Source organism: Rhodococcus sp. MEB041, from assembly GCF_030208955.1.
GTDB lineage: Bacteria > Actinomycetota > Actinomycetes > Mycobacteriales > Mycobacteriaceae > Rhodococcoides.
In genome coordinates this window covers 402,522-517,172 of record NZ_JARVSZ010000002.1, presented here as the reverse complement: position 1 = coordinate 517,172, position 114,651 = coordinate 402,522, and the positions used below count along the sequence as shown (strand labels likewise).

General features: G+C 69.0%; 110 protein-coding genes (2 of these 110 running past the window's edge). 76 read left to right on the top strand and 34 right to left on the bottom strand.

Annotated features, from left to right (window positions below):
* The 3 genes in view from QRN16_RS06400 to QRN16_RS06390 are tightly spaced (at most 11 nt apart) and all read left to right on the top strand, a layout consistent with a single transcriptional unit that may run on beyond the window.
* On the top strand, window positions 1-943 hold the end of the coding sequence (locus QRN16_RS06400) for a VWA domain-containing protein (RefSeq protein WP_285185097.1). The gene continues 956 nt to the left of window position 1, outside the view; only the last 943 of its 1,899 coding nucleotides appear in the window; its start codon lies beyond the left edge, outside the window; the stop codon is at window positions 941-943.
* 11 nt (window positions 944-954) lie between these two features.
* Window positions 955-1,575, top strand: coding sequence for a cob(I)yrinic acid a,c-diamide adenosyltransferase (gene cobO / locus QRN16_RS06395; protein WP_027505063.1), 621 nt, complete (start codon window positions 955-957; stop codon window positions 1,573-1,575).
* Window positions 1,569-2,981 carry a cobyrinic acid a,c-diamide synthase CobB gene (locus QRN16_RS06390; protein ID WP_027505064.1) on the top strand — a complete coding sequence of 471 codons (1,413 nt, stop codon included), beginning with the start codon at window positions 1,569-1,571 and terminating at the stop codon, window positions 2,979-2,981. The genes cobO and QRN16_RS06390 overlap by 7 nt, the downstream gene beginning before the upstream one ends.
* Here the strand turns inward: QRN16_RS06390 and QRN16_RS06385 are convergent.
* Complete coding sequence (locus tag QRN16_RS06385; RefSeq protein ID WP_027505065.1) at window positions 2,954-3,370, bottom strand: helix-turn-helix domain-containing protein; 417 nt, start codon at window positions 3,368-3,370, stop codon at window positions 2,954-2,956. The genes QRN16_RS06390 and QRN16_RS06385 overlap by 28 nt on opposite strands.
* Window positions 3,371-3,521: 151 nt before the next feature.
* On the opposite strand from QRN16_RS06385, the gene QRN16_RS06380 reads away from it, so the two are divergent.
* From QRN16_RS06380 to QRN16_RS06370, 3 genes are read left to right on the top strand one after another with little or no spacing between them, the layout of a single operon-like run.
* Complete coding sequence (locus tag QRN16_RS06380) at window positions 3,522-5,204, top strand: alkaline phosphatase D family protein (RefSeq protein WP_027505066.1); 1,683 nt, start codon at window positions 3,522-3,524, stop codon at window positions 5,202-5,204.
* A 35-nt stretch (window positions 5,205-5,239) separates the two neighbouring features.
* Complete coding sequence (gene cobA / locus QRN16_RS06375; RefSeq protein WP_285185093.1) at window positions 5,240-6,472, top strand: uroporphyrinogen-III C-methyltransferase; 1,233 nt, start codon at window positions 5,240-5,242, stop codon at window positions 6,470-6,472.
* A gap of 8 nt (window positions 6,473-6,480) precedes the next feature.
* On the top strand, window positions 6,481-7,938 hold the full coding sequence (locus QRN16_RS06370) for an MFS transporter (protein WP_285185092.1): 1,458 nt from the start codon (window positions 6,481-6,483) through the stop codon (window positions 7,936-7,938).
* On the opposite strand, the gene QRN16_RS06365 is transcribed toward QRN16_RS06370, so the two are convergent.
* Window positions 7,929-9,155, bottom strand: a complete 1,227-nt coding sequence (locus tag QRN16_RS06365; protein ID WP_285185091.1) for a DUF2786 domain-containing protein — start codon at window positions 9,153-9,155, stop codon at window positions 7,929-7,931. The two genes, QRN16_RS06370 and QRN16_RS06365, sit on opposite strands and share 10 nt — an antisense overlap.
* Window positions 9,152-9,895: a peroxide stress protein YaaA gene (gene yaaA / locus QRN16_RS06360; RefSeq protein ID WP_027505070.1), complete on the bottom strand. Its 744-nt coding sequence runs from the start codon at window positions 9,893-9,895 to the stop codon at window positions 9,152-9,154. Before yaaA ends, QRN16_RS06365 begins: the two co-directional genes overlap by 4 nt.
* A 44-nt stretch (window positions 9,896-9,939) precedes the next feature.
* Here yaaA and QRN16_RS06355 point away from each other — a divergent pair, with 44 nt between their 5' ends.
* On the top strand, window positions 9,940-11,694 hold the full coding sequence (locus QRN16_RS06355) for a proline--tRNA ligase (protein ID WP_285185090.1): 1,755 nt from the start codon (window positions 9,940-9,942) through the stop codon (window positions 11,692-11,694).
* Complete coding sequence (locus QRN16_RS06350) at window positions 11,691-12,197, top strand: hypothetical protein (RefSeq protein WP_056444993.1); 507 nt, start codon at window positions 11,691-11,693, stop codon at window positions 12,195-12,197. Before QRN16_RS06355 ends, QRN16_RS06350 begins: the two co-directional genes overlap by 4 nt.
* A 25-nt stretch (window positions 12,198-12,222) precedes the next feature.
* Here QRN16_RS06350 and QRN16_RS06345 read toward each other — a convergent pair whose 3' ends face one another.
* Together QRN16_RS06345 and QRN16_RS06340 are read right to left on the bottom strand one after the other, a co-directional pair.
* Window positions 12,223-12,669: a ferritin-like domain-containing protein gene (locus QRN16_RS06345; protein WP_027505072.1), complete on the bottom strand. Its 447-nt coding sequence runs from the start codon at window positions 12,667-12,669 to the stop codon at window positions 12,223-12,225.
* Complete coding sequence (locus QRN16_RS06340) at window positions 12,666-13,205, bottom strand: hypothetical protein (protein WP_231476265.1); 540 nt, start codon at window positions 13,203-13,205, stop codon at window positions 12,666-12,668. The genes QRN16_RS06345 and QRN16_RS06340 overlap by 4 nt, the downstream gene beginning before the upstream one ends.
* 162 nt (window positions 13,206-13,367) lie before the next feature.
* On the opposite strand from QRN16_RS06340, the gene rimP reads away from it, so the two are divergent.
* The 11 genes from rimP to truB all read left to right on the top strand — a co-directional run bounded on the left by rimP (window position 13,368) and on the right by truB (window position 24,229).
* Window positions 13,368-13,982 carry a ribosome maturation factor RimP gene (gene rimP / locus QRN16_RS06335; RefSeq protein ID WP_027505074.1) on the top strand — a complete coding sequence of 205 codons (615 nt, stop codon included), beginning with the start codon at window positions 13,368-13,370 and terminating at the stop codon, window positions 13,980-13,982.
* A gap of 4 nt (window positions 13,983-13,986) precedes the next feature.
* A complete protein-coding gene (gene nusA / locus QRN16_RS06330; protein WP_027505075.1) occupies window positions 13,987-14,991 on the top strand; it encodes a transcription termination factor NusA in 1,005 nt (334 codons plus the stop codon).
* Window positions 14,940-15,353 (top strand): YlxR family protein, encoded by a 414-nt coding sequence (locus QRN16_RS06325; RefSeq protein ID WP_374197734.1) that lies wholly within the window; start codon window positions 14,940-14,942, stop codon window positions 15,351-15,353. Before nusA ends, QRN16_RS06325 begins: the two co-directional genes overlap by 52 nt.
* Before the next feature lie 186 nt (window positions 15,354-15,539).
* Window positions 15,540-18,413, top strand: coding sequence for a translation initiation factor IF-2 (infB, locus tag QRN16_RS06320; RefSeq protein WP_285185089.1), 2,874 nt, complete (start codon window positions 15,540-15,542; stop codon window positions 18,411-18,413).
* Window positions 18,414-18,507: 94 nt separating this feature from the next.
* A complete protein-coding gene (locus QRN16_RS06315; RefSeq protein ID WP_027505078.1) occupies window positions 18,508-18,798 on the top strand; it encodes a DUF503 domain-containing protein in 291 nt (96 codons plus the stop codon).
* Between the two features lie 19 nt (window positions 18,799-18,817).
* Window positions 18,818-19,267 (top strand): 30S ribosome-binding factor RbfA, encoded by a 450-nt coding sequence (gene rbfA / locus QRN16_RS06310; RefSeq protein ID WP_027505079.1) that lies wholly within the window; start codon window positions 18,818-18,820, stop codon window positions 19,265-19,267.
* Window positions 19,268-19,274: 7 nt separating this feature from the next.
* Window positions 19,275-20,240: a DHH family phosphoesterase gene (locus QRN16_RS06305; RefSeq protein ID WP_285185088.1), complete on the top strand. Its 966-nt coding sequence runs from the start codon at window positions 19,275-19,277 to the stop codon at window positions 20,238-20,240.
* A complete protein-coding gene (locus QRN16_RS06300) occupies window positions 20,237-21,607 on the top strand; it encodes an MATE family efflux transporter (RefSeq protein WP_285185087.1) in 1,371 nt (456 codons plus the stop codon). The genes QRN16_RS06305 and QRN16_RS06300 overlap by 4 nt, the downstream gene beginning before the upstream one ends.
* Before the next feature lie 2 nt (window positions 21,608-21,609).
* Window positions 21,610-22,569 carry a metallophosphoesterase family protein gene (locus tag QRN16_RS06295; protein WP_222637683.1) on the top strand — a complete coding sequence of 320 codons (960 nt, stop codon included), beginning with the start codon at window positions 21,610-21,612 and terminating at the stop codon, window positions 22,567-22,569.
* Between the two features lie 20 nt (window positions 22,570-22,589).
* Window positions 22,590-23,264, top strand: coding sequence for a 4'-phosphopantetheinyl transferase family protein (locus QRN16_RS06290; RefSeq protein WP_056445312.1), 675 nt, complete (start codon window positions 22,590-22,592; stop codon window positions 23,262-23,264).
* Between the two features lie 47 nt (window positions 23,265-23,311).
* Complete coding sequence (gene truB, locus QRN16_RS06285) at window positions 23,312-24,229, top strand: tRNA pseudouridine(55) synthase TruB (protein ID WP_056444968.1); 918 nt, start codon at window positions 23,312-23,314, stop codon at window positions 24,227-24,229.
* A 21-nt stretch (window positions 24,230-24,250) separates the two neighbouring features.
* On the opposite strand, the gene QRN16_RS06280 is transcribed toward truB, so the two are convergent.
* Entirely contained in the window at window positions 24,251-24,919 is a 669-nt protein-coding gene (locus QRN16_RS06280; protein ID WP_027505084.1) for a metal-dependent transcriptional regulator, read from the bottom strand.
* A 66-nt stretch (window positions 24,920-24,985) separates the two neighbouring features.
* Here QRN16_RS06280 and QRN16_RS06275 point away from each other — a divergent pair, with 66 nt between their 5' ends.
* The 4 genes from QRN16_RS06275 to QRN16_RS06260 all read left to right on the top strand — a co-directional run bounded on the left by QRN16_RS06275 (window position 24,986) and on the right by QRN16_RS06260 (window position 30,374).
* Window positions 24,986-25,954: a bifunctional riboflavin kinase/FAD synthetase gene (locus tag QRN16_RS06275; RefSeq protein WP_222637681.1), complete on the top strand. Its 969-nt coding sequence runs from the start codon at window positions 24,986-24,988 to the stop codon at window positions 25,952-25,954.
* Window positions 25,955-26,094: 140 nt separating this feature from the next.
* Complete coding sequence (rpsO, locus tag QRN16_RS06270) at window positions 26,095-26,364, top strand: 30S ribosomal protein S15 (protein ID WP_027505086.1); 270 nt, start codon at window positions 26,095-26,097, stop codon at window positions 26,362-26,364.
* 361 nt (window positions 26,365-26,725) lie between these two features.
* Entirely contained in the window at window positions 26,726-29,008 is a 2,283-nt protein-coding gene (locus QRN16_RS06265; RefSeq protein ID WP_056445309.1) for a polyribonucleotide nucleotidyltransferase, read from the top strand.
* 61 nt (window positions 29,009-29,069) lie between these two features.
* A complete protein-coding gene (locus tag QRN16_RS06260) occupies window positions 29,070-30,374 on the top strand; it encodes a M16 family metallopeptidase (protein ID WP_051613192.1) in 1,305 nt (434 codons plus the stop codon).
* A gap of 6 nt (window positions 30,375-30,380) precedes the next feature.
* Here QRN16_RS06260 and QRN16_RS06255 read toward each other — a convergent pair whose 3' ends face one another.
* The 3 genes from QRN16_RS06255 to QRN16_RS06245 form a co-directional block, all read right to left on the bottom strand.
* Window positions 30,381-31,463 carry a fused (3R)-hydroxyacyl-ACP dehydratase subunits HadA/HadB gene (locus tag QRN16_RS06255; protein WP_285185086.1) on the bottom strand — a complete coding sequence of 361 codons (1,083 nt, stop codon included), beginning with the start codon at window positions 31,461-31,463 and terminating at the stop codon, window positions 30,381-30,383.
* Window positions 31,464-31,583: 120 nt separating this feature from the next.
* Window positions 31,584-32,753 carry an NAD(P)/FAD-dependent oxidoreductase gene (locus tag QRN16_RS06250; protein ID WP_285185085.1) on the bottom strand — a complete coding sequence of 390 codons (1,170 nt, stop codon included), beginning with the start codon at window positions 32,751-32,753 and terminating at the stop codon, window positions 31,584-31,586.
* On the bottom strand, window positions 32,750-33,079 hold the full coding sequence (locus QRN16_RS06245; protein ID WP_027505091.1) for a bifunctional 3-phenylpropionate/cinnamic acid dioxygenase ferredoxin subunit: 330 nt from the start codon (window positions 33,077-33,079) through the stop codon (window positions 32,750-32,752). The genes QRN16_RS06250 and QRN16_RS06245 overlap by 4 nt, the downstream gene beginning before the upstream one ends.
* Window positions 33,080-33,291: 212 nt before the next feature.
* Between QRN16_RS06245 and QRN16_RS06240 the strand changes: the two genes are divergently transcribed.
* From QRN16_RS06240 to QRN16_RS06175, 14 genes are all read left to right on the top strand, one after another.
* Window positions 33,292-35,766: a GcvT family protein gene (locus tag QRN16_RS06240; RefSeq protein WP_285185084.1), complete on the top strand. Its 2,475-nt coding sequence runs from the start codon at window positions 33,292-33,294 to the stop codon at window positions 35,764-35,766.
* The gene (solA, locus tag QRN16_RS06235; protein WP_285185083.1) at window positions 35,763-36,905 is read left to right on the top strand and encodes an N-methyl-L-tryptophan oxidase; all 1,143 of its coding nucleotides are present in this window, start codon (window positions 35,763-35,765) and stop codon (window positions 36,903-36,905) included. Before QRN16_RS06240 ends, solA begins: the two co-directional genes overlap by 4 nt.
* A complete protein-coding gene (locus QRN16_RS06230; protein ID WP_285185082.1) occupies window positions 36,902-38,059 on the top strand; it encodes an aromatic ring-hydroxylating oxygenase subunit alpha in 1,158 nt (385 codons plus the stop codon). Before solA ends, QRN16_RS06230 begins: the two co-directional genes overlap by 4 nt.
* A 59-nt stretch (window positions 38,060-38,118) precedes the next feature.
* Window positions 38,119-39,612 carry an aldehyde dehydrogenase family protein gene (locus QRN16_RS06225; RefSeq protein ID WP_373428388.1) on the top strand — a complete coding sequence of 498 codons (1,494 nt, stop codon included), beginning with the start codon at window positions 38,119-38,121 and terminating at the stop codon, window positions 39,610-39,612.
* Window positions 39,613-39,702: 90 nt separating this feature from the next.
* A complete protein-coding gene (locus tag QRN16_RS06220; RefSeq protein ID WP_027505096.1) occupies window positions 39,703-41,247 on the top strand; it encodes an APC family permease in 1,545 nt (514 codons plus the stop codon).
* Window positions 41,244-42,761 carry a GMC family oxidoreductase gene (locus QRN16_RS06215; protein WP_027505097.1) on the top strand — a complete coding sequence of 506 codons (1,518 nt, stop codon included), beginning with the start codon at window positions 41,244-41,246 and terminating at the stop codon, window positions 42,759-42,761. Before QRN16_RS06220 ends, QRN16_RS06215 begins: the two co-directional genes overlap by 4 nt.
* Window positions 42,739-44,643: a DUF294 nucleotidyltransferase-like domain-containing protein gene (locus QRN16_RS06210; protein WP_285185080.1), complete on the top strand. Its 1,905-nt coding sequence runs from the start codon at window positions 42,739-42,741 to the stop codon at window positions 44,641-44,643. Before QRN16_RS06215 ends, QRN16_RS06210 begins: the two co-directional genes overlap by 23 nt.
* Before the next feature lie 31 nt (window positions 44,644-44,674).
* Window positions 44,675-45,508 carry an IclR family transcriptional regulator gene (locus tag QRN16_RS06205; RefSeq protein ID WP_037185313.1) on the top strand — a complete coding sequence of 278 codons (834 nt, stop codon included), beginning with the start codon at window positions 44,675-44,677 and terminating at the stop codon, window positions 45,506-45,508.
* A 120-nt stretch (window positions 45,509-45,628) separates the two neighbouring features.
* Window positions 45,629-46,348 carry an AMP-binding protein gene (locus tag QRN16_RS06200; RefSeq protein ID WP_285185079.1) on the top strand — a complete coding sequence of 240 codons (720 nt, stop codon included), beginning with the start codon at window positions 45,629-45,631 and terminating at the stop codon, window positions 46,346-46,348.
* 54 nt (window positions 46,349-46,402) lie between these two features.
* On the top strand, window positions 46,403-49,096 hold the full coding sequence (locus tag QRN16_RS06195) for an MGH1-like glycoside hydrolase domain-containing protein (RefSeq protein ID WP_027505101.1): 2,694 nt from the start codon (window positions 46,403-46,405) through the stop codon (window positions 49,094-49,096).
* Window positions 49,097-49,105: 9 nt separating this feature from the next.
* Complete coding sequence (locus QRN16_RS06190) at window positions 49,106-50,212, top strand: zinc-binding dehydrogenase (RefSeq protein WP_056444936.1); 1,107 nt, start codon at window positions 49,106-49,108, stop codon at window positions 50,210-50,212.
* Between the two features lie 35 nt (window positions 50,213-50,247).
* A complete protein-coding gene (gene dapB / locus QRN16_RS06185) occupies window positions 50,248-51,000 on the top strand; it encodes a 4-hydroxy-tetrahydrodipicolinate reductase (protein ID WP_027505103.1) in 753 nt (250 codons plus the stop codon).
* Between the two features lie 70 nt (window positions 51,001-51,070).
* Window positions 51,071-51,493 (top strand): hypothetical protein, encoded by a 423-nt coding sequence (locus QRN16_RS06180; protein WP_197027766.1) that lies wholly within the window; start codon window positions 51,071-51,073, stop codon window positions 51,491-51,493.
* Window positions 51,490-51,942 (top strand): flavodoxin family protein, encoded by a 453-nt coding sequence (locus tag QRN16_RS06175; RefSeq protein ID WP_285185078.1) that lies wholly within the window; start codon window positions 51,490-51,492, stop codon window positions 51,940-51,942. Before QRN16_RS06180 ends, QRN16_RS06175 begins: the two co-directional genes overlap by 4 nt.
* On the opposite strand, the gene QRN16_RS06170 is transcribed toward QRN16_RS06175, so the two are convergent.
* Window positions 51,943-52,596, bottom strand: a complete 654-nt coding sequence (locus QRN16_RS06170) for a thioredoxin-like domain-containing protein (RefSeq protein ID WP_285185077.1) — start codon at window positions 52,594-52,596, stop codon at window positions 51,943-51,945.
* A 38-nt stretch (window positions 52,597-52,634) separates the two neighbouring features.
* A complete protein-coding gene (locus tag QRN16_RS06165) occupies window positions 52,635-53,405 on the bottom strand; it encodes a trans-aconitate 2-methyltransferase (RefSeq protein WP_056444928.1) in 771 nt (256 codons plus the stop codon).
* 122 nt (window positions 53,406-53,527) lie between these two features.
* On the opposite strand from QRN16_RS06165, the gene QRN16_RS06160 reads away from it, so the two are divergent.
* Genes QRN16_RS06160 through QRN16_RS06140 form a run of 5 tightly spaced genes read left to right on the top strand, consistent with a single transcriptional unit; the run spans window position 53,528 to window position 59,505 of the window.
* Window positions 53,528-54,448: a DMT family transporter gene (locus tag QRN16_RS06160; RefSeq protein WP_222649176.1), complete on the top strand. Its 921-nt coding sequence runs from the start codon at window positions 53,528-53,530 to the stop codon at window positions 54,446-54,448.
* Window positions 54,441-55,682: a winged helix-turn-helix domain-containing protein gene (locus QRN16_RS06155; RefSeq protein ID WP_285185076.1), complete on the top strand. Its 1,242-nt coding sequence runs from the start codon at window positions 54,441-54,443 to the stop codon at window positions 55,680-55,682. Before QRN16_RS06160 ends, QRN16_RS06155 begins: the two co-directional genes overlap by 8 nt.
* Window positions 55,683-55,708: 26 nt before the next feature.
* Entirely contained in the window at window positions 55,709-56,482 is a 774-nt protein-coding gene (gene thyX / locus QRN16_RS06150) for an FAD-dependent thymidylate synthase (RefSeq protein ID WP_222630876.1), read from the top strand.
* Window positions 56,483-56,539: 57 nt separating this feature from the next.
* Window positions 56,540-57,496 carry a 4-hydroxy-tetrahydrodipicolinate synthase gene (dapA, locus tag QRN16_RS06145; RefSeq protein ID WP_285185075.1) on the top strand — a complete coding sequence of 319 codons (957 nt, stop codon included), beginning with the start codon at window positions 56,540-56,542 and terminating at the stop codon, window positions 57,494-57,496.
* The gene (locus QRN16_RS06140) at window positions 57,496-59,505 is read left to right on the top strand and encodes a ribonuclease J (protein ID WP_285185074.1); all 2,010 of its coding nucleotides are present in this window, start codon (window positions 57,496-57,498) and stop codon (window positions 59,503-59,505) included. The genes dapA and QRN16_RS06140 overlap by 1 nt, the downstream gene beginning before the upstream one ends.
* Before the next feature lie 78 nt (window positions 59,506-59,583).
* On the opposite strand, the gene QRN16_RS06135 is transcribed toward QRN16_RS06140, so the two are convergent.
* Window positions 59,584-60,357 (bottom strand): sulfite exporter TauE/SafE family protein, encoded by a 774-nt coding sequence (locus tag QRN16_RS06135; protein ID WP_056444919.1) that lies wholly within the window; start codon window positions 60,355-60,357, stop codon window positions 59,584-59,586.
* Between the two features lie 36 nt (window positions 60,358-60,393).
* Between QRN16_RS06135 and QRN16_RS06130 the strand changes: the two genes are divergently transcribed.
* From QRN16_RS06130 to QRN16_RS06120, 3 genes are all read left to right on the top strand, one after another.
* Window positions 60,394-61,023, top strand: coding sequence for a TIGR03085 family metal-binding protein (locus QRN16_RS06130; protein WP_056444917.1), 630 nt, complete (start codon window positions 60,394-60,396; stop codon window positions 61,021-61,023).
* A 66-nt stretch (window positions 61,024-61,089) separates the two neighbouring features.
* Window positions 61,090-63,807 (top strand): DNA translocase FtsK, encoded by a 2,718-nt coding sequence (locus QRN16_RS06125; protein WP_222645316.1) that lies wholly within the window; start codon window positions 61,090-61,092, stop codon window positions 63,805-63,807.
* A 264-nt stretch (window positions 63,808-64,071) separates the two neighbouring features.
* Entirely contained in the window at window positions 64,072-65,160 is a 1,089-nt protein-coding gene (locus tag QRN16_RS06120; RefSeq protein ID WP_081821174.1) for a TerC family protein, read from the top strand.
* Between the two features lie 76 nt (window positions 65,161-65,236).
* Here the strand turns inward: QRN16_RS06120 and QRN16_RS06115 are convergent, their stop codons facing one another.
* On the bottom strand, window positions 65,237-65,521 hold the full coding sequence (locus QRN16_RS06115) for a YciI family protein (RefSeq protein WP_285185073.1): 285 nt from the start codon (window positions 65,519-65,521) through the stop codon (window positions 65,237-65,239).
* Between the two features lie 37 nt (window positions 65,522-65,558).
* Window positions 65,559-66,041 (bottom strand): amino-acid N-acetyltransferase, encoded by a 483-nt coding sequence (locus tag QRN16_RS06110; RefSeq protein WP_027505117.1) that lies wholly within the window; start codon window positions 66,039-66,041, stop codon window positions 65,559-65,561.
* Between the two features lie 284 nt (window positions 66,042-66,325).
* On the opposite strand from QRN16_RS06110, the gene pgsA reads away from it, so the two are divergent.
* The 9 genes from pgsA (at window position 66,326) to QRN16_RS06065 (ending at window position 72,970) form a co-directional block, all read left to right on the top strand.
* Complete coding sequence (gene pgsA / locus QRN16_RS06105) at window positions 66,326-66,880, top strand: CDP-diacylglycerol--glycerol-3-phosphate 3-phosphatidyltransferase (protein ID WP_027505118.1); 555 nt, start codon at window positions 66,326-66,328, stop codon at window positions 66,878-66,880.
* Window positions 66,881-67,081: 201 nt separating this feature from the next.
* Complete coding sequence (locus QRN16_RS06100) at window positions 67,082-67,432, top strand: helix-turn-helix domain-containing protein (RefSeq protein ID WP_027505119.1); 351 nt, start codon at window positions 67,082-67,084, stop codon at window positions 67,430-67,432.
* 161 nt (window positions 67,433-67,593) lie between these two features.
* A complete protein-coding gene (pspA, locus tag QRN16_RS06095; RefSeq protein ID WP_027505120.1) occupies window positions 67,594-68,412 on the top strand; it encodes a phage shock protein PspA in 819 nt (272 codons plus the stop codon).
* 31 nt (window positions 68,413-68,443) lie between these two features.
* A complete protein-coding gene (gene pspM / locus QRN16_RS06090) occupies window positions 68,444-69,283 on the top strand; it encodes a phage shock envelope stress response protein PspM (protein ID WP_285185072.1) in 840 nt (279 codons plus the stop codon).
* Window positions 69,284-69,481: 198 nt separating this feature from the next.
* Window positions 69,482-69,655, top strand: a complete 174-nt coding sequence (locus QRN16_RS06085; protein WP_285185071.1) for a hypothetical protein — start codon at window positions 69,482-69,484, stop codon at window positions 69,653-69,655.
* 34 nt (window positions 69,656-69,689) lie between these two features.
* On the top strand, window positions 69,690-70,868 hold the full coding sequence (locus tag QRN16_RS06080; protein ID WP_056444911.1) for a glycosyltransferase: 1,179 nt from the start codon (window positions 69,690-69,692) through the stop codon (window positions 70,866-70,868).
* Between the two features lie 35 nt (window positions 70,869-70,903).
* On the top strand, window positions 70,904-71,098 hold the full coding sequence (locus QRN16_RS06075) for a DUF3046 domain-containing protein (protein ID WP_027505125.1): 195 nt from the start codon (window positions 70,904-70,906) through the stop codon (window positions 71,096-71,098).
* Between the two features lie 166 nt (window positions 71,099-71,264).
* Window positions 71,265-72,311, top strand: a complete 1,047-nt coding sequence (gene recA, locus QRN16_RS06070; RefSeq protein WP_027505126.1) for a recombinase RecA — start codon at window positions 71,265-71,267, stop codon at window positions 72,309-72,311.
* A 17-nt stretch (window positions 72,312-72,328) separates the two neighbouring features.
* Window positions 72,329-72,970 (top strand): regulatory protein RecX, encoded by a 642-nt coding sequence (locus tag QRN16_RS06065; protein ID WP_222645314.1) that lies wholly within the window; start codon window positions 72,329-72,331, stop codon window positions 72,968-72,970.
* 4 nt (window positions 72,971-72,974) lie between these two features.
* Here the strand turns inward: QRN16_RS06065 and QRN16_RS06060 are convergent, their stop codons facing one another.
* From QRN16_RS06060 to gluA, 4 genes are all read right to left on the bottom strand, one after another.
* A complete protein-coding gene (locus QRN16_RS06060) occupies window positions 72,975-73,898 on the bottom strand; it encodes an amino acid ABC transporter permease (protein ID WP_285185070.1) in 924 nt (307 codons plus the stop codon).
* Window positions 73,895-74,575 carry an amino acid ABC transporter permease gene (locus QRN16_RS06055; protein ID WP_027505128.1) on the bottom strand — a complete coding sequence of 227 codons (681 nt, stop codon included), beginning with the start codon at window positions 74,573-74,575 and terminating at the stop codon, window positions 73,895-73,897. Before QRN16_RS06055 ends, QRN16_RS06060 begins: the two co-directional genes overlap by 4 nt.
* 86 nt (window positions 74,576-74,661) lie before the next feature.
* Window positions 74,662-75,495, bottom strand: coding sequence for a glutamate ABC transporter substrate-binding protein (locus QRN16_RS06050; RefSeq protein ID WP_027505129.1), 834 nt, complete (start codon window positions 75,493-75,495; stop codon window positions 74,662-74,664).
* Between the two features lie 37 nt (window positions 75,496-75,532).
* On the bottom strand, window positions 75,533-76,261 hold the full coding sequence (gluA, locus tag QRN16_RS06045) for a glutamate ABC transporter ATP-binding protein GluA (protein WP_027505130.1): 729 nt from the start codon (window positions 76,259-76,261) through the stop codon (window positions 75,533-75,535).
* A 184-nt stretch (window positions 76,262-76,445) separates the two neighbouring features.
* On the opposite strand from gluA, the gene miaB reads away from it, so the two are divergent.
* Entirely contained in the window at window positions 76,446-77,987 is a 1,542-nt protein-coding gene (gene miaB / locus QRN16_RS06040) for a tRNA (N6-isopentenyl adenosine(37)-C2)-methylthiotransferase MiaB (protein WP_285185069.1), read from the top strand.
* Window positions 77,975-78,556 (top strand): Rv2732c family membrane protein, encoded by a 582-nt coding sequence (locus tag QRN16_RS06035; RefSeq protein ID WP_037185326.1) that lies wholly within the window; start codon window positions 77,975-77,977, stop codon window positions 78,554-78,556. Before miaB ends, QRN16_RS06035 begins: the two co-directional genes overlap by 13 nt.
* A gap of 10 nt (window positions 78,557-78,566) precedes the next feature.
* Here the strand turns inward: QRN16_RS06035 and QRN16_RS06030 are convergent, their stop codons facing one another.
* Complete coding sequence (locus QRN16_RS06030) at window positions 78,567-80,024, bottom strand: DUF349 domain-containing protein (RefSeq protein ID WP_285185068.1); 1,458 nt, start codon at window positions 80,022-80,024, stop codon at window positions 78,567-78,569.
* A gap of 155 nt (window positions 80,025-80,179) precedes the next feature.
* Between QRN16_RS06030 and QRN16_RS06025 the strand changes: the two genes are divergently transcribed.
* From QRN16_RS06025 to QRN16_RS06000, 6 genes are all read left to right on the top strand, one after another.
* The gene (locus QRN16_RS06025; protein ID WP_285185067.1) at window positions 80,180-80,902 is read left to right on the top strand and encodes a class III extradiol ring-cleavage dioxygenase family protein; all 723 of its coding nucleotides are present in this window, start codon (window positions 80,180-80,182) and stop codon (window positions 80,900-80,902) included.
* Window positions 80,899-81,813: a tRNA (adenosine(37)-N6)-dimethylallyltransferase MiaA gene (gene miaA, locus QRN16_RS06020; RefSeq protein WP_197027758.1), complete on the top strand. Its 915-nt coding sequence runs from the start codon at window positions 80,899-80,901 to the stop codon at window positions 81,811-81,813. The genes QRN16_RS06025 and miaA overlap by 4 nt, the downstream gene beginning before the upstream one ends.
* Complete coding sequence (locus QRN16_RS06015) at window positions 81,810-82,664, top strand: TrmH family RNA methyltransferase (RefSeq protein WP_285185066.1); 855 nt, start codon at window positions 81,810-81,812, stop codon at window positions 82,662-82,664. Before miaA ends, QRN16_RS06015 begins: the two co-directional genes overlap by 4 nt.
* Before the next feature lie 4 nt (window positions 82,665-82,668).
* A complete protein-coding gene (dapF, locus tag QRN16_RS06010; RefSeq protein ID WP_027505134.1) occupies window positions 82,669-83,541 on the top strand; it encodes a diaminopimelate epimerase in 873 nt (290 codons plus the stop codon).
* 84 nt (window positions 83,542-83,625) lie between these two features.
* Window positions 83,626-85,089 carry a GTPase HflX gene (gene hflX, locus QRN16_RS06005; RefSeq protein WP_027505135.1) on the top strand — a complete coding sequence of 488 codons (1,464 nt, stop codon included), beginning with the start codon at window positions 83,626-83,628 and terminating at the stop codon, window positions 85,087-85,089.
* Window positions 85,086-86,132, top strand: a complete 1,047-nt coding sequence (locus QRN16_RS06000; RefSeq protein WP_285185065.1) for a hypothetical protein — start codon at window positions 85,086-85,088, stop codon at window positions 86,130-86,132. Before hflX ends, QRN16_RS06000 begins: the two co-directional genes overlap by 4 nt.
* Before the next feature lie 65 nt (window positions 86,133-86,197).
* Here the strand turns inward: QRN16_RS06000 and QRN16_RS05995 are convergent, their stop codons facing one another.
* From QRN16_RS05995 to QRN16_RS05980, 4 genes are all read right to left on the bottom strand, one after another.
* Complete coding sequence (locus tag QRN16_RS05995) at window positions 86,198-86,455, bottom strand: HPr family phosphocarrier protein (RefSeq protein ID WP_027505136.1); 258 nt, start codon at window positions 86,453-86,455, stop codon at window positions 86,198-86,200.
* A gap of 73 nt (window positions 86,456-86,528) precedes the next feature.
* Window positions 86,529-88,565: a PTS fructose transporter subunit IIABC gene (locus QRN16_RS05990; RefSeq protein WP_285185064.1), complete on the bottom strand. Its 2,037-nt coding sequence runs from the start codon at window positions 88,563-88,565 to the stop codon at window positions 86,529-86,531.
* A gap of 50 nt (window positions 88,566-88,615) precedes the next feature.
* A complete protein-coding gene (locus tag QRN16_RS05985; RefSeq protein WP_027505138.1) occupies window positions 88,616-89,599 on the bottom strand; it encodes a 1-phosphofructokinase family hexose kinase in 984 nt (327 codons plus the stop codon).
* Complete coding sequence (locus QRN16_RS05980; protein ID WP_027505139.1) at window positions 89,596-90,363, bottom strand: DeoR/GlpR family DNA-binding transcription regulator; 768 nt, start codon at window positions 90,361-90,363, stop codon at window positions 89,596-89,598. The genes QRN16_RS05985 and QRN16_RS05980 overlap by 4 nt, the downstream gene beginning before the upstream one ends.
* Before the next feature lie 181 nt (window positions 90,364-90,544).
* On the opposite strand from QRN16_RS05980, the gene QRN16_RS05975 reads away from it, so the two are divergent.
* The 4 genes from QRN16_RS05975 to QRN16_RS05960 all read left to right on the top strand — a co-directional run bounded on the left by QRN16_RS05975 (window position 90,545) and on the right by QRN16_RS05960 (window position 94,751).
* Window positions 90,545-92,239: a phosphoenolpyruvate--protein phosphotransferase gene (locus tag QRN16_RS05975; RefSeq protein ID WP_285185063.1), complete on the top strand. Its 1,695-nt coding sequence runs from the start codon at window positions 90,545-90,547 to the stop codon at window positions 92,237-92,239.
* 86 nt (window positions 92,240-92,325) lie between these two features.
* A complete protein-coding gene (locus QRN16_RS05970) occupies window positions 92,326-93,609 on the top strand; it encodes a uracil-xanthine permease family protein (RefSeq protein ID WP_285185062.1) in 1,284 nt (427 codons plus the stop codon).
* A 23-nt stretch (window positions 93,610-93,632) separates the two neighbouring features.
* Window positions 93,633-94,118 carry a hypothetical protein gene (locus QRN16_RS05965; protein WP_285185061.1) on the top strand — a complete coding sequence of 162 codons (486 nt, stop codon included), beginning with the start codon at window positions 93,633-93,635 and terminating at the stop codon, window positions 94,116-94,118.
* A 9-nt stretch (window positions 94,119-94,127) separates the two neighbouring features.
* Entirely contained in the window at window positions 94,128-94,751 is a 624-nt protein-coding gene (locus tag QRN16_RS05960) for an IMPACT family protein (RefSeq protein WP_285185060.1), read from the top strand.
* A 54-nt stretch (window positions 94,752-94,805) separates the two neighbouring features.
* Here QRN16_RS05960 and QRN16_RS05955 read toward each other — a convergent pair whose 3' ends face one another.
* Window positions 94,806-95,174 carry a hypothetical protein gene (locus QRN16_RS05955; RefSeq protein ID WP_285185059.1) on the bottom strand — a complete coding sequence of 123 codons (369 nt, stop codon included), beginning with the start codon at window positions 95,172-95,174 and terminating at the stop codon, window positions 94,806-94,808.
* 86 nt (window positions 95,175-95,260) lie between these two features.
* Here QRN16_RS05955 and QRN16_RS05950 point away from each other — a divergent pair, with 86 nt between their 5' ends.
* The gene (locus QRN16_RS05950; protein WP_222630911.1) at window positions 95,261-96,403 is read left to right on the top strand and encodes an acyl-CoA dehydrogenase family protein; all 1,143 of its coding nucleotides are present in this window, start codon (window positions 95,261-95,263) and stop codon (window positions 96,401-96,403) included.
* Between the two features lie 61 nt (window positions 96,404-96,464).
* Here the strand turns inward: QRN16_RS05950 and lexA are convergent, their stop codons facing one another.
* On the bottom strand, window positions 96,465-97,247 hold the full coding sequence (gene lexA / locus QRN16_RS05945; protein WP_222645304.1) for a transcriptional repressor LexA: 783 nt from the start codon (window positions 97,245-97,247) through the stop codon (window positions 96,465-96,467).
* Window positions 97,248-97,510: 263 nt separating this feature from the next.
* Here lexA and QRN16_RS05940 point away from each other — a divergent pair, with 263 nt between their 5' ends.
* Together QRN16_RS05940 and nrdR are read left to right on the top strand one after the other, a co-directional pair.
* The gene (locus tag QRN16_RS05940) at window positions 97,511-97,927 is read left to right on the top strand and encodes a hypothetical protein (RefSeq protein ID WP_027505146.1); all 417 of its coding nucleotides are present in this window, start codon (window positions 97,511-97,513) and stop codon (window positions 97,925-97,927) included.
* A 112-nt stretch (window positions 97,928-98,039) separates the two neighbouring features.
* Window positions 98,040-98,537: a transcriptional regulator NrdR gene (gene nrdR, locus QRN16_RS05935; protein ID WP_027505147.1), complete on the top strand. Its 498-nt coding sequence runs from the start codon at window positions 98,040-98,042 to the stop codon at window positions 98,535-98,537.
* A 1-nt stretch (window position 98,538) separates the two neighbouring features.
* Here nrdR and hrpA read toward each other — a convergent pair whose 3' ends face one another.
* Both hrpA and map read right to left on the bottom strand, forming a co-directional pair.
* Window positions 98,539-102,465, bottom strand: coding sequence for an ATP-dependent RNA helicase HrpA (gene hrpA, locus QRN16_RS05930; RefSeq protein WP_285185058.1), 3,927 nt, complete (start codon window positions 102,463-102,465; stop codon window positions 98,539-98,541).
* Window positions 102,466-102,485: 20 nt separating this feature from the next.
* Window positions 102,486-103,253: a type I methionyl aminopeptidase gene (map, locus tag QRN16_RS05925; RefSeq protein WP_285185057.1), complete on the bottom strand. Its 768-nt coding sequence runs from the start codon at window positions 103,251-103,253 to the stop codon at window positions 102,486-102,488.
* A 79-nt stretch (window positions 103,254-103,332) separates the two neighbouring features.
* Here map and QRN16_RS05920 point away from each other — a divergent pair, with 79 nt between their 5' ends.
* From QRN16_RS05920 to QRN16_RS05905, 4 genes are read left to right on the top strand one after another with little or no spacing between them, the layout of a single operon-like run.
* Window positions 103,333-103,599, top strand: coding sequence for a helix-turn-helix domain-containing protein (locus QRN16_RS05920; RefSeq protein ID WP_027505150.1), 267 nt, complete (start codon window positions 103,333-103,335; stop codon window positions 103,597-103,599).
* A gap of 48 nt (window positions 103,600-103,647) precedes the next feature.
* A complete protein-coding gene (locus QRN16_RS05915; RefSeq protein WP_285185056.1) occupies window positions 103,648-104,304 on the top strand; it encodes a Pr6Pr family membrane protein in 657 nt (218 codons plus the stop codon).
* A gap of 57 nt (window positions 104,305-104,361) precedes the next feature.
* Window positions 104,362-105,567 (top strand): aminotransferase family protein, encoded by a 1,206-nt coding sequence (locus tag QRN16_RS05910; RefSeq protein WP_056445275.1) that lies wholly within the window; start codon window positions 104,362-104,364, stop codon window positions 105,565-105,567.
* A gap of 5 nt (window positions 105,568-105,572) precedes the next feature.
* The gene (locus QRN16_RS05905; protein ID WP_285185055.1) at window positions 105,573-105,914 is read left to right on the top strand and encodes a hypothetical protein; all 342 of its coding nucleotides are present in this window, start codon (window positions 105,573-105,575) and stop codon (window positions 105,912-105,914) included.
* Window positions 105,915-105,988: 74 nt separating this feature from the next.
* Here QRN16_RS05905 and zapE read toward each other — a convergent pair whose 3' ends face one another.
* Complete coding sequence (zapE, locus tag QRN16_RS05900; RefSeq protein ID WP_285185054.1) at window positions 105,989-106,984, bottom strand: cell division protein ZapE; 996 nt, start codon at window positions 106,982-106,984, stop codon at window positions 105,989-105,991.
* A 282-nt stretch (window positions 106,985-107,266) separates the two neighbouring features.
* Between zapE and QRN16_RS05895 the strand changes: the two genes are divergently transcribed.
* Both QRN16_RS05895 and QRN16_RS05890 read left to right on the top strand, forming a co-directional pair.
* Window positions 107,267-107,848, top strand: a complete 582-nt coding sequence (locus tag QRN16_RS05895) for a dihydrofolate reductase family protein (RefSeq protein ID WP_285185053.1) — start codon at window positions 107,267-107,269, stop codon at window positions 107,846-107,848.
* A complete protein-coding gene (locus tag QRN16_RS05890; protein WP_285185052.1) occupies window positions 107,845-108,717 on the top strand; it encodes an SDR family NAD(P)-dependent oxidoreductase in 873 nt (290 codons plus the stop codon). Before QRN16_RS05895 ends, QRN16_RS05890 begins: the two co-directional genes overlap by 4 nt.
* Here QRN16_RS05890 and QRN16_RS05885 read toward each other — a convergent pair.
* Window positions 108,714-108,905, bottom strand: coding sequence for a hypothetical protein (locus tag QRN16_RS05885; RefSeq protein ID WP_037185345.1), 192 nt, complete (start codon window positions 108,903-108,905; stop codon window positions 108,714-108,716). The two genes, QRN16_RS05890 and QRN16_RS05885, sit on opposite strands and share 4 nt — an antisense overlap.
* Window positions 108,906-108,942: 37 nt before the next feature.
* Here QRN16_RS05885 and QRN16_RS05880 point away from each other — a divergent pair, with 37 nt between their 5' ends.
* A complete protein-coding gene (locus QRN16_RS05880; protein ID WP_222630926.1) occupies window positions 108,943-109,635 on the top strand; it encodes a hypothetical protein in 693 nt (230 codons plus the stop codon).
* A 13-nt stretch (window positions 109,636-109,648) separates the two neighbouring features.
* Here the strand turns inward: QRN16_RS05880 and QRN16_RS05875 are convergent, their stop codons facing one another.
* From QRN16_RS05875 to QRN16_RS05855, 5 genes are all read right to left on the bottom strand, one after another.
* Window positions 109,649-110,179 (bottom strand): hypothetical protein, encoded by a 531-nt coding sequence (locus QRN16_RS05875; RefSeq protein ID WP_261781967.1) that lies wholly within the window; start codon window positions 110,177-110,179, stop codon window positions 109,649-109,651.
* 47 nt (window positions 110,180-110,226) lie between these two features.
* The gene (locus QRN16_RS05870) at window positions 110,227-110,916 is read right to left on the bottom strand and encodes a PhzF family phenazine biosynthesis protein (RefSeq protein ID WP_285185051.1); all 690 of its coding nucleotides are present in this window, start codon (window positions 110,914-110,916) and stop codon (window positions 110,227-110,229) included.
* Between the two features lie 10 nt (window positions 110,917-110,926).
* Window positions 110,927-113,425 carry a DEAD/DEAH box helicase gene (locus QRN16_RS05865; RefSeq protein WP_285185050.1) on the bottom strand — a complete coding sequence of 833 codons (2,499 nt, stop codon included), beginning with the start codon at window positions 113,423-113,425 and terminating at the stop codon, window positions 110,927-110,929.
* Window positions 113,426-113,434: 9 nt separating this feature from the next.
* A complete protein-coding gene (locus QRN16_RS05860; RefSeq protein ID WP_222632085.1) occupies window positions 113,435-114,472 on the bottom strand; it encodes an alpha/beta fold hydrolase in 1,038 nt (345 codons plus the stop codon).
* 109 nt (window positions 114,473-114,581) lie between these two features.
* Window positions 114,582-114,651, bottom strand: the final stretch of a protein-coding gene (locus QRN16_RS05855; protein WP_056444855.1) for a proteasome assembly chaperone family protein. Its footprint extends 899 nt past the window's final position; 70 of the gene's 969 nt are visible here — the last part of the coding sequence; its start codon lies off the right edge, out of view; the stop codon is at window positions 114,582-114,584.

The window sequence follows — 114,651 nt, the reverse complement described above, 5'->3', positions numbered from 1 at the left end:
GGAGCCCGATCCCGATCCCGACCCGGACGGCGGCGGCGCACCCGATCCCGCTGCCGAGGACGGTGCTCCCGAACAGTCGAGCTCCGACGATGCACCGTCGGCCGACGAACCGCCTCCGCGGCCGTCGACCGGTGGCAGCTCCGGAACCGCCGCGTCCGGGGACGGCTTCGATGCCCGGCTCCTGCAGATCGACGGTGTCGGCGACGGCGCACCCGGCCGTCGCTCACGCGCGCGGGTGTCCTCGGGTCGTGTCGTGCGTGCGACCGACTTCACTGGCGGCTCACTCCATCTCGTCGGCACTCTGATGCGTGCCGCGGAGCGCAGGGGAGCGGCCGAGTCCGGCCGGTTGTCCATCGCGGGCGGTGACCTGCGCGGCGTCGATCGCGAAGGGCGCGAAGGCAATCTGATCGTCTTCGTCGTCGACGCCTCCGGCTCGATGGCGGCGCGCGACCGCCTGTCTGCGGTCACCGGTGCCGTCGTGTCGTTGCTGCGCGACGCCTACCGACGCCGCGACCGCGTCGCCGTCGTCTCGGTGCGGGGCAGCGACGCGGAGGTGATCCTCCCGCCGACCCGGTCGGTGGACGTCGCCGTCACCCGACTCCGCGACGTACGCACCGGTGGCAGAACGCCGCTCGCGTCGGGCTTCCTGACAACACGCGACGTCGTCGCACGTGAGCGGGTCCGGGAGCCGGGTCGTCGTGCCCTCGTCGTCACCCTGACCGACGGCCGAGCCACCGGTGGGCCCGATCCGGTGGGACGAGCCCGCCACGCCGCCGCACTGCTGGCCGCGGACAAGGTGGCCTCCGTGGTCGTCGACTGCGAGTCCGGCATGGTTCGCCTCGGACTCGCCCGTGACCTCGCGACCGCCCTGCGCGGCACCTACATCTCACTGCCCGAACTGTCGTCGGCGAGCGTGGCCGGCGTCGTCCGGGCCGCAGCCTGAGGAGATTCTCCATGCCACAGGGAGTTCCGGCACCCGGCACCGTTCCCGACGACGGCCTGACCACCAGGCAGCGTCGCAACCTCCCCATCCTCGCCGTCCACACGGGCCCCGGAAAGGGGAAGTCCACTGCCGCGTTCGGCATGGCGATGCGCGCCTGGAACCAGGGCTTCGACGTCGCGGTCTTCCAGTTCGTCAAGAGCGCCAAGTGGAAGGTCGGCGAGGAGTCGGTGTTCCGCACCCTCGGTGATCTGCACGACGAGACCGGCGTCGGCGGCGCCGTGGAGTGGCACAAGATGGGCTCGGGATGGTCCTGGTCGCGCAAGCGCGGCGACGAGGTCGACCATGCCGAGGACGCCCGCGAAGGGTGGGCGGAGATCGCGGCGCGCATCCGCGACGAACGGCATCGCTTCTACGTCCTCGACGAGTTCACCTATCCGCTGCACTGGGGGTGGATCGACGTCGACGACGTGGTGCGCACCCTCACCGACCGGCCCGGCAACCAGCACGTCGTCATCACGGGCCGCAACGCACCCACCGCGCTGCTCGACGCCGCCGATCTGGTCACCGAGATGTCGAAGATCAAGCACCCCATGGACGCGGGTCGCAAGGGTCAGCGCGGCATCGAATGGTGAACGATCTGCCCGCCGTCGTCATCGCGGCCCCCTCGTCCGGCAGCGGAAAGACCACCATAGCCACCGGCATCATGGGCGCACTGCGCGCCGCCGGCCGGCGGGTCGCTCCGTTCAAGGTCGGCCCGGACTACATCGATCCCGGGTACCACGCCGTCGCCGCAGGACGGCCCGGTCGCAACCTCGACGCCGTCATGACGGGCCGCGACGCGATGGTGCCCGCGCTGCGCTGGGGTGCGAGCGGGTGCGACATCGCGGTCGTCGAGGGCGTCATGGGTCTCTTCGACGGTCGCATCGACCCCCACGCCACCGGACCCGCTGCGGAGGGGTCCACGGCCGCGGTCGCCGCCGCGATCGGTGCGCCGGTGATTCTGGTGGTGGATTCGCGAGGGCACAGCCAGAGCATCGGCGCGCTGGTCCACGGGTTCTCGACGTACGACCCCTCGGTCCGCGTCGCCGGGGTGATCCTGAACCGGGTCGGCAGTGAGCGACACGAGGCGGTGCTGCGACAGGCCTGCGACCGGGTCGGCGTTCCCGTGATCGGGTCGGTGCCTCGCGCCGGCGCGCTCGAGGTGCCGTCGCGTCACCTCGGCCTGGTGACCGCAGCCGAGCACGGCTCCGCCGCGGTCGACGCCGTCGCGGCGATGACCGAGCTGGTGTCGCGCCATGTCGACGTCGACGCTCTCGCTCGCATCGCGGCGACGGCGCAGGTTCCGACGGCGGAGCCGTGGAGTCCGGACGCCGCGGTGGGGGTGCGGATCGAGGGTCCGCGTCCGGTGGTCGCCGTCGCCGGTGGCCCGGCGTTCACGTTCGGCTACGCCGAGCAACCGGAGGTGCTGCGTGCCGCGGGAGCGGACGTGGCGGTGTTCGACCCGCGCCACGACCGGTTGCCCGAGGGTGCCACCGGCCTGGTCGTTCCCGGCGGGTTCCCCGAGCTCCACGCCGCCGAGCTGGCCGCCAACGAGCCACTGCTGCACGACATCCGGGCTCTCGCCGACGCCGGGTGGCCGGTGCACGGTGAGTGTGCGGGCCTCCTGTACCTGGCCACCTCGCTGGACGGGCACCGCATGGCGGCAGTGCTGGACCTCGACGTCGAGTTCGGGTCGCGGCTCACCCTCGGCTATCGAGACGCGGTGGCGCTGACGGGGTCGGTGATGTTCGACGTCGGCCAGCGCATCACCGGCCACGAATTCCACCGCACCCACGTCGTCCGGTCGGGATCGTTCGAACCCGCGTGGGCCTGGCGGCGCGACGGCAGCACCGTGCAGGAGGGATCCGTCGGCGCCGGCGGACGGGTGCACGCGTCGTATCTGCACACCCATCCGGTGGCGACGGCCCGGGGATTCGCTCGGTTCGTGGCGGCCTGCCGGCCGTCCACCGATCACGCCGCGAGCAGTCCCTCCAGGTAGTCCAGGAGCCGTGACACCTCCCGCGGGGCGCCGAGGACGACGACCTTGAGCCGGTCGCGTTGCGCGTCGTAGGCGGTGTTGACGCGCAACGGTTCACTGTCGGGTCGCGCGTCCCCGGTGGCTCTGGCGAGCAGTGCGGTCAGCCGATCCGCGGTCTCGCGGTCGACGGTGTCGATGTCGACGATCGAGGTGACCTCGACGCGATGCTCGGTGCGCAGTGTGGAGGCGGCCTGCCCGGTGAACGTCTCGAGGTCCTCGCCGGAGATGCGGTACTGCTTGCCGATGCGGACGGCGGGAAGGCGCCCGGACCGCACGTAGCCGCGGACGGTGCGCACGTGCAGCCCCAGCATGTCGGCGACATCGTCGACCGAATACATCCGCACAGTCATCCAAACAACGTAAACATCCCCTGTCGCACACGTCAATTGGGACATCTACGTGCCCCGTGGCGGCTTTTCCCGGACATGTCGTCGGGAGATTTTTCCGACAGGTTGCCGGTGAACGGCGCGGAAATCGGGCATTGGTGGCAATCTGGATCGAATGACCGACATCGACCAGAGACTGATCCTGGGGCCGTTCGTCCGCTACGTCAGTACCGATCGCGCGACCTTCTGGGTGGAGACGTCGCACTCCTGCACCGTCACGGTCACCACGTCCTCGGGCGCCTCGGTGGACGAGCGCACGTGGGGTCTCCACGGGCACCACTACGCCCTCGTCGCCGTCGAGGATCTGCCGCAGAACTCCCTTGTCGACTACACCGTCGCGATCGACGGCGAGCAGGTGTGGCCCACTCCCGACCGCCGGGCCGTCGTGCACACGATGTGCGACGACGAGCCCGTCACCGTCGCTTTCGGATCCTGTCGGCGGGGTGACACCTACAGCGACGAGGCGCTGACGCGCATCGGTGCCGACGCGCTGGTCGGGCTCGCCGACCGCGTCGCGAGCGAGGAGCCCGACACCTGGCCGGATCTCCTGGTCTTCCTCGGCGATCAGGTCTACGCGGACGATCCGTCGCCCGAGATCGTCGAGCGCCTGCACGCCCGGCGCGAGGCCGGCGAACGTGCTGCCGGCGCCCGCTCGGAGGAGGTCGAGGACGAGATCTGCGACTTCGAGGAGTACACCTGGCTCTACCAGGAGTCGTGGGGCGACGACCGCGTCCGCCAACTGATGGCCACGGTCCCGACGTGCATGATCCTCGACGACCACGATCTGCGGGACGACTGGAACTCCTCCGCGGACTGGCGCGCGGAGGTGACACAGGCGTCCTGGTGGGAGGACCGCGTGATCGGCGCCTTCTCCTCGTACTGGGTCTACCAACACCTGGGCAACCTGTCCCCGCGCGAACTCGAGGACGACGCGATGTACGCGGCCGTGCGATCCGCCGCGAGCGACTCCGAGCGTGAGACGCTGCTCGCCGAGTTCGCCCTGAAGGCGGACGCGGAACCGTCCTCGGCGCGCTGGAGCTATCACCGCGACATCGGCAACACGCGTCTGGTGATGATCGACAGCCGGTGTTCGCGTGACCTGTCGCCCGAGCGCAGGGCCATGGTCGACGACGTCGAGTGGGCATGGGTGCGCGAGCACACGCTGAAGTCGGGCAAGGAGCACGTGCTCCTGGGTTCCTCGCTGCCCTTCCTCATGCTTCCGGGGCTGCACGCGGTGGAGCAGTGGAACGAAGCGGTGGCGCAGGGCGCGTGGGGGAAGCGGTTCGGTCGGATCGGGGAGAAGCTGCGTATCGCGCTCGATCTCGAGCACTGGGCCGCGTTCGGAAAGTCGTTCGGCGACATGGTGGATCTGGTCGACGAGGTGGTCGTGGGACCGGACGCGCCGAAGTCGGTCGTGTGGTTGTCGGGTGATGTGCACTGCTCCTACGTCGCGAAGGCGGAGACCCGCGTGTCGACGTCGACGTCTCTGTACCAGCTGACGATGTCGCCGTTCCGCAATCCACTGAACCTGCCGATCCGGGCGGTCAACCGCCTGGCGATCCGTCGCCCGGTGGCGAGGATGCTCGCGCGCCTGGCGCGCGGAGCCAAGGCGGAACCCGTGCACGCGGAGTGGAGCACGGAGGCGGGTCCCTGGTTCGACAACGGGGTGATGTCGTTGACCACGGACTCGCAGGCGCTGCGTCTCGAAGTGAACCACGCCGCGGTGGTGAACGGGCGTCAGACGCTCAGCACCACGGCTCGCTACGACCTCACGCCGTCCGGGGTGCGGCAGCGCTGATCGTGCCCGTGCCACGACAGGTAGGGTCTTCCGACGTGGACGCGACCGATTCTCCCTACCTCGCAGGGCTCGATCTGGCCGGTCGTCGCGTGGTCGTCGTCGGTGGGGGCAGTGTCGCGCAGCGGCGGCTCCCGCTGCTGGTGTCGTGCGGTGCGAAGGTCGTCGTCATCACCCGCGAGGCCACCCCGGCCGTCGAGGGCATGGCGAGCTTCGGTCAGATCGAGCTGGAGCTGCGCGACTATCGCGACGGCGATCTGCACGAGGCCTGGTACGCCATCGCCTGCACCGACGAGGCCGAGACCAACGCGGCCATCGTCGCGGAAGCGGCGCGCTCCCGGATCTTCTGCGTGCGCGCGGACGTGGCGAGAGACGGCACGGCGGTCACGCCTGCCAGCGCGGAGTACGACGGTCTGACCGTCGGCGTGCTCGCCAGCGGAGAGCATCGCCGGTCCGCCGCCGTGCGCAACGCCGTGCTGGACGGGCTGCAGTCCGGGGCCATCGCGGACGCACCGGAGAAGTCGATCGCGGGGGTCGCACTCGTGGGCGGTGGACCTGGAGACCCGGACCTCATCACCGTGCGGGGACGCCGCCTGCTGGCGCGTGCCGACGTGGTGGTGGCCGACCGTCTCGCGCCGCCCGAGCTGTTGGCCGAACTGGGACCGCACGTCGAGGTGATCGACGCGTCGAAGATCCCGTACGGCCGGTTCATGGCACAGGAGGCCATCAACGACTCGTTGATCACGCATGCCCGCGCCGGCCGGTTCGTGGTCCGACTCAAGGGCGGCGATCCCTACGTCTTCGGCCGCGGATACGAGGAACTCGAGGCGTGCACCGCAGCGGGCATTCCCGTCACCGTCGTTCCCGGCATCACCAGCGCCATCTCGGTGCCGTCCGCCGCCGGTATCCCGGTCACCCATCGTGGCGTCACGCACGAGTTCGTCGTCGTCAGCGGTCATCTGCGCCCGGATCACCCGGACTCGCTGATCGACTGGCCGTCCCTGGGCCGGTTGCGCGGCACCATCGTGCTGCTCATGGCGGTCGAGCGCATCGGAGCCTTCGCGGACGTGCTCGTCGAGAACGGGCGCGCCGCGGACACGCCGGTCGTGGTGGTCCAGGAGGGCACGACGCGGTCGCAGCGGGTGGTGCGGGCAGATCTGACCACCGTCGCCGAGCGGGTGCGTGCGGAGAACGTGCGCCCCCCGGCAATCATCGTCATCGGACCGGTGGCGGGATTCGACGCCGCGGCCGTGATCGGCGCAGCCTCGTGACCCGGCCGATGACGTATCCCGTGACCGAGCGGGCCTTCGGACTCGCGATCATCGCGCTCAGCGGCATGCAGTTGATGGCCGTGCTCGACGGCACCGTGGTGAACCTCGCGCTCGCTCCGCTGCAGGCCGAACTCGGCCTCAGCGATGCCGGTCGCAACTGGGTGGTCTCGTCGTACGTACTGGCCTTCGGCGGGCTCATGCTCCTCGGCGGGCGCATGGGCGACGCCTTCGGACGCAAGCGCATGTTCCTCGTCGGAGTCGCGCTGTTCACGGTGGCGTCCGCGGCCTGCGGACTCGCGCAGAACGAGGCGATGCTGGTGCTGGCCCGCGTGATCCAGGGCGCCGGCGCCGCGGTCGCGTCGCCCACGGCGTTCGCACTGGTGGCGACCACGTTCGCGCCGGGGCCCGTCCGCAATCAGGCCATCGCCATCTACGCGGCCATGACCGGTGTCGGCTCCTTCTCAGGTCTCATCATCGGCGGGGCGCTCACCGAGGTCTCGTGGCGGTGGATCTTCCTCATCAACGTGCCGATCGGTCTCGCGATCCTGGCCCTGGGATGGCGCGCGCTCACCGAGACGGCCGGCGAACGGGCACCCCTCGACGTGCCGGGGGCGATCCTCGCGACGCTCGGATCCACCGGTGTCGTGTTCGGCATCGTCGAGGGTCCGGAACGAGGCTGGACGGACGTCGTCACCCTCACCGCGATCGTCGTCGGTCTGTTCCTGCTGCTCGCGTTCCTCACCGTCGAGCGGCGCGCCAGGAACCCACTGCTGCCCTTCGAACTCTTCCGCGACCGGGACCGAGTCGCCACCTTCGTCGCCATCTTCTTCTCCGGCGGCTCCCTGTTCGCGATGACCGTGATCGTCGCGGTGTTCGTCCAGGACGTGTTGGACTACAGCCCGCTGCGCGCCGGCATCTCGTTCATCCCGTTCGGTGGCGGCATGGCGCTCGCCGCCGTCGCGTCGTCGTGGCTGGCGCCGCGGGTCGCACCGCGCTGGATCATCGCGACCGGCGCGGTCCTCACCGTCGGGTACCTGATCTTCGCGTCGACCATCACGGTGGAGTCGACGTACTGGAAGAACCTGTTCCTCCCCATCGGCGGCATCGGTTTCGGCGTCGGACTGGCGGTCATCGCCCTCCCGCTCTGCGCGATCGCCAACGTCGACCAGAAGAACATCGGGCCACTCACCGCCATCTCGCTCGTCGCGCAGAACCTGGGTGGCCCACTCGGCCTCGCTGTGGTCAGCGCGATGGCGGCGTCGAAGACGCTCTCACTGGGCGGTCGGACGGGCTCGGCCGTCGACATGACCCGGCCGGAGATCGTCGCGTTGGGAGAGGGCTACACGTTCGCTCTTCTCGGCTGCGCCGTTCTCGCCGCGGTCGCCGCCGTCTCGGCGTTGTTCATCCGCTACAGCGCGGCCGACGTCGCCCAGGCCAAGGCAGCCCAGGACGCGGTTCACCGCTGACGGTCGGCGGGCAGGTCCGCCTCGTTCGCCGCCGCGCGCCCGGACTCCCATCCCGCGAGGTCCAGCCGGGGTCCACGGACCGACCGGGTGGCCGGGAACAGTCGCTCGACCTCTGCCTCGACGGCCACCGTCTGCGTCGCCAGCATCGGCAGCAATTCGCCGGACCGGCGACTCGCCTCCGCGAGGGCCAGCGCGTCCGACTCGGCGAGGCGTTCACCCAGCCGCACGGCATAGGCCCACAGGAACGCGGTGTCGAAGCCGGATGCGGCCTTCTTCCGCCGAGCCGGTCGGGGAGCGCGAGCCAGAGCGCGCGCCGCCTGCACCGAGAGGGAGGTGAAGAGCATCTCGGTCTGCTCCACGTCGACGGGTGCACCCACCACCGTCGCGAGGGCGTGATCGGTGTCCCAGACCACCCGGGTGCGGTTGACCGTCGCCACCACGTGCAGCAATTGGGCACGCGCATCCGCGTGCGGATTGTCGACGTGCACACGCCTGCTCACGACGTCGGTCCGGCCCTCGGCGAGCACGAGGGTGTCGACGGAGTACTTCGTCATCAGTTCCTGCGCCTTCGCGGTGAACGCATCGGCCTCCTCCTCGAACTCGGTCGAGTCCGCCTTGGCGAGAAGCCCCCTGATGCGCCCGAGCATGCCGGACCCGACGACGGTGTCGGGCGGCAGCAGGCGTGCGGTCCGGGCCGACGGCCACTGCGACGGCAGCGCGCCGATCCGGGTGAGTCGGGGCAGGCTCTGCCACCGCCCGAGCAGCGTGAGCACGGCGATCCACTGGTCACTGACGGCGATGTAGTCGGACGCACCGCCGAGGCGCAGACGCGCGGCGAGCAGACTCGGAGACGCGTCGACGGGCGACTCGACGTCCGGGCGCAGCGCCCGGATCGCCTCGACCTGGCGCACCCAGCTCTCGGGTGCGCGCGAGGTGGCGTCGGAGAGTTCGGCCTCGTGCAGGAGGGCCGCCGCGGCGAGTCCGGTGACCTCGGCGGTGCAGTGGCGGCGGACGACGTGCAGCAGGTCGAGCGGTTGCCACCCCTCCTCGTACAGCGCCGTGATCGTGGACAGGAGCGTGACGGACCCCTGAGCGAGGGGATCCGCGTCGGTGCAGGCGACCAACTGGTCCGCGACGTCGTCCACCACGCGTTGCGAGGCGGTGCGACCTACGGCGGCATCGGCGCCGCGCTGCAGCAGTTCCGGGACCGGGTTCATTCGGTCAGCACGATCACCTCGGTCGGCGATGCGACCTCGGCTCGGAGTCCTGCACGGACGGCGACCGCGGCGACGGCCCGTGCGCTCGTGGGTTCCGCGCGGGTGACGGTCAGCGCCCGCGCCAGCAGTCCCTTGTGATGCTTGTTGAAATGGCTGACGACGGTGCGGGATCCGTCCGGTTGCTCGGTGAGCACGGTGGCGGTGACCGCGCCGGGTATGGGGCCCAGGTCGCGGTAGATTCCCGAGCGCAGATCGACGACGAGACCGTCGGCCGCGGCGGTGACCGCCGCGGGCAGCACCGGCTTCCACAGGGCGCGGAGCGTGGGGAGCCCGGGCAGTGCGGACCCGCCCGAGAGCCGGTACGCCGGAACCGGATCGTCCGCTCGCACCGCACCGAAGAGGGCGGACCCGATCGCGAGGCGCTGCCGAGCCCTGGCCTTCTGCGCGCGGGTGAACGATGCCGCGTCCAACGCGTCGAACAACACTCCGGTGTAGCGCTCGAGAGCCGGTCTCGTCGCCGAGACCGTCAGGGCCGCATTGCGCTCGATCTCGTCGTCCTGCTTCGGCGAGAGTCCCAGGGCCGTGCGGGAGGCCGCGGGATCGTCGGCGAGGGACACGAGAGCGTTCACCAGCGTCGATCGGACGTCGGTGAGCTGCGGGAGCCACAGCCGGTCGAGATCGAGCGGATCACCGCGGCCGCCCGCGGACTTGGTTTCGGACGGTGGCAGAAGAACGAGCACGGCAGGAACGGTACCGACACACCCACGGACTAGGCTGTGCGCCTGTGATCACCCGTCTGTCCCACCTGTTCCTGCGCACGCTCCGCGACGATCCCGCCGATGCCGAGGTACCGAGCCACAAGCTCCTGGTGCGCGCCGGCTACGTCCGCCGCATCGCTCCCGGTGTGTACTCGTGGCTGCCGCTCGGGCTCCGGGTGCTGCGCCGCGTCGAGCAGGTGGTGCGCGAGGAGATGAACGCGATCGGTGGCCAGGAGATCTCGCTGCCGGCGCTGCTGCCGCGCGAACCGTACGAGGTGACCAACCGCTGGACCGAGTACGGCGACGGGCTGTTCCGGCTCAAGGATCGCAAGGGCGTCGACATGCTGCTCGGGCCGACGCACGAGGAGCTCTTCGCGCTGACGGTCAAGGGGGAGTACAGCTCCTACAAGGACCTGCCGGTCACGCTGTACCAGATCCAGACCAAGTACCGCGACGAGGAGCGTCCGCGGGCCGGCATCCTGCGCGGCCGTGAGTTCGTCATGAAGGACTCGTACTCGTTCGATCTGGACGAGGCGGGTCTGAAGACCTCCTACGAGGCCCACCGCGAGGCGTACCAGCGAATCTTCGAGCGCCTCGGTGTCAACTACGTCATCGTCGCGGCCACGTCCGGTGCGATGGGCGGGAGCGCGTCCGAGGAGTTCCTCGCGGAATCGGTCGTCGGCGAGGACACCTACGTGCGGTGTGTCGAGTCCGGGTACGCCGCGAACGTCGAGGCCGTCACGACGCCGGCTCCGCCGTCGATCCCCCTCGAGGGCCTGCCGCAACCGACGGTGCACGAGACCGGCGACACCCCGACCATCGCGACCCTCGTCGACTGGGCGAACGGTGCGGATCTCGGCCGCACGGTCACCGCGGCGGACACGCTCAAGAACGTGCTGCTCAAGACACGCGTCCCCGGCGGTGAGTGGGAACTGCTCGCCATCGGCGTTCCCGGTGATCGTGACGTGGACGAGAAGCGACTCGAGGCCTCCCTCGCCCCCGCCGAGTTCGTCATGCTGGGCGACGCGGACTTCGCCGCCAATCCGTTCCTCGTCAAGGGGTACATCGGACCGAAGGCCTTGCAGGACAACGACGTGCGTTACCTCGTCGACCCTCGCGTCGTCGACGGCACGGCGTGGATCACCGGCGCGAACGAGAAGGGCAAGCACGTCGTCGATCTGGTCGCGGGCCGCGATTTCGTCGCGGACGGCACCATCGAGGCCGCCGAGGTGCGCGACGGTGATCCCTCCCCGGACGGCCGCGGCGCACTGGTGTCCGCTCGCGGCATCGAGATCGGCCACATCTTCCAGCTCGGTACCAAGTACACCGACGCCTTCGCGGTCGACGTCCTCGGCGAGAACGGCAAGCCCACCCGCTTGCTCCAGGGCTCGTACGGCGTCGGCGTGTCTCGCCTGGTGGCTGTCATCGCCGAGCAGATGCACGACGACAAGGGTCTGCGGTGGCCCGCGTCCGTCGCACCCGCCGACGTGCACATCGTCATCGCCAACAAGGACGTGGGCGCGCGCGAGGGTGCCGAGGCGCTCGCCGTCGAACTCGACGCGCACGGACTCGAGGTCGTCCTGGACGACCGTCCCAAGGTGTCTCCCGGTGTGAAGTTCAAGGACTCCGAGCTGATCGGTGTGCCGCTCGTCGTCGTCCTCGGTCGCGGCTGGGCGGACGGCACCGTCGAGCTGAAGGATCGCTTCACCGGTGAGGCTCGCGACGTTCCGGCCGAGTCGGCGGGCCGGGAGGTCCTGCGCGCGGTCGGGCGACCCGTGTGAGCACCTCGTCGTCGAGCGAGTCTCTCCCTGCCGTCCTGACCCGGCTCGTCGACGCTCGCCGAGTCCTGCTGATCGCGCCGACACACGGACGATCGGCCGCTCTCGCGGCCGACGCGGTCGGCGAGCGCGGCTCCGTCGTGGTGCTCGCCGCGGACGAGAGCGTCGCGGCCGTCCAGGCCGACACGGAGGCGGCACGAGGCCGGGTGGAGATTGTCGCCGGCGAACCCGCCGGATCGTTGCCGCAGCTCCGCACGGACGACGACACGACCTTCGGTGTGGTGTCCGCCGACGTCTCGCGGGCCGGTGCGGCCGAGGCCGTGCAGTACCTCGAGTGGGCGCTGGTGCTCGGTCGACCCGGGACCGCCGTGGTGGTCACAGGTGACGCCGACGGGGCGACGTGGACAGCGGTGCAGGACATGGTCGACGGTCACCCACGGCTCGCCGCGGCGTCGTGGACTGCGGGCACCGCGGTGATCGTCGCCGCCGTGACCGATCAACCCTGAGTCGAGGTCCCGACCGGCGGAGGGGTCAGGTCGCCGGAGTGCCGGGAAAGGCCACCGTCGACGGGAAGATGCCGAGAATCGCCTTCCACGCCGAGGCGCGCCGAGCTGAGTCCGTGAGGGCGACGATGCCGATGTCGCGGGTGTGCCCGGACTGGGCCCGTTCGACGACCGACCGCCAGGCGACTGCGGCGTCGTCCTCGACCTGCGCCGCGAGCCGTGCCGCCGCCACCGCGTCGGTCACCGGGAACGGCACCGTGTACCCGGCCGCGGGCTCCGGTGCGGTGACGCTGGCCGCGGTCAGGGCGTCGATGGTGCCGTCGCGCCGCGCTCGGTGGTCGGCGGCGTACTGCGCGACCATCGGATCGCGGGTGGGGTTCGAGAACGCCGCGATGACGCCATAGGCGAAGACGGCGGCGAACTCCACGTTCAGTGCGTCCACGAGGGCCTGCTGCTCCGGTCCGAGATCACTCATCCGGCCACCGCCGCGGACGCCAGCGTGCACGCGGCACTGATCGACCCGAGCAGGCCCGCTCGGTAACCGGACAGCGCACGCGCGTCGTCGGCTGCGCTGCGGCCCGCGTCCGACAGCGCCGCGGACAAGTCGGTGAGTGCCGGAGCCGACACCGGCTCGGCAGTGCCGGTCGCCGCAGCGGCGGTCTCCGACACCGTGGGCGGGGGAGTGAGACGTGCGATCTCGGTGTCGAGCGCGTCGGCGTGGGCGGTCCGCTGATCGGCGATCACGGTGAGAGTGTCGACCGCCGCCGGGTTCTGCGCGATCGCCGCCGTCGCGGCGGCCGCGTCGCGGCGGGCCCGGGCGGCATGGGCCGCGAGCGGATCGGGTTGCGCCGCCTCGTCGTCCTGCGCACCGTCCGAGCACGCGACCGTCGAGGCGAGGATCGTCGTGCCCGCTACCGCTGCTCCCGCACCGCGCAACATCGTGCGCCGCGAGAGCGTCGGGAGACTGCGGCCGTGCAGGAAGACCGGTCGGTGCGGAACTGTCGGTGGCACCCGGTCATCGTGCCAGACACGGACACCGTCCCCGCGCCGGACACGAGCACTCTCGGCGCGACGACGCAGCGTGTCGGGAGACGCGCCCCGGTCGCGGTATCGTGGTCCCTTCCCAGTTCGCCGGTGGCGAGCTGTACAACTTCAGCGAGGAGTGGTCGAGCGATGCCGGTTCCATCCAGGGAGAGGGTCGTCGCACTCCTCTCCGCACACGTGGCGGGCCCGGGGTTCACCGACGGCGATCTCGATCTCGAGGACGTCACCGTGTCGAAGGCCGGTGCTCACAGCGTCGTCAAGGTGATCGTCGACCGGGATTCCGGATTCGAGCTCGACGCGCTCGCTCGGCTGAGCCACGAGATCTCCGACATCCTGGACGCGGCAACCGAATTCGGGGATACCGCGTACAACCTCGAGGTGACCACGCCCGGTGTCGACCGACCCCTGACCGAGCCTCGCCACTGGCGTCGTGCTCGCGGCCGGATGGTCACCGTCGTGCTCGGGGACGAGACGATCGACGCCCGCGTCGGGGAGCTCAGGACCTCGGAGGGCGGTACGACCGAACTGGATCTCGTTCTCCGCTCGCGCACCGGTCCGACGCTGCGCACCGTGCCGCTCGACGCGGTCACGTCGGCCACCGTGCAGGTGGAGTTCAAGAAGCCCAATCCTGCGGAGCTCGAGATGGCGGGCGGCGTCACGCCCGGACGCTTCGATCCGCTGAACCCGCCGGAGGAGCCCGTCTCCGGTGACGAAGACGACGACACAGACGACGAAAGCCGATAACGACGTGAACATCGACATGACTGCCCTCCGCGCGATCGAGGCGGAGAAGGGCATCACCATCGACGCGGTGATCGAGACGCTGCAGAGTGCGCTGCTCACCGCGTACAAGCACACGGCCGGTCACCGGTCCGACGCCTACATCGACGTGAATCGCAAGAGTGGCGAGGTCCGCGTCATGGCACGCGAGACCGACGAGAACGGGAACTTCGTCTCCGAGTGGGACGACACCCCCGAGGGGTTCGGTCGCATCGCCGCGACCACCGCGCGTCAGGTCATCCTGCAGCGACTCCGGGACGCCGAGAACGAGAAGTCGTTCGGTGAGTACTCGACGCACGAGGGCGAGATCGTCGGCGGTGTCATCCAGGCCGACGCACGGCTGAACGCACGCGGCACGGTCGTGGTGCGGATCGGTAGCGACTCCGAGGGCGTGGACGCGACCATCCCGCCGGCGGAGCAGGTGCCCGGTGAGACGTACGAGCACGGCGACCGCATCAAGTGCTATGTCGTGGGTGTCACCCGCGGCAATCGCGGCCCGCAGGTCACCCTGTCCCGGACGCACCCCAACCTGGTCCGCAAGGTGTTCGCGCTCGAGGTGCCGGAGATCGCGGACGAGTCCGTGGAGATCGTGTCGGTGGCCCGCGAGGCGGGACACCGGTCGAAGATCGCCGTGCGGACGTCGGTGTCCGGCCTGAACGCCAAGGGCGCGTGCATCGGTCCTATGGGCCAGCGTGTCCGCAACGTCATGAGCGAGCTGGCCGGCGAGAAGATCGACATCATCGACTACGACGACGATCCCGCCGTGTTCGTCGGGAATGCGTTGTCACCGTCGAAGGTTGTCTCTGTCACGGTCGTCGACGCGGCTGCCCGCGCCGCGCGTGTGGTGGTGCCCGACTACCAGTTGTCGCTCGCGATCGGCAAGGAAGGTCAGAACGCGCGGCTCGCCGCGCGCCTGACCGGGTGGCGTATCGACATCCGGAGCGACGCCGCGCCGACCGAGGACGATCACTGAGTCGGCGCGCGCGAGCGGGCGACGTTCCGAACCGGACCGAATCCGCGTTAGACTGTGACACGGCTCGACACGCGTTGTCCGACGACACCGCGTCCGCACCAGCTGGACCGGTGCGTACGTGCGTAGGATGCAGACAGCGCGAGTCGCCTTCCGCCTTGGTGCGGATCGTCGCCGGCGTCTCCGACACCGGCACGGTCGGTGCCGTGGTCGATCATCGCCGCAGACTGCCCGGCCGGGGTGCATGGTTGCATCCCGACGCGACTTGTCTGCAGCAGGCGGAGCGACGTCGAGCCTTCGGGCGTGCCTTGCGCGTGACCGGTCCGCTGGACCTGTCCGCGCTTGCCCGAGAGTTCGCACCGTGACGGTGTGGACCACACCCGATCGACCGGCCGAACGGTCGCGGCACCTCGCCGCGCCACGAGGAGAACAGGTACACGAATTCATGAGCACACCGTGAAGCACCGACGATGAACATCGTTTCGAGATAACCCGAGGTCGTGCGGGCGCCTGCCATAGGAGCCGCGCTCGACCTCTCAGTGAGGAGAGCAGTGGCAGGCAAGGCCCGCGTGCACGAGTTGGCTAAAGAACTCGGTGTCACCAGCAAGGATCTACTCGCTCGGCTGAAAGAGCAGGGCGAGTTCGTGAAGTCGGCGTCGTCGACCGTGGAAGCACCGGTCGCGCGACGTCTCCGTGAGTCGTACCCGTCCGCGTCCGGCGACGCGGCACCGTCGACCGGCGCCCGTCCGTCCGGAAACGGCGCAGGCCCGAAGCCGGGCGGCCCCCGCCCCGGTCCGAAGCCGGCTCCGGCGGCCCCCGAGGCACCGGCCGCAGCAGCATCCGAGGCGCCCGCCGCGCAGGCTCCGGCCCCGTCGGCTCCCGCCGCCCCGGCACCCGCTGCCCCGGCTCCGACACCCGCAGCACCTGCCGCTCCCGCGGCACCGGCTGCTCCGGCGGCACCCGCCCCCGAGGCACCGGCAGCGTCGGCGCCCACAGCGCCCACAGCGCCCGCTGCTCCCGGCCCCAAGCCGGGACCGAAGGCACCGCGCGTCGGCAACAATCCCTACTCGTCCGCACCCGTCGAGCGCCCCGCGCCGCGTCCCGCTCCGGGACAGGCCGGTCCGCGACCCGGCGCCCCGCGTCCGGCTCCGGGCCAGGGTGGACCTCGTCCGGCCGGCGGCGCACCCGCTCAGGGTGGAGCAGGTCGTCCCCCCGCAGGTCAGGGTGGACCTCGCCCCGGCGGACCCCGTCCCAATCCCGGCTCCATGCCTCCCCGCCCGAACCCGGGTGCCATGCCGAGCCGCTCGGCTCGTCCGGCTCCCGCAGCCGGCGGTCGTCCGGGTCGTCCCGGCGGCGCACCGGGCGGTCGTCCCGGCGGTGCCGGTGGCGGCGGCGGTTACCGCGGTGGCGGCGGCGGTGCACCCGGCGCTCCCGGTGCCGGCGCACCTGCCGGTGGCGGCTTCCGTGGTCGTCCCGGTGGCGGTGGCCGTCCCGGCCAGCGCGGTGCCGCGGCAGGCGCGTTCGGTCGTCCCGGCGGCGCAGTCCGTCGTGGCCGCAAGTCGAAGCGGGCGAAGCGCGCCGAGTACGAATCCATGCAGGCTCCCGCAGTCGGTGGCGTGCGGTTGCCCCGTGGCAACGGTGAGACGATCCGTCTCGCTCGCGGCGCATCGCTGTCCGACTTCGCGGACAAGATCGACGCGAACCCGGCTGCACTCGTGCAGGCGCTGTTCAACCTCGGCGAGATGGTGACGGCGACTCAGTCGGTCAACGACGAGACGCTGGAGCTGCTCGGCGGCGAGATGAACTACGTCGTCCAGGTCGTGAGCCCGGAGGACGAGGACCGCGAACTGCTGAACTCGTTCGACCTCACCTACGGCGAGGACGAGGGCGGCGAGGACGAGCTCGAGCAGCGTCCCCCCGTGGTCACCGTCATGGGTCACGTCGACCACGGCAAGACGCGACTGCTGGACTCGATCCGTAACGCCACCGTGCGTGAGGGCGAGGCCGGTGGCATCACGCAGCACATCGGTGCCTACCAGGTCCTCACCGAGCTCGAGGGCAACGAGCGTCTGGTCACCTTCATCGACACCCCCGGTCACGAGGCCTTCACGGCCATGCGTGCCCGTGGTGCGAAGGCCACCGACCTCGCGATCCTCGTGGTCGCGGCCGACGACGGCGTCATGCCGCAGACGGTGGAGGCGATCAACCACGCCCAGGCAGCAGACGTGCCGATCGTGGTCGCGGTCAACAAGATCGACAAGGAAGGCGCGAACCCGGACAAGATCCGGCAGCAGCTGACCGAGTACGGCCTCATCGCCGAGGAGTACGGCGGCGACACGATGTTCGTCGACATCTCGGCCAAGCAGGGCACCAACATCGATGCCCTTCTCGAAGCAGTGCTGTTGACGGCCGACGCGGCGCTCGATCTGCGCGCCAACCCGGACATGGACGCACAGGGTGTCGCCATCGAGGCACATCTCGACCGTGGTCGCGGACCGGTGGCCACCGTGCTCATCGCTCGCGGAACCCTGCGTGTCGGTGACTCGATCGTCGCCGGCGATGCCTACGGTCGCGTCCGTCGCATGGTCGACGAGCACGGCGAGGACGTCATCGAGGCGCTCCCGTCGCGTCCCGTCCAGGTCATCGGCTTCACGTCGGTGCCGGGTGCCGGTGACAACCTGCTCGTCGTCGACGAGGACCGCATCGCCCGTCAGATCGCGGACCGCCGCAACGCTCGCAAGCGCAACGCGCTGGCAGCGAAGTCGCGCAAGCGGATCAGCCTCGACGATCTCGATGCCGCACTGAAGGAGACGTCGCAGCTCAACCTGATCCTGAAGGGCGACAACTCCGGCACCGTGGAGGCCTTGGAGGAGGCGCTCGTCGGTATCGCGATCGACGACGAGGTCGAACTGCGCGTCATCGACCGCGGCGTGGGTGGTGTCACCGAGACCAACGTCAACCTGGCGTCGGCGTCCAACGCGATCATCATCGGCTTCAACGTCCGTGCCGAGGGCAAGGCGACGGAGCTGGCGAACCGCGAGGGCGTGGACATCCGGTACTACTCGGTGATCTACCAGGCGATCGACGAGATCGAGAAGGCGCTCAAGGGTCTGCTCAAGCCGGTCTACGAAGAGGTCACGCTGGGCCAGGCCGAGATCCGCGCGCTGTTCCGTTCCTCGAAGGTCGGAAACATCGCCGGTTGCCTCGTCACCTCGGGTCTGGTGCGCCGCAACGCGAAGGCTCGACTGCTGCGTGACAACAACGTGGTCGCCGAGCTCGTCACCATCTCGTCGCTCCGGCGCGAGAAGGAGGACGCCACCGAGGTCCGCGAGGGCTACGAGTGTGGTCTGACGGTGACGTACTCCGACATCAAGGTCGGAGACGTCGTGGAGGCGTACGAGCTTCGGGAGAAGCCGCGCGACTGATCGACGAGAACGAACGGGTGTGGCCCGCGGCATGTCCGCGGGCCACACCCGTTGGTCGAAGACGGTGTCCGACCCTGCTATCGATGAGGTGCTCGTGTTTCTCGGTGCTCTCGAACTCGACATCCTGCTCGGCGACGTACATTCGCTGAAGGAGAAACGTTCGGTGATCAAGCCCGTCGTCGCTGCCCTGCAGCGCTTCGGTGTGTCGGCCGCCGAGACCGGGGAACAGGAGCGTTACCGTCGTTCGATGGTGGGTGTCGCCATCGCCACCGGGGACGTCGCCCACCTGCACGAGGTACTCGACTCGTGCGAGCGACACGTGGCCGAGAGGCCGGAACTACAACTACTCGCAGTTCGGCGCCGAGTGTTCGGGCCAGAGGACTGATGGACGAAGGAGACGCATCGTGGTGGACCAAGCCCGCGCTCGTAAACTGGCCAAGCGCATCGGTGCGATCGTCGCGACGGCCATCGATCACGAGATCAAGGATCCGCGGCTGTCGTTCGTGACGGTCACCGACACCAAGGTGACCCCGGACCTTCACGACGCCACCGTCTACTACACCGTGCGCGGCGAGACGCTCGACGCCGAGCCCGATTTCCAGGCTGCCGCTCTGGGTCTGGAGAAGGCCAAGGGCGCTCTGCGCACCAAGGTCGGTGCCGGTACCGGCGTGCGCTTCACCCCGACGCTGACCTTCCGTGCGGACACGGTGCCCGACACCGCGCGCCACATGGAGGAACTGCTCGAGCGTGCCCGCCAGATCGACGACAAGGTGGCTCAGGCCGCTGCGGGGGCGCAGCCCGCCGGTGATCCGGATCCGTACAAGGTGCCTCGAAGCGACACCGACGAGCTCTGAGACCCCGGTGACCGACACGCTGCGCGCAGACCTGCAGAATGCCGTCCGTCTACTCGAGGACGCCCGGACGGTGACTCTGCTGTGCCACGTGCAACCCGACGCCGACACCATCGGCAGTGCGCTCGCCCTGGCCATCGCGCTCTCGCGACGCGGCGCGCGGCCGACCGTGTCCTTCGCGGCGCCCGCCTCGTTGCCCGAGTCGATGATCGGTCTGCCGGGAGCGGAGTTCCTGGTGCCGCCCGCCGAGGTCCCGACGGACGCGGATTTGGTGGTCACCGTGGACGCCGGCAGTCGAGGCAGGCTCGGGTCGCTGGGTGACCGGTTGGACGGCGCCGTGTCCCTGGTCGTCGACCATCACCGGTCCAACACCTTCTACGGCACGCATCACGTGATCGATGCGAGTGCGGAGTCCACCACAGCGGTGGTCGCCGTGCTGTTCGACGAGTGGGGCGTCGAGATCGACCGGGACCTCGCGCACTGCCTGTTCGCCGGCCTCGTGACCGACACCGGATCGTTCCGCTGGGTCCGGCCGGGCTCCCACCTGCTGGCCGAGCGACTTCTCGCGACCGGGATCGACGGCGCCGCCATCTCGCGCCGCCTGCTCGACACCCACCCCTTCGCCTGGCTGCCGATGCTGGGCGCCGTCCTCGGCTCGGCGCGCCTGGTGCCGGACGCGGCCGGCTCGCGTGGGCTCGTCTACGCGATCGTGCGGCTCGAGGACTCTCGCGGACTGCGTCCCGAGGAGATCGAGAGCGTCGTGGACATCGTGCGCACCACCGCGGAGGCCGAGGTGGCCGCCGTGTTCAAGCAGAACGAGGCGGGCTGGGCCGTGTCGTTGCGCGCGAAGAGCAGTGTCGACGTCTCCGTCGTGGCGTCCGCGCTGGGTGGGGGCGGCCACAAGTTCTCCGCCGGCTACACCGCGACGGGCCCGATCGAGGACGACGTCGACGCCCTGGTCGCCGCGCTCGGGTGACCGATCGCTCCGCCGTGGACGGGCGGGTGTCCGCTCGCACCCTGTTCGGCCTCGCGTTCCCCGCACTCGGCGTCCTGGTGGCCGAGCCGCTGTACCTGCTCTTCGACTCCGCGGTGGTGGGTCGACTCGGTGCGCTCCCACTCGCGGGTCTGGCCGTCGGTGGCCTCGTTCTCGCCCAGGTGAGTACGCAGCTGACGTTTCTCTCGTACGGGACGACCGCGCGCGCGGCACGGCTGCACGGTGCGGGCCGGGACGACGACGCCCGCAACGAGGGCGTCCAGGCCACGTGGCTCGCAGTGGTGCTGGGCCTCCTGCTGATCCTGGTGGTCCAGCTCTTCGCGAACCCGATCCTGTCGGTGCTGGGCGGCGGGGGAGACATCACCGCCGAGGCCACCACGTGGCTCCGAGTCGGCGTGCTCGGCACCCCGTTGATCCTCGTCACGCTCGCCGGGAACGGGTGGATGCGCGGCGTGCAGGACACCGTGCGGCCGTTGCGGTACGTGGTGGCGGGGCTCGCACTGTCGGCCGTGCTGTGTCCCGTCCTCGTGCACGGTCTGATCGGCGTTCCGGCCCTCGGCCTCGTCGGGTCCGCCGTGGCCAACGTCATCGGCCAGGCCGTCGCAGCGACGCTGTTCGTCTCCGCCCTGATGCGCGGGCCGCGGACCCGCTCGCTCCGGCCGGATCTCGCGATCATCCGCCGCCAGCTCGTCCTCGGCCGGGACCTCGTGCTCCGCTCGTTCGCCTTCCAGGCCTGCTTCCTGTCCGCGGTGACCGTGGCGTCACGCTTCGGTGCCGGTGCGGTCGGGGCCCATCAGGTGGTTCTGCAGTTGTGGAATCTCGTCGCGTTGATGCTGGACTCGTTGGCCATCGCCGCACAGTCCCTGGTCGGCGCCGCGTTGGGAGCGGGCCGTGGCCGCGCCGCGTCGATGCTCGCCTCGCGGGTGACCGCGTGGTCCGTCGGTTTCGCCGTCGTGCTCGCAGGACTGTTCGCCGCCACCCACGCCGTGATCCCGCCGCTCTTCACGTCCGACTCGTCGACCCTGACGAGCATCGACGGCATCTGGTGGTTGTTCGTCGCGCTGATCCCCGTCGCCGGCGTCGTGTTCGCCCTCGACGGTGTGCTGCTCGGGGCCGGTGATGCCGCCTTCCTGCGGAACGCGACTCTCGCGAGCGCCGTCGTCGGATTCCTACCGCTGATCTGGCTCGCGGCGATCCTCGACTGGGGGTTGCCGGGAATCTGGGTGGGCCTGATGGTGTTCGTCAGCCTGAGAGCGGTCTCCGTGGTCTGGCGGACCGCGTCGGGCGCCTGGATCAGAACGGGGACCGATACCGTCGGGAGCCGAACATCAACCGCAGAAGGGTCGTGAGTGTGCCAGCCAAGTTGTGGGCCGTCAGCGACATCCACGTCGGTCACAAGGGCAACCGGCCCGTCACCGAGGCCATCGAACCGGAGAGCCCCGAGGACTGGCTGATCGTCGCCGGAGACGTGTCGGAGAAGACGGACGACATTCGCTGGGCGCTCGCCGAGCTGAAGTCGAAGTTCGACACCGTGATCTGGGTGCCGGGAAACCACGAGCTGTGGACCACGGTCAAGGACCCGGTACAGATGCACGGTGAGGCGCGCTACGACTACCTGGTCACGATGTGCCGGGAACTGGGTGTGCTGACGCCCGAGGACCCGTTCCCCGTGTGGGAGGGGGAGGTCGGGCAGGCCGGAGGCCGGTCGGGGTATTTGGGCCCCGTCACGCTGGTGCCGATGTTCGTGTTGTACGACTACTCTTTCCTGCCTGCGGGCACCACGAACAAGCTCGACGGTCTGGCGCTGGCGCGCAGCCGCAACGTGGTGGCCACCGACGAGTTCCTCATCACCCCGACGCCCTACGCGTCCCTCGACGCGTGGTGCGCGGCGCGGCTGGCGATCACCGAGAAGCGGTTGGCCGAGGTGGACACCTCGATCCCGACGGTGCTGATCAACCACTGGCCGCTGGTGCGGCAGCCCACCGAGGTGCTGTTCTATCCCGAGTTCGCCCTCTGGTGCGGAACCACGGCGACCAAGGACTGGCACACCCGCTACAACGCCCTGTGTGCGGTCTACGGCCACCTCCACATCCCACGGACGACGTACTACGACGGCGTGCGGTTCGAGGAAGTGTCGGTGGGCTACCCGCGCGAGTGGAAACGCCGCGGACTCCCGGATCAGGTGCTGCGACAGATCCTTCCGGTCCCCGAGTACCCGCCGGGATCGTTGAACAAGTTCGGCGGCCACTTCACGGTCACGCCGGAGATGGAAGCGGAAGTGGAGAAGATGCGAGCGGAGAAGCGACTGTGACGACGGCACGAGAGACCTCCCTGCTCGGCGGGCTGCTCGCGCGCGGCGTCGTCGCCGAGGAGCTGTTCGAGGATCCGCCCGGTCTCACCCCGCACCCCCGCGAGGCGCATCTCGTGGAGAAGGCCGTCGACAAGCGCAAGCGCGAGTTCACCTCGGCGCGGCACTGCGCCCGACTCGCGATGGGCCGGCTCGGACTCGAGCCCGGTCCGATCCTGCGCGGCGAGATGGGATCGCCGGTGTGGCCGGGCGGCGTCGTCGGCTCGCTCACGCACTGCGACGGCTATCGCGCCGCCGCCGTGGGCTACGCGTTGCAGGTCCGCTCGGTGGGCATCGACGCGGAACCGCACGAACCGCTGCCGGACGGCGTGCTGAAAGCCGTGAGCATCGAGGCCGAGCGTGAGGTCCTGGCCACCCGCACCGACGACGAGGTGCAGTGGGACAAATTGCTGTTCTGCGCGAAGGAGGCGACGTACAAGGCCTGGTACCCGCTGACCGGGCGGTGGCTCGGATTCGAGGACGCGCACATCACCTTCGAGCGCGATGCCGACTCGGCGGGACGCTCGACCGTCACCGGTACCTTCCGCTCCCGGCTGCTGGTCCCCGGCGACACCACCAGCGGCGCACCGCTCACCTCCTTCGACGGACGCTGGGCCGTCTCCGACGGCCTCGTCGTCACTGCGATCACGGTCTTCTGACGGCCGGCCTCCGGCCTTCCCGCGATCTTCTGACAGACTTCTCCCTCGTGCCAGCTCACCCCAAACCCCCCACAGGACTCGACGGCGCCGGACTTCTGGTGGTGGACAAGAGTGGCGGAGTCACCAGCCACGACGTCGTCTCCGCCTGTCGCAAGGCCTTGAAGACGCGCCGCATCGGACACGCCGGCACGCTCGATCCCATGGCGACGGGGGTGCTGGTGCTCGGTGTCGAGCGAGCGACCAAGATGCTGGGTCTGCTCTCGCTGACCACCAAGGAGTACACCGCGACCGTCCGCCTCGGAGCCGCCACCACCACCGACGACGCCGAGGGCGAGACGGTGTCGACGGCGGACACGAGTGCGGTGACGGACTCCGGGATCGACGAGGCCGTCGCCGCGCTGACCGGGAAGATCAGTCAGGTCCCGTCGAGTGTCAGCGCCATCAAGGTGGACGGCAAGCGCGCCCACGCTCTCGTTCGGGAGGGCGAGGACGTCGTGCTCGAACCGCGCACGGTCACCGTCTCCCGCTTCGACGTCCTGGAGCGTCGCCGGGGGAGCGACGTGATCGATCTGGACGTCCACGTCGAGTGCACGTCCGGGACCTACGTGCGGGCGCTCGCGCGAGACCTGGGTGCGTCCCTGGGCGTCGGCGGCCACCTGACCGCGTTGCGGCGCACCCGGGTCGGACCGTTCACGTTGGAGCACGCCCGCACTCTCGACGAGGTGCGGGACGACCCGCACGTGAGCCTCGACATCGACGCTGCCGCTCGCACGGCGTTCCCGCACCGGACGGTCACGTCGGACGAGGCCGAATCGTTGAGCCAGGGACGCTGGCTCGACCCGATCGGGATGCCCGGCATCTACGCGGCACTGGACGAGAACGGCCACACCATCGCCCTGGTGCAGGAACGCGGCAAGCGGGCCAGCACCGTGATGGTCGTGCGGCCGGCCACGCTGCGCCCCTGAGTTCGTCGGGGCGGTCCGGCGTCAGTCCGTGGTCATCCAGATCGCCTCGGCGGCAACATGACCCAGGTCGAGTACCGTGTCGGCCACCTGCACGGCCACGGTCCCGGCGAAGTCGCGGCGCTCGACCATCGTGATCGACAGGTCGAGGGTGATGCCGATGGAATCGAAGTACCGCAGCATGTCCGGATCCGAGTCGGAGATGCGGGTGACGTGGCCCTTCTGGCCCGCGACGAAATCGCTGAGCGGTACCGCCGGCGGCGCGGGAATGGTGCCGTCGATGGTAGGGATGGGATCACCGTGCGGGTCGCGTGACGGCCGACCGAGTTTGGCGTCGATGCGCTCGACGAGCAGGTCCGACACCGCGTGTTCGAGCACCTCGGCCTCGTCGTGCACCTCGTCCCAGCCGTAGCCCATCTCCTCGACCAGCCAGGTCTCGATGAGCCGATGCCTGCGGACCATGCCGATGGCGGCGCGCCGCCCGGCCTCGGTGAGCGTGATTGACCCGTAGCGGGCGTGGTCGACGAGGCCCTGATCGGCGAGTTTGCGTACCGCCTCGGAGACCGTGGACGGCGAGACGCACATCCGGGAGGCGAGCATCTTGGTGCTCACCGGCTCGTCGGAGTACTCGCTCGCGGTCCAGATGACCTTGAGGTAGTCCTGCGCGACGGTGGAGAGGGCAGGGGCTGGCACGCCGACAGCTTAGCCGTCGGTGCGCCGGACGTGACCGGTCGATCGTCGGCCCGTAGGCTCCTGGTCGTGGAGAGATGGCGAGGTCTCGACGATGTCCCGGCCGACTGGGGCAGATGTGTTCTGACGATCGGCGTGTTCGACGGCGTACACCGCGGCCACGCCCAATTGATCGACCGCGCCGTGACATCGGCGGCGGCACGCGGAGTGCCGAGTGTGCTCATGACCTTCGATCCGCATCCGATGGAAGTGGTGCGTCCGGGCAGTCACCCGGCCCAGCTGACCACCCTCACCCGGCGTGCCGAACTGGCCGAGGAACTGGGCATCGACGTCTTCTGCGTCATGCCTTTCACGCCGGAGTTCATGAAGCTCACCCCCGATCGCTACATCCACGACATCCTCGTCGAGCGGCTGCACGCCGCCGAGGTCGTGGTGGGGGAGAACTTCACGTTCGGCAAGAAGGCCGCCGGCAACGTCGCTCTGCTCCGGTCCGCCGGCACGCGGTTCGGGTTCGCGGTCGACGGTGTCACTCTGCTGGCCGAGGAGTCGGTCACGTTCTCCTCCACCTACATTCGTGCCTGCGTCGACGCCGGTGACGTCGCGGCCGCCGCCGACGCGCTCGGTCGACCCCACCGAGTCGAGGGCGTGGTGGTGCACGGTGACGGCCGTGGCCGCACCATCGGCTACCCCACGGCCAACGTCAAGCCGCCCATGCACGCCGCCATCCCGGCGGACGGGGTGTACGCGTCGTGGTTCACGGTGCTCGGGCCCGGACCGATCATGGGTACCGTGACTCCCGGAAAGCGTTGTCGCGCAGCGGTGTCGGTGGGGACCAATCCCACGTTCTCGGGGCGCACCCGCACGGTGGAGGCGTTCGTCCTGGACGGCGACGCCGATCTCTACGGGCAGCACGTCGCGGTGGACTTCGTCGAGCGTCTGCGCGGCATGGAGGCCTTCGCGTCGGTGGACGAGCTGATCGCGCAGATGGATCTCGACGTCGACCGCGCCCGCGACATCCTCGCCGCCCTGGACGCCTGAATGAAGAGGTGTCGTTCGGGCCTCGGCCACTGAGGTAGGATGGACGACTGTTGTTCGCTGCGGTCCGCGGCGGCTGCAACACCGCGCCCTCGGGTGCGGCACCATCCACGCGCGGACGGCACTGCATCAGGAGTTTCACTGTGGCTTTGACCACCGAACAGAAGAAGCAGATCCTCGGCGAGTACGGCGTCCACGAGACGGACACCGGATCGCCAGAAGCCCAGGTGGCGATGCTCACCAAGCGCATCCAGGATCTCACCGAGCACCTCAAGGTGCACAAGCACGATCACCACTCGCGTCGCGGCCTGCTGCTGCTCGTGGGTCGTCGTCGTCGTCTGCTCAAGTACGTGCAGAAGGTCGACGTCGCGCGGTACCGCTCGCTCATCGAGCGTCTGGGACTGCGTCGATAATTTCCGTCATGGTTCACGCGATCGCGCCGGCGAGGCAGCCCACGGCTGTTCCTCGTCGGCCGTTCGTCGTGGACCGGTAGTGTCACAGCAGTACTCCCTCTCCGGGAGTGCACAGCACCACAGGTAGGCCGCCGACTCGGCGGTGAGCACCATCAGCCGTTCGTCCCCGACACACGTCGCGGTGTCGGTCTTCGGTAGTGGTCTCTCGGTTTCCGGACGCGCGGAGCGCGACCCGGCCCGGGGGACTTCGATCGTGGGCCGCCTCCGCTCGCACGTCGACTCGGGGACGCCGCACCGGACCACCGGGTTCGAGTGCGCGCCCGGGTGGGCACGGCAAAGACGAGAGGACGAGAAGACTTCCATGTCAGAGACCACCACGAACACCGCAGCGGCCACCGAGGTCGACGAGGGCGTGTTCGAGACCACTGCCGTCATCGACAACGGGTCGTACGGCACCCGCACCATCCGCTTCGAGACCGGGCGGCTGGCCAAGCAGGCCGCCGGCGCCGTCGTCGCGTACCTGGACGACGAGACCATGCTGCTCTCGGCCACCAGCGCCTCGAAGCATCCCAAGGACCACTTCGACTTCTTCCCGCTCACGGTGGACGTCGAGGAGCGTATGTACGCCGCCGGCCGCATCCCCGGATCGTTCTTCCGTCGTGAGGGACGCCCCAGCACCGACGCCATCCTGACCTGTCGCCTGATCGACCGGCCGCTGCGTCCGACGTTCGTCGACGGACTGCGCAACGAGATCCAGGTCGTCATCACCGTGATGAGCCTCGATCCGAAGGACCTGTACGACGTCGTGGCCATCAACGCCGCGTCGGCGTCCACCCAGCTCGCGGGCCTGCCGTTCTCCGGCCCCATCGGCGGCGTCCGTGTCGCCCTGATCGACAAGCAGTGGGTCGCGTTCCCCACCAACGAGCAGCTCGAGAAGGCCGTGTTCAACATGGTCGTCGCCGGCCGCGTCGTCTCGGGCACCGGTGCGGACGCCGATGTCGCGATCATGATGGTCGAGGCCGAGGCGACCGAGAAGGTCATCGCCCTCATCGAGGACGGCGCGCAGGCGCCCACCGAGGCCATCGTGGCCGAGGGCCTCGAAGCGGCGAAGCCGTTCATCGCATCGCTGTGCGAGGCGCAGAAGCAGCTCGCCACGGCGGCCGCCAAGCCCACCGGCGACTTCCCGCTCTTCCCCGCGTACCAGTCCGACGTGTTCGAGGCCGTCGAGGGTGCGGCTCAGATCCCGCTCAACGAGGCGCTCACCATCGCCGGCAAGACCGAGCGCGAGAGCAAGCTCGACGAGGTCAAGAACCAGATCCTCACCAGCGTGGGCGACCGGTTCGAGGGCCGCGAGAAGGAGATCGGCGCAGCGTTCCGCTCGCTGACCAAGAAGCTCGTGCGTCAGCGCATCCTGCGCGACCAGTTCCGCATCGACGGCCGCGGCATCACGGACATCCGTGAGCTCTCCGCCGAGGTCGCCGTCATCCCGCGCGCCCACGGCAGCGCGTTGTTCGAGCGTGGCGAGACCCAGATCCTGGGCGTCACCACTCTCGACATGGTCAAGATGGCCCAGCAGATCGACTCGCTCGGACCCGAGACCAGCAAGCGCTACATGCACCACTACAACTTCCCGCCGTACTCCACCGGCGAGACCGGACGCGTCGGATCGCCGAAGCGTCGCGAGATCGGCCACGGAGCCCTCGCGGAGCGCGCGCTGCTCCCCGTGCTCCCCAGCCAGGAGGAGTTCCCCTACGCCATCCGTCAGGTCTCGGAGGCGCTCAGCTCCAACGGCTCCACGTCGATGGGCTCGGTCTGTGCGTCGACGCTGGGCATGCTCAACGCCGGTGTGCCGCTGAAGGCACCGGTCGCCGGCATCGCCATGGGTCTGGTCTCCGACCAGGTCGACGGTGAGACCCGCTACGTCGCCCTCACCGACATTCTCGGTGCGGAGGACGCGTTCGGCGACATGGACTTCAAGGTCGCCGGCACCCGCGAGTTCGTCACCGCCCTGCAGTTGGACACGAAGCTCGACGGCATCCCGTCGCAGGTTCTGGCCGGTGCGCTGTCGCAGGCCAAGGACGCGCGCGTCACGATCCTCGACGTCATGGCCGAGGCCATCGACGCTCCGGACGAGATGAGCCCGTACGCACCGCGCGTCACCGCGATCAAGGTCCCCGTGGACAAGATCGGCGAGGTCATCGGGCCCAAGGGCAAGATGATCAACTCGATCACCGAGCAGACCGGCGCCAACATCTCGATCGAGGATGACGGCACCGTCTACGTCGGTGCTGCGGACGGCCCGTCCGCACAGGCTGCGATCGACATGATCAACGCCATCGCGAACCCGCAGCTGCCCAAGGTCGGCGAGCGGTTCCTCGGAACCGTCGTCAAGACCACGGCATTCGGCGCGTTCGTCTCGCTGCTCCCCGGTCGTGACGGCCTGGTGCACATCTCCAAGCTGGGCAGCGGCAAGCGCATCAACAAGGTCGAGGACGTCGTCAGCGTCGGATCGAAGCTCCGCGTGGAGATCGCCGACATCGACAACCGCGGCAAGATCAGCCTCGTCCCGGTCGAGGACGACGCGGCAGCCGCCGCGCCGGCCGACGATCAGGTCGCCACCTCCGACGAGGTCAGCGCTGAGTAAGAAGTACACGAACGCGGCGGCGCGGTCTGCGGAGCTCTCGGGCTCCCGGCCGCGCCGCCGTGTGCGTACACCCGAACCGTCCGGCGTCCGCCGCACGGTGTTGCCGGGCGGCGTCCGAGTCGTCACGGAGTTCGTTCCCGGCGTGCGGTCCGCCTCGGTCGGCGTCTGGGTCGCCGTCGGTTCGCGCGACGAGGGCCGCACCGTCGCCGGTGCCGCGCACTTCCTCGAGCACCTGCTGTTCAAGGCCACCCCCACCCGTACGGCTCTGGACATCGCGCAGGTGATGGACGGAGTCGGCGGCGAGCTCAACGCGTTCACGTCCAAGGAGCACACGTGCTTCTACGCGCACGTGCTCGACGAGGACCTGCACCTCGGACTCGACCTGGTGGCGGACGTGGTGCTCCGCGGTCGCTGCCGCGCCGAGGACGTCGATGTCGAACGCCAGGTGGTGCTCGAGGAGATCTCGATGCGCGACGACGACCCCGAGGACCTGCTCGGTGACGCCTTCCTCACCGCGCTGTTCGGTGACCACCCCATCGGTCGTCCCGTCATCGGATCGGTGGAGTCCATCGAGTCCATGACGCGGAATCAGCTGCACTCGTTCCACACTCGGCGCTACACCCCGCCGCGCATGGTGGTGGCGGTCGCCGGCAACGTCGACCACGACGACGTGGTGGCGGGGGTCCGTCGCAGTTTCGCCGACCGGATCGCCGGTGCCGCCGAACCGGCACCGCGGCGTGGGGGAGCGGGCCGCATCACCGCGCGCCCGGCCCTGAGCCTGACGACGCGGGACAGTGAACAGGCGCACCTGTGCCTGGGCGTGCGGGCGTTCGGACGCCACGAGGGTCATCGGTGGGCGTTGTCGGTTCTGAACACCGCCATCGGTGGAGGGCTCAGTTCGCGTCTGTTCCAAGAGATCCGGGAGGAGCGCGGTCTCGCGTACTCGGTGTACTCGTCGGTAGACACGTTCTCCGACACGGGTGCGTTCTCGGTGTACGCCGGATGCCAGCCCGAGAATCTCGGCGAGGTCACCTCGGTGATCCGCGACGTGCTCGCGTCGGTGGCCACCGACGGCATCACGGACGCGGAGTGCGCTCGCGCGAAGGGGAGCATGCGCGGGGGACTGGTTCTCGGACTGGAGGATTCCGGATCGAGAATGAACCGGATCGGTCGCAGCGAGCTCAACTACGGCGACCACAGGTCGGTGGAGGAGACGCTCGCGCGCATCGATCAGGTGACCAACGACGAGGTCCGCGATGTCGCCCGGACCCTGCTGGCGCGGCCCATGGCGGCCGCCGTGGTCGGGCCGTTCTCGAAGGTGACGAAGCTCCCGGCCTCGGTACGCGGAGCCGTGGCCGGGAGCTGAGGCGTCTCAGGCCAGGTGAACGGTGGCCATCGCCTTGTGGCCGAGGATGCGCTTGCCCTTGTAGCGGGCGTCGATGGAGACCACCGCAGTCCGGGTCGCCTCGTCCTTCGACTTCACCGTGCCGTCGATGACGATCTCCGACTTGGACACCGGGTCGACCATGACAGGGCTGGTGAAGCGCACGGTGCAGTCCTTCAGGGCACCCGGGTCGCCGAGCCACTCGGACACGAAGCCGGTGCCGAGGCCCATGGTGAGCATGCCGTGGGCGACGACGGTGTCGAGCTCGAGCAGCGACGCGAAGTGGTCGCTCCAGTGCACGGGGTTGTTGTCGCCGACCACGCCCGCGTAGTTCACGAGATCGCCGCGCGAGAGCAGCACTGTCCTGGTGGGCAGTGCGTCGCCGACCGCCACGTCCTCGAAGCGCTGACGGGCATGGCCGGTGTGCGGGACGACGACGGGCGGGGCGTAGACCGTCTCGAGGTCGTCACCGCCGGGATTGACGTCGGCCACCTCGTCGGAGGTGGACAGGGTGAACATGCCGTTCATGACCATGCCGCGCGCGACGTCCGCGATGCTGTCGTCGCCGTCGTCGGCGCGCCCGATGAGCAGGGTGGTGTACGTGATCTGCGCCAGCTCGTTGCGCTGGTTGGTGATGACGGTCTTGGTCACCATCATGTCGCGGCCGACGACCGTGCGGAAGGAGTCGAGCGAGACGTCGCACGTGAGCCGGTCGCCCGCCAGGATCGGCGCGAAGTACTCGGCATGCTGGTCTGTCTGCAGCATCCGGCTGAGGTCGTATCCGGTGGCGATGCGCTCGAGCAGCTTCTGCTGGGCGATGATGCCGACCAGCGAGAAGAACGTGGGCGGCGCCATCAGCGCCGGATAGCCGACCTCGAGTGCGCCCTCCTCGGTCCAGTGGACCGGATGGAAGTCGCGGACGGCTTTCGCGTACTCCCGCACCTTCTCGCGGCCGACCTCGTAGTAGTCGTCGGCGCGGTAGTGGTAGCCCACCATGTCCAGCGCATGCTGCGCCGGGTCGAACGTGGTGTCGCTCGCGACGGCGTCGGTGGCCAGGATCTCGGCAGTCATGACGGCAACCTATCCCCGGCGACGAGCGCTGTGCAGTGCCAACGGAGTTCTCCGGGCTGATCACAGAAAAGCGACTTCGAGATTGTTATACGCACCCAATGCTGATCGGCATGCGGAGAATCAGGCCCCGAGGCTCTTCCTCATCCTGGTGAACGATCGGGCGTTGTTCATCGCCAGGACGGCGACGACGTCGTCCGCTCGCTCGTACACGGCGACGAACGAGCCGGCCTCCGGGTCGCCCTCGACCACGCGCACCGAATCGGTCGACTGGCGGCGGCCGGCGAACTGGATGCGAGAGCCGTACTGGTCCGACCAGAAATACGGAACACCGGACGGCGCGGGCTGCGCCCCCACGATCGACCGCGCCACTCGCCGAGCCTGGGTGACCGCGTGCGACCAGTGTTCGCTGCGATGGTGGTCCTGCAGCACCTCGTCGAACGCGCGAGCGCAGTCCCCGATCGCGTAGACGCCCGGAACGGTGGTGCGGCACTGCGCGTCGGTGACGAAACCGCCGTCGATGGCGAGGCCGGACGCTGCCGCCCACTCCGTGTTGGGGATCGATCCGATTCCGATCACCACGACGTCGGCGGGCAGTACCGTCCCGTCCCCGAGCAGGACGGAGGTGACGGCCCCGTCGCGGCCCTCGAGAGAGTCGACGGCGGCGCCGAGCAGGAGGGTCACGCCGTTCGCACGATGCAGATCGACGCAGACCTCCGCCATCGTCAGGCCGAGCGGGCCGGACAGGGGAGCGGTGGACGCCTCGACGATGGTGACGGAGATGCCGAGGCCGGCGGCCGTGGAGGCCACCTCGGCTCCGATGAATCCCGCGCCGATCACCACCATGGTGGTCGCCGTGGCCAGCGACGAGCGCAGTGCGGCGGCGTCGTCCAACGTGCGCAGCGTGTGAACGCCGCGGAGGTCGTCGGCGCCCAGCAGGGTCCGTGCGCGCGCGCCGGTCGCGATGACGACGACGTCGGCACTCACCTCCCGCCCGTCCGCGAGCTCCACGCTCCGCCCGGTCATGCCGACAGCCGGTGTCCCGAGCACCCAGTCGACGTCGAGCGCATCGGGTTCGGGAACGAGCCACGGGTCGGGAGCCGATCCCTGCAGGAAGGCCTTGGAGAGGGGCGGGCGATCGTACGGCAGGTGGGGCTCGTCGCCGACGACGGTGACGCGACCCGTGAACCCGTCCTCGCGGAGAGCGGTCGCGACGGTCGAGCCCGCGAGCGACGCCCCGACGACCAGGACGGAGTTCACCGTCTCGACGTCGGGCCTGTCGGGGGTCGTCACGAGCCGGGGAGGTCGAGCACGACCGCGCCGTCGACGACGTGCACCGCATATGTCCGAACGGGAGTCTTCGCCGGTGTGCCCGAGGGGGCGCCGGTCCGCAGATCGAAGCACGACTCGTGGAGCGGGCACTCGACCGCGCAGTTCTCCACCCATCCGTCGGCGAGCGAGGCGTCCTGGTGTGTGCACGTGTCGTCGATCGCGAAGAGGCCCTCCTCGGTGTGGAAGACGGAGATCGCGGTGTGACCCGGCGGGGTGACGGTGGCGACCTCGCCGACGGGGAGGGCCGATGCGGAGCAGACGGCGACGCGATGAACGGTGTCCGGCATGATGCCTCCCGCAAGTGTGACGATGTTGCGTCGATCGCAACTGTGATCGACCTGCGCAACAGGATGCACCAGGACGATCCACCACGTCAATCGCTGCACCGGTGTGTCGAACCACAGCGTGCCGGGTTGACAGTCCGGCCCGGGGCGTCGAGTCTGTGTTGCGTAAACCACCCATCGTTGCGCTGATCGCAACAGGTCCCAGGGGGACGCTCGTGACACCTCGTATCGTCGTCATCGGCGCCGGCATCGTCGGGACCTCCCTGGCGGACGAACTGACCGCCCGTGGGTGGACTGACGTCACCGTGCTCGACCAGGGGCCGCTGTTCTCCACCGGCGGATCCACCTCGCACGCCCCCGGGCTGGTGTTCCAGACGAATCCCTCGCGCTCCATGGCCTACTTCGCGGCCTACACGGCCGACAAGTTCCGCGCACTCACGCACGACGACGGGCCGTGCTTCGACACGCTCGGCGGCCTCGAGATCGCGACGACCGAAGCTCGGTGGACGGATCTGCAACGCAAGGCCGGGTGGGCGCGCTCGTGGGGCATCGAGGGACGGCTCGTCGACGCCGCGGCCGCAGCGGCTCTGCACCCGCTCGTGGACCCGGACGTCGTGCTCGGCGCGTTCCACACTCCGAGCGACGGTCTCGCCCGGGCGGTGCGGGCCGCCGAGATGCAGGCGCGTGCGGCGCAGGCCCGCGGGGCGGTGTTCCGGGGGGACAGTCCGGTGACCGAGATCCTCCAGGCGAGTGGACGTGTGACCGGAGTGCGGACCCCGCACGGCGACGTGCCGGCGGACATCGTCGTGTCGGCCGCGGGCTTCTGGGGTGCCGAGCTCGGGCGCACGGTGGGACTCACGGTTCCCCTGGTCCCGATGGCGCACCAGTACGCCTACACCGGACAGATCGAGGCGCTGGTCGGCCGGAACACCGGTGCGACGGACGCGGGTCTGCCGATCCTTCGTCATCAGGACGGCGACCTCTACTACCGGGAGCACGGGGATCGTCTCGGTATCGGCTACTACGGCCACGACCCGATGCCCGCGGACATGGGCGCGCTGTCGTGGGACGCGGACGGTGACGCGTCGTCCGTGGCGCCCCCACCGATGCCGTCGATGCTGCCGTTCACCGAGGACGATTTCGCGCCGGCCTGGCGTGAGTCCGCGAGAGTGCTTCCGGCGCTGCGGGAGTCGAAGGTCGAATCCGGATTCAACGGCATCTTCTCCTTCACTCCCGACGGTCACTCGATCGTCGGGGAGCACCGGGATCTGGCCGGCTTCTGGGTGGCGGAGGCGGTGTGGGTGACACACTCCGCCGGTATCGCGCGCGCTCTCGCCCAGACCCTGATCGACGGCGCCTCGGAGATCGACCTCCACGAGTCCGATCTGTATCGCTTCGAATCGGTCGAGCGCAGTCCCGCCTTCATCGCCGCGACCAGCGCGCAGGCGTTCGTGGAGGTGTACGACATCGTGCACCCCCGCCAGCAGCGCACGGCGCTGCGAGGACTGCGGCGCAGCCCGTTCCACGCCGCGGAGGTCGCGCTGGACGCCCGCTTCGTCCAGGGCGGAGGCTGGGAGCGCCCCGCCTGGTACGAGAGCAACGCAGGCGAACTCGCGGCGCTCCTCGAGACCGGGTTCCACCTTCCGGTCCGCGACGAGTGGTCCGCGCGTCACTTCTCCGACATCGCCGTGGCCGAGGCCGCGGTGACGAGGAGCCGGGTCGCGATGTACGACATGACACCGCTCACCCGGTACGACGTGGAGGGACCCGGCGCAGCCCACTTCCTGCAGCACCTCACCACCAACGACGTGGACACCGCGATCGGCCGTGTCACCTACACGCTGATGCTCGACGAGAGAGGCGGGATCCGCAGCGACCTCACGGTCGCGCGACTCGGCGCCGATCACTATCGCGTCGGAGCGAACGGTCCACTCGACCTCGATGCGATGCTGCGCCGCACCAGGGCGGGAACGCCCGACGGTCCGGTGACGGTGCGGGACGTCACTGGAGCGACGTGTTGTGTCGGAGTGTGGGGTCCCCGTGCCCGCGCGATGGTGGCACCGCTGGCCGACGCGGATTTGGGACACAAGGCCTTCGGCTACTTCCGCGCCGTGCGGACGTACGTCGGTGCGATTCCCGTGATCATGATGCGGGTGTCGTACGTCGGCGAACTCGGGTGGGAGATCTACACCGACGCCGAGTACGGCGGCGCCCTGTGGGACCTGTTGTGGGAGGCCGGGTCCGACCACGGGGTGATCGCTGCCGGTCGGCTCGCGTTCGACAGCCTGCGACTCGAGAAGGGGTACCGCGCGTGGGGGCACGACATGACCTCCGAGGACACCCCGGCCGACGCGGGCGTCGAGTTCGCCGTCAAGGACGCCACGGACTTCGTCGGTCGGTCGGCCCTGGCCGCTCGGCCCGCGACGCGACGGCTGCGGACCCTCGTGTTCGACGACCCGGACGCCGTGGTGCTCGGGAAGGAGCCGGTCTCTCTCGACGGCACGGTCGTCGGGTACGTCACGAGCGCGGGATGGTCGGCGACCCTCGGGCGGTGCGTCGCGTACGCCTGGCTTCCGCTGGACACTCCACTCGGCACCGCGGTGTCGGTGACCTACTTCGCCGCCGCACTGGGTGCGACGGTGTCCGACGACGCGGTCGTCGATCCCGCCGGACAGCTGATCAGGAGATGAACCACGTGAGCTACGACGTCATCGTCATCGGACTCGGCGGCATGGGCAGCGCCGCCGCCTTCCATCTGGCCGACCGCGGACAGCGGGTGCTGGGACTCGAGAAGTTCACCCCCGCCCACGACAAGGGATCGAGCCACGGCGGATCGCGGATCATCCGGCAGTCCTACTTCGAGGACCCGGCCTACGTCCCGCTCCTCCTGCGGTCCTACGAACTGTGGGACGAACTGAGGAGCATGTCCGGGAAGGAGGTGCATCGGATCACCGGAGGACTGTTCCTCGGGCGCGAGAGCTCGGTGACGTTCTCGGGCTCGCTGCTGGCGTCACGGCAATGGTCGCTGCCGCACGAGATCCTGGACGCCGCGCAGGTGCGCGAGGCGTTCCCCACCTTCGATCCCGACCCCGACGAGGTGGCACTGTTCGAGGCCGCCGCGGGTTTCGCGAGGCCCGAACTCACCGTTCAGGCCCATCTGGACCTCGCCGAGAACCGCGGTGCGACATTGCAGTTCGGTGAGACGGTGCTCGGCTGGGAGGAGTCGGGGGACGGTGTCACCGTCACCACCGACAAGGGGACCCACACGGCGGGCCAGGTGGTGATCTGCCCCGGTGCCTGGGCGCCGCAGTTGCTCGAGCAGTTCGCGGTACCGATCGTCGTCGAGCGCCAGGTACTGCACTGGTTCGGCGCGAGCGCCGGTACCGCCGCGTACGAGAACAATCCGATCTTCATCCACGAGGCCGCGGACGGTATGCAGGACTACGGTTTCCCGGCGATCGACGGTCCCGACGGCGGCGTCAAGGTGGCCTTCTTCCGCAAGGGCATCGAGTGCACGCCGGACACCATCGACCGTACGGTGCACCCGAACGAGATCGAGGCGATGCAGACCCGGGTGCGGCAGACGGTGCCCGGCCTCGACGGGCCGAGCGTGCACTCCGCGACGTGCATGTACTCCAACACTCCGGACGAGCACTTCGTCATCGCGCGGCACCCCGACGCCACCAACGTCACCGTCGCGTGCGGGTTCTCCGGCCACGGTTTCAAGTTCGTGCCCGTCGTCGGTGAGATCCTGGCCGACCTCGCTACCACCGGGACGACCGCGCACCCCATCACCCTCTTCGATCCCCGCCGATTGGTGACCGTATGACAAGCGCCGCGCCCCGCACTCAGTCGTTGATCCCCACTCTCCCCGGATCCTGGTACACCAGCGCGGAGACGTTCCTGGCCGAGCAGGAGCACGTGTTCGAGACGATGTGGTTCTGCGCCGTCCGCAGTGCCGATCTCGCGGCACCCGGCGCCTTCCGCCGCGTCGACGTGGGCCGCGAGAGCGTGCTGGTGGTGCGCGGGCGTGACGGGGCCCTGCGCGCGTTCCTCAACGTGTGCCGCCACCGCGGCGCACAGATCTGCACGGAGGAGTCGGGCCAGGTCAAGCGTAATCTGCAGTGTCCGTACCACGCCTGGACGTACGGGCTGGACGGGAAGCTCGTGGCCGCTCCCAATCTGTCCGCGTTGTCGGACGGGTCCGGTGCCCCGCTCGACCGTACGGAGTGGGGTCTGATCCCGGTCGCGCTCCGGGAGTGGCTCGGCTACGCGTGGCTGTGCCTTGCGGACGAGCCGCCGTCCTTCGAGGACGAGGTGATCGGCGCGGTCACCGAGCGGCTCGGCGACCCGACGGCCATCGACCGGTACGACATGCCGTCTCTCGAACTCGGTCGCCGCGAGGTCTACGACGTGGCGGCCAACTGGAAGCTGATCGTCGAGAACTTCATGGAGTGTTATCACTGCGCCACGATCCACCCGGAGCTGACCGAGGTCCTCCCCGAGTTCGCGGACGGGCTCGCGGCCCAGTACTTCGTCGGCCACGGTGCGGAGTTCGGCGCGGAGATCGACGGATTCACCGTGGACGGGTCCGCGGGGTTCGGCGCCCTGCCGACGCTCTCGGAGGATCAGGACCGGCGGTACTACGCCATCACGATCAAGCCGACCGTCTTCGTCAACCTGGTTCCCGACCACGTGATCCTGCACCGCATGTACCCGGTGTCCGCGGACCGCACCGTCGTCGAGTGCGACTGGCTGTACACGCGGGACGTCGTCGAGTCCGGCCGCGACGTCAGCCGATCGGTCGAGTTGTTCCATCGCGTCAACATGCAGGATTTCGACGCATGTGAGCGAACCCAACCGGCGATGAGCTCACGGGCATACCGTGACGGTGGCGTTCTGGTGCCGGCCGAGCATCACATCGGGCTCTTCCACGACTGGCTGGCGGAACGCCTGCGGGAGGACGGGCGCCTGCAGGGGTGACCGATCGGTGAAAGGGTGGGGCAGTGAATCAACAGACCGAGCACGACGTCGATCCGACACTGTTCGAGCGCGTTCTCCTCATCGGGGGTGAGTGGGTTCCTGCCACCTCGGGGGAGACCCGAGACTGCATCGACCCCGCGACCGGTCGCGTCCTGGTGTCGGTCGACGAGGCCTCGCCGGACGACGCCCGCGCCGCCGTCGCCGCGGCCCGTGCCACCTTCGATCGCGGCGACTGGCCCGCCACCCCGGTCGCGGAACGCTGTGCGGTGCTCGACCGCGTGGCGGATCTCCTGCAGCGCGACAAGGAGCGACTGTCGGTCATCGAGACCCTCGACACCGGGAAGACGTTGGCGGAGAGCCGCATCGACATCGACGACGTCACCTCGGTGTTCCGGTACTACGCTCAGCTCGCCGCCGTCTCGAGCGATCGTCTCGTCGACGTGGGTGATCCTGCGGTCATCTCGCGCGTGGTGCACGAGCCGATCGGTGTCTGCGTGATGATCGCGCCCTGGAACTACCCTCTGCTGCAGATCTCGTGGAAGATCGCGCCTGCGCTGGCTGCCGGCTGCACGATGGTGCTCAAGCCGAGCGAGGTCACCCCGCTGAGCACCATCGCGTTCACCCACCTGCTGGAGGAAGCGGGGGTGCCGGACGGTGTCGTCAATCTGGTGCAGGGCAGCGGCGCGACCATCGGGCCGGCGCTCACGGACAATCCGGACGTCGACTTCGTATCGTTCACCGGTGGACTGGCGACCGGCAGTGCGATCCTCGCGAGTGCCGCGCCGCACGTGACCAAGGTGGCGGTGGAACTCGGGGGCAAGAATCCGCACATCGTGTTCGCGGACGCCGCCGACGAGGACACGTTCGACGCCTCCGTCGACCAGGTGCTCACCGGCGTCTTCCTGCACTCCGGCCAGGTGTGTTCGGCCGGAACACGTCTCATCGTCGAGGACTCGGTGGCGGATCGGTTCGTCGACGAGATCGTGCGCCGCGCCGAAGCCATCCGGATGGGACCGGGAACGGACCCGTCCAGCGAGACGGGGCCACTGGTCTCCACGACTCAACGCGACAAGATGGAGGCGTTCGTCGAGACCGCCCTCGCGGAGGGTGCAGTTCTGCGCACGGGCGGCCGCGCACCGTCCGATCCGGCTCTGGCGGACGGAAGTTACTTCCTGCCCACGGTGTTCGACCACTGCTCTCGTGAGATGGACATCGTGCAGCTCGAGACGTTCGGGCCCATACTGACCGTCGAACGGTTCACCACCGAGGAAGAGGCACTGCGACTGGGCAACGACACGGACTACGGTCTCGCGGCCGGTGTGCGCACCACCGATCCCGAACGCGGCGAACGCATGGTGCGCGGGCTGCGACACGGAACCGTGTGGCTCAACGACTTCGGGTACTACACGGCCGCGGCCGAGTGGGGCGGTTTCAAGAAGTCGGGCAACGGGCGCGAACTCGGGCCCGCGGGACTCCACGAGTACCAGGAGACCAAGCACATCTGGAACAACACCGCAGCACCTCGGGCGGACTGGTTCGGCACCGGCGGGTAGGCCGGAGGCCGGCCGGGGCCGGCGGGTAGGCCGGAGGCCGGCCGGGGTCGGACGAGCTAGTTTCTTCCATTCTCACGTGAGCGAGGCGACATGGTGTCTTCCACTTCCGACGTCGAGGACGGCGGTCTCGGCGATTTCGGATACAAGGAATCTCTCGACCGCAGTCTGGGCAAGTTCGCGAGTTTCGCGGCCGGCGTCAGCTACATCTCGATCCTGACCGGCACGTTCCAGCTGTTCTACTTCGGATTCGGGTCCGCGGGCCCGGCTTATCTGTGGTCCTGGCCCATCGTCTTCGTCGGGCAGATGGCCGTGGCGCTGTGTTTCATGGAACTCGCGGCCAAGTATCCGGTGGCGGGCTCGGTCTACAACTGGGCGAAGCTGCTCGGCAGCCGCATCGTCGGATGGTCGTCGGGGTGGCTCATGCTCACCGCGTCGATCGTCACGTTGTCGGCGGTGGTGCTCGCCCTGCAGGTGAACCTGCCTCGGTTGTGGTCCGGCTTCCAGCTCATCGGGGACGGCACGGGGGAGTACGACTACGCCACCAATGCCGTCGTTCTCGGCACCATCATGATCGCGTTCACGACTCTGGTGAACGCCGCGGGCATCCGGTTGATGGCGCGGATCAACAGTGCCGGCGTCTTCATCGAACTCGTCGCGGCCGTGCTCATCGCCGTGATCCTGGCGTTCAACATTCAGCGCGGCCCGGAGATCTTCTTCTCCACCAACGGGTACGGAACCGAGGAGAGTGCCGGGTACCTGGGCGCGTTCCTCGTGGCGTCGCTGGCGTCGGGCTACGTGATGTACGGCTTCGACACGGCGAGCTCGCTCGGTGAGGAGACCGTCGAACCGCGGCGTACCGCCCCCAAGGCGATCCTGCGGGCCATCCTCGCGTCGTTCGTCATCGGCGGCGCCATCCTCGTGTTCGCCGTCATGGCGGCGCCGGATCTGAACGATCCCGAGCTGGGCACGCCGCAGGGTGGACTGCAGTCCATCGTCACCTCGGTGCTGTCCGGACCCCTGGGAACGGTGTTCCTGATCTGCATCCTGGTGGCCGTCACGGTGTGCTCGCTCGCGGTGCACACGGCGGCGATCCGCCTCACCTTCGCGATGGCGCGCGACAACGCGCTGCCGTTCGGCGAGCGGCTGGCCACCGTGCATCCGAAGTACCAGACGCCCGTGGTGCCCGCCGTCGTGATCGGTCTGCTCTCGATCCTGATCCTGGTGATCAACGTGGGGCAGCCCAAGATCTTCACGGTGCTCACGTCGATCGCGATCATCATGATCTACCTGGCGTATCTGATGGTCACGGGACCGCTCTTGAAGAAGCGACTGAAGGGCGAGTGGCCGCCGAAGGACCTGAAGGAGGGTGGCTACTTCACGATGGGTCGCTGGGGTCTGCCCGTCAACATCTTTGCGGTCGTGTGGGGCGCCGGTATGGCGCTGAATCTGGCGTGGCCGCGCGAAGCCGTCTACGGGACACCCTGGTACAACACCTGGGGTGCGTTCGTCTACATCGGTGTCATCCTCGGGCTCGGATATCTGTGGTACTTCACCGTCGGTCGCGGACACATCGGTACGTTGACGTCACACGCAGCGACCACCACAGCGGGTACGGCGGAAGGCGAGAAGGTATGACGGACGCGATCTTCGACTACGTCATCGCGGGCGGTGGAACAGCGGGATGTGTTCTCGCCGCACGCCTCAGCGAGGATCCCACCGTGACCGTGTGTCTGGTCGAGGCGGGACCCACGGACGTCGGGAACGACGACATTCTGGTGCTCGACCGGTGGATGCATCTGCTCGACTCCGGCTACGACTGGGACTATCCCGTCGAGCCGCAGGAACGCGGCAACAGCTTCATGCGCCACGCGCGGGCGAAGGTGTTGGGCGGCTGCTCGTCTCACAACTCGTGCATCGCGTTCCATCCACCGGCCGGGATCCTGGACGACTGGGAGGCCATGGGCGCCACGGGCTGGAACGCCGAGTCGATCCTCCCGTACGTCTCGCGCGTCACCGGACCGGTGACGCTGCGGGACGTTCCGCCACTCGATCCGTGTGGTGCCGCCGTCCTCGAGTCCGCGGCCGGCGTGGGACTGCCGACCGTGCAGTTCAATCGCGGTGAGACGGTGCTCAACGGGGCCGGCTGGTTCCAGATCAACTCGTCCGACGACGGGTTGCGCATGTCCACCTCGCACGCGTACCTGCATCCGATCATGGCGACGCGCCCCAATCTCGAGGTCCGCACGGGTTGCTGGGTCAGCGAGATCGTCATCGACGACTCGCTCACGGCCACCGGAGTGCGGTATCAGCGTCCTGATCTGACGGGGCACGACGTCGTCTCCGCACGCCGTGAGGTCATCGTCACCGCGGGTGCGATCGACACTCCGAAACTGTTGATGCTGTCGGGAATCGGGCCCTCGGTGCACCTGCGCGAGATGGGGATTCCGGTGCGTGTCGACTCGGCGGGCGTCGGCGCGAACCTCGACGACCACGTCGAGGGCCTGGTGTTCTGGGAGGCGTCGAAGCCGATGGTCACCACGTCGTCGCAGTGGTGGGAGATCGGCCTGTTCGCCACGACCGAGGACGATCTGACGTATCCGGACGTGATGATGCACTACGGCAGCGTGCCGTTCGACATGAACACCCTGCGCTGGGGCTACCCCACCACGGACAACGGCTTCTGCCTGACTCCCAATGTGACACAGGGCCGTTCACGCGGAACCGTCCGACTGCGCTCACGCGATTTCCGTGATCGCGCCAAGGTCGATCCGCGGTACTTCACCGACAGCGAGGGGCACGACGACCGCGTGATGCTCGCGGGTCTCAAGCTCGCTCGACGCATCGCCGACCAGCCGCAGCTGAAGGACTGGATCGCCCGCGAGTTGGCGCCGGGGCCGGACGCCGTCACCGACGACGATCTCCTCGACTACGTGCATCGCACTCACAACACCGTGTATCACCCGGCCGGCACCGCGAAGATGGGTGCCGCGTCGGATCCGATGGCGGTGCTCGATCCCGAATTGCGCGTCAAGGGCGTGCACAATCTGCGGGTGGTCGATGCGTCGGCGATGCCGAAGCTGCCGGCGGTGAACCCGAACATCACGGTGATGACGATGGCGGAACGGTGTGCCGACCTCGTCACCGGCTGACACGCTCGCAGAATTCCTCGCCGGTCACTCGCCGTTCGACTCGCTGACCAGAAGCGATCTCGCCGATCTGGCGGCGACGGCGTCCACCGCCGAGTACGCGGCGGGCGACGTCGTGGTCGGACCGGGTGTCGACGACATCGACGCGGTGTGGGTGGTGTGGTCCGGCAGCGTCGACCTGCTGCACCCCGACGACGTCGACGGCGCCGCGCCGCTCGACACGATCGAGCCGGGTGGGCTGTTCGGCTTCTCGGCCATGCTCGTCGGTCTGCGCACGACCTTCACGGCGACGGCGGCGCGGCCGTCGGTCGTCGTGCGCCTGCCGGGTCCGTCCGTGCGACCGGTGTTCGCGAGCCCCGCGGGCGTGACGTACCTGGCTCGCACGATCGCGCAGTCCTTCGGCGGCCGGTCCATCGCCTCACCGAGTCCCGACGGCGCCGGTCTGTCGGCGGCGCCCGGCGGCACCGCGGCCGCCCTCGTGCGTCGTGCGGCGGCGACCGTGGACGCCGACACCTCGATCCGCGACGCGGTCTGCCTGATGACGGAGCGCGGGTCGTCGTGCGTGGTGATCCCGACGACGCGGGGCCGGTACGGCATCTTCACCGATCGAGACCTGCGGACGCGGGTGGTCGCCGCCGGTGTGCCGGTGGACACACGGATCGGATCCGTCATGACAGTGCCCGCGGCCGTGGTGGACGCGGACCGGACGCCCACCGGCGTCCTGCTCGAGATGCTCGAGCTCGGCGTGCAACACATGCCGGTCGTCGATGTCCGGGGCGGTCTGGTCGGTGTCCTCGAGAGCGCCGATCTGCTGGCCAACTCGACCACCCGCAGCTTCTCGTTGCGTCGGCACGTCGAGGCAGCCGAGTCCACCGACGCGTTGATCGGGGTGAGTGCGGGTCTGCGTCCGCTGATCGTCGACCTGTGGCGCACCGGGACCACCGCGGGGGCCGCGTCCGGGATCCTGTCCGTGGTGGTGGACGCCCTCGTCCGTCGTGCCGTGGAGCTGGCGATCGCGGCATCGCCGACCCCGCTGCGCGGCCGAGATCTCGCGTGGTTGTCGCTGGGAAGCGTCGGACGACGGGAGGCGATGCCGTCGTCCGACGTCGACAGCGCGTTGTCGTGGAGGGACGGCCTCGCCGGCCGAGAGGAGGCGCTCCGCGGCCTTGCCCGCGCCGTGCACCGCACGCTCGACGCCTGTGGACTGCCCGCCGACACCAACAACGCGATCGCGTCCAGCCCCCGCTTCGCCCGATCGGCCTCCGCGTGGCGCGCCGCCGCGAGCGGCTGGCTCGACGACCCCCTGGGCGATCGCGGCATCGTCATGTCCTCGCTCCTGGTCGACGGCCGGGTGGTGTGGGGCGATCCCGATCTCCACTCGGTTCCGGACGCGTACCGCGAGATGGCCGTCGAGCATCCCGAGGCACTGCGGCTCCAGCTCCGCGATGCGCTGGCCACCCGAGCACGGGTGCGGTCGGTGCGGGACGTGCTCGCGCGGCGCGGCACGACGGTGGATCTCAAGTCGCACGCGGTGTCGCCGATCGTGAACCTGGCGCGGTGGGGCGGTATGAGTGTCGGCGTCGCCTGCGCGTCGACACCCGCCCGGCTGACCGCGGCGGCGGGCAACGGATTGCTGTCGGAACCGGACTCACGCGTGCTCGTCGACGTGTTCGAGCGGCTGCAGCACCTGCGTTTCGGCCATCAGGTGAACTGCCTGAGCGACGGACGCACCCCGACGGACGTCGTGGCCCTCGGTGAGCTGACACCCCTCGAGCGCAGCATGGTGATGGACGCGATCCGGGAGATCGCGTCGGTCCAGCGCAGGGTGGGCCACGTGGCGTCCACCGTCGGTGTCCCCGTGCCCCGCGCGGTGCGCGACCGCTGACACCCGGTGCCGGATAGAATCGGACACCATCATGGCTTCTTCCGAGATCTCCGTGTCCGACACGTCCGGCACCGACGACGGCGACGACGCGGGGAGAGCGGTGACGCGCGGTACCGCGGTGCAGTCGGTCGACCGCGCTCTCGAGGTCCTCGAGATCGTCGCTCGACTCGGGACGGCCGGTGTCACGGCCATCGCCGACGAACTCGGGGTGCACAAGTCCACCGTCTCGCGGCTGCTGGGGGTGTTGGACGCCCGCGGCTTCGTGGAGCAGGTGGGTGAACGGGGCAAGTACCGGCTGGGGTTCACCATCGTCCGCCTCGCCGGGTCCGCGACGGCCGAACGCGACCTCGCGAAGGCAGCGCAGGGCATCTGCGACATGTTGGCCGAGAAGGTGGGGGAGACCACCAACCTCGCGGTGCTCGACGAGGACCGCGCCGTGAACATCGTCAAGGCTCGGTCCGAGTCCGAGGTCGCGCTGCGTACGTGGGTGGGCCAGGGCAGCCCGGTCCACGCCACGTCGAGCGGGAAGATTCTCCTCAGCGGATTGTCGCGGGACGAGGTACGTCGGCGCCTCCCGTCCCGGTTGGACTCCTTCACGGAGACCACGGTGACCTCGTCGACCGCGCTGGAGCAGGAGCTCGAGGCGGTGCGCTCGCGGGGCTGGGCCTCAGTGCGTGAGGAACTCGAGATCGGTCTGAACGCGGTGTCCGCGCCCGTGCGTGACCACACCGGGGACGTCGTGGCTGCGCTCAGCGTCTCGGGTCCGGCCTACCGGCTCGAACCGGACGACTTCGCGTCCGTCGCGGCGGACGCGATGAGTGCGGCCCTCGAGATCAGCCGCAAGCTGGGATACGGCGGCGACTGACACCGTGACTTCTCACAGTCTCGGGGGTGAGTGTTACGAATGGAAACATACTTCAGGTATGGTTATGGAGTCCTTGACCTGATCGCCGATAGTTTCCTCGGCAGTTGGCGGTGTTGCGGTATGACCGGTCTCCATCCGCGCGGCGTGCTCGACGCACCGCCGTCGTCGGCGCTCCAGAGCGGTATCGTCGCCGCGATCGACGCGGTGGCGCGGCGGAACCCGTCGAGTCTCGCGCTGGTCTCACCCGCCGACTCGATCACCTACGGCGAGCTCGCCGTGGCCGCCAGAAACCGCGGAGCCGCGCTGCGCCGTGCCCACGCCGGCGACCGCGTCCCGCTCGCCGTACTCGCCGACGGCTCGGTCGACGCGGTCACCTCCGTCCTGGCCGTCCTCGCCTCCGGACATCCCCTGTTCGCCGTCGACGCCGAACTTCCCGACGTGCTCCGCGCGCACGCCTGCGCGGCCGTCGGTGCCGTACCGGCCGCGTCGGTGACGTTCGATGCTCGTCGCGACGCCGTCGTGGATCACGAGGGTGTCTGGTGGGAGTCGACCGCCTGGGATCAGGGTCTCACCGAAGCCGGCCGGCCCACCGCACTCGACACCTGGCGGCCCGCCCTCGTCGCGCTCGGTCCGGGCACGACCGGACGCGTCACCGTCACGCACGAGGAGTTGGCCGCGTCGGTGTCCGATCTCGCCGTCCGTGCGGGTCTCGCGCCGGGCACTCTCTTCGACCTGTCCCACCCGTCGGCCTCGGTCGCGGGTCTCGTCGGACTTCTGGCCGGTCTGGTCACCGGCTGCACCGTCAGCGCGCCCGGACGGGGATTTCCCGCGGCGGTGTGACGCCCGGGCCTCCGGTGCGATGCACGTCCGCGTCCCTCGGGGCACACTGTGGCGGTGACCGACGCCGCAGATCAGCCTGCACACCCGACCGTCGAGCACTCTCGGCTCGCCGAATCGCCCGGAGCACAGAGCGCCTGGCGTACCTGGGGCCCGTATCTCGCGGGCCGTCAGTGGGGCACCGTGCGCGAGGACTACTCCGAGGACGGCAACGCCTGGGAGTCCTTCCCCTTCGACCACGCCCGCTCGCGCGCCTACCGATGGGGCGAGGACGGCCTCGGGGGCATCTGCGACCGCTTCGGCTTCCTCAATTTCTCGGTGGCCCTGTGGAACCGGCGCGATCCGATCCTCAAGGAGCGGCTGTTCGGACTCACCAACGGTGAGGGCAATCACGGCGAGGACGCCAAGGAGTACTGGTGGGCGCTCGACGGAACGCCCACCCACAGCTGGATGACGTGGCTCTACCGCTACCCGCAGGCCGAGTACCCCTACGAGGGGCTGCGTGAGGCGAGCCGCGCGCGCACACGCATGGACCGCGAGTTCGAACTGGCCGACACCGGGGTGCTGGACGAGAACCGGTTCTTCGACGTGGTCGTCACCTACGCCAAGGCGTCGCCGGACGACGTGTGCATCGTCGTCGACGTCACCAATCACGGGCCCGAGGCCGCATCGGTCGACGTGGTGCCGCATCTGTGGTTGCGCAACACGTGGTCCTGGGGGCGCGACGATCGCACCGCCTCCATCGTCGACGTCACGGCGGACGCGCTTCCCGGTGACATGGCCGTGGTGCGTGCGGAGCACGGTTTTCTCGGCCGGTACCACCTCGCCGCTCAGGGTGATGCGCGAGTGCTGTTCTGCGACAACGAGACCAATGCGGTGGAGCTGTTCGGCGCCGCGGAGAACCTCTCGGCCTGGACGAAGGACGGCATCGGGCGGCGCATCGTCGAGGGCGACGAGTCGGCCGTCAATCCGGACGGCACGGGGACGAAGAGTGCGTTCTGGTATTCGCTCGACGACGTGGCGCCCGGCGAGACCCGCAGCATCCGTCTCCGGTTGAGCACCGCGGTGCCGGACTCGTTCACGTTCGGCCCCGGCTTCGACGCGGTCCTCGCCGACCGACGGTACGAGGCGGACCAGTTCTACGACCACGTCATCGGCCCGGATCTGTCCGCGGCCGACCGCCACGTCGCACGGCGCGCCTACGCCGGCCTGCTGTGGTGCAAACAGCTCTACCGCTACGACGTACGCGAGTGGGCGCAGGGTGATCCGGTGGGAGCGTCGGCGCCGCAGTCGCGACTCGACGCGACCGCCCGCAACCATGCCTGGTCGCACTTCTCGCTCGCGGACGTCGTCTCCATGCCGGACGAGTGGGAGTACCCGTGGTTCGCCGCATGGGATCTCGCCTTCCACACCATCCCGCTGGCGCACGTCGACCCGGACTTCGCCAAGGAACAGCTCGTGCTCATGTGTCGCGAGTGGGCGATGCACCCCAACGGTCAACTGCCCGCGTACGAGTGGGAGTTCGGAGACGTCAACCCGCCGGTCCACGCGTGGGCGGTGTGGCAGGTCTACCGCATCGACGGACACCGCGACCGTGAGTTCCTGGTCCGGGTGTTCACCAAGCTGCTGTTGAACTTCTCGTGGTGGGTCAACCGCAAGGACGCGGGCGGCTCCAACATCTTCGAGGGCGGCTTCCTCGGGATGGACAACATCGGGATGTTCAACCGCTCGGAGCCACTGCCTCCCGGTTTCCGACTCGAGCAGTCCGACGCGACCAGTTGGATGGCGTTCTACTGCCAGCAGATGTTCAAGATCGCGATCGAACTGGCACGCCACGACTCCGCCTGGGACGACGTCGCGACGAAGTTCTTCGCGCATTTCCTGTCCATCGCGGAGGCCGTGGGATCCTTCGGGTCGGCGCAGATGTCGCTGTGGCACGAGGAGGACGGATTCTTCTACGACGTCCTCGCCCCACCGCACGGTGACGCGGTGCCGCTGCGGGTGCGCTCGATGGTGGGCCTCCTGCCGATCCTGGGGGCCACCGAGATCCCGTCGTGGGTGCCGAAGGAGTGTCCGGACCTGACGTCTCGCTTGCGGTGGTTGCAGCACCGGAGACCGGATCTGGTGTCCCCGATGATGTCGCGCAACGACAACGGGACCTGGCGCATGCTCCTCGCCCTCGTCGATCCCGATCGGCTGCGGCGCATCCTCGAGCGCATGTTCGACAGCGACGAGTTCCTGTCGTCCTTCGGTATCCGGTCGCTGTCCGCGTCCTACCGCGACGGCGTCACGATGGAGGTCGAGGGCCGATCACTGTCCATCGAGTACGAGCCGGGGGAGTCCCGCACGTCGATGTTCGGCGGGAACTCGAACTGGCGTGGTCCGGTGTGGTTCCCCGTCAACGTGCTGCTCGCCGACAAGCTCCGCGCCTATGGTCGCTACTTCGGCGACACGTTCACCATCGAGATCCCCACCGGGTCCGGCGTGCAGCGCACCCTGGTCGAGGCCGCCGAGATCATCGAGAACGGCCTCGCGGACCTGTTCCGCGTGCGCGGATCCGGTCGGCCGTCGGACGGCGATCGCATCGAGTCCTCGGACGATCCGCTGTGGTCGGAGCATCCGACCTTCAGCGAGTACTTCGACGGGGACACCGGAGAGGGGCTCGGCGCCAGCCATCAGACCGGCTGGACCGCGCTGGTCGCGCATCTTCTCAATCCCAGAGTGCCGCAACCGCCGACGCCGCCGGGTTAACGTGGCGGCATGAAGATTCGCGGAGCTGTCCTGGAAGAGATCGGCCGTTCGCGGCCGTTCGCGGAGTCGCGTCCCCTGACGGTGTCCGAGCTCGAGCTCGATCCTCCCGGCGAAGGGGAGATCCTCGTACGCATCGAGGCGGCGGGGCTGTGCCACTCCGATCTGTCGGTGGTCGACGGCAACCGCGTGCGCCCCGTCCCGATGCTGCTGGGGCACGAGGCCGCGGGCATCGTCGAGGGCGTCGGCCCGGGGGTCGATCTCGCGCTCGGCACGCGCGTGGTGATGACCTTCCTGCCTCGATGCGGTGAGTGCTCGGGGTGCCGGTCGAACGGGCGCACACCGTGCATTCCCGGCAGCGCGGCCAACAACGCCGGCACTCTGCTCGGCGGAGACGTGCGGCTGCGCCGCGACGGCGTCGAGATCAAGCACCATCTCGGGGTGTCCGGTTTCGCGACGCACACGGTGGTGGACCGGCGGTCGGTGGTGCCCGTGGGTGACGACGTCCCGCCGGCCGTCGCCGCGGTGCTCGGGTGCGCGGTGCTCACCGGCGGCGGCGCACTGCTGAACGCCGCGTCCCCCACCGAGGGCGACACCATCATGGTGGTGGGGCTCGGCGGAGTGGGCATGGCCGCGGTGCTCACCGCGGCCTCGCTCGGACTGGGCGACGTCATCGGGGTCGATTCGATGCCGGAGAAGCTGGAGACGGCCCGCGAGTTGGGCGCCACGTCCGTGTACACCCCGCAGGAACTGGCCGAGTCCGGCGTGCGTGCCCAGATCGTCGTGGAGGCCGCCGGCAACGCGCGCGCCTTCGAGACCGCTCTCGCTGCCACTGCTCCGGGCGGCACCACCGTGACAGTGGGCCTGCCGTCGCCGGACGCCCGAGCGTCGATCTCGCCCCTCACGCTCGTGGCCGAGGCGCGGACCATCGTCGGGAGCTACCTCGGGTCCGCCGTTCCCGAACGGGACATTCCGACCTACGAGCAGATGTGGCGCGAGGGCCGCTTCCCGGTGGAGAAACTGGTGTCCTCACGCATCACGCTCGACGGGATCAACCGGGCGATGGACGAACTGGCGGACGGCAAGGCGATTCGTCAGGTCATCGAGTTCGACCACTAGGCTGTCCCCGACGGTTCCAGGTGAGGGGTGAACAGGTGACAGAGGCGATACGTGTCGGAGTACTCGGCGCGGCCGGCAAGGTCGGCCAGGCGGTGTGCGAGGCCGTCGAGGCCGCGGCCGACACGGAGCTCGTCGCTCGCGTGGACAAGGACGACCGGCTCGAGACGTTCGCTGAGAACGGCGCGCAGGTCGTGGTCGACTTCACCCATCCCAGTGTCGTCATGGACAACCTGCAGTACCTGATCGGCGCCGGGATCCATGCCGTCGTGGGCACCACCGGGTTCGACGACGAGCGACTCGATCAGGTGCGGTCCTGGCTCGCGGACTCGCCCGCGACCGGAGTGCTCATCGCTCCCAACTTCGCCATCGGCGCCGTGCTGTCGATGGCGTTCGCGCAGCAGGCGGCACGCTTCTTCGACTCGGTCGAGGTGATCGAGCTGCACCACCCGAACAAGGCGGACGCGCCGTCCGGCACCGCGTACCGCACGGCGGCGCTCATCGCGGACGCGCGGCGCGCGGCGGGAGTGGGCCCGAGTCCCGACGCGACCACCACCGAACTCGACGGTGCGCGCGGCGCCGACGTCGACGGAGTGCGTGTGCACTCCGTGCGCCTCGCCGGTCTGGTGGCGCACCAGGAGGTGCTCCTGGGAACGCAGGGCGAGACTCTCACCATCCGGCACGACTCGATCGACCGCACCTCCTTCACTCCCGGTGTGCTGCTGGGCGTCCGGTCCATCGCGGCGCGGCCCGGGTTGACGTTGGGCATCGAACCGCTGATGGATCTGTGATGAGCAGCGGGAAGTCCGGAGGACGGTCGGAGTGAGCAAGTATTCGCGGGTGGTCGCGATCATCGCCGTGATGGTGTTGGTTCTCGGCGTCTACTTCGTCATCCTGGGCGGGCGGGGGATCGACTTCATCCAGCTCGGCGGTCCGGTGAACATCGGGCTGGGTATCGGTGTGCTGATCCTTCCGCTGCTGGGCCTGTGGATCGTGGCGGCGACGCTGCGGGCGGGTTTTCGGCACCAGCACCTGGCCCGTCGGATCCACGACGAGAACCTCGAGCTGGACGTCGACGACCTTCCGCGCATGCCGTCGGGGCGCATCGAGCGCGGCGCGGCGGATTCGCTCTTCGCGGACGTCAAGGCGGAGTACGAGAAGTCGCCCGACGACTGGCGCACGAACTACCGTCTCGCCCGTGCGTACGACTACGCGGGCGATCGCGGGCGCGCACGCGAGATCATGCGGCGCGCCGTGGAACTCGAGCGCACCGAGAGCGCGTGACCGTCCTGCTGGTGGTGCACCACACGGTGTCGCCGCCCATGGCGGAGATGCTCGAGGCGGTGCTGGCCGGGGCGCGGGATCCCGACATCGAGGGTGTCGACGTCCGGGTGCGCCCGGCCCTGAGTGCCACGATCGCCGACGTGGTCGACGCGGACGGCATCCTCCTCGGCACTCCCGCGAACTTCGGGTACATGTCCGGTGCTCTCAAGCATTTCCTCGACACGGTGTACTACCCGACGCTCGGGTCGATGAACGGAAAGCCCTGGGGCGCCTGGGTGTACGGCAACAACGACACTGCGGGCGCGGTGCGCGCACTGACGAGCATCGTGAGCGGATGGGGCCTCGAGCCGGCCGCGGTGCCCGTCGAGGTGACCGGGTTCGACGCCGCTGCGCGGGAACGGCTCGTCGAACTCGGTGGCACGGTGGCCGCGACGATCATGCCTGCCTGATCACTCCGGAAGGGTCAGCGGGGATGCGGGATCCGGCGCGCTCTCGACGAACGCCGGCGGGTTCGCCGTGTCGAACGTGGTGGGCAGGGTCGCGCACGTCGCGCCGGGCTCCGGGAAAGTGTTCGGATTCAGGCGCAGTGCCGAGACGAAACGGTCGATGCGCTCGTCGTCGCTGCTCTCCACTGCCAGGCGATGCCCCCACGACTGCAGCGAGATCCGGCGATCCATGCCCGGATACGGCGACATCATCAGGTACGGCTCGCCCTCCACCCGCGCGGCCAGCGCTGCGATCTCGCCGTCGTCGAGCGCTGCGGGGTCGTATGCGATCCACACGGCACCGTGTTCGAGGGAGTGCACCATGTTCTCGGTGCGCACGGCCTCCGGATAGACCACGCCGGTGCACGTCGCCCACGCGTTGTCGTGTCGACCACCCATCGGCGGTGTAAAGGCGTACGCCACACGGTAGTTCGGCAGTACGTGGTAGGCGGGCGGGTAGTCGACCACCTCGATGCCGTCGAGCGCGAGAGAGGGGTCGGGATTGTCGGCGGTGGGCACCCACGCGTCGGCCGTCGGACGTCCCTCGACGGCCCTGCCGCAGCCCCCGGCGAGGAGGGCGGCCGACAGGATCAGGGGAACGAGCGCCGACCGATGCATGATTCGAGAGTATCCGTCCGGCCGCACCGTCCTGCTCGTCAGCCGTTCCGCACCACCGCGACGACGAAGACGCGTCGGAACGGGAAGAAGGTGGTCCCGTCGGATCGTGCCGGGTAGGCCTCGGCCAACAACGGAGCGAGGTCGTCGCGGAACTCGTCCCGACCCTTCTCGTCGAGGAGGTCGAAGATCGGGGTGAGAGCGGTGCCGGAGACCCAGTCGAGAACGGGCCGGGCACCACGGAGTTGCTGGACGTACGTGGTCTCCCAGGCGTCCACGGCGCAACCCCGGGCGGCCAGCAGGTCGGCGTACTGCTCGGGATCGTCCACGGCGTTCGCGTGCCGCAGCTCGAGAGTGGGAAGTCGCGGTGCCCAGGCGTCCGATGTCGCGAGGTCCCGGATGATGCGGTGCGACGGTGCATCGAAATTGCCGGGCATCTGGACGGCGATCACGGCACCGTCCGGCAACTGGCCGGGCCAGCGCGCCAGCAGTTCCCGGTGTTCGGGCACCCACTGCAGAGTCGCGTTGGAGACGACGACGTCGGTGTCGGAGGACGGCACCCAGTCCCGCACGTCGAGCACGGTGGCGTCCAGACCGGCAGCGCGCGCGGCCGCGACCATGTCCGGCGAGTTGTCCGACGCCTCGACGGCGGCGTCCGGCCAGCGGTGCGCGAGCAACGCCGTCGCATTGCCCGGGCCGCAGCCGAGATCGGCGACGCGCCGGGGACTCCCGACAGAGATGCGTGCGAGCAGTTCGCGGAACGGACGGGTGCGCTCGTCGGCGAAGGTGAGGTAGTCGGACGGGCTCCACATGATGGCTCCTTCGACGGGCCGGCAAACAGTACGCTTGTACTGTTACGCACGTTACGCCGGAGTGAGCAGTACTGTCCACCGGCGCTACGGTCGCTGGACACGTGAGGGTGAGGAGGCTGCCGGTGCCGCACACGAGTGCGCCGCGATCAGGTGTGGCGTTGCTCGTCGTCGCCGCCGTGCTGTGGGGGACCGGCGGTGTTCTCGGAACCGCGCTGGGTCGCTCCGCGGACCTCCCGTCCACCGCGGTCGCCGCGTACCGGCTCGGCCTCGGCGGGCTGATGCTCCTCGCGGTCGTGGCCGCGACCGGGGGCGTCCTGCCGCGCGGCCGACCTGTGTGGCGTCGCATCGCCGTCATCGGAACACTCGCCGCGGTCTTCCAGGGTGCCTACTTCGCGGCCACCATCACGGCGGGCGTGGCGGCCGCGACCCTGGTGACCATCGGGTCGGCTCCCGTGGTGGTCGTCCTCGTGGAGTCGCTGACGGCACGTCGCCGCCCGGCGGGTGCCGTCGTGCGGACCGTCGTCGTCGGTGTCGCGGGGCTCGGGCTGCTCGTCGGTTCCCCGGCCGACGGCGATCTGCGGTCCACCGTCGTGGGCGGCGCTCTGGCGGTGGTGTCGGGCAGTGCGTTCGCGACGATGACCCTCGTCGGTCGTCGACATGCCGCGCAGGGCGACGACACCGTCGTCACCGGATGGTCGTTCGTGCTGGGCGGGGCGCTGCTCGCGGTGGCAGCGACAGCCACGGACCGCACGGCGCTGCTCCCGGTCGTGTCGGTGACGAGCATTCTCCTCGTGCTCAGCTTCGCCCTCGTCCCGACGGCTGTGGCCTACAGCGCGTACTTCCGCGGACTGCGGACCGCGGCGGCGTCGACGGCGGCGGTCGTCGCACTCCTCGAACCTCTCACCGGTACCGTCCTGGCAGTGATCCTGCTGGACGAACGACTCACGGCGGTGGGCGCCGTCGGTGCGGTGCTGCTCCTGGTGTCCGTCGTCGACGCCGGAGTGACCCACGCCCGGACGAACGCGGGCGGTGCCCATGCGTGAGCTGTCCGCGGCGGCAGCGCGTCGCACGGCCGTCGCGGCCCAGGGCTTCGGTCGAGCGCGGTCCGGTGCGGTCTCCGGCAGGCGCGCGGTGGCGGGTGTGGTGCGCTCGACGAAGTTGCTGCAGATCGATTCGGTGTCCGCGGCGGTGCGGGCGCACTACGCGCCGGTGTTCAGTCGTGTCGGCCCCTACGACCGTCAGGCGCTGGACGATGCGGCGTGGACCGACACGGCGCGATCGCCGCGCCTGCTCGTCGAGTACTGGGCGCACGAGGCGGCATTCCTGCCCGTCGCCGACTGGCCGCTGATGCGGTGGCGGATGGATCAGTACGAGCACGGTCGGTGGGGCGGCGCCGCGAGGGTCGCTGCGCGCAGTCCCGGACTGGTGGAGGACGTGCTCGACGCGATCCGCGACCAGGGGCCCGTCACCGCGCGAGAGCTCGAAGTTCTGTTGGATCGCCGGAGACCCGGCCCCAAGGGGCCGTGGTGGGACCACAGTGACGTCAAGGTGGTGTGCGAACAGCTCTTCGCCGGCGGCGTGTTGTCGGTACCGCGGCGGGAACGGTTCACGAGGCTGTACGACCTCGCCGAGCGCGTGCTGCCCCCGGACGTCGTGTCGCGACGGGTGGACGAGGTGGACGCGGTGCGTCAGCTCGTCGAGAAGTCGGCCGAGGCGATGGGGGTCGCCACGGCGGCCGACCTGCGCGATCACTACCGGCTGTCGGCGGCCCAGACCACTCGGGCCGTGGCCGACCTGGTGGACGCGGGCGTGCTGGTGCCCGTGACCGTGACCGGGTGGCGGGATCAGGCCTTCCTGCATCGAGACACCCGGGTACCGCGGTCGGTCGAGGCGGCCGCACTGCTGTGCCCGTTCGACCCGCTGATCTTCGGGCGTCCGCGCACCGAGCGTCTCTTCGACTTCCACTACCGCATCGAGATCTACACGCCCGAGCCGAAGCGGACGTACGGGTACTACGTCTTCCCGTTCCTGCTGCACGACGAGCTCGTGGCCCGCGTCGACATCCGGGTCGATCGCTCCGCCGGAGTGCTCACGGTGCCCGGTGCGTTCACCGAGCCCTCCGTCGACGCCCGCGGCCGCCGTGGCGAGGTGGCGGCGGCGCTGGCCGCGTCGGTGACGGAGATGGCGCGATGGCTGGACGTGGCCGACGTCGTGGTCGGTGACCGTGGTGATCTCGCGGCCGACCTGGGCCGCGAGGTACGCGCCGTCTCTCGATGACTCCGCCACCCCATAGTCTGTGTCGAATGTCCCAGCGTCCAGTGTCAGAGCATCGAGCCGGTGCCCCGTTGTCCGTTCAGCTCGTGGCCGCGACGTCCTTCACCCCTCCGTCGGAGGTGCCGTGGGAGACCGACGCCGACGGCGGTCAGGCGTTGGTCGAGTTCGCCGGCCGGGCCTGCTACCAGAGCTGGTCGAAGCCCAATCCGCGCACCGCGACCAACGCCGGGTATCTCAACCATCTACTGGCCGTGGGGAACTGGTCGGTGTTCGAGCACGCGTCCGCGAGTTTCTACATCACCGGCATCTCACGATCCTGCAGTCACGAGTTGATCCGGCACCGCCACTTCTCCTTCTCTCAGCTCTCCCAGCGTTCGGTGTCCGAACGCGACGCGCTGATGGTCGTGCCTCCAGCTCTCGAGTCCGACGCGACGTTGCGTGAGTTGTTCCAGAATGCGACCGACTCGTCCCGTGCCGCGTACGACGCGTTGCTGTCCGCACTCGAAGCGGAGACCGGTGCGGACTCGCCTGCGGTCGTCGCCGGGAAGCAGGCGCGGCAGGCCGCGCGCTCGGTGCTCCCGAACGCCGTGGAGACGCGCCTGGTGATGACCGGGAACTACCGGTCGTGGCGGCATTTCGTCACCATGCGGGCCTCCGAGCACGCGGATCTCGAGATCCGACGGCTCGCGGTGGCCTGCCTGCGGCGCCTCGTCGAGGTCGCACCCGACGTCTTCGCCGACTTCGAGATCGAGACACTGGCCGACGGAACGGAAGTCGCCAGGAGTTCGTACGCGGGGGAATAGGCGGCGCGGGTCGTGGGGGTCCGGCGGCCGGACGGGGACCGGGTAACCTTCCTGACCATGACCATCGGTGACACCGCGAGGACTGTCGACGCTGCGGGGACTGTCGACACTGCGGCACGAGTGCAGACGAGCAGCACGCCCTCGCCGTTCGGTGCCGTCTCCGTCGCGATGGTGACACCGTTCACTCCGGACGGTGCTCTCGACATCGACGCCTCCGTCGCACTGGCCGCGCATCTGGTCTCGAGCGGGTGCGACAGCCTCGTGATCTCGGGAACGACGGGCGAGTCGCCGACCACGACGGATCGCGAGAAGGCCGACCTGCTGCGCGCCGTGGTCGCTGCCGTCGGAGATCGCGCTCGCATCGTCGCCGGCGCCGGTACCAACGACACCGCGCACAGCATCGAACTCGCTCGTGCCGCCGCCGACGCCGGGGCACACGGACTGCTCGTCGTCACCCCGTACTACTCGCGCCCGCCGCAGGCCGGCCTGTACGCCCACTTCGTCGCCGTGGCCGACGCGACCGATCTGCCCGTCATGCTGTACGACATCCCGCCCCGCTCGGTGGTGCCGATCGAGACGGAGACGTTGCGTCGCCTCGCCGATCATCCGCGCATCCTCGCCGTGAAGGACGCGAAGGGCGACCTCGCCGCGGGAGCCGAACTCATCGCCTCGACCGGTCTCGAGTACTTCTCGGGCGACGACCCGCTCAACCTGCCCTGGCTGTCCGTCGGGGCCGTCGGCTTCGTCAGCGTCATCGGGCACCTCGTGCCCGGCAAGCTCCGGGATCTCCACTCCGCCTGGGCCGCGGGCGACATCGCCGCAGCGCAGGCCATCAACGTCGGTCTGCTCCCGATCGTGCGGTCGTTCGCCCGACTCGGCGGCGTCACGGGCTCCAAGGCGGGCCTTCGTCTTCTCGGCATCGACGTGGGGGAGCCCCGTCTGCCGCAAGTTCCACCGTCCACCGATCAGATCGATGCTCTGGCAGCCGATCTTCACCGTGCAGGAGTTCTTTGATGACTCGACCGCCCAGGCGGCGCAGTGCCACCCGTAGTGCCGGACCGCCCGCGGAACTTCCTCCGCAGGAACAGCAGCCCGCTCCTCCCGCACCGAAGGCCGAGGCCGCGCCCGTGCAGGACGCCCCCGCGGCGCAGGCGCCGGCGAAAGCCGCTCCCGTGAAGGACGCGCCGACCGGCCGCGACCGCCAGTCGGGCGGCTCGCGATCGTCGAACGGCAACTCGGGCTCGGGTGGGGGCCGCGGTCCTCGGTCGCGTCCCGCGCGCACCCCGCAGAACTCCGCTGCCATCCAGCGACCCGATGCGCGCACGGTCGTGGACAAGACGCAGCGACTCGGAGCGCCGCCCAAGGCACCGAAGAACGGTCTCCGCGTCGTCGCCCTCGGCGGCATCGGCGAGATCGGCCGCAACATGACGGTCTTCGAGCACAAGGGCAAGCTGCTCATCGTCGACTGCGGTGTGCTCTTCCCCGAGGACGCACAGCCCGGTGTCGACCTGATCCTCCCGGACTTCCGTCACATCGAGAACCGGATGGACGACGTGGTCGCCCTGGTGCTCACCCACGGTCACGAGGACCACATCGGTGCCGTGCCGTTCCTGCTGCGCCTGCGCCCGGACATCCCGGTCATCGGCTCCAAGTTCACGTTGGCGCTGCTGGCGGCGAAGTGCCGTGAGCACCGCCAGAAGCCGAAGCTCGTCGAGGTGCGCGAGGGCGAGAGCACGAACCATGGACCGTTCGAGCTCGAGTACTTCGCGGTCAACCACTCGATCCCCGACGCGCTCGCCGTCGCCATCCGTACCGATGCCGGTGTCGCGCTGCACACCGGCGACATCAAGCTCGACCAGCTGCCGCTCGACGGCCGCTTGACCGATCTCGGCGGGTTCTCGCGACTCGGCGACGAGGGTGTCGACCTCTTCCTGGTGGACTCCACCAACGCCGAGGTGCCCGGATTCGTCACGCCCGAGCGTGAGATCGGCGGTGTCCTGGACACGGTCATCGGCAAGGCCAGGAACCGCGTGATCGTCGCGTCGTTCGCGAGCCACGTGCACCGCATCCAGCAGGTCATCGACGTCGCACACCGCTACAACCGCAAGGTCGCCTTCGTCGGGCGGTCGATGGTGCGCAACATGGCCATCGCCCAGGAGCTCGGGTACCTGACGGTGCCCTCGGGTGTCGAGGTCGACATGGACACCGCGACGAAGCTCGCGGACGACAAGCTGGTCCTGGTCTCCACCGGCTCGCAGGGCGAGCCGCTCTCCGCGCTGTCCCGGATGGCGCGGGGTGAGCATCGTCAGATCAACATCCGTGCCGACGACCTGGTCGTCCTCGCGTCGTCGCTGATCCCCGGCAACGAGAACTCCGTGTTCGCCGTCGTCAACGGGCTCGCGAAGCGTGGCGCCAAGGTGGTCACGCAGCAGAGCGCCAAGGTGCACGTCTCCGGCCACGCGTCGGCCGGCGAGCTGCTGTACCTCTACAACGCGGTCCGTCCCACCAACGCGATGCCCGTGCACGGCGAGTGGCGGCACCTGCGCGCCAATGCCGCTCTCGCGGTGTCGACGGGTGTGCCGGAGGAGCGCGTGGTGCTGGCCGAGGACGGCGTCGTCGTGGACATGGTCGACGGCCTCGCCGAGATCGTCGGCCAGGTGCCGGTGGGCCACGTGTACGTCGACGGCCTGTCCGTCGGCGACGTGGGCGACTCGACGTTGTCCGACCGCCTCGTCCTCGGTGAGGGCGGCTTCATCGCCATCACCATGGCCGTGGACACCACCACCGGCAAGTCCGTCGGCACTCCCGAGGTCTCGGGTCGCGGCTTCTCCGACGATCCCGCGGCACTGAAGGAAGCGGCGCAGCTGGTCGAGGCGGAGTTGGTGCGTCTCGCCGGCGAGGGTGTGCGGGACACGCACCGCATCGCGCAGTCCGTCCGCCGCATCGTCGGTCGCTGGGTGGCGGACAAGTACCGCCGCAAGCCGATGATCGTGCCGACCGTGCTCGAGGTCACGCCGAGCTGACACGGTCGCACTCGACAGGCCGGCCCCGGGGACACCCCGGCGCCGGCCTGTCGTGTCTCTCGCCCCGTCGTCGGCCCGCTAGGCGAGCAGGTTGTACAGACCGACGAGGCCCAGCAGGACGATGCAGGCACGCAGCACCCGCGGTGACAGACGCCGGCCGTACCGTGCTCCCACCGCGCCGCCGATCAGGGAGCTGACGGCGATGAGACCGGCTGCCGCCCAACTGATCCGGTCGAAGGCGAAGATGATGAACGATGCCGCCGCCACGACGTTGACCACGAGCGACAACAGATTCTTGGCCGCGTTCATGCGCTGGATGTTCTCCGGCAGCAACGCTCCCATGACGCCCATCAGCAGAATGCCCTGGGCCGCGGTGAAGTAGCCGCCGTAGACACCCACGGCGAACGTCCCGATCACCAGCAGCACGAAGCGTCCGCGGCCGATCCCGGCGGCGGTGTCCGGCTCGGAGCGCTTCTGGGCCCAGGCCTGGATGCGGGGGCCGGTGACCACCAGGACCAGCGCCAGGATCAGCAGCACCGGAACCACGGCGGTGAAGGTCTTCTCGGGCAGGTGCTGCAGGAGCCAGGCACCGAGCACGCCGCCGAGCAGCGATCCGGGGAGCTGCCAGCGCAACCGCGACCACTGGCCGCGTAGTTCGCGTCGGTAGCCCCATGCGCCGGAGGCGCTGCCTGCCACCAGTCCGATCGCATTGCTCATGGTCGCCGTGACGGGTGGGTAACCGAAGGCTATGAGAGTGGGGAACGTGATGAGCGTTCCTGACCCGACGACGGCGTTGATGCCACCGGCGGCGAACCCCGCGAGCAGCACGAGGACTATTTCGGAGACGGGCACACCGGCGACCGTACGACACGGCTAGATTCGTGTGTCATGAGCCTTGCGCACGACGAACGTCTGGAACTGGCCGACACGATGGCGAAGGTCGGTCCGGACGCTCCCACCCTCTGCGGTGACTGGACCGTCCGGGATCTCGCGGCGCATCTGGTGATCCGCGAACGCCGCCTCGATGCGGCTCCGGGCATCTTCCTGCCGCCGCTGGCGGGGTACACGCGCCGCGTGCAGGACTCGGTCGCCGCGGGGGAGTGGGTGGGCCTCGTCGACGACGTGCGCACGGGACCTCCGGTGTGGTCGCCGTACAAGCTCCTCGACGCGCAGATCAACCTCGGGGAGATGTTCGTCCACCACGAGGACGTCCGGCGGGCCGACGGATCCGCACCGACTCCGCGAGAACTGAGCGCCGAGATGCAGACCGCCCTGTGGGGTCTGCTGGGTCTGCTCGGCCGTGTCGCCTACAGGGGAGCCCCCGTGGCCGTGGACGTGGAGACCCCGGACGGTCGTCGGCGCACGTTCGGGAAGAAGTCGGCCTCGCGCCGGGTGGCGCTGCGCGGGGAGCCGTCGGAGCTGGTGCTGCACGCGTTCGGCCGCGATGCGGTGGTGCTGGAGTTCGACGGCGACCAAGCGGACGTCGCCGCGGTGAAGGGCCTCGACCGCGGCGTGTGACAGCGGTCGAGCTGTTACTGGTGTTGCGGATGGTCCGGATGGGGTCGACCGACTAGCCTGACGGGTATGGCAGGCAAGACGAGTACGCGCGCGTCCCGATCCGGCGCGGCCGGATCGAGCAAGGCAGGCACCGGCACGAGTGGTGCCTCCACCGGACGCGGGCGGACGGTCACGACGCCGCGCAAGCCCACCGCCCCCCGGTCGTCCACCGGGCGCACCCCGGCGACTCGCTCGTCCGGTACCGCACGGTCGTCGTCCGGAGCCCGACCTCGCAGCGCCCCCAAGCGCACGATCTCGCCCGGTCGCGCGGCCCTGAACTCCGTGGGTCGCGGCATCGGCAAGGGGTGGGGCCTCGCCGCGCGCGGACTCGGTGCCACCACTCGCACCGTCGGCAAGGCCGCCGACATCGAACACGGCCACCGCCGCGACGGCATCGCCCTCGGGTGTCTCGCGGTCAGCGTGGTCGTCGCCGCCGGTCTCTGGTTCTCGGCCGGTGGCCCGGTCGGGGAGTGGATCGAGATCGGGCTGCGCGCCGTCGTCGGCAGCGCGGCCATCCTGCTGCCGCTGCTCGGCATCGGCGTCGCCGTAGCCCTGATGCGGACCGAACCCGCTCCCGACGACCGCCCCCGGCTCGTCCTCGGGTCTCTGCTCGTCGGCCTGCCGATGCTCGGACTCTGGCATCTGGGTTCCGGATCACCGGACGACCTGGCCGGGCGTGCGTCCGGCGGCGGCTTCGTCGGCTTCGTCGTCGGCGGTCCGCTCAGCAGCGGGGTCACCGTCTGGCTCGCCGTGCCGCTGCTCCTGCTCGCGGTCCTGTTCGGCGTCCTTCTCCTCACCGGGACGACCGTGCGCGACATCCCCGCGCGTCTGCGGACCCTGTTCGGTACGGCGAACCGCGGCGACGAGTACAGCGACTACGAGGACTGGGAGGAGGAGTCGCACCTCGGTGACTTCGCACCGAACGGGTACGACTCCGCGGGCTACGGCTCCTCGTACGACGAGTACGACCCGGCCCTGTTCGACGCCGACGGCTACCCGGTCGACGAGAAGCCGGCGAGGTCGCGCCGCCGCCGATCGTCCGCGCCGACCGACGCGTACCCGGTGGAGGAGTCGGCACCGGTGGACGACGCTCCCACCGAGTACGTGCCGGTGCCGCCGCCCGTCCGCACGCGTGCGAAGGAACCGGCGGTCGAGCCGACGCCGAAGCCGAAGCCCACTCCGGTCGTCGCGGCGACTCCGCCGAAGCCGAAGGAGGACGACAAACTCGTCGTGGACCGCGTCGTCGACGGCGACTACGTCCTGCCCTCGCTGTCCCTGCTGATCGACGGCGACCCGCCGAAGACGCGCAGCCAGGCGAACGACGCGATGATCGAGGCGATCTCCGAGGTCCTCGAGCAGTTCAAGATCGACGCCGCCGTCACCGGCTTCACCCGCGGACCGACGGTCACGCGCTACGAGGTCGAGCTCGGACCGGGCGTCAAGGTCGAGAAGATCACGGCGCTCGCCCGCAACATCGCGTACGCGGTGGCCACCGACAACGTGCGTCTGCTGGCCCCCATCCCCGGCAAGTCGGCGGTGGGCATCGAGGTGCCCAACTCCGACCGAGAGATGGTCCGCCTGGCCGACGTGCTGACGGCGCCCTCGACCCGCAAGGATCACCATCCTCTGGTCATCGGCCTCGGCAAGGACATCGAGGGCGACTTCGTCAGCGCCAACCTCGCGAAGATGCCGCACCTCCTGGTGGCGGGCTCCACCGGCTCGGGCAAGTCGAGCTTCGTCAACTCCATGCTGGTGTCGTTGCTCGCGCGGGCGACGCCGGAGGAGGTCCGGATGATCCTCATCGACCCCAAGATGGTCGAGCTGACCCCGTACGAGGGGATCCCGCACCTCATCACGCCGATCATCACGCAGCCGAAAAAGGCTGCCGCGGCCCTCGCCTGGCTGGTCGAGGAGATGGAGCAGCGCTACCAGGACATGCAGGCAAACAGGGTGCGCCACGTCGACGACTTCAACAAGAAGGTGAAGTCGGGCGAGATCACCGCACCGCTCGGCAGCGAGCGCGTCTACAAGCCCTACCCGTACATCCTCGCGATCGTCGACGAGCTCGCGGACCTGATGATGACCGCGCCGCGGGACGTGGAGGAGGCGATCGTCCGCATCACGCAGAAGGCGCGCGCGGCCGGCATCCACCTCGTGCTCGCGACCCAGCGCCCGTCCGTCGACGTCGTCACGGGCCTGATCAAGACCAACGTCCCGTCCAGGCTCGCGTTCGCCACGTCGTCGCTGACCGACTCCCGCGTCATCCTGGATCAGCAGGGTGCGGAGAAGCTCATCGGTATGGGCGACGCCCTGTTCCTGCCGATGGGCGCGGGCAAGCCCACCCGTCTACAGGGCGCCTTCATCACCGACGAGGAGATCACCGCGGTCGTCGACTTCGCCAAGAACCAGGCGGAGCCGGAGTACCAGGAGGGCGTCACCGCGCAGAAGGCCGCGGAGAAGAAGGACGTCGACGCCGACATCGGCGACGATCTCGACGTGCTGCTCCAAGCCGTCGAACTCGTCGTGACGAGTCAGTTCGGCTCGACGTCCATGCTGCAGCGCAAGTTGCGCGTCGGCTTCGCCAAGGCCGGCAGGCTCATGGATCTGATGGAGACGCGCGGCGTGGTCGGCCCGAGCGAGGGATCGAAGGCCCGCGACGTCCTGGTCAAGCCCGACGAGTTGGACGGGCTGCTGTGGTCGATCAAGGGCGGGGATCCGGGAGAGTCGGACAATCCGGACGAGTGACGGTGGCCCCGTTGTGAATTGACTCTCACGCTAGCTGAGTTTTACCTGTGCATTACCCTTCGCGTGCCTCCATGCGGCCGGGGCTGTGGCATGGTTGTTCTCAGGAGGGGAGTATCCCCAGCTTGCGAAGGACCCGTCAGCACGATCGAGCCCTGCCTCGATCCGGGTCATCGGCAGACACAGTGGTCACACGAGACATCATCACTGGTTCTGTGGGAGAGACCTCCGGAGCCCACCCATGGACTACCGGAGGTAGTTGCTCACATGAATGTCTCGTCCACAGTCTGGATCGTCACCATCGTGGTGATCCTGGGACTCTTCGTCTTCGACTTCTTCGCTCACGTGAAGACCCCCCACGAGCCGACCTTCAAGGAATCGGCGACGTGGTCCGTCGTCTACATCACGATCGCCATCATCTTCGGCGGAATCGTGTTCTGGCAGTACGGCGCGACCTACGGCGGTGAGTACTTCGCCGGGTACGTCACCGAGAAGGCGCTCAGCGTCGACAACCTGTTCGTCTTCCTCATCATCATGACGACGTTCGCCGTACCGCGTCAGTACCAGCAGAAGGTGCTGCTCATCGGCATCGTGATGGCGCTCGTGATGCGCGGTGGCTTCATCGCCCTCGGTGCCGCGGCCATCAACAACTTCAGCTGGGTCTTCTACCTCTTCGGTGCGTTCCTCATCTACACGGCCTACAAGCTCATCAAGGAGGCCGGGGAAGAAGAGGAGAACGAGGTCCAGCAGGACACCAAGATCATGAAGTTCGCCAAGAAGATCCTCCCCACCACGGACGAGTACCACGGTGATCGTCTGACGGTGAAGATCGACGGCAAGCGCGTGGTCACCCCGATGCTGCTGGCCCTGGTCGTCATCGGTTTCACCGACATCCTGTTCGCGTTGGACTCGATCCCGGCGATCTACGGTCTCACCACCGAGCCGTACATCGTCTTCACGGCCAACGCTTTCGCCCTCATGGGTCTGCGCCAGTTGTACTTCCTGATCGGCGGACTGCTCGATCGCCTGGTCTACCTGTCCTACGGCCTGTCCCTGGTACTGGCGTTCATCGGCGTCAAGCTCGTCCTCCACGCGCTCCACGAGAACGAGCTCGGCTTCATCAACGGCGGCGAGAACCTGTCGGTCCCCGAGATCAGCACCGGAGTGTCGCTCAGTGTCATCATGGGCATCCTGATCGTCACCACCGTGGCCAGCCTGCTCAAGACCCGCGGCGACGCGAAGCCCGCGGTGAAGGACGGCGAGACCGGAAGCCCGGTCCTCGGCGACGACACCACGGCCGCCTCGACCGGTACCACGTCGACCGGCGTCACGGACACCGAGCGCGACTCGCGCTGATCCGTCCCGCACGAGAACAGCCCGGCACCGAGAGGTGCCGGGCTGTTCGTGTGTCCGGCGGGTGCCGGAGGGCGGGTCACTCCGCGAGGACGCCCATCACCGGCTTCCACTCCTGGATCGCCACGGCGTCGACGAGCTTCTCCACCGCGAACGGGTCCTCGGCGAACAGCGTGCCCACCTGGTCCGCACTCTGACCCTTGACGATGATGGTCGCGCCGCTGTCGTCCGCGTACGGCCCCGCCACCACCACGATGTCGCGAGCGAGGAGATCCCGCAGCCAGTCGCGGTGCTCGGCGCGGACGCGGTCGCGTCCCTCGGCGGTGGCCGACGAGTACGTGTAGTTGACGAGGAAATGGGCCATCGATGTTCTCCTGCGGTGTGAGCGGGTGGTGGGTGATCTAGAGCGTGAGCAGCATGCGGGTGTTGCCGAGAGTGTTCGGCTTGACGTAGCTGAGATCGAGGAACTCGGCGACACCGGTGTCGTACGAGCGACACATCTCCGCGTAGACCTCGGCGGTGACCGGGGTCCCGTCGATCTCGGAGAACCCGTGGCGGGCGAAGAACGGCACCTCGAAGGTGAGCACGAAGATGCGGGAGAGCTGCAGTTCGCGGGCGACGTCGATCAACCGGGACACGATGAGGTGGCCCACGCCGTGACCCTTGACCGACGGATCGACGGCGACCGTGCGGATCTCGCCGAGATCCGCCCACAGCACGTGCAGCGCGCCGCAGCCGGCGACGACACCATCGACCTCGGCGACCCAGAACTCCTGGACCGCCTCGTAGAGGGTCACGAGATTCTTCTCGAGCAGGATCCGGCCCGCGTAGATGTCGATGAGTCGCTTGATCTCCGGGATGTCGGAGGTGCGGGCACGGCGCAGGCGCACGCGCTCGGTGGTGGACCCGGACGCGGTCCGGACGTCTGCGCGATCCTGCGCCGCCCGGGAGTCCGTCTCCGGATCGAGGTCGGAAGTCATGGGGTGAACAGTAGTCATCGGGCGTACCGATATTGTGACCGTGTGTCCCGCGCCGGTAACTCACGTCACGTCCCGAGAGCGGGCTCGGCGACGTGAGCGCTCAGTACGACGTCGGTCGTGGCCCCGGTGACGCGTCCGCGCCGACGCCCGACGCCGTCGTCGGCTCGGGCCCGCTCACTCCGGCTCCACTGCTCAACATCGCCAACGTCCTGACCGTCCTGCGGATCGCGCTGGTCCCGGTGTTCCTGTGGGCACTGTTCGCGGACGGTGGCCAGGAGACCGGGTGGCGGCTCGCGGCCTTCGGGATCTTCGTCGTCGCGGCGATCACCGATCGCATCGACGGTCAACTGGCGCGCAAGCACGGGCTCGTGACGGAGTTCGGCAAGATGGCGGACCCCATCGCCGACAAGGCACTGATCGGGGCGGCCCTGGTCGGACTGTCCATGCTGGGGGACCTGCCCTGGTGGATCACCCTCGTCATCGGTGCCCGCGAGATCGGCATCACGCTGCTGCGGTTCGCCGTCCTGCGGCACGGTGTCATCCCCGCGGGACGCGGCGGCAAGCTCAAGACCCTCGTCCAGAGCGTGGCCATCGGGGTCTACGTTCTGCCGCTTCCCGACGCTGTGATCCCGGCAGCGATGGTGCTGATGATCGTGGCCGTGGCGCTGACCGTGATCACAGGCCTCGACTACGTGGTGCAGGCAGTGCGGCCGCGGGTCCGGACACCACACGACGGGCGATGAGCCGTCCGGTGCTCCGCCGCGTGCGGATCGCGGGCGGGGGTTAGGGTTCTCTCACCCGTTCCGACGGGTGTCCACACGCGTCGCGGGAACCGATCGGACCGTTCCGGCGTTGTAGGTGGACGAGGGTCGAGCGACGGTGCACCGACAGGCGTTCCCGCGGTCGACCACGACGTAGTTCGAACACGATGAAGGAGGGGCCACATGGCGCTGCTCTTGCGTGAGGCATTGGGCGACAGTCTTCGCCGCACACGGGTCGCTCAGAGCCGCACGTTGCGCGAGGTCTCCAACACGGCGCGCGTCAGCCTCGGGTATCTCTCGGAGGTCGAGCGTGGCCGCAAGGAGGCGTCGAGCGAACTGCTCAACGCCATCTGCGATGCCCTCGACGTCCCACTGTCGGACGTTCTGTTCGATGTGAGCGAATCGCTCACGGACACGATGGCGAGTGCGGCCGCGTCGACGGGTGTTCCCGCCGAGCGCGGTGCGGCCCACATCTCGGACGAGACGCGCGTGGTCATCCCGGCCCCGACCGCGCGAGCACTCGCCGCTGCCTGATCTTCGCGTCCCGTTTCCGACCATTCGTGGTTCGACATGGGATCATGGCGGGTACCGATCACAGACAGACCGCGTGTCCCGGACACGCGCAGCATCACCGGCGGTGACGGTCGCCAGCCGGGTCGCGTACGCGGCGGATCACATGGAGGCAGGAAGAACCGATGGCCAATCCTTTCGTCAAGGGCTGGAAGTATCTGATGGCTCTGTTCAACTCCAAGATCGACGAGAAGGCGGATCCGCAGGTCCAGATCCAGCAGGCCATCGAGGACGCTCAGCGTCAGCACCAGGCGCTCTCGCAGCAGGCCGCGTCGGTCATCGGTAACCAGCGCCAGCTCGAGATGAAGCTCAGCCGCCAGCTCGACGAGGTGGAGAAGCTGAACGCCAATGCGCGCCAGGCCGTCACCCTCGCCGACCAGGCCAATGCGGCTGCTGACGTCGAGAAGGCCACCCAGTACACCAACGCCGCCGAGGCGTTCGCGGCCCAGCTGGTCACCGCCGAGCAGAGCGTCGAGGACCTCAAGGTTCTGCACGACCAGGCGCTCCAGGCCGCCACCCAGGCCAAGAAGGCCGTCGAGCAGAACGCCATGACGCTGCAGGCCAAGGTCGCCGAGCGCACCAAGCTGCTCAGCCAGCTCGAGCAGGCCAAGATGCAGGAGCGCGTCAGCGAGTCGCTCCGCTCGATGGACTCCACGCTGTCCGCGCCCGGCAATACGCCCAGCCTCGACGCCGTCCGGGACAAGATCGAGCGCCGCTACGCCAACGCGCTCGGCTCCGCCGAGCTCGCTCAGAACTCCGTGCAGGGCCGCATGATGGAGGTCCAGCAGGCGAGCGTCCAGATGGCCGGACACAGCCGCCTCGAGCAGATCCGTGCCTCCATGGCGGGCGACTCGCTCACCGCCGGCCCCTCCGCGGACGGCGTGTCCACGCAGAAGAACCTGTCGTCCCCGCAGGCGACCCCCGAGCCTCCTCAGGCCAACTGATCTGCCTGCACGAGACCCTCACGGAGCGTTGATGTCCGGACACGGCGACCCGCACCGACGGCAGATGTGGCACGAGCGGCCCGCTGCACCGGCCGAGGTGGGGCGCGCTGCTGACCTGGTGCGCGCTCGGGCCCGTGGTGTCGTCGACGTCACGCGGCCGTTCCTCGACGCCGCCAAGTCGTGGAACGACCCGCGGAAGAAGGCCGAACGGCGGATCCGTCGGACTCGCCGGCGGGCCACGCTCTTCGGCGCGGCGTCCGGGTCCATGGGCGTCGCCACCGTCACGGTGGCGGCCACGTCGGCACCCGATTGGATCGTCGTCGGGGGATCGGGCACCACGGTGTTGTTCGCGGTGCCCGCCGTGGCCGCGGCGGCGGCCTACCGACGGCTGCGGGCACAGCCACTGCCGGCAGCAGCGCCGGTCCGCCGTGCTCTGCCTCCGGTGGGCTCCGCCGCTCGCGAGCCCATCGAACGTCTCGCGGCCGCCGAACGCAGTCTGCACGAGCTGACGGGCATCCTCGCTCGATCCGGGGCGGTCGCCGCGGACGACGTGCACGACACGACTCGGATCGCCGCGGCCGCGTCGGCAGCTCTCACCGAGGTCGCGCACGACATCGTCGCGATGGAGAGAGCAGCGCTGGGAAGTCCGGCTGCAGCGGTCCATCTGTCCGGGTCCATCGGGTCCACCGCGGCCCGGTTGACGGACGGTGTGCATCAGTTCGACGGGCTCGTCGCCGCGGCTGCGTTGCTCACCGCACCGGGCTCCTCCGGTTCGCTCACCGCACTCGACGCGCGACGGGACGCCCTCCAGTTCGCGTCCGATCGCCTCGAGGGCTGGGCATTCGGCCTCGAGAACCTGCAGAAGCCCTGACCTCGGCGACGGTCTCACCCCGACCGCGACCCTGAGATCGACGTACCGTCCTCGGGGTCGACCCCGATCTTCACCCTGAACTCCGGGACGATTCGGTGCTGTGCCAGTTCGGTTCTGGCAGTGTCGAACTCGTCGACGGATCGCCGGTGACCTCCACCGCGGCCGGCGACGGGAGTCCCCGACGAGAAGGAGTTCGACATGTTCTGGAAGATTCTCGGTGCGATCGTTCTGGTGTGGATCGGCGTCGTCGTTCTCGGCGCCCTGCTGAAGGCGCTGTTCCCCCTGGTGGCGCTGGCCGTGGTGGGAACCGGTCTCTACTTCCTCTTCCGCGCGATGAGCGGCGATCGCGACTCGGCGAAGTCACCCTTCTGACGTCCCCGGTGCCGCGCTGACCTAGGCTTCGCCCATGCTCGTCGCGGTGGTCGCCGGCCCCGATGCGGGGCACGCCTTCCCTGCCATCGCGCTCGCGAAGGCGCTGACGGCCGCAGGAGAGACGGCCGTGGTCTACACCGGCCATCGGTGGCTCGACGCCGCGCGAGCGGACGGGGTGGACACTCGCCTGCTGCCGGGACTGGAACCGCGGCCCGAGGACGACGACGCGGACGCCGGCCGCAGAATTCACGAGCGAGCGGCCCACATGTCCTCGATGCTGCTGCCGGTGCTCTCCGAGTCGGCTCCCGATCTGGTGGTCTCGGACATTCTCACGGCCGGCGGCGGTCTCGCCGCCGAGCGGCTGGGAGTTCCCTGGGTGGAACTGTCTCCGCACCCGCTCTACCGGCCCTCCGTGTCGTTGCCCCCGATCGGGAGTGGCCTCGCACCGGGCACGGGACTGCGAGGTCGGTTGCGGGACACCGTGATGCGAGCTCTGACCGACCGCTCCGTCCGAGCGGGGCTGGCGCAGCGCGCTCGGGCGCGCGAGGGCGTCGGTCTGCCCGCGTCGGACCCCGGCCCCGCGCGGCGCCTCGTCGCGACCATCCCCGCGCTCGAGGTGCCGCGGACGGACTGGCCGGCCGAGGCGCGGGTCGTCGGTCCGTTGTTGTGGGAGCCGACGACCGCTCTCCTCGACCCGCCGCCGGGGACCGAACCGCTGATCCTGCTGGCACCGTCGACGGCCGCGACCGGCGCCGTGTCCATGGTCGAGGCCACTGTCGAGGCGACGGCGGCCTCACGTGCGCGCGGCCGGAGTCGTCGACTGGTGATCACCACGGTGGACGACGTTCCGGCCGGTCTACCGTCCTGGGCGGTGGGCGGACTGGGGCGCCAGGACGCGCTGCTGCCGCTGGCGTCGGTCGTGGTGTGCGGCGGCGGCCACGGGATGTTGGCGAAGGCGCTGTCCGCCGGCGTCCCGGTGGTCGTGATCCCCGGCGGGGGAGATCAGTGGGAACTGGCCAACCGCGCGGCCCGGCAAGGAAGCGCCACGATCGTGCGTCCGGTGTCCGCCGACGCCGTGGCGGAGGCGATCGACCGGGTGCTGAACGACTCGACGTACGCCGCCGCGGCAGGTCGTGCCGCGGCGACCGCCGCCGCGGTCGAGGATCCCGTCGCGGTGTGCCGCAGCGTGATCGTCGACTCCCGCCCGCGCTGAGGGGGAGCGCGGACGTCCCGGGTTACGGTGACATGGTGCGCCTGACCGACTTCCACGACCGTGTCGCCGAACAGTTCGGAACCGTGACCGGGGACTCGATGCTGGTCGACCACCTGCTGCTGAGCCTCGGGAACCGCACCGCCGCGCAGGCCATCGAGGACGGCGAGGATCCGAAGGACGTGTGGCGCGCACTGTGCGTCGAGTTCGACGTTCCCCGATCGCGGTGGTGAACCTCCGGCGTGTCGCTGGGTATCGAACACCTGTTCGCTTATAGTCGTGTGCAGAGTCGACGGGAATCGCACGGCAGCGGTTCTTGTCGGTACCCCCCTCTACCTTGGCGACAGATCGACGGGGTACAGACGCTTCGGGGACAAGAACTTCGAGAAGGAGACCATGATGGCTGCAGCTGCATACGATCGGGACAAGGCGCTCGATCTCGCGCTCGCGCAGATCGACAAGAACTTCGGCAAGGGGTCGGTCATGCGTCTCGGCGACGAGGCCCGTGTGCCCATCGCCGTCATCCCCACGGGTTCGATCGCGTTGGACGTCGCGCTCGGCATCGGCGGACTCCCGCGCGGCCGCATCGTCGAGGTCTACGGCCCGGAGTCCTCGGGTAAGACGACGGTCGCGCTCCACGCGGTCGCCAACGCACAGGCCGCCGGCGGCATCGCCGCGTTCATCGACGCGGAGCACGCTCTCGATCCGGACTACGCCGCCAAGCTCGGTGTCGACACCGACGCGCTGCTGGTCTCCCAGCCGGACACCGGTGAGCAGGCACTCGAGATCGCGGACATGCTGATCCGGTCCGGTGCCATCGACATCCTGGTCGTGGACTCCGTGGCAGCCCTGGTTCCCCGTGCCGAGATCGAGGGCGAGATGGGTGACAGTCACGTCGGTCTGCAGGCCCGCCTGATGAGCCAGGCCCTGCGCAAGATCACCGGCGCCATCAGCTCGTCCGGCACCACGGTCATCTTCATCAACCAGCTGCGCGAGAAAATCGGCGTCATGTTCGGCTCGCCCGAGACCACGACGGGCGGTAAGGCGCTGAAGTTCTACGCATCGGTGCGCCTGGACATCCGTCGTATCGAGACGCTCAAGGACGGAACCGACGCAGTCGGTAACCGCACCCGCGTCAAGGTGGTCAAGAACAAGGTGTCGCCGCCGTTCAAGCAGGCCGAGTTCGACATCCTGTACGGCAAGGGCATCAGCAAGGAAGGCTCGCTCATCGACATGGGTGTCGAGCACGGCTTCGTGCGCAAGTCCGGCTCCTGGTTCACCTACGAGGGTGATCAGCTGGGCCAGGGCAAGGAGAACGCTCGCAAGTTCCTGCTCGAGAACACCGACATCCGTGACGAGATCGAGAAGAAGATCAAGGAGAAGCTCGGCATCGGTGCAGACGTGCGTACGCCCGACGAGGCCGTCGCTGCTCCGGTCGACTTCTGACAGCAGGTCTCTCGACTGTGAACGACGACGAGTTTCCGGACTCGCGTGCACCGGGCGCCCGACGTACGTCGGGCGCCCGGTCCCGTTCCGGCCGCCGATCGGGCGAGACGCCGCCCCCGGGCGGGGGCACGGCGGTGCAGGCCAAGGATGCCGCGTTGCGGTTGCTCACCGATCGCGCCCGGAGCCGCGCCGAGCTCGAACAGCGGTTGGCCGCCAAAGGATTCACGGACGAGATCATCACGTCCGTGCTCGACAGGCTGACCGAGATCAAGCTGGTCGACGATCGCGACTTCGCCCATCAGTGGGTCCGCTCGCGACATACGTACTCGGGCCGAGGCAAGCAGGCGCTGCGCACAGAACTACGCACCAAGGGAATCGATCCGGTGCTGGCCACCGAGGCACTCGACACGATCGAGCCCGAGGACGAGCGGGAGCGTGCGCGCGAACTGGTCGTCAAGAAGCTCCGGGCCCCGGCTCTGCTGTCCGCTCTGAACGAGGAGATCGAGGATCCGCGGGAGCGGCGTGCGCAACGCGACAAGGTGGTGCGCAAGCTCGTGTCGATGCTCGCGCGTCGCGGGTTCGCCCAGGGCATGGCCTTCGACGTGGTTCGGACAGAACTCGAGGCCCTCGGAAACGATTCCGAAGGCCTCGAGTACTAGAACGTCAGACTGTCGCGCCACCCATGGCGGCACCCTGATCGACAGGAACCGGACTCTTCTTCGCTCGTCGCAGTCGCTTCTCCACCTTCGTGGCGAGGTACGTCAGCAGCGAGTTCAGGATGATCATGATGATGGCCACGATGATCAGCGCCGGCAGGAAGTTGCCGTAGAAGGCACCGACCTGCTGGCCCGACCGGACCACCTCGACATAGCCGATGATGTACCCCAACGCGGAGTCCTTCAGCGCCACCACCATCTGCGAGATGATGGCCGGCAACATCGCGGTCACGGCCTGGGGAAGCAGGATCATGCGCATGATCTGGCCCTTGCGCAGGCCGATGGCCATGGCCGCCTCGGTCTGACCCTTCGGCAGGGACTGGATGCCCGACCGCACGATCTCGGCGATGACCGAGCCGTTGTAGAGCGTCAGGCCCGTCACCACCGCGGCCAGGGCCAGGTAGCGGGACTTGAACACCTGGTACTCGGCGAAGAACTGGTACAGGAAGATCATCAGGATCAGCACCGGGATGGCGCGGAACAGTTCGACGAAGAATCCGGCGACCAGCCGCACCGGGCGGTGGTCCGACAGGCGCGCGATGCCCAGGACCGCGCCCAGAATCAGCGCCAGCACGATCGACAGCCCCGCGGCGACCAGGGTGCCCTGGATGCCGGGAACCAGGTACGTCCTCCAGGTCGACGACTCGACGAACGGGCTCCACTTCTCCGATGTCAACTGGCCCTTCTCGTCCAGCTTCGCGTAGATCACGTACGCCGCCAGCAGTACCAGGACGAGCACGACGGCCGAGATGATGTGATTGCGCACCTTGGCGCGGGGCCCCGGAGCGTCGTAGAGAACGGTGGCGCGTTCGGCGGAGGCGACCTTCTTGGGCGGTGCCTCGGTGCTCAGAGGTGCGTTCGCTGTGGTCATCGGGCAACCGCCAATCGCTTGCCGAGGTAGCCGAAGAAGAGGCCGGTGGGGAAGGTCAGGATGACGAAGCCGAGCGCGAAGATACCGCCGACGACGAAGATCGCCGCCTCGTTCTCGATCATCTCCTTCATCAGAATGGCCGCTTCGAGGACGCCGATCGCCGCGGCGACGGTCGTGTTCTTCGTCAGGGCGATGAGCACGCTGCCCAGCGGGCCGATGACCGCACGGAACGCCTGGGGGAGCACGATGAAGCGCAGGTTCTGCGAGAACGTCAGACCGAGCGAACGCCCGGCCTCCGCCTGCCCGACGTTCACCGTGTTGATTCCGGACCGCAGCGACTCGCACACGAACGAGGCCGTGTAGATGCTCAGACCGAGCACGGCGAGCCGGAAGTTGTTGTCCGCCTGGCCGGTCGGGGACGCCTGATCGGCGAGCGTGACGCCCAGGGTCTGGTAGAGGCCGAAGGCGCAGAACAGCAGGATCAGCGTGAGCGGGGTGTTGCGGAAGATGGTGACGTAGGTGGCACCGATCCACCGCGCGACGGGAACGGGGGAGACCCGCATCGCCGCGAGCAGGGTGCCGAGGACGAGAGCGCCGATGGCGGAGAGCACCGTCAGCTTGATCGTCATCCAGAACGCGTCGAGGAGTTCGGGCGCGTAGTCACTCAGTATGTCCACCGGCGACTCCTTCCGAGAGCGGTGACGAGTCGAACGGGCGGTTCACCGGTGTGAACCGCCCGTTCGGGTCTCGCGAAGAGTGGTGATCAGTAGCGATCGACGGTCGGCTGTGCGGGCAGCGGGTACCCGGACGGTCCGACGGTGTCCTCGAATGCCTTCTGCCACGACCCGTCCTCGATCATGGCGTCGATCGCGTCGTTGATCTTGGTGCGGGTCTCGTCGTCGCCCTTGGCCAGGCCGATGCCGTAGCGCTCCTCGGTGAACGGCTCGCCGACCACCTTGAGCTCACCCGGGTACTGAGCCGCGTAGCCGGCCAGGATGATGTCGTCGGTCGTGACCGCGTCGACGGCGCCGTTGCGCAGTGCCTCGACACAGGCGGAGTAGGTGTCGAACTCCTGCAGCTGCACGTCCTGCGCGTACTGGTCCTTGACCTTCTGCGCGGGGGTGGAGCCGGAGACGGAGCAGAGGCGCTTGCCACCGCTGAGCGACTCGGGGCCCGTGATGTCGGTGTTGCCGTCGGCAACGAGGAGCGACTGTCCGGCGACGAAGTACGGTCCGGCGAAGTCGACCTTCTCCTTGCGGGCGTCGGTGATCGAGTAGGTGGCGACGATGTAGTCGACCTCACCGTTCTCGATCAGCGTCTCGCGCTGCGCCGACGGCGACTCCTTGAACGTGATGTTCTCCGGCGTGACACCGAGCTTGCCGGCGACGTACTTCGCGACCTCGACGTCGAAGCCGCTGAACGAGCCGTCGGGGGTGCGCAGGCCCAGGCCCGGCTGGTCGAACTTGATGCCGACGGTCAGCTTGCCGCTCTCGGCGCTGGACGACGCGCTGGTGGCCTCGTCGCCACCACACGCGGTGGCGGCGAAGGCGAGCGCGAGTGCGGCGACGCCGACACGGGCGGTACGTGTGATTCTCATCGAGATCCTCCAGAAGTTGGGACGAGCGGGTGGGAGATCAGTGACTCAGGATCTTGCCGAGGAAATCCTTGGCGCGATCGGACTTCGGTGTGGTGAAGAAGGTCTCGGGATCGGTGTCCTCGACGATCTGGCCGTCGGCCATGAAGATGACACGGTCGCCGGCGCGTCGGGCGAAGCCCATCTCGTGGGTCACGACCACCATGGTCATGCCCTCCTTGGCCAGCGACGTCATGACGTCGAGCACCTCGTTGACCATCTCGGGATCGAGCGCCGAGGTCGGCTCGTCGAAGAGCATCACCTTGGGGTTCATGGCGAGTGCACGCGCGATGGCGACACGTTGTTGCTGGCCGCCGGAGAGCTGCGCCGGGTACTTGTCGGCCTGGTTGGCGATGCCGACGCGTTCGAGCAGACGCTGCGCGGTCTTCTCGGCCTCGTCCTTCTTCATCTTGCGGACCTTCGTCGGCCCGAGCATGACGTTCTCACGAATCGTCTTGTGCGCGAAAAGATTGAAGGACTGGAAGACCATGCCGACGTCCGCGCGGAGCGCGGCGAGCGACTTGCCCTCGGAGGGAAGTGCCTTGCCGTCGACCTCGATGGTGCCCTCGTCGACGGGCTCGAGCCGGTTGATGGTGCGGCACAACGTCGATTTACCCGACCCGGAGGGGCCGAGGACGATGACGACCTGGCCGCTGGGAACGTCGAGTTCGATGTCCTTGAGGACGTGCAGATCACCGAAGTGCTTCTGCACGCCGTGCATCGCGATCATGGGGGCAGACGATGCTGTGGACGAGCGATGTTCGCGCTCGCCGTCAGGGTGGGTCATGGCGATGACCCTAGAGGTAGTTTCCTCCGCCACTGCTCGTTTTGGTGCGGGGACCGCGTATATGTAATGGAAACTTTACTCGGACCGCTCGGTGAGTCGGGTACGTGCGCCGCCGTACCCTGGAGGGGTGGACACGATCGACACCCAGACTCTGCCTGCGCGGTCCGGGACTGCGCGCACCTACGAGGTGCGCACGTACGGCTGCCAGATGAACGTGCACGATTCCGAACGACTGTCCGGCCTTCTCGAGGAGGCTGGTTACGAGAAGGCCGACTCCGGGTCGTCCCCCGATCTCGTCGTCTTCAACACGTGTGCGGTACGCGAGAACGCCGACAACAAGTTGTACGGCAACCTCGGCCAACTCCGGCCGGCCAAGGACGAGAACCCCGACATGCAGATCGCCGTCGGTGGGTGCCTCGCACAGAAAGACCGCGACGTCGTGGTCACGAAGGCGCCGTGGGTGGACGTCGTGTTCGGCACCCAGAACATCGGATCCCTGCCGGCGCTGCTCGACCGGGCGCGCCACAACCAGCGCGCCGAGGTCGAGATCCTCGAGTCACTGGACGCGTTCCCCTCGACTCTCCCGGCCAAGCGCGACTCCGCCTACTCCGGGTGGGTGTCCATCTCGGTGGGGTGCAACAACACCTGCACCTTCTGCATCGTGCCCGCACTGCGCGGCAAGGAGGTCGACCGCAGGCCGGGCGACATCCTCGCCGAGGTGCAGGCCCTCGTCGACGAGGGCGTGCTCGAGGTGACGCTGCTCGGACAGAACGTCAACGCGTACGGCGCCTCGTTCGCGGATCCCGAGCAGCCGCGTGACCGGGGTGCGTTCGCATCGCTCCTGCGCGCGTGCGGGGAGGTCGACGGTCTCGAGCGCGTCCGGTTCACCTCGCCGCATCCCGCCGAGTTCACCGACGACGTCATCGAGGCGATGGCGTCGACGCCCAACGTGTGCCCGACGCTGCACATGCCTCTGCAGTCCGGATCGGACCGCGTGCTGCGTGCCATGCGCCGCTCGTACCGCAAGGAGAAGTTCCTCGGCATCATCGACCGGGTGCGCGAAGCCATCCCGCACGCGTCACTGACGACGGACATCATCGTGGGCTTCCCCGGGGAGACCGAGGAGGACTTCCAGGAGACCCTCGACGTCGTCCGTCGCGCTCGCTTCAGCAGCGCCTACACGTTCCAGTACTCCAAGCGACCGGGAACGCCGGCCGCCGACATGCCGGATCAGGTGACGAAGGCCGTCGTGCAGGAACGCTACGAGCGGCTCGCCGCTCTGCAGGAGGAGATCTCCCACGAGGAGAACCGTCGGGTCGTCGGAACCGAGGTGGAGTTGCTCGTCGCCGACGGGGCCGGACGCAAGAACGCCGTCACCGAGCGGATGAGTGGACGCACCCGCGACGGGCGACTCGTGCACTTCACCCCGACGGGCGCCATCGATCGCGCCGTCCGGCCCGGCGACGTCGTCGTCACCACGGTGACCGACGCGAAGCCGTACCACCTGGTCGCCGACGTCCCGGTGCGCTCGCACCGGCGCACCACGGCCGGCGACCGACACGAGCGGGGCACGATGCCCCGGACCGCACCGGTCGGTGTCGGGTTGGGGTTGCCGTCCGTCGGCGCCCCGGCGCCCGAGCCGGTCACGACGATGGGATGTTCACTGTGAGTACCGAGCCGACGACCGGGTCCGATCCGGCGGCCGCCGAGAAGCGGATCTCGGGTCGTATCGACCCGGGGGTCCGCGCCGTCGTCGTGGCAGTGGTCGTGTTGTTGCTGCTACTGAGCTTCGCACTGCCGCACACAGGTTCGGCCAACGCGTGGGACGTGCTGGTGCACGACGAGGACGCCGTGGCGGAGTCGGTGGCACTGCCGTCACGCATCTTCGTGTGGCTGACCCTGGTGTTCGCGGTCGGCTTCTCGGCTCTCGCCCTGGTCACTCAACGCTGGGCGCTGGCCTGGGTCGCGCTCTACGGGTCCGGGGTGGCGACGGTGCTGGGCATCCTGGCCATCTGGTCGCGTCAGACCGTTCCTGTCGGCCTCACCGGGGCCGGCCCCGGGCTGGGCCTCGTCCTCGGCTGGTTGCTCGTGGTCGTGCTGGCGTTCCACTGGTTCAAGGTGGTGTGGAACCGCTCCAACGCTCAGTGGGCGGCTGCCGCCGCCCGGCGGGACGCGGCCGTGATGGACGAGGCGCGGCGCGAGAACGTGCTGGACACGTCCCGGCGCCGCGACAACTGATCCTCCGGAGTCACAGACCGCCGAGGGCGCTGTCGGCGGCGTCGGCCCACTCGCGCCACTGCTGTGCCTGCGCACGGGCCTTCTCGGCGTCCTTGGCCTTGCCCGCGGCCTCGGCCTTCTGGGCCTGCTCCTCGAACTGCGCGACCCGCTCGCGGAACTGAGCCGCGCGCGCCATCGCCTCGGGGTCGGTGCGTCGCCACTCGGAGTCGGCGGCGTCGCGGACGCGCTTCTCGATCGCGCGGAGCTTGCCCTCGAGATCGTGCATCTTCTCGCGCGGGACCTTGCCGATGGCGTCCCACTTGTCCTGCAATGTCCGCAGTGCTGCGCGGGCCGCCTCGATGTCCTTGGACGGGTCGATGTGACCGGACTCGGCCAGCAGCCGTTCCTTCGCCTCGGCGTTCTGCTCGAACTCCGCGTTCTGCTCGGACTGAGCCGCGTTGCGTGCCTCGAAGAACACGTCCTGGGCGCCCTTGAATTTCTGCCACAGCGAGTCGTCGGCGTCGCGGGGAGCCCGGCCGGCGGCCTTCCACTCGGTCAGGAGATCGCGGAACACCTGCGCGGTGCCCACCCAGTCGGTGGACGACGACAGTTCCTCGGCCTTGGCGACCAGTTCTTCCTTGCGCACCTTGGCGGCACCGCGTTCGCGGTCGAGATCGGCGAAGTGCGCGCCGCGGCGGCGGTTGAACGCCTCTCGTGCCTTGGAGTAGCGCTTCCACAGGGCGTCGTCGACCTTGCGGTCGACGCCGCGGATGGTCTTCCACTCCTCGAGGATCACGCGAAGACGGTCACCCGCGGCCTTCCACTGCGTGGATTCGCTGCCGATGGTCTCGGCCTCGACGGCCAGCGCCTCTTTGCGTGCCGTCGATTCGGTCCGCTCGGAGTCCTTGCGCTTGCGATGCTCGGCGGCGACCTCCTCGGAGTGTTCGATCACGGCCTGCAGGCGGGTCGCCAGCGCGTCGATGTCGCCGATCACCGCAGCGGTGGGCAGGGTCTCGGCGAGCGCGGCGGCGGCGGTCTTCGTCTTCTTGGCGTCGCCGGCGCCGGAGGCGAGTCGCGCCTCGAGGAGTGCGACCTCGGTGGCGAGATCGTCGTAGCGGCGCCCGAAGTGTGCGAGGCCCTCGGCCGCGTCACCGGCCTGCCAGGAACCGACCTGTCGCTCTCCGTCGGTGGTACGTACCCACGCGGAACCGTCCTCGTCGACCCGGCCCCAGCGGGACGGATCGGTGACGACCGGGACGACAGCGGGCGTCGTCGGCACGTGGTGTGCAGCCGGATGCGGCGTCGGGTGCGACTCCCCGTCGCCTGTGGACGACGACGGTGCGGACGGATCGGCCGGGGCACTGGGCCGGGTGGGCGCCGGGCGCGGTGCGCCGCCGGGTCGAGGACCCGGTCGGGGCCCGGGCCGGGGAGGTGTGGGGCTCGCCTGCGCCTCGCCGGGGGCGTTCTCGGTCGTCTCGTGCTCGGTCATGGTTCTCTCCGTCTCTGCCGCGCGTCACGGCTGCCTGGCGCTACGTGGTTCTCTGCTCGGTCGTTCTCGGCCCATTCAACCCCCTCCGCGCGTCGGCGACCATGCAAACCCCGAGGGACGCGCGGAAAAGGGACGCCCTCGGACGGTCGACTACCGTGGCGTCCGTGCTGTCCGCCCTCGCCTTCGTCCCGTCGCCTCCGTTGCTGCTCGCGGAGCTCGCCGGTTCCGCCACAGGCGAACTGGACGATCTGCGTGCAGCCGTGCGCGAGGTGTGCGACGACCTGGGGCAGTCCTGTCACGGCTGGATCGGGGTCGGGGTCGGTGCGACCACGACCTGGATCGACGGCGATGCCGCGGGTACGTACGCCGGTTTCGGGGCCGATGTCGTGGTCGGTCTCGCCCCGGATCGCGGGCCTGTCGATCGCGCGATGGAGTTGGCCGCGCTGACCGTCGGGCTGCTCCGCGGGCAGGCTGTTCCGCAGTGGTCGGTCCCCGTACAGCTCGTCGCTCGGAACGCGAGTGTCCAGGACGTGGCGGCGGTGGCGCTCGACCTGCGCGGCCGCGTCGACGCCGCGCCCGGCCCGATGGGGCTGCTCGTCGTCGGTGACGGGGCGACGACCCTGACCGACAAGGCGCCCGGCGCGTTCGACGACCGGGCCGAGGCGGTGCAGCACGCGATCGACGATGCGCTCGGCAGAGCCGACGTCGACGCGCTGGCGTCCCTGGACCCTGCTCTGTGTGATGCCCTCGGCGTGGACGGGCGGGTGGCATGGCAGGTGGCGGCCACGCTGGTCGGACCCACACGAGTGGTGCCGCACAGTCTCTTTCGCGGTGCCCCCTACGGAGTCGGGTATCACGTCGCCTCGTGGTCGCTGTGACGCGACCGACACCGGTCGCGGTGATCGGACCCACGGCCACGGGCAAGTCGGCCCTCGCGCTCGATCTCGCCGAGCGCCTCGGCGGGCACATCGTGAACATCGACGCGATGCAGCAGTACCGAGGCATGGACATCGGCACGGCGAAGACGCCGGTCGCGGAGCGTCGCGGCATCCCGCACCACCGACTCGACGTCCTGGACGTCACGGAGACGGCAACGGTGGCGGCGTACCAGGACGCCGCGGTGCGGGAGATCGAGGAGCTGCTCGAGCAGTCCGTCGTGCCCGTCGTCGTCGGCGGATCGATGATGTACGTCCAGGCTCTGCTGGACCGATGGCAGTTCCCGGCCACGGATGCCGCGGTGCGTGCCGAACTCGAGGCCAGGCTCGCCGCCGAGGGGGTCGCGGCGCTGCATCGCGCACTCGCCGAGTCCGATCCGGCGGCCGCGGCATCGATCCTGCCGACCGACGGCCGACGCATCGTCCGCGCGCTCGAGGTGGGACGCCTCACCGGGAAGCCGTTCGCCGCGTCGGCGCCCACCATCGGCGAGCCGCGCTGGGACACCGTCGTCCTCGGCATCGACCGTGACACCGACGAGCTGGACGCGCGCATCGCGGCACGCACCGACGCGATGTTCGCCGAGGGGCTCGTCGCCGAGGTCGAGACCCTCGTGGGTCGAGGACTGCGCGAGGGAGTCACCGCCCCGAGAGCGATCGGCTACGCGCAGGTGCTGCAGCTGCTGGACGGCGAGATCGACGAGGCGGCCGCGCGCGAGGCGACCTTCGTCGGTACCCGTCGCTATGTTCGCCGCCAACGGTCCTGGTTCGGCCGCGATCCCCGCGTGCACTGGCTGCGCGGGGGCGCATCGGACCTGCTGGACGCCGCACTGCGCACGAGGGGAGAACACCGATGAGCGATGCGCTCGTCCTGTCGAGGAACGCGCGGTTCCAGCAGTGGCAGTCCTACCTCGTCACCCGCGGCAAGCGCACCAAGGCGGGAGTCTTCCTCGTGCAGGGAGTGCGGCCGGTCACACTGGCCGTCCAGCACGAGTGGCCTCTCGAGTCCGTGCTCTATCGAACCGGCGACTCCCTGTCGTCCTGGGCCACGTCGACCGTGGACCGCTGCCGGGCCGCAGGCGTGCCCGCGGTGGGTGTCGCGCCGGAGTTGATGGCGGAGCTCGGCGAACGCGTCGATCAACCACCGGAGGTCCTGCTCCTCGCACGGTCCCGGCTCCTCGATCCCGGCCACTGGACTCCGACGGGCGACGCGCCGGTGGTGGTCGCGTTCGATCGGCCGACGTCGCCGGGCAATCTCGGCACCCTGATCCGGTCCTCGGACGCCTTCGGAGCGTCCGGGCTGCTGGTCAGCGGGCATGCCGCGGACCCGTTCGATCCCGCGTGCGTCCGCGCGACCACCGGCTCCCTGTTCGCACTCCCAGTGGGGCAGGTCGGAGGTCCGGAGCAGGTTCGCGCGATGGTGGACAGGCTGCGGCAGCAGGGCACCGACATGACGATCGTGGGCACCGACGAGACCGGCACGGTGGCAGCGCACGAGCACGACTTCACAGGAGGAACGGTGCTGGTGGTGGGCAACGAGACCCGCGGCATGAGTGCCGCGTGGCGGGATGCCTGCGACGTCGTCGTGTCCATCCCGATAGGCGGCGCGGCGAGCTCCCTCGGAGCACCGTCCGCCGGCGCCGTCGGGCTGTACGAGATCACCCGCCAACGGCTGATCGCGCGGACGTCCGCGCCGGTGGGAGACTGATCCCATGCAGTTCACCAAGGGACACGGAACGCAGAACGATTTCGTCGTGCTGCCGGATCCGGACGCACTCCTCGATCTGAGCGCACACCGTGTGGCGACGCTGTGCGATCGCCGAGCCGGGCTCGGCGCGGACGGGGTACTGCGAGTCGCCCGCAGCGGTGCTCTCGTCGACCGCGGCGTGCTCGACGCGCTGCCCGAGGGCGTGTCCGCCGGCGACTGGTTCATGGACTACCGCAACGCGGACGGGTCCATCGCGGAGATGTGCGGCAACGGTGTCCGGGTGTTCTCCCATTACGTTCGTGCGGCCGGTCTCGTGGACTCGGACGAGTTCGTCGTCGGATCGCGCGCCGGCGGAAAACCGGTCACGGTGCACTCGCACGACGCCACCGACGCCGTGGTCACCGTCGAGATGGGCACCCCGCAGGTCTTCGAGACCTCCGACACCGAGGTCGACGGCAGGTCCTTCACGGGCATCGGCGTCGACGTCGGCAATCCGCACCTGGCCTGCGTGTCCGCCGATCTCGATGCGGAGACCCTCGGCGACCTCGACCTCACGGCGCAACCCACCTTCGACGGTGCGGTGTACCCGCACGGGGTCAACATCGAGTTCGTCACCGTGCCGAAGGACGGTGCGGTGAGCATGCGTGTCCACGAGCGCGGCGTGGGGGAGACCAGATCGTGTGGCACGGGCATCGTCGCCGCCGCGGTCGCGGCCCTGCGCTTCGACGGGTCCGGCGACGGCGAGCTGGCCGTCCACGTTCCCGGTGGTGTCGTGTCGGTGCGCGTGTCGAACGGTTCCGCGTCGATGCGGGGGCCGTCGGTGCTGGTGGCGTCGGGGGAGCTGTCGGACGCCTGGTGGGCGGGGCTGGAAGCGTGACGGCCGGGGTGCGGGTATTCCCCGCGACACGGTTGCGTAAATGACAGTGCACGTCAGGACGTTCTCGTGGATCATGGGTCTCGTATGACGACAACGAATGCAGCGGCCGACAGGGCCGACACGACAGGTTCCTCCCACAGCGACGGGTTCGAGCAGGACGCCGAGTGGTCCACCGGCGACATGCAGCTCGACGATCGCAGCGCACTGCGCCGTGTGGCCGGACTCTCCACCGAGCTCACCGATGTCACCGAGGTCGAGTACCGCCAGTTGCGGCTCGAGCGCGTGGTGCTCGTCGGTGTCTGGACCAGCGGTTCCGCCGAGGAGGCAGAGTCCAGCATGACCGAACTCGCGGCTCTGGCCGAGACGGCGGGTTCCGAGGTGCTCGAAGGGCTGGTGCAGCGTCGCGACCGACCCGACGCCTCCACCTACATCGGCTCCGGCAAGGCGAAGGAACTGCGCGAGGTGGTCATCGCGACCGGCGCGGACACCGTCGTGTGCGACGGTGAACTCACGCCTGCGCAGCTGACGGCACTGGAGAAGATCGTGAAGGTGAAGGTCATCGACCGCACCGCGCTGATCCTCGACATCTTCGCTCAGCATGCCTCCTCCCGCGAGGGCAAGGCGCAGGTCGCCCTGGCGCAGATGGAGTACATGCTTCCGCGTCTGCGCGGCTGGGGTGAGTCCATGTCGCGTCAGGCGGGTGGCCGCGCCGGCAGCAACGGCGGTGTGGGCCTGCGTGGTCCCGGTGAGACGAAGATCGAGACCGATCGTCGTCGCATTCGCGAGCGCATGGCGAAGCTACGTCGCGAGATCCGGGGCATGAAGCAGGCCCGCGACACCAAACGTGAGCGCCGGCTGCAGGGCAACGTGCCGTCCATCGCCATCGTCGGCTACACCAACGCGGGGAAGTCGTCGCTGCTCAACGCGTTGACCGGATCCGGTGTGCTGGTGCAGAACGCACTGTTCGCGACCCTGGATCCGACCACGCGCAAGGCGACGCTCGAGGACGGCCGCGAGTGCGTGCTCACCGACACCGTCGGCTTCGTCCGCCACCTGCCGACCCAGCTGGTCGAGGCGTTCCGCTCCACGCTCGAGGAGGTGACGGACGCCGATCTGCTGCTGCACGTGGTGGACGGGTCCGACCCGCTCCCCATCGGGCAGATCGAGGCGGTCCGCGAGGTCATCGTCTCGGTGGTGCGCGAGCAGAACGCCGCGGCGCCCGAGGAACTGATCGTGGTCAACAAGATCGACGCCGCGGATCCCGTCACGCTGACGCAGCTGCGGGGCCTGCTGCCGGGTGCGGTCTTCGTGTCCGCGAAGACCGGTGAGGGCATCGAGGAGCTGCGGACACGACTCGGCGAGCTGGTCCGCCCGCCCGAGGTGTCGGTGAGCGTCCTGCTGCCCTACGACCGCGGCGACCTGGTGTCGCGCATCCATGCGGACGGACGGATCTCGAGCACGAGTCACGAGAGCGGCGGTACGCGCATCGACGCGACCGTGCCGACGGCGCTGGCCTCGATACTCACGCGATACGCCCACAGCGCGTGAGCCGTCGGTTCGCGCCGGTGCTCGGCGCTGCCGTGGTGGCGCTCGTGGCAGCGTCTCCCGCGGCGGCGCAGACCGAGGCACCGGATGCGGAGCCGTACTGTGTGCCGACCGATCCGGGACTGTCCGAACTCTCGGGTATGACGGTGCTCGACGGGACGGTGTACGCGATCGGGGACAGCGGCGCCGACGACCGTGTCGCGCGCCTCGACTCCGAGTGTGCTGTCGCGGAGTGGCTTCCGAATCCGGTGGATCCGTACGACGTCGAGGATCTCTCGTCGTTCGAGGGGTCGTTGTGGCTCGCGGACATCGGCGACAACGACCGTCGACGCGACGCCGTGGCCCTCACCCGGATGGATCCTGCGGCCGGTGGTGCCGGTGAACTGCACCGGCTCACCTATCCCGACGGTGCGCACGATGCCGAAGCACTCCTCATCGGGCCCGACGGCCGTCCCGTCGTCGTCACGAAGGACGGTCTCGGAACCGGTGCCGTGTACACCGCGGACACGTCGGTGTCCGATCTCCCGAGTCCCGGTCCCACCCCGCTGCGCCGCGTGGCCGACTTCGCGCCGTCCGCGACGACCACACCCGGGGGTCCGCCGCTGCTCGACGGCAGTCGCCTGGTCACCGGCGGCGCCGTGAGCGCCGACGGGTCCATCGCTGCCGTGCGCACCTACACCGATCTGTACCTGTGGTCCGTGCGGGACGGTGACGTGGCCGCGGCCTTCGCGTCGGCCCCCGCCCGCGTCGTCGCGCTCCCGCCGCAGCCGCAGGGCGAGTCGATCGCCTTCACCTCGGACGACGAGGTGCTGCTCGGGTCCGAGCAGGGTGTGGACACGGCTGCAGCTCGTCCCGCCGTCCTCGTCCTGCGCGATGTGGCACGCTCCGCCGAGGCCGGCCCGGAGGCCACCGAGACCGCGGACTCCGAATCACCCGCCGAGCCCACCGGGTCCATCCTCGTTCCGTTGATCGCCGCCGCGGCGTCGGTCGGTGTGGTCGTGGTGCTGACCCTGTTCTTCGTGCGTCGACTGTTCCGGTCGCGGTAGACACAGAAGCACACATGACGACGGCCCCCACGGTGTGTGGGGGCCGTCGTCGTCTGTGCGGAAGATCAGGCGTCGAGGTCCGACGCGACCAGTGCGGCGACCTTGTCGAGCGTGGCCTGATCATCACTGGTGATCGTGACCTCGGTGCCCTTGGTGGCCCCCAGCGTCATGATCATGAGCGCGGAGCCGCCGTCGACGGCCTCTTCGCCCTCCACCTCGAGGGTGACGTCGACGCCGGAGTCGGCGACCGCCTCGGCGATGACGGCGGCGGGACGGGCGTGCAGGCCGATGGCGGATCCGACCGTGACCGTGGTGCTGGGCATCGTGGTGATCTCCTTCTTCGTCAGGTGAGTGCTGGTGTCGATACTGCCAGCTGTGGGGGTGGTGACGTGGGTGTCAGGCTGCGACGGCGACGGGTTCGTCGACGATCTCCGCAGGCTTCTTGCCGGCGAACTGCTTGGCCGCGGTGATGAGCGCCGCGGAGACCACGGTGCCGATCGCCAGAGCCAGCAGGAACAGGAAGAAGTTGTTCATCGCGAAGAACACCAGCAGTCCGCCGTGGGGCGCGCTGAGCGTCGTCCCGAAGGACATGATCAGGGCGCCGGTCACAGCGCCGCCGGCCATCATCGAGGGGATGACGCGCAGAGGGTCGGTCGCGGCGAACGGGATCGCACCTTCGGAGATGAACGCAGCTCCGAGAAGCCATGCAGCCTTGCCGTTCTCGCGTTCTGCCTCGCTGTAGAGCTTCGGACGCAGAGTCGACGAGAGTGCCATGGCGAGCGGGGGAACCATGCCGGCAGCCATGACGGCGGCCATGATGCGCAGCGATGCCTCGTTGTCGACGCTGAGCCCGGCGGTGGCGAAGGCGTAGGCGGCCTTGTTCACCGGTCCACCGAGGTCGAAGCACATCATGAGGCCCAGGATGATGCCGAGGATGATGACCGACGAGCCCGAGAGGCCGTTGAGGAAGTTGGTCAGGCCGGTGGTGATGGCAGCGAGCGGGCGACCCAGCACGAGGAACATCAGACCGCCGACGACGAGGGTCGCTCCCAGCGGGATGATGACGACGGGCATCAGGCCACGCAGCCACGGCGGCACCGCGATCCGGCTGATCCACAGCGCCACGAAGCCGGCGATGAGGCCACCGACGAGGCCACCGATGAAGCCGGCACCGACGAACAGGGCCACCGCACCGGCGGTGAAGCCGGGTGCCAGACCGGGACGGTCCGCAATGGCGAAGGCGATGTAACCGGATAGAGCCGGGACGAGGAAGCCGAAGGCCAGGCCGCCGAGCTGGAACAGCACCGCACCGATGAAGATGCGGAGCCCGCCGTCGGGCAGGTTGGTGAGGCTGTTGTTGGTCATGATGTCCTCGGCGACACCCTTGATCTCGTATCCACCGAGAAGGAAGCCGAGGGCGATGAGGAGTCCACCGGCCGCGACGAACGGGATCATGTAACTGACACCGGTCAGGAGGATCTGGCGCAACCGCGTGCCCCAGCCGAGTCCACCGGCAGCGGCGGCAGCGGACGCTCCCGGTGCGGTACCGGAGACGCGTGCGGCGTTCGGGTCACCGCCGGCGCGCAGAGCCTCGGCAACCATCTTGTCGGGCTCGTTGATCGCGCGCTTGACGCCGGACTCGATGACAGGCTTGCCCGCGAAGCGCTCGCGGCCCTTGACGCCCACGTCGGTGGCGAAGATGACGGCCTCGGCCGACGCGATGAGAGCCGGGTCCAGTGCCGTGGAGCCGCTCGAGCCCTGCGTCTCGACGTGCACGGTGACGCCCGCACGGTCGCCGGCGTCCTTGAGGGAGTCGGCAGCCATGTAGGTGTGGGCGATGCCGGTGGGGCACGCGGTGATGGCGACGATGTGCTTGGCAGCGTCCGCCGTGGCGGTCGGAGCGGGAGGAGCGGTCTTCGTGGTCGTGACGGGAGTCGCAGCCTTCGGAGGCTTGGGGGCCAGAACGCCCTCGACCAGTGCGACGACGTCGGCGGGGGTGGCCGCCTCGCGCAGCGACGTCACGAATGCGGGCTTGACCAGCGCGCGTGCGAGCGAGGACAGCAGCTTCATGTGCTCCGCGCCGGCGCCCTCCGGTGCGGCGATGAGGAAGACCAGGTCCGCGTCGCCGTCGGGTGCGCCGAACTCGACCTTCGGGTTCAGGCGAGCGAATCCGAGCGATGCCGTCGTGACCGCGGCGGAGCGGCAGTGTGGAATCGCGATGCCGCCGGGCAGGCCGGTGGCCGACTGCGCCTCACGAGCCATCGCGGCGTCGCGCAGGGCGTCGGCATCCGATGCACGGTCCGCGTCGGTGAGGACGCGAGCGAGGCGGGCGATGACATCGTCCTTCGTCGAGCCGAGATCGGCGTCGAGCAGGATGAGGTCCTCGGCGATGATGCCGGGCTTGGCATCGTGAGCCGTGGTGGGACTGGACATGTCGTTTCCTCTGGGAGTGGAGTGGAGCTGGGGGATCAGGACTGGGGTTTTCAGGACTGGGGTACGGCGGGTGACGAGTCGAGGGTGTGGACGGGGACGGCAGTGACGTCGACGTCGGACGGCGTCGGCAACCGGGTGCCCGGTAGGGCGGCGGCTGCGGATCCGTAGGCGACGGCCCGGGCGAGTCGACCGGCACCGTCCTCGCCGTCGAGATCGGCCAGGATGTATCCGGCCAACGACGAGTCGCCCGCCCCGACGGTGCTTCGCGGGGTGATCGGGGGAGGGGTGGCGAACCACGACCCTGTCGCGGTGACCAGGACGGCCCCGGACCCACCGAGTGTCGCCAGGACGGCAGCCACTCCGCGGTCGACGAGAACGCGCGCGGCCTCGACCGTGGGATACGGGTCACCCTGTGCGGCACTGGCTTCGAGCATGGCGCCGTCGTGGCCGGTGAGGTGCGCGAGTTCTTCCGCGTTCGGCTTGATCAGATCGGGTGCCGTCGCCGGGAAGCCGGCGGCGAGTGCCGAGAGCGGATCGTCGGAGGTGTCCACCGCGACCTTGGCCGACACCTCGTGCAGCGCGGTGACGAGGCGGCCGTACCAGGTGGCGTCGATTCCGGGCGGGATCGATCCGGACAGGACGACCCAGTCGGCGCGCTGCGCGAGTTCCAGGACGGACGCCATCAGGGCGTCGACCGTCTCGGGCGCGAGTCCGGCCCCGGGCTCGTTGATCTTGGTCGTCGTGCCGTCGGACTCGCTGATGGTCAGGTTCGTGCGCGCGACACCCGACGTGGGTACGGCGTGGTACCGGACTCCGAGGGTGCCGAGCGCGCTGAGCAGCGGATCGGAACCGCTGCACGGGAGCACCGCTGTGGCGGTCCGTCCGGCGGAGGTGACGACGCGTGCGACGTTGACCCCCTTGCCGCCGGGCTCCGTCGTGGTCAGTGCGCTGCGATGCACCGATCCGCGCACCAACGGCACGTCGAGGGAGACCGTGCGATCCATGCTGGGGTTGGCCGTCAGGGTGAGGATCATGCGACCACCACCTCCAATCCGTGTTGCTGCAGACGGGTGCAGTCGGTGTCGGTGATGCCGTCGTCGGTGACGAGGACGTCCACACAGTCGAGTGCGGCGAAGGACATGAAGAACTGCAGGCCGATCTTGGCCGAGTCCGCGACGACGATCACGCGGTCCGCCGCGCTCACCATCGCGCGCTTGACGGCGGCCTCGTCGGTGTCGGGAGTCGAGAGACCGTGGCCGACGCTGATCGCGTTGGTGCCCATGAACGTCACGTCGACACGCACGGTCCCGAGCACTCGCAGGGTGTCCTCGCCGACGGTCGCCTGCGTGACACCGCGGACGCGGCCACCGAGCAGGTGGAGATCGAGGGACGGAACCGCGGCGAGACGCGTCGCGATGGGAAGCGAGTTGGTCACCACCGTCAGATCCGACTCGACGGGGATCAGCGCGGCGAGGCGACCGGTGGTGGTGCCGGCATCGAGCGCGATGGATCCGCCGGGTGCAGGCAGGTAGGCGAGGGCGGCAGCGGCGATGCGGTCCTTCTCCTTCGCGCGGGTGTGTTCGCGCTCGGCCATCCCTGGCTCCACCGCGGTGACCGACGTGGCGGGCACTGCGCCACCGTGGACTCGGCGCACGACGCCCATACGGTCGAGCGAGGCCAGGTCACGGCGCACGGTCTCGGTGGTGACACCGAACGTGTCGGCCAGGTCGGCGACGGAGACGCGACCGCGCTGTCCGATGAGGCCGGCGATGGCGTTCTGCCGCTCTTCCGCGTACATCGTGTTCACCGCCCCTCCGTCCGATCCGTTGTTTCACTGTTGGTTTATGTTGTTTTACGCCCGTCTCTGTTGACATGTCAAGAGGTTCGAGTAATCTGAGTCACAAGAGCCATCGCGGGAGACGCGATGCACAGCGGGTAGGCGAGATGCCCCCGCACCACCGCGCAGCAGGAGGAAGCAGATGACGGGATCGCTCACCGTGAACGAGGCACAGCCGACGGCCCACGCGGTGCAGGGCACGCCGGTGGTGCCCGGCGTCGGCTACGGCCCCGCGATCCGCCCGGCGCCGCGCCCCTCACGTCCCGACACGGCCGTCGAGATCGCCGAGGACGCGCGCGATGCAGAGAAGGAGCGCTTCCGCGCCGCGGCGGCCGAGGTCGGTCGACGTCTGCAGGCCCGTGCCGCACTGGCAACCGGCTCCGCGTCCGAGGTGCTCGCCGCCAACGCCGCGATGGCCGAGGACCGCGGGTGGATCGGCGCCGGCGTCAAGGCCATCGGCAAGGGTTCCGACGCCGCGTACGCCGCCGTCACCGCGACGGACCAGTTCGTCGCCATGTTCGCCAAGCTCGGCGGACGCATGGCCGAGCGCATCACCGACCTCATGGACATCTGCGACCGCGTGATCGCCGAGCTGTCCGATCTCCCGGAGCCCGGCGTTCCCACACCCTCGGAGCCCTCGGTTCTCCTGGCGGAGGACCTCGCACCCGCCGACACCGCGGGACTCGACGCCACGCTGGTCGTCGGACTCGCGACCTCTCTCGGTGGACCCACCAGCCACACCGCGATCATCGCCCGTCAACTCGGCATCCCGTGCATCGTCGCGGCGACGGGCCTCGACGACGTCCCCGCCGGGACGCTCGTCATGGTGGACGGCACCACCGGCCGCATCGAGATCGAGCCCGATCCGTCCACGGCACGCTCCGCGGTCGAGGAATCGGCCACCCACCTCGCCGAGGTCGCCGACTGGAGCGGGCCCGGCCGGACGTCCGACGGTCACCGTGTCGACATCCTCGCGAACGTGCAGGACGGCGCCGGCGCTCGCGCAGCCCGCTCGACCGCAGCCGACGGCGTCGGACTCTTCCGCACCGAACTCAGCTTCCTCGACCGCGACATCGAGCCCACCGTCGACGAGCAGGCCTCGATCTACGCCGAGGTGCTCACCGCGTTCGAGGGCACCAAGGTGGTCGTCCGCACGCTCGACGCCGGCTCGGACAAGCCGCTGCGCTTCGCGAACCACGCCGACGAGGCCAACCCGGCCCTCGGAGTGCGCGGCATCCGTATCGCCGAGGGCAATCGCGGCATCCTGCACCGCCAGCTCGACGCCATCGCGGCCGCAGCGGCCTCGACCGAGTCGTCCCCGTGGGTGATGGCCCCGATGATCGCCACGTCCGCCGAGGCGCAGGCCTTCGCCGCCGACGTGCGGGAACGCGGGCTCACCCCCGGCGTCATGATCGAGGTGCCCGCCGCGGCGCTGCTCGCGGACCGGATCCTCGATCACGTCGACTTCCTGTCCATCGGAACCAACGACCTCGCGCAGTACACGATGGCGGCCGACCGCATGTCCGCCGACCTGGCCGCACTGACCGATCCGTGGCAGCCCGCAGTCCTGACGCTCGTCGCCCACGCGGCGAAGGCCGGCGCAGCGGTGAACAAGCCTGTCGGAGTCTGCGGAGAGGCCGCCGCGGACCCGTTGTTGGCCTGTGTCCTCGTCGGCTTCGGCGTCACGTCCCTCTCGGCCGCGTCGGCCGCCGTGGCCGGTGTCGGCGCGAAGCTCGGCACCGTGACGCTCGAGCAGTGCAAGGCCGCGGCCGAGGCCGTGCTGTCCACCTCCAGCCCGGCCGAAGCACGCGAGGTGGCCGCCGGCCTGCTCGGGTAGTGCGCTCCCGCCCGCCGACCGGCCTCCGGCCTTCCCGGTGACCTGCCGACCGGCCTCCGGCCTTCCCGCATGACATCATTTCCGCCGTGACGACAACTCGATCCAGGCAGTTCTTCCCTCGCTGGTCCGTCCACGGTGACGGTCGCACCGTGGCGCCCGACGCGGTCGTCGCTCCGGACGAACGGCTCTCGTGGCCGCGCACGATCGGGATCGGGATGCAGCATGTCGTCGCGATGTTCGGCGCCACTCTGCTGGTGCCGACCATCACCGGGTTCCCGGTCACGACGACGCTGTTCTTCTCCGGTCTGGGTACCGCGATCTTCCTGTTGGCCACGCGCGGCCGGATCCCGAGCTACCTGGGCTCGTCCTTCGCCTTCATCGCACCCTTGGCGGCGACGGCGGGCGACGGTCCCGCTGCGCAGCTCGGCGCGGTGCTCGTGGTGGGCGTGGTGTTGTTCCTGGTCGGCCTGCTCGTCCGGTTGGCGGGGAGCCGCGTCCTCGACGCCGTCATGCCGCCGCTCGTGACCGGCGCGATCGTGGCGCTCATCGGCCTGAATCTCGCGTCCACCGCCGCGACCTCATACGAGGCTCAGCCGCTCGTCGCGACCGTGACCCTCGTGGCGGTCCTGCTGGTCACCGTCTCGGTACCGGGGCTGATCGGTCGCCTCGGCATCCTCGTCGGCGTCGTCGTGGGATGGGTGTTCGCTGCCGTCACCGGTGCTCTCGATCCCGCACGCGTCGACGCACTCGGTAGCGCGTCGTGGATCGGACTGCCCGAGTTCACCGGCCCCTCGTTCCAGCTCTCCGTCGTGCTCGTCGCACTGCCCGTCGTCGTGGTGCTCGTCGCCGAGAACGTCGGTCACGTGAAGGCGGTCGCGGCGATGACGGGTCGGTCCCTCGACGACGTCGCCGGTGACGCCCTCATGGCGGACGGCGCGGCGACCGTCCTCGCCGGTGCCGGTGGTGGTTCGGGCACCACGACCTACGCGGAGAACATCGGCGTCATGGCCGCCACCCGCGTGTACTCCACCGCTGCCTACTGGGTCGCCGCCGCCACGGCGCTGGTGCTCTCGTTCTCCCCGAAGTTCGGCGCTCTGATCTTCACGGTCCCGAGCGGTGTGATCGGCGGCGCGACGCTCGTGCTCTACGGTCTCATCGGCCTTCTCGGCGTGCGGATCTGGCAGGAAGCGGGGATCGACTTCACCAAGCCGCTCAACCTGATGGTCGCGGCGGCCGCCCTCGTCGCCGGTGTCGGTGACTTGACGCTGACCATCGGATCCGTCGAACTCGGCGGCATCGTGTGGGGCTCGGTCGGCATCCTGGTCGCGTACCCGGTGCTGCGCGCGCTGTCGGAGCGGCGACGAGACTGAGCGGTCTGTGCCACGCTGAAGCGGTGAGCCACCCACACCTCGACCCGATGCGACCCGTGCGCCTCGCGCCGGACGAGTGGCCTTCGACGCCGGCGTGGAAGGTTCCGCTGATCGGCGTCGTCTGGGTTGCAATCGTCGTGGCGACCTTCGCGCTGCCGAACTCTGTTGCTCGTGCGGCCGTTGCGGCTGTTGCCCTGATCGTTGCTGTGGTTCTCGCCGTGGCATCCGTACGCCGAGCCGTGCGCGAGAGCGGCGACCAGCGCATCTCCTGGTTGCGCGGCCCCGCGGTGCGTCGCCGAGACGTCGACCTGCTTCAAAGCTGCAGTGAGTCTGCTCTGTTCGTCGGGGCCTTGGCGCTGAATGCCGTTCCGGGTTGGTATTGGTGGGTGACCGCGGCGCTCGTCGTCTGGGTTCTGCCGCCCCTCGTTCTGCAGGGTCGGCACAACCGCCGGGTCACGCGATCCGGTGCAGATTTCGTCGCTCACCGACGATTTCTGCACCGGATCTAGGCTGGCTCCGTGCCGCATGCCCTCGTCTCGACCCGACACGTCGATGCGGAAACGGTGATAGAGCGGAGCCGGTTTCTCGCCCGCGTGGTCACCGTCCACACCGAGTCCGAGGCGCTCGACGTGGTCGCTGCGGTGTCGGCAAAGTTCCCCGATGCGGGCCACCACTGTTGGGCTTTCGTCGTCGGCGCAGATCAGGAGCACCGTCGTCAGCGCGCATCGGACGACGGCGAACCTGGCGGTACGGCAGGTGTTCCGATGCTCGGCGTGCTGACCGGCCGCGACCTCGTCGATGTGGTGGCCGTCGTCAGTCGGTGGTTCGGGGGCGTCAAGCTCGGCGCCGGTGGCCTGGTGCGCGCCTACTCGGGCGCGGTGAGTGCGGCGCTCGACCGCGCGGAGGTCGGCGAGCTCGCGCGAGTCGACGTCCTCGAGATGGGCTTGTCCCATGCTGATGCCGGTCGGGTGGAGGGCGTTCTGCGAGTGCACGGATTCGCCGTCGACGACGTCGCCTACGGATCCGACGTGCGGCTCCGGGTGATCGGTGACGGCGACCGGCTCGACGGTGTCCTCGCGTCCGCGACCGGCGGCGGTGTGGTGGCAGAGCGCGTCGGGCACCGGTGGGTGCTCGGGCTCTGAGGCGGCTGGGTGCGCTGAGCCGCGGATACCGCGGCTCAGCACACCGGATTCGAGTCAGTGACGCCGTGTGAGCCGCGCGGGCGGAATCACGCCGGGGTAGTAGAAGTAGTGGTGAGGCGACTCGACGAGATCGGAGGAACGGATACCTGCCACTTCCCAGACATCGACCGGCCCGCCGGTGTTGTTCATCCGGACGAACCAGTCACACTCCCACTCGTCTCGCGCCAGAAAGCATCCCTGCTGCTCGGGCTCATTGCTGCCTGCGATGCCCCGTGCCGCACCCATGCGCTGCCAGTCCAGCCCGAACCGCGAGATCGAGTCGCGGTTACGTGACGACGAGACATGGAAGTGAGAAGGCATCGCGCAGAGGTTACGGAGCCGATTGCGGACGGGCCAGGCGATATCGGCTGACGCCGAGGTCACCGAACGTGCTCGCACTGGTCATCGACCCCACTCGTACCTGGTTCTAGGCTCGAGACAGATCCGCCGTACGCACGACGAGGAGAATCATGAAGCGCACGTTGTTCGAGCCCGAGCACGACCTGTTCCGCAGCTCGTACAAGAAGTTTCTCGAGCAGCACGTCGCGCCGCATCACGCGGAGTGGGAGACGCAGAACATCGTCGACAGAGGTGTCTGGGTCGAGGCCGGTAAGCAGGGCTTCCTGGGCATGGCAGTGCCGGAGGAGTTCGGCGGCGGCGGAGTCAAGGACTTCCGCTACAACGCCATCGTCACCGAGGAGACCACGGCCGGTGGGTACAGCGGCATCGGGTTCACGCTGCACAACGACGTCGTCGCTCCGTACCTCATCGAGCTGACGAACGACGAGCAGAAGCAGCGCTGGCTGCCCGGCTTCTGCTCCGGTGAGCTGATCACCGCGATCGCGATGACCGAGCCGGGCACGGGCAGTGACCTGCAGGGCATCAAGACCAAGGCCGTCCGTGACGGTGACGACTGGGTGCTCAACGGCTCCAAGACGTTCATCACCAACGGCATCAACGCCGACATCGTCATCGTGGTGGCGTGCACCGATCCGGAGAAGGGCGCGCAGGGCTTCAGCCTGTTCGTCGTCGAGCGCGACATGCCGGGCTTCGAGCGCGGCCGCAACCTCGACAAGATCGGTATGAAGGCGCAGGACACCGCGGAGCTCAGCTTCACCGACGTCCGCATCCCTGCCGCCAACTTGCTCGGTCAGGAGGGTATGGGCTTCATCTACCTGATGCAGAACCTGCCGCAGGAGCGCCTGTCGATCGCCGTCGTCGCGGCTGCCGCGATGGAGTCCGCGCTCGCGATGACGATCCAGTACTGCAAGGACCGCAAGGCGTTCGGCAAGCCGATCGGCAAGTTCCAGAACACGCGATTCGTGTTGGCGGAGTGCGCGACCGAGACGACTGCCGTCCGCATCATGGTGGACAAGTACATCGAGCAGCTCAACGCGAACGAGCTGTCGGTCCAGGAAGCCGCCATGGCGAAGTGGTGGACCACCGAGAACCAGGTCAAGCTCATCGACCGGTGCCTGCAGCTGCACGGTGGCTACGGCTACATGAAGGAGTACCCGATCGCCAAGGCGTACATGGACTCCCGCGTGCAGACCATCTACGGCGGCACGACGGAGATCATGAAGGAGATCATCGGTCGCGGTCTGGACCTGTAGGAACCTCGAACACGACGACGCCGGCGCTGGACATCCAGCGCCGGCGTTCGTGTGTCCGGAATCAGAGCTTGCGCATCACGGTGACGACCTTGCCCAGCACCACGGCGTCGTTCCCGGGAATGGGCTCGAACAGGTCGTTGTGGGGGAGCAGCCAGACGTCCCCACCAGTCCGCTTGAACGTCTTGACGGTGGCCTCTCCGTCGATCATGGCGGCGACGATGTCCCCGTTGTCGGCCACGTTCTGCTGACGCACGACCACCCAGTCACCGTCGCAGATGGCGGCGTCGATCATCGACTCACCGACGACGCGGAGAAGGAACAGCGAGCCGGACCCGACGAGCTCGCGCGGAAGCGGGAACACGTCCTCGACGGCCTGCTCCGCGAGAATCGGACCACCCGCGGCGATACGTCCCAGGACGGGGACGAAGGTCGGTGCGGGCAGGCGATCGTCGTCCGACGACGGTGTGTCCGCGCTGTCGAGGTGATTCGTGGTGTCCGTGGCGACGAGATCGTCCTGCGCGACGGCAGAGACCTCTTCGGGGCGCCCGTTCTCGCCCGGCAGACGCACGTCGACGGCGCGGGGACGGTTGGGGTCGCGGCGCAGGAACCCCTTGCGTTCGAGGGTGCGCAGTTGATGCGCGACCGACGAGGTGGACGTCAATCCGACGGCGTCACCGATCTCCCGGATGCTCGGCGGATAGCCGCGCTCGACGACCGACGCACGGATCACCTCGAGCACTCGCCGCTGACGTTCGGTGAGACCGGACTCGGTGTCGGCGGTCGTGGCCGAGCCGGTCGCTGACGCGCGCCCGCCGACCGTGCCGGATGAGCTGTCGTCCTTCATCGAGATACCTCCATCGGTAGCAGTGGACGTGGGGCAGGTGGTGCTGGTGTCACGTCCGTTGTGCGTGTGTCGAACCTAAACCGAAACGGGACTCGGATCAAACACCTGTTCGAAGCGTGTCGCGTGTTCGATGCACTTTGTCGGACCGGACTGCTATACATCGAACATGCGTTCATTCGAACGCGTGGGCGAATGTGTTGTTCGAACACCTCGGTGCATCGGCGACGCGGACGGCCACCGGCTATCCACGAGGAGTGGTTGCAATGACTCGAAGTGACCTGCTGACTGTCGGCACCGCACGTTCCATCGACATGCATGCACCCGTCCGCACGCGCTGGACCTGCGACGACGATTCCTACTGGGGTGTGGCTGACCGCGCGGCCGGGTCCACGACGACCGACGTGCGCGAGCGCACCACGGTCCGCCGCAGCCCCGCTCCGCGCGACTCCCGCCGCCCCGACGGCGGCACTGTCGACTACCGTCGCCGCTCGAACGGTGTCTCGCAGGTCGAACACCGCACTCGTCGGGGACACGGATTCGCGACGCCCATCGCTGTGGCGCTGATCACAGCAGTGTCCGTTCTGGGGCTGGTGGGGTTGGCGAACATGCGCTCCGCCGACGTCCCGGCACAGCCGTCCATCTCGGAGCAGGTGGAGATGGGCGTCGTCTCCGGACGCTGACACCGGCCGGACACGCCCGCGGGGCCGCGGAAGGCCGTCCCGGTACGCTGGACACACCGAGAGCCGCCGTGGCGCTCGGGAAATGCCCGAGCCATCGAGGGGTCTCTGTCCGATGCACTGCCCGTTCTGCCGTCACCCCGACTCGCGCGTCGTCGATTCGCGTGAAGCGGAAGAGGGCCAGGCGATCCGGCGGCGTCGTTCCTGCCCCGAGTGCGGTCGACGCTTCACCACGGTGGAGACAGCAGTGCTCTCCGTCGTGAAACGCAGTGGCGTGAGTGAGCCGTTCAGTCGCGAGAAGGTGGTCAAGGGAGTCCGTCGGGCCTGCCAGGGCCGCCAGGTCGACAACGACGCGCTCGTCCTCCTCGCCCAGCAGGTCGAGGACACGGTGCGGGCTTCCGGGTCGGCCGAGATCCCCAGCAACGAGGTAGGGCTCGCCATCCTCGGGCCACTGCGCGATCTCGACGAGGTGGCCTACCTCCGATTCGCCTCCGTCTACCGCTCGTTCAGCAGTGCGGACGACTTCGAGCGCGAGATCGAGGACCTTCGTCGCCACCGCGCCGAGCACGATGCCGCCCCCGCCCAGGACGCGGAGCCCGCCGCTCAGCGGTGAGTCAGCGCCGCACCGCACGTCGGACGTCGTCGATGGCCTTGCGCACCCGCTTCTCGCTCACCGGGTACAGCGTTCCCAGGGTCTGAGCGAACAGGTTGACCCTCAGCTCCTCGATCATCCAGGCGATCTCCCGCACGGCATCGCTGCGGCCCACCGAGTCCGGTACCGACCCGAGCAGGGCGTCGTAGTCCGCATAGACGCGGTCCAGCACGTCCATCCCCGCCGCGTCGCGGCGAGCGCTGGACGGGAATGCGCGAAGTCGGCGCTCGGCCGCCTCGAGGTAGCGCGGAAGATGTGGCAGGTGAGCTTCGCCGGTCTCGAAGACGTATCCGGGGAAGATCAGCCCGTCCAGCTGCTGGCGCACGTCGTCCGCGGCATCTCCCGTCGCGTCGTCGAGTGCGAGGCGGACCCTCGTCGCGGCACCGAGAGATGGTTCCGCCACCCGGAGCACCGCGGCCGTCCGGCCGGCGAGCTCGCCCCGGACCGCCTTCTCCAGCACCGCATACGCCTCGGGCGTGGACACCGGGCCGCCGTGCTTCATCATGAGCTCGTCGGCCGCGAGGGTGCGGCAGTCCTCGACGAACGCCTCGATGCTTCCGTGCGGATTCTGCCCCAGCGCGAGCCGCTGAGCCGGGGAGCGTCCGGTGAGCAGGTTCTTCGTCGACAATGGGATGGCGTCGAGCAGGAGGCGTCGGGTGCCCTCGCGCATCGCTGCTCGCTGCTCGGCGGCGGTGCCCAGGACACGAACGGCGACCCCGCCCTTCTCGGGAACCAGGGCGGGATACCCGGTCACCTTCTGCGAGTTGACCGTTCGGGTGACGGTGGGCTCGAGTGTGCCGATGGTCTCGGACGTCCACCGTGTCACCGGGGCCTTCTCCGAGTCCTTGGCGGCGACGCCGACCGCAGCGGCCGCGGCAGCACCGAGTCGGGTGCGCAAGGCGGAGAGGGACGTGTCCTTGTCCAGTCGACGGCCGCGATCGTCGACCACCACGAACGTCATCTTCAGGTGGCGGGGCAGCGCGGACGGGTCGAAATCCGACGGTGCGATCGGCAGGGCGCCCATGCGGGTGAGTTCACGCGACAGTGCGACCAGTAGTGGTTCCGTCCTCGGTCGCATCGCCGCGACGGCGGCCACCGCGTGGTCGGGCGCTGGGACGACGTTGCGGCGCAACTCCTTCGGAAGAGTCTTGATCAGGGCCGTCACCAACTCGACGCGCATGCCGGGGACGAGCCAATCGAATCCGACGTCGGCGACGCGGGGGAGGAGGGCGATGGGAATGGTGATGGTGACGCCGTCGTCCTCCTTGCCCGGCTCGAACTGGTAGGTCAGGGGGAACTGCGCCTCGCCCTGACGCCAGGCGTCGGGGTAGTCGCCCTCGACGACCGCGGCGGCGTCCGGGTTGACGACGGTGGCGCGGTCGAAGTCGAGCAGGTCCGGCGTCGTGCGGGACGCCTTCTTCCACCACCGGTCGAAGTGACGGGCCGACACTACGGTCTCAGGTACACGCTCGTCGTAGAACGCGAACAGCGTGTCGTCGTCGACGACGATGTCGCGGCGACGAGCACGCGACTCCAGTTCTTCTGCATCGCTGCGCATCTCCTGATTCGCATGGAAGAAGCGGTGGTGCGTGCGCCACTCGCCCTGCACGAGGGCGTGCCGGATGAACAGATCCCGCGAGATCTCGGGATCGATCGAGCTGAACGTGACCGGGCGGCGAGCAGCGAGCGGAATCCCGTACAGCGTGACGCGCTCGTAGGCCATCGCGACTTCGCGCTTCGTCGACCAGTGCGGCTCCGAGTACTGCCGTTTGATCAGGTGCGGCGCCAACTTCTCGGCCCACTCGGGCTCGATGCGCGCACCCATGCGCGCCCACAGTCGACTCGTCTCCACGAGTTCGGCCGCCATGATCCACCGCGGCGGCTTGCGGAACAGGCTCGAACCGGGGAAGACGGCGAAGGTCGACCCACGTGCTCCGAGGAAATCCTTCTTGTCGCCCTCACGAAGACCGATGTGCGACAACAGGCCCGGCAGCAGTGCCTGGTGGATCACGGCATGGTTCGGCTCCGAGGAGTCGCCCGCGTCAGGCATGGTCCAGCCCAGGCCGCGCGTGATCTGGCGCAGCTGACCGTGCAGGTCCTGCCATTCGCGGATGCGCAGGTAATGCAGGAATTCTGATCGGCACATGCGTCGGAACTGGTTGGAGGACAGCTTTCGGCGCTGGTCTCCTAGATACGTCCACAGTTGCCACAGTGCGAGAAAGTCCGAACCTTCCACGACGAAGCGCTTGTGCATCTCGTCGGCGGCCTGCTGATGCTCCGCGGGCCGCTCGCGCACGTCCTGGATCGAGAGCGCCGAGACGATGACGAGAACTTCCCGCAGGCATCCGTTGCGGTTGGCCTCGACCAGCATGCGCGCCATGCGCGGGTCGACCGGGAGGCCGGCGAGCTCCTTGCCGAGCGAGGTGAGGACGGGCCCGTCCTCGCCCTGCGACTCCAGCGCTCCGAGCTCGTCGAGCAGTCCCAGGCCGTCACGGATGCTGCGCGGGTCCGGTGCCTCGACGAACGGGAACGCGTCGATGCGGCCCAGTCCCAGCGAGGCCATCTGCAGAATCACCGATGCGAGGTTCGTGCGCAGGATCTCGGGATCCGTGTACTCGGGGCGGGCCTCGAAGTCCTCCTCCGAGTACAGCCGGATGCAGATGCCGTCCGCGACGCGACCGCACCGGCCGGCACGCTGGCGGGCCGACGCCTGCGAGATGGGTTCGATCGGCAGACGCTGCACCTTGGTGCGCAGCGAATACCGCGAGATGCGCGCGGTTCCGGGGTCGACGACGTACCGGATGCCGGGCACGGTGAGCGACGTCTCGGCGACGTTGGTGGACAACACGACTCGTCGACCGGTGTGGCCGGTGAAGACGCGGTGCTGCTCGGCTGCCGACAGCCGGGCGTAGAGCGGAAGAATCTCGACGTTGCGCAGTCGGCGATCCTTCAGAGCATCGGCGGTGTCGCGGATCTCGCGCTCGCCCGACAGGAACACGAGGACATCGCCCTCCGGTTCGGTGAGCAGTTCCTCGACGGCGTCGCACGTGGCGTCGACCGGGTCGAGTTCGATGGTCTGCTCGCCGTTCTCGACCGTGAGCGGCCGATACCGGACCTCGACGGGGAACGTCCGGCCCGACACCTCGACGATCGGCGCGTCGACCCCGTTCACCGCGAAGTGGTGCGCGAAGCGGCCAGGGTCGATGGTGGCCGAGGTGACGATGACCTTCAGATCGGGACGCTGGGGGAGCAACCGGGCGAGATAGCCCAGGATGAAGTCGATGTTGAGGCTGCGCTCGTGCGCCTCGTCGATGATGATCGTGTCGTACCGACGCAGCAGCCGATCCCGTTGGATCTCGGCGAGCAGGATGCCGTCCGTCATCAGCTTGACGAGGGTGTTGTCGCTGGAGTGGTCGGTGAAGCGCACCGTGTAACCGACAGCGTCGCCGATCTCCTGACCGAGCTCGTCGGCGATACGTTCCGCGACCGTCCTGGCGGCCAGTCGCCGGGGCTGTGTGTGTCCGATGACGCCCTGGACGCCGCGACCGAGCTCGAGGCAGATCTTGGGAATCTGTGTCGTCTTGCCCGAGCCGGTCTCGCCCGCGACGATGACGACCTGGTTCTCCGCTATGGCGGCTGCGATGTCGTCCTTGCGGGCGGACACCGGCAGTGCCTCGGGGTACGTGATCGTGGGAACGGAGGCTCGACGAGCCGCGATCGTGGCTTCGGCGCGGCCGATGTCGGCAGCGATCGATTCGAGTTCGGCGGGCTTGCGGCTGCGGTCGAGCCGACGGCGCAGCCTGTGCGCGTCACGGAAGGTGAGGTCGGACAGGCGGGCCGTGAGGTCGCGGCGGGTGGGTCCGGAGGACGGGGGAGCAGATGTCGACATGGCTCACGCCAGTTTATCCGTCACCGCTGCGTCAGGATGCGTGGCCCGTCGTCCGTGATCGCGATGGTGTGCTCGGAATGGGCGGTCATGGATCCGTCGGCCGACCGGAGGGTCCATCCGTCCGGGTCCATGACGAGCTTCGCCGTCCCGCGGGACCACCAGGGTTCCAACGCGAGTGTCATGCCGGCCCGGAGTGTCAATCCCGATCCCGCACGGCCGGCGTTGGCCACGTGCGGGTCCTCGTGCATCGTCCGGCCCAGGCCGTGACCACCGAAATCGGTGTTGACCTGCTTTCCGGTCTCCCGGGCGACGTTCTCGATCGCCGCCGAGATGTCCCCGAGTCGCCCACCGACGACGGCCGCGGCGATGCCGGCATCCAGTGCGCGCCGGGTGCTTTCGATCAGTTCGACGTCCGCGGGATCAGGGTTGTCGCCGACGACGACGGTCAGCGCCGAGTCGGCGACCCATCCGTCGATGGAGACAGCGAAGTCCAGGCTCAGGACGTCCCCAGCGGCGAGCGTGTGGTCGAACGGGAGGCCGTGCAGTACACGGTCGTTGACCGACAGGCAGATGACGTTGCGGAACGGCCCGCTGCCGAACTCGGGGGCGTAGTCCCAGTAGCAGGACACCGCGCCGCGGGTGGCGACGAGGTCGCGGCAGTGATGCTCGAGATCCATCAGGTTCACGCCGGGCTGCGCCTGCTCCGACAGCGTCGTCAGCGTCTCGGCCACGAACGCGCCGGTCACCGCCATCTTGTCGATCTCGGCAGGGCCCTTGAGCTCGATCATCCGTCCATCGCTTCCTGTCGGTATTTCAATACCAACGAACGGTAGCAGACCGGTACAGGAATACCGCTATGCTGACCTCGTGGTCCGCATTCCTCTGAGTCCCGAGCAGGTCGAGGCCGGTCGTCGCCTCGGCGCCGTCCTGCGCGCCGCACGAGCGGGACGAGACCCCGAGATCGTCGCCCGTGACGCCCGGATCTCACCCGAGACGCTCCGCAAGATCGAGGTGGGTCGGATCGCGAGCCCCAGCTTCGGGACCGTGCTGCAGATCTGTGCGGCACTGGGACTGCCGGTCTCCGACGCGGTGGACGCATGGCAGGGCGACAGGGAGCATCGCGTCGCGATCTAGTGCTTCGTTGCTCGGCGCCGAGGACCGCGCTCGTGTGAGGATCGCTCCATGACTCCGCCGGACGATCGCGTCGCCACCCCTGTCGCGCTGCGCGTTCTCCGAGTCGTCGCCGCGCTGCTCGGGCTGGCCGCCCTGATCTGGATCCCCGTCCGGTCCGCGGACGTCGCCGGATTCTCGCTAGCCAACTTCTTCAGCTACTTCACCGTGCTGAGCAACGTGCTGGCCGTCGTGGTCTTCGTGATCGGCGGGGTCGTCGATCCCCGCTCCGAGATCTTCGACAGGCTTCGCGGGGCGGCCACGACCTACATGGTGATCACCGGAATCGTGTACGCGGTGTTGCTGTCGAACGTCGACGTGCAGATCCAGGACGCGTGGACCAACTCGGTGCTGCACCGCATCGTGCCCGTCCTCATCGTTCTCGACTGGATCCTGGCGCCACCACGTCGTCGCAGCGCGGAGAGCGGGCCGGTACTGTGGTTGGTCTTTCCCGTGGTCTACGGGGTCTACAGCCTGATCCGCGGGCCCATCGTCGAGTGGTACCCGTATCCGTTCCTGGACCCGCGGGAGCGGGGGTACGGCCCCCTCGCGATCGGGCTCGCCGTCCTGGTCGTGGCGTTCCTGCTCATCGCCCTGGCGGTCGACAGAGTGGGCGAACTGGCGGCGTCCCGCCGGTCGCGGAAGCACGCCACGAGTGGCCTAGGCTGACCTCTCGTGACCACTCCCCAGCACACGTCCTCCGCGTTCTGGCACGGCTTCGCCGACATGCACACCGTCGAGTCCGGCGGCCGATTCGTCGTCGCCCGAGGTGAGGGCGCGCGCATCTGGGACACGGCCGGCACCGAGTATCTCGACGGCACCGCGGGTCTGTGGTTCACGAACGTGGGTCACGGCCGCACCGCCATCGCGGACGCCGTGGCGCGGCAGCTGTCCACGCTCGCGCACTACTCGACGTTCGGCGACGTCGTTCCCGACGTGACGCTGGAACTCGCCGACCGCCTCGCAGCGATCGCGCCCGTCGCGGGCAGCAAGATCTTCTTCACCTCGGGCGGCTCCGACTCGATCGACACCGCTGCCAAGCTGGCCCGGCGTTACTGGCACCAGATGGGCAAGCCCGGCAAGACCGTCGTCGTCGGCCGCCAGAAGGCGTACCACGGCATGCACGTCGCCGGCACCGCACTGTCCGGACTCCCGCTGAACCGGGAGAACTACGGCGAGCTGATGACGGACGCGCGGACGGTCGCGTGGGACGAGGGCAAGGCGCTGCTCGAACTGATCGAGAAGGAGGGCGCGGACACCATCGCCGCGTTCTTCGCCGAGCCGATCATCGGTGCCGGCGGGGTCTACCTGCCGCCCGAGGGCTACCTGCACGAGGTGCGTCAGATCTGCCGCGACCACGACATCCTGTTCGTGGCCGACGAGGTGGTGACAGGATTCGGTCGTATCGGCGGAGCGTGGTTCGCGTCGTCGAAGCTGGGCCTCGAGCCCGACATGATGTGCACCGCGAAGGGTCTGACGTCGGGCTACGTGCCGATGGGTGCGGTCTTCGTCGCCCCGCGCGTCGCCGAGCCGTTCTACGAGGGCGGCGCCTGGTGGCGCCACGGCTACACGTACGGCGGTCACGCCGGCGCCGCTGCCGCGGCCATGGCCAACCTCGACATCATCGAGAACGAGGACCTGCTGACGCACGCGTCGCGCCTCGAAGCCACGCTGCACCGGCATCTCTCGCCCCTGGCCTCGCACGACCTGGTCAGCGAGGTCCGCAGTGGGATGGGTGTCGTCGCCGCGGTGCAGTTCGCCGATCCGTCCTACGCGATGCCGTTCGTCAAGACTCTGCGCCGCGAAGGTGTCTCCGCGCGAGCGGCCGGCAACGGCGCGATCCAGTTCTCGCCGGCGTTCGTCATGACCGACGAGCAGGTCGAACAGATGGCCTCCGCCACCGCGCGGGCGCTGGACGCCACGGTGAGCTGAGCGTCGTGGCAGTTCCCGATCACTGGATCCCGCACGCCCGCGAGGACGGCGAGGTGATCGGGTGGATCGACATGCAGACGGCGACTCCGAATCTGATCCCCATCGATCGACTGGGTCGACCCCTGTCGGCGGTGTCGGAGTGGCCCGATGCGGAAGAAGCGTTGGAGCGCCGCGGCCTCCGGTTCCTCATGAACAGGTTCCGGTTCGAGGGGCGCACGGTGCGCATCCGATCTCTGGACGACCACCGCATCGTCCTGACGACCGCCGCGTCCGATGCTGTGGGGGACGTGGGCGAGGAATACGTGCTCGACTTCCCCGCGGGGCCGGAGTTGGTGGAGTCGCCGTAGTTCCCGCGGACGTCATCGGGAGTGGTGGATGCTGCAGCATCAGCGGGAACCGATTCGATCCGCGGGACGGCTGCTCACGGGGTCGTCTGCAACTGGCTCAGGCGGCTCGCCATACGTTCGGCATCGACCGGAAGATGCCGGCTCAGGAGGAACTGTCCGAGTGGAACCTCCGCGAGAAAATCGGTGCGTATCGACGCGTCGTAGAGCACGTCGACGAGGCTGCCGAACCGATGGGCGGCGTCTCGTCCGAGGCGGTCGGGTCCCGGTACCTCGCTGATGACCCACCGTGGAAATCGGTCCGCGAGCTCGAGGAAGTCGGACGGTGCGGTGGGTCGCGCGCACAGAGCGTCGAACGTGAACCACACCAGGTCCGGACGCACAGCTCGAGCGACGACCGTACGTACCCCGATCGAGAGTGAGGCCGCGTCTCCGTCACCTGGTTCTCGCCGATCGGAGAATCGGTCCCCCGTCATCCACCGTCCCGCGGCGAACCCGCTGCGCGGTGTGTCGAGGTCCAGGGTGCGATAGTCGATCGGGCCGTCGACGTGCACGATCGCCAGTGCCTGCTCGATGCGGTGGATGGTGGGCTCGAACTTGCTGTGAAACAGAGGGTTCGGAAGCAGCCGTCGCGGAGGGTAGTTCGACGTCAGGATCACTCTGACGGGCCGCCGGAACAACGCGTCGAGCAGTCGGTCGACGAAGATGCCGTCCGCCGGGTCATGGACGTGGAACTCGTCGAAGCACACCAGTTCCGCATCACCGAGCATCTGATCGAGCGCGGCGTCGAGGTCGTGACCGCGCAGGTTCAGCTCGGCGTGCAGGTCGGTGAAGAAGCGGTGACAGTGTGTCCTCGTCGTCCGGCTGGTGCGTGCCTCCGCGAGGAAGGTGTCCATCAGCCAGCTCTTGCCCCGACCGGGCGGACCCCAGAGGTAGATCCCCTGGCCGGCCATGGTTTCGAGACGGGTTGCGGCCTCGAGCTGAGACGTGTCGAGAACAAGCCCTTGCGTCGCCGCTGCTGCGGCCAGCGTTCCCTCGGGTACGAGAGGCCCGCGCACGCGTCGTCGCCACATCGTTCGACGGTACGAAACCCGGGCCGCGCGCGGTACGTGTCCTCTGCCACGCGGTCACCGCCGTGTCATGACAGCCATCCGGGCATCGAACCTCGGCATCGGCGGCTACTCACCCCTGCGTGCGCTTTCTGCCACACGATCGGCACGATGTCCACCGATCCGCAGAATGTGTCGCAATCATGTGGCGTCAGGCGCGCCCGATTGCACCCACCACGAAAATGGGGTCGCGCGGTCGCTGGTCGAGCACCTACCGTGCAAGAGTCGACCGAGAGGGGTTCGCCCATGCGAGAACTGACCTACTACGTCGCCACGAGTCTCGACGGATTCATCGCGGCTCCCGACGGCACCTGGAGCGCGTTCCTCGACGAGGGCGACCATATGGAAGTGCTCCTGGACGAGTTCGCGGACACTCTTCCCGGACACGTGCAGGACGCGCTCGGGATCCATTCGGACGCAACGATGTTCGACACGGTGATCATGGGGTGGACGACATATTCCGCGGCCCTGGACGTCGGCATCGTCAGCCCCTATCCGCACCTGCGGCAGTTCGTGGCATCCCGGCACCGCCGATCCGAGTCCGACGACGTGACCGTCACGAACGATCCGGCAGCCACCCTCGACCGACTTCGTGGGGAAGACGGCGCCGGGATCTGGCTGGCGGGTGGGGGAGCGCTGGCGGGTGACCTCGTCGACCAGATCGACCGACTCGTCCTGAAGATCAACCCGGTTGTTCTCGGAGACGGTGTGCGCCTGTTCGCCGGTGCCCGATACGCTGACCGGCCGTTCGAGCGCACCCGACTGCGGGCGTTCGACTCCGGAGTCGTCATCGCCGAGTACACCCGTCGAGCGGGGGTCGGATCATGAGCGGCCGGGTGTGGCTGATCACCGGTGCGAGTCGAGGGCTCGGTCGCGCGCTCGTGGACCGTGTGCTCGACGTGGGGGACAGCGTGATCGCGACCGTGAGGGGCGAGGCAGACCTTCCCGCTCACGAGCGACTCGTCGTCGATCACCTGGACGTGCGCGATCGCGGCGCGGCGCGGGCGGTCGTCTCGTCCGTCGTCGCGAAGTTCGGCCGCCTCGACGTACTGGTCGACAACGCGGGTCACGGGGCGGTGGGTGCCATCGAGGAGACGACGGAGCCGGAGGCCCGCGACATCGTCGACACGAACTTCTTCGGTGCGCTCTGGCTCAGTCAGGCAGCCGTCGAGGTCATGCGGCCTCGGCGGTCCGGCCACATCGTGCAGATATCGACCGTCGGAGCCGTCGGCACGATGCCCACCCTGGGCCTGTACGCCGCGTCGAAGTGGGCGCTCGAAGCCTTCAGTGAGGCGATGGCAGCAGAGGTGAAGGATTTCGGGATTCGCGTGAGCATCGCGGAGCTCGGCGCGGTCGACACCCAGTGGGGCACAGGAAGCATGCGATTCAGCGCTCCGTCTCCCGACTACGACGATCTGCGGACCGCGGTGTTCGGCACTCCCGCCGTGCCGTGGCCGCGAGAGGGGACGGGCGGTGGGACGGCGCCCGCGGATGCTGCGGCGGCGATCGTCGACCATGTCCGCAGCCCGGGCGACGACAGGCTGCGACTGCTGGTGGGCGATGACGCGCCCGGACAGGTTGCCGAGGCGCTCGCGCGCCGACTGGGGGACTATCGGCGCGACGAGCGTTTTCCCGCGACTGCGCTCGCGCGCTCGATCACCACTCCGATCGGCTACGAGGTGACGATCGAACGCTAGCGCTTCGTGGACGTGGCCACGGCCAGCCGCTGGTGCAACCGCTCGCGCACTTCGTCCGGTTCGTACTGACGACGCTGACGCTCGTTGCGGGCGACGAGGACGCCGGACGCTGCCACGCCGACGGCGCCGGCGAGACCTGCGACCTTCAGCAGACCGCGCACGGAGATCTTTCGGGATCGTGCAGCCATTCATGAAGGCTAGCGCCACGAACTAGGCTCGTCGTCGATGAGCGTCGACGGAGTGTCCTCAGTCAACCTCGCCACCGCCGTGGAGACCACGCGGACAGGCGATCTCTGGATCTTCCGCGGCCGGTCGGCGGCGGATCGAGCGATCCAGACGCTGACGAACAGCCCGGTGAATCACGTGGGCATGGCCGTGGTCCTCGACGATCTGCCGCCCTTGATGTGGCATGCCGAGTTGGGCCAGTCACTGCCCGACATGTGGACCGGGCGCCATCAGCGCGGCGTGCAGCTGCACGACCTACGCGACGCCGTCACTCACTGGGGCGAGCGCTACGACCAGAAATGCTGGTTCCGGCAACTGCAGTCGCCGATCACGCGTGAACAAGAAGACGAGCTGATGCGGACCATCGCGCGACTCGACGGCACCGCATTCCCGACCACCGCGAAGCTGGCGGGTAGATGGTTCGCGGGGCGGCTCCCAGCGGTGTCGGCCAAGGACGACCGTCGACTCGAGACCGCCTACTGCGCGGAGGTGGTGGCCCTGACGTACGAGGCGATGGGTCTGCTCGATCCACGAGAGTCACCGACGCCGCTGAAGCCCTTCGACAAGGTGGGCCTGAGGCCACCGCGGCGCCGCGCGAACTGGTACGACCCCGGCCGGTTCTGGAGCGGCGATCACCTTCCCTTGGCGGAGGGCGTCGAGCTGGGGCGTGAGATCGCGGTCGTGCTGGACTAGTGGTTTCGGTCTGTCACGCGATCGGTGCAGGACAGACGCCGTTCGTTTCTCCGAGCGAGTTGATCTCCGCGTTCGATCTCGGGTCGCCGGCGTAGTCGATCTGGTTCGTGCACCTGTCATCAGGCGCCGCATTCGGATCCGGGTACGAGGCGCCGTTCGGATATGTGCAGACGGAACCATCGCAGGTCGGCGTGTTCGCGGCAATCTCGCTTTGTAGGACCTGATCGTGAACGGACTGGCAGTAGTCGCTGTACCCCGTGACCGTTCCGTCCGACCAGTACGTGACGACCGGTCCCAGGCCCATCTGGCAGTCGACAATCACCGGCTCCGCCTGGACGGGTTCGGTGTAGATCGGTTCGACGTCGACTGTCTCGGTGACCGTCTGCGCGCCGGCGGGGGGTGGTGCGGCGGCAGTCGTCGTGGTCTGCGTGGAGATCGTTGTCGACGGCGCCACGCTCGGCTCCGTCGGCGCACTGTTCTCGGCACCGCAGGACGACAGAACGATGACGGTGCAGGCGAGGAGCGCGGCCCGGAATGTTCTCATGCAGTGTCATCGTCGGCGTCGACCCGTTCCGTTACGGTCGGTCTGTTTCAGTGGCTCGCAACGGTGCGCGAGGTGTCCGCCACCACGCGCCCACCGAGCTCCACCCATCCGTCGTCGGACAGCGTGGTCGACAGGATCGACCCGCGGCCCTGGACGATGCTCAGATCTCGACCCAGGAGTTCAGTGACGCGGACGGCGGCCGAGCCCGTGGCCTCGTCCTCGGGGACGCCCATGTCGGGGGCGAACATGCGTGACCGGATCGCCCCGCGCTCCTCGTCCACCCATGCCCAGACGTAGTGGTGGCCCGTGGTGAACTCGGCGGGGTCCACGGCCAGAACCTCGTCGGCGCCCCGGACCTGACGGAACTCGAAGTGTGGTGCCCATTCGGGCCGTGCACGGACGTAGGTGGTGTCGCCGGCGACTCGGACGGCAACCTCGCCCGCGGGGACGAGCAACGTCTCCACCGGAGTTCCGCGGCCGGCCAGCCATGCTGCTGTGCCCACGGTGGGGTGCCCGGCGAACGGCAACTCGACGGCGGGCGTGTGAATGCGGAGGGCGGCGGAGTCGACAGGGCTCTCGGGAACATCGACGAACACCGTCTCGCTGTACTGCAGGTCGTGCGCCACGGACTGGCGATCCGACGGGGCAACGGACGCAGCGTCGACGATGCCGAGGGGGTTGCCCCATCGACCCTGGTCGTCGGTGAACACCCGCACGACATGGACGTCGAATGACATGGTCTTCCTCTCAGCCTGCGGTGACGGTGATGTCGTCGAACACGATCTCGGCGAGGGCGTCGGACTCCTCGACGTCCACCGTCGCGTCCAGCGACCAGCCGTGGTCGCCGTCCGGATCGTCAAGAACCTGACGCGCAGTGGTCTCCTCGCGGGTCTGGACGAACGAGAACAAGTGCGGTCCGCGGGCGGCGGGCGTCATGCCGATCTCGCCGTACTCCTCGAAGTAGGGCTCGAGCTCGTCCTGCCAGTCGACCTCGTCGCCCAGCTCCTCGAGGAGGTCCCAGCGACGACGGGACGCCAGCTCGACGCGTCGGAACAGGGCGTTGCGCACCATGATTCGGAACGCTCGGGGGTTCGCAGAGATGGGTTTCGGTGTGTCTGCTCCGTACGCGACGACGGGTGTGCCGTCCTCCTCGAACGTCGGATCGGTGAGGTTCTCCCACTCGTCGAGAAGGCTGGAGTCGACCTGGCGCACGGTCTCGCCGAGCCACTCGGTGATGTCCTGCACGTCCTCGGTCCGCGCCTCCGGTGGAACCGTCTGTCGCAGAGCGCGATACGCGTCGGCGAGGTACCGCAGCACGGAGCCCTCCGAGCGGGAGAGACCGTAGTGTGAGATCAGCTCCGTGAACGTCATCGACTTCTCGATCATGTCGCGCACCACGGACTTGGGGGAGAGGCCGAACTCGGACAGCCAGGGGTGCCCACCGCGGTAGATCTCGAAGGCGGGGCCCAGAAGATCGGCCAGCGGCTTGGGCCACGTGACCTCCTCGAGCAGCTCCATACGCTCCTCGTACTCGAGACCGTCCGCCTTCATCTGCGCCACCGCCTCGCCGCGCGCCGCGTGTTGTTGGGCCATCAGGATCTGGCGGGGGTCGTCCAGGGTGGCCTCGATGACGGACACCACGTCGAGCGCGTAGGACGGCGACTCCTGGTCGAGCAGCTCGAACGACGCGAGGGCGAACGGCGACAGCGGCTGATTGAGAGCGAAATCGCGCTGCAGGTCGACGGTGAGCCGTGCGGTGCGCCCGTCCTCGTCCGGCTCGGGAAGCTGCTCGACGATGCCGGCGTCGCGTAGACCCCGGTACAACCGCACCGCCTGGAGAATGTGTCGCCGTTGGTTCGCCCTGGTCTCGTGGTTGTCCTCGAGCAGATGCCGCATCGCGTCGAAACAACTGCCCGGGCGGGCGATGACGTTGAGCAGCATCGAGTTGTTCACCGAGAACTTCGAGGTCAGCGGCTCCGGGCTCGCCGCCACGAGTCGCTCGAAACTGGGCTTGCCCCAGGAGACGAAACCGTCGGGTGCTTTCTTGCGCTGAATACGCTTCAGCTTCTTGGGATCGTCGCCCGCCTTGGCGACGAGTCGGGCGTTCTCGACCTCGTGTTCGGGTGCCTGCACCATGACGGTGCCGAGGGTGTCGTACCCGGCTCTGCCTGCGCGACCGGCGATCTGATGGAACTCGCGGGCGCGCAACTGGCGCGTGCGAACACCGTCGTACTTCGTCAGTCCGGTGAGCAGCACGGTGCGGATGGGCACGTTGATCCCGACGCCGAGAGTGTCCGTTCCGCAGATCACGGCGAGCAGACCCTCCTGCGCCAGCTTCTCGACGAGCCGCCGGTAGCGCGGCAGCATGCCCGCGTGGTGCACGCCGATGCCGTGACGGACCAAGCGGGACAACGTCTTACCGAATCCGGTGGTGAACCGGAAGCCACCGATGGCCTCGGCGATGGCCGCACGGGTCTCCTTGGAGGCGACGGTGATCGAGGTGAGCGCCTGAGCCCGTTCGAGTGCCGAGGCCTGCGTGAAGTGCACGACGTAGACGGGTGCGAGGTGCGTGGAGACGAGTTCCTCGATGGTCTCGACGACGGGTGTGAGTCGGTAGGAGAACATCAGCGGCACAGGGCGTTCGGAGCCCTCGACGACGGTGGTGACCCGTCCGGTCCGGCGGGTCAGGTCGTCGCGGAAGAAGGAGACGTCGCCGAGAGTGGCGGACATCAGCAGAAACTGGGCGTGGGGGAGTTCGATGAGCGGCACCTGCCACGCCCAGCCGCGATCGGGCTCGGAATAGTAGTGGAACTCGTCCATGATCACCTGGCCGATGGACGAGTCCGGCCCCTCCCGCAGTGCCATGTTGGCGACGATCTCCGCTGTCGCACAGATGATGGGTGCCGACGCATTGACCGAGGCGTCGCCCGTGACCATGCCGACCTTGTCCGCACCGAAGATCTCGCACAGTGCGAAGAACTTCTCGCTGACTAGCGCCTTGATCGGCGCCGTGTAGAACGATCGGATGCCGGCCGCGTACGCGGCGAAGTGAGCGGCGATGGCCACCATCGACTTTCCCGACCCGGTGGGGGTGGCGAGCACGACGTTGTTGCCGGAGACCAACTCGATGACGGCCTCGTCCTGCAGCGGATACAGCTCGAGTCCACGGTCGGAGACCCAGTTGGTGAACGCGTCGTACAGATCGTCGGCCGACGCGGAGTCAGGAACCATCTCGGTCAGCAGCATCACTACAGGTTACGTAGCCGACCTCTCGTCCGACCCCATGGCACCCAGGACCGCCTGCCTCGTCGTCGCACTGCCGGTGATGGCGTCCTCGCCGACACCGGAGACGAGCATCTGCCGCCATCGCTGTTCGTCGAACTTCAGCGGCATCGTCGTCCCGAGGAAGTTCTCCAGGACCTCGAGGAAGCGCATCGGATCGTCGCGGTACGGGAAGTGGCCGGCGCCGGCGAAGACGTCGAGGCGGGAGCCGGGCATCGCGGCGTGCGCGAGCGTCGCGTGGGCGATGGGGATGACCGTGTCCTGATCACCCCAGATGAGTTGCACGGGCAGATTCTCGGTCAGGTAACACCGGTCGAGCATGGTGACCACCTGCCCGCGCCAGTCGACGACGGCCCGCAGCGTGCGCAGGTAGGCGTCGTAGGCGGTGGAGTCGAGGAGGTTGCCGAGAACGCGGACCAGATCGGGCGTGTCGTGCAGGACGGCCCCGGGGTGCAGAGGAGTGCCGTCCAACTGGTCGATCGCAGCGCCCGCCATGCGCAGCATGCGCATGGCGCCGGGCAGGCGCAGCAACTTGAACGCCTCGTTGACGATGGGCGTGGACATGAGTCGCAGCGCCGGGTGGACGTCTTTGGTGACACCGCCCGCCGAGACGAGGACGAGGCGCTCGACCATGTCCGGATACTGGTAGGCGAACTGCATGGCCACACCGCCGCCGAGCGAGTGGCCCACCACGGACACCGCGTCGATGTTGAGGGTGACGAGCAGATCGCGGATGCCGTTCGCGTATGCGGCCACCGAGTAGTCGGCACGAGGCTTGTCGCTCAGTCCGTGGCCGAGCAGGTCCGGCGCGATGACGGTGTACTTCGACGCGAGATGGGGGAGCACGTCGAGCCAGGTCTCGGAGCTGTCACCGATGCCGTGGATCAGCAGCAGTACCGGTCCTTCTCCCGCCATCCGGAAGGCACGTCGATAACCGTGCACCGTGCGGAAGTGCAGCCGCGGTTCCGCGTCGGGAACCGGACGCAGGGCGCGGCGGCGTGTGTCGGACATCCCGGTCCCTCTCGATCGGCGGCACCGTGTGTGTCGCCGACCGAGCGTAAACCGGGATCGTCACCGTTCACACAGCCGTCGGGTTACGGCTGGGTAAGAACTCGTGACGTCAGGAGCGGTCTGTTCCGTCCTCGGGACCCTCGGGCGACGGCTCGTCCTCGACGAACTCGGTCTGCTCC

What these genes read in the sequence shown, in the direction of transcription:
- cobO (WP_027505063.1), top strand. Translation starts at nt 955, where the DNA reads ATGCCACAGGGAGTTCCGGCACCCGGCACCGTTCCCGACGACGGCCTG.
- QRN16_RS06390 (WP_027505064.1), top strand. Translation starts at nt 1,569, where the DNA reads ATGGTGAACGATCTGCCCGCCGTCGTCATCGCGGCCCCCTCGTCCGGC.
- QRN16_RS06385 (WP_027505065.1), bottom strand. Translation starts at nt 3,370, where the DNA reads ATGACTGTGCGGATGTATTCGGTCGACGATGTCGCCGACATGCTGGGG.
- QRN16_RS06380 (WP_027505066.1), top strand. Translation starts at nt 3,522, where the DNA reads ATGACCGACATCGACCAGAGACTGATCCTGGGGCCGTTCGTCCGCTAC.
- QRN16_RS06370 (WP_285185092.1), top strand. Translation starts at nt 6,481, where the DNA reads ATGACGTATCCCGTGACCGAGCGGGCCTTCGGACTCGCGATCATCGCG.
- QRN16_RS06365 (WP_285185091.1), bottom strand. Translation starts at nt 9,155, where the DNA reads ATGAACCCGGTCCCGGAACTGCTGCAGCGCGGCGCCGATGCCGCCGTA.
- QRN16_RS06345 (WP_027505072.1), bottom strand. Translation starts at nt 12,669, where the DNA reads ATGAGTGATCTCGGACCGGAGCAGCAGGCCCTCGTGGACGCACTGAAC.
- rimP (WP_027505074.1), top strand. Translation starts at nt 13,368, where the DNA reads ATGCCGGTTCCATCCAGGGAGAGGGTCGTCGCACTCCTCTCCGCACAC.
- QRN16_RS06265 (WP_056445309.1), top strand. Translation starts at nt 26,726, where the DNA reads ATGTCAGAGACCACCACGAACACCGCAGCGGCCACCGAGGTCGACGAG.
- QRN16_RS06255 (WP_285185086.1), bottom strand. Translation starts at nt 31,463, where the DNA reads ATGACTGCCGAGATCCTGGCCACCGACGCCGTCGCGAGCGACACCACG.
- QRN16_RS06245 (WP_027505091.1), bottom strand. Translation starts at nt 33,079, where the DNA reads ATGCCGGACACCGTTCATCGCGTCGCCGTCTGCTCCGCATCGGCCCTC.
- solA (WP_285185083.1), top strand. Translation starts at nt 35,763, where the DNA reads ATGAACCACGTGAGCTACGACGTCATCGTCATCGGACTCGGCGGCATG.
- QRN16_RS06230 (WP_285185082.1), top strand. Translation starts at nt 36,902, where the DNA reads ATGACAAGCGCCGCGCCCCGCACTCAGTCGTTGATCCCCACTCTCCCC.
- QRN16_RS06220 (WP_027505096.1), top strand. Translation starts at nt 39,703, where the DNA reads ATGGTGTCTTCCACTTCCGACGTCGAGGACGGCGGTCTCGGCGATTTC.
- QRN16_RS06215 (WP_027505097.1), top strand. Translation starts at nt 41,244, where the DNA reads ATGACGGACGCGATCTTCGACTACGTCATCGCGGGCGGTGGAACAGCG.
- QRN16_RS06205 (WP_037185313.1), top strand. Translation starts at nt 44,675, where the DNA reads ATGGCTTCTTCCGAGATCTCCGTGTCCGACACGTCCGGCACCGACGAC.
- QRN16_RS06200 (WP_285185079.1), top strand. Translation starts at nt 45,629, where the DNA reads ATGACCGGTCTCCATCCGCGCGGCGTGCTCGACGCACCGCCGTCGTCG.
- QRN16_RS06190 (WP_056444936.1), top strand. Translation starts at nt 49,106, where the DNA reads ATGAAGATTCGCGGAGCTGTCCTGGAAGAGATCGGCCGTTCGCGGCCG.
- QRN16_RS06180 (WP_197027766.1), top strand. Translation starts at nt 51,071, where the DNA reads ATGGTGTTGGTTCTCGGCGTCTACTTCGTCATCCTGGGCGGGCGGGGG.
- QRN16_RS06170 (WP_285185077.1), bottom strand. Translation starts at nt 52,596, where the DNA reads ATGCATCGGTCGGCGCTCGTTCCCCTGATCCTGTCGGCCGCCCTCCTC.
- QRN16_RS06165 (WP_056444928.1), bottom strand. Translation starts at nt 53,405, where the DNA reads ATGTGGAGCCCGTCCGACTACCTCACCTTCGCCGACGAGCGCACCCGT.
- QRN16_RS06155 (WP_285185076.1), top strand. Translation starts at nt 54,441, where the DNA reads ATGCGTGAGCTGTCCGCGGCGGCAGCGCGTCGCACGGCCGTCGCGGCC.
- thyX (WP_222630876.1), top strand. Translation starts at nt 55,709, where the DNA reads ATGTCCCAGCGTCCAGTGTCAGAGCATCGAGCCGGTGCCCCGTTGTCC.
- dapA (WP_285185075.1), top strand. Translation starts at nt 56,540, where the DNA reads ATGACCATCGGTGACACCGCGAGGACTGTCGACGCTGCGGGGACTGTC.
- QRN16_RS06140 (WP_285185074.1), top strand. Translation starts at nt 57,496, where the DNA reads ATGACTCGACCGCCCAGGCGGCGCAGTGCCACCCGTAGTGCCGGACCG.
- QRN16_RS06130 (WP_056444917.1), top strand. Translation starts at nt 60,394, where the DNA reads ATGAGCCTTGCGCACGACGAACGTCTGGAACTGGCCGACACGATGGCG.
- QRN16_RS06125 (WP_222645316.1), top strand. Translation starts at nt 61,090, where the DNA reads ATGGCAGGCAAGACGAGTACGCGCGCGTCCCGATCCGGCGCGGCCGGA.
- QRN16_RS06120 (WP_081821174.1), top strand. Translation starts at nt 64,072, where the DNA reads ATGAATGTCTCGTCCACAGTCTGGATCGTCACCATCGTGGTGATCCTG.
- QRN16_RS06115 (WP_285185073.1), bottom strand. Translation starts at nt 65,521, where the DNA reads ATGGCCCATTTCCTCGTCAACTACACGTACTCGTCGGCCACCGCCGAG.
- QRN16_RS06100 (WP_027505119.1), top strand. Translation starts at nt 67,082, where the DNA reads ATGGCGCTGCTCTTGCGTGAGGCATTGGGCGACAGTCTTCGCCGCACA.
- pspA (WP_027505120.1), top strand. Translation starts at nt 67,594, where the DNA reads ATGGCCAATCCTTTCGTCAAGGGCTGGAAGTATCTGATGGCTCTGTTC.
- pspM (WP_285185072.1), top strand. Translation starts at nt 68,444, where the DNA reads ATGTCCGGACACGGCGACCCGCACCGACGGCAGATGTGGCACGAGCGG.
- QRN16_RS06085 (WP_285185071.1), top strand. Translation starts at nt 69,482, where the DNA reads ATGTTCTGGAAGATTCTCGGTGCGATCGTTCTGGTGTGGATCGGCGTC.
- QRN16_RS06080 (WP_056444911.1), top strand. Translation starts at nt 69,690, where the DNA reads ATGCTCGTCGCGGTGGTCGCCGGCCCCGATGCGGGGCACGCCTTCCCT.
- recA (WP_027505126.1), top strand. Translation starts at nt 71,265, where the DNA reads ATGGCTGCAGCTGCATACGATCGGGACAAGGCGCTCGATCTCGCGCTC.
- QRN16_RS06060 (WP_285185070.1), bottom strand. Translation starts at nt 73,898, where the DNA reads ATGACCACAGCGAACGCACCTCTGAGCACCGAGGCACCGCCCAAGAAG.
- QRN16_RS06050 (WP_027505129.1), bottom strand. Translation starts at nt 75,495, where the DNA reads ATGAGAATCACACGTACCGCCCGTGTCGGCGTCGCCGCACTCGCGCTC.
- gluA (WP_027505130.1), bottom strand. Translation starts at nt 76,261, where the DNA reads ATGATCGCGATGCACGGCGTGCAGAAGCACTTCGGTGATCTGCACGTC.
- QRN16_RS06035 (WP_037185326.1), top strand. Translation starts at nt 77,975, where the DNA reads ATGTTCACTGTGAGTACCGAGCCGACGACCGGGTCCGATCCGGCGGCC.
- QRN16_RS06030 (WP_285185068.1), bottom strand. Translation starts at nt 80,024, where the DNA reads ATGACCGAGCACGAGACGACCGAGAACGCCCCCGGCGAGGCGCAGGCG.
- QRN16_RS06015 (WP_285185066.1), top strand. Translation starts at nt 81,810, where the DNA reads ATGAGCGATGCGCTCGTCCTGTCGAGGAACGCGCGGTTCCAGCAGTGG.
- dapF (WP_027505134.1), top strand. Translation starts at nt 82,669, where the DNA reads ATGCAGTTCACCAAGGGACACGGAACGCAGAACGATTTCGTCGTGCTG.
- hflX (WP_027505135.1), top strand. Translation starts at nt 83,626, where the DNA reads ATGACGACAACGAATGCAGCGGCCGACAGGGCCGACACGACAGGTTCC.
- QRN16_RS05995 (WP_027505136.1), bottom strand. Translation starts at nt 86,455, where the DNA reads ATGCCCAGCACCACGGTCACGGTCGGATCCGCCATCGGCCTGCACGCC.
- QRN16_RS05990 (WP_285185064.1), bottom strand. Translation starts at nt 88,565, where the DNA reads ATGTCCAGTCCCACCACGGCTCACGATGCCAAGCCCGGCATCATCGCC.
- QRN16_RS05985 (WP_027505138.1), bottom strand. Translation starts at nt 89,599, where the DNA reads ATGATCCTCACCCTGACGGCCAACCCCAGCATGGATCGCACGGTCTCC.
- QRN16_RS05980 (WP_027505139.1), bottom strand. Translation starts at nt 90,363, where the DNA reads ATGTACGCGGAAGAGCGGCAGAACGCCATCGCCGGCCTCATCGGACAG.
- QRN16_RS05975 (WP_285185063.1), top strand. Translation starts at nt 90,545, where the DNA reads ATGACGGGATCGCTCACCGTGAACGAGGCACAGCCGACGGCCCACGCG.
- QRN16_RS05950 (WP_222630911.1), top strand. Translation starts at nt 95,261, where the DNA reads ATGAAGCGCACGTTGTTCGAGCCCGAGCACGACCTGTTCCGCAGCTCG.
- lexA (WP_222645304.1), bottom strand. Translation starts at nt 97,247, where the DNA reads ATGAAGGACGACAGCTCATCCGGCACGGTCGGCGGGCGCGCGTCAGCG.
- QRN16_RS05940 (WP_027505146.1), top strand. Translation starts at nt 97,511, where the DNA reads ATGACTCGAAGTGACCTGCTGACTGTCGGCACCGCACGTTCCATCGAC.
- nrdR (WP_027505147.1), top strand. Translation starts at nt 98,040, where the DNA reads ATGCACTGCCCGTTCTGCCGTCACCCCGACTCGCGCGTCGTCGATTCG.
- hrpA (WP_285185058.1), bottom strand. Translation starts at nt 102,465, where the DNA reads ATGTCGACATCTGCTCCCCCGTCCTCCGGACCCACCCGCCGCGACCTC.
- map (WP_285185057.1), bottom strand. Translation starts at nt 103,253, where the DNA reads ATGATCGAGCTCAAGGGCCCTGCCGAGATCGACAAGATGGCGGTGACC.
- QRN16_RS05915 (WP_285185056.1), top strand. Translation starts at nt 103,648, where the DNA reads ATGACTCCGCCGGACGATCGCGTCGCCACCCCTGTCGCGCTGCGCGTT.
- QRN16_RS05910 (WP_056445275.1), top strand. Translation starts at nt 104,362, where the DNA reads ATGCACACCGTCGAGTCCGGCGGCCGATTCGTCGTCGCCCGAGGTGAG.
- zapE (WP_285185054.1), bottom strand. Translation starts at nt 106,984, where the DNA reads ATGTGGCGACGACGCGTGCGCGGGCCTCTCGTACCCGAGGGAACGCTG.
- QRN16_RS05895 (WP_285185053.1), top strand. Translation starts at nt 107,267, where the DNA reads ATGCGAGAACTGACCTACTACGTCGCCACGAGTCTCGACGGATTCATC.
- QRN16_RS05890 (WP_285185052.1), top strand. Translation starts at nt 107,845, where the DNA reads ATGAGCGGCCGGGTGTGGCTGATCACCGGTGCGAGTCGAGGGCTCGGT.
- QRN16_RS05885 (WP_037185345.1), bottom strand. Translation starts at nt 108,905, where the DNA reads ATGGCTGCACGATCCCGAAAGATCTCCGTGCGCGGTCTGCTGAAGGTC.
- QRN16_RS05880 (WP_222630926.1), top strand. Translation starts at nt 108,943, where the DNA reads ATGAGCGTCGACGGAGTGTCCTCAGTCAACCTCGCCACCGCCGTGGAG.
- QRN16_RS05875 (WP_261781967.1), bottom strand. Translation starts at nt 110,179, where the DNA reads ATGAGAACATTCCGGGCCGCGCTCCTCGCCTGCACCGTCATCGTTCTG.
- QRN16_RS05870 (WP_285185051.1), bottom strand. Translation starts at nt 110,916, where the DNA reads ATGTCATTCGACGTCCATGTCGTGCGGGTGTTCACCGACGACCAGGGT.
- QRN16_RS05865 (WP_285185050.1), bottom strand. Translation starts at nt 113,425, where the DNA reads ATGCTGCTGACCGAGATGGTTCCTGACTCCGCGTCGGCCGACGATCTG.
- QRN16_RS05860 (WP_222632085.1), bottom strand. Translation starts at nt 114,472, where the DNA reads ATGTCCGACACACGCCGCCGCGCCCTGCGTCCGGTTCCCGACGCGGAA.